Annotated in this window: 117 protein-coding genes and 1 tRNA gene (2 of these 118 running past the window's edge); 61 read left to right on the top strand and 57 right to left on the bottom strand. The window is 65.9% G+C overall.

What is annotated here, in order from left to right:
* On the bottom strand, positions 1–16 hold the start of the coding sequence (purC, locus tag WKH79_RS06610) for a phosphoribosylaminoimidazolesuccinocarboxamide synthase (protein ID WP_050599882.1). The gene continues 788 nt to the left of window position 1, outside the view; 16 of the gene's 804 nt are visible here — the first part of the coding sequence; it begins with the start codon at positions 14–16; its stop codon lies off the left edge, out of view.
* Positions 17–165: 149 nt separating this feature from the next.
* Between purC and WKH79_RS06605 the strand changes: the two genes are divergently transcribed.
* From WKH79_RS06605 to WKH79_RS06595, 3 genes are read left to right on the top strand one after another with little or no spacing between them, the layout of a single operon-like run.
* The gene (locus tag WKH79_RS06605) at positions 166–1,311 is read left to right on the top strand and encodes an 8-amino-7-oxononanoate synthase (RefSeq protein WP_341859989.1); all 1,146 of its coding nucleotides are present in this window, start codon (positions 166–168) and stop codon (positions 1,309–1,311) included.
* The gene (gene bioD / locus WKH79_RS06600; RefSeq protein ID WP_341859988.1) at positions 1,308–1,928 is read left to right on the top strand and encodes a dethiobiotin synthase; all 621 of its coding nucleotides are present in this window, start codon (positions 1,308–1,310) and stop codon (positions 1,926–1,928) included. Before WKH79_RS06605 ends, bioD begins: the two co-directional genes overlap by 4 nt.
* Positions 1,925–3,181, top strand: a complete 1,257-nt coding sequence (locus WKH79_RS06595; protein ID WP_341859987.1) for an adenosylmethionine--8-amino-7-oxononanoate transaminase — start codon at positions 1,925–1,927, stop codon at positions 3,179–3,181. Before bioD ends, WKH79_RS06595 begins: the two co-directional genes overlap by 4 nt.
* Here WKH79_RS06595 and WKH79_RS06590 read toward each other — a convergent pair.
* From WKH79_RS06590 to infA, 6 genes are all read right to left on the bottom strand, one after another.
* On the bottom strand, positions 3,178–4,494 hold the full coding sequence (locus tag WKH79_RS06590; RefSeq protein WP_341859986.1) for a sodium:proton antiporter: 1,317 nt from the start codon (positions 4,492–4,494) through the stop codon (positions 3,178–3,180). The genes WKH79_RS06595 and WKH79_RS06590 overlap by 4 nt on opposite strands.
* Before the next feature lie 50 nt (positions 4,495–4,544).
* A tRNA-Phe gene (locus WKH79_RS06585) sits at positions 4,545–4,619 on the bottom strand.
* 90 nt (positions 4,620–4,709) lie between these two features.
* Complete coding sequence (gene yacG / locus WKH79_RS06580; RefSeq protein ID WP_341859985.1) at positions 4,710–4,898, bottom strand: DNA gyrase inhibitor YacG; 189 nt, start codon at positions 4,896–4,898, stop codon at positions 4,710–4,712.
* Positions 4,888–5,859 (bottom strand): ribonuclease E/G, encoded by a 972-nt coding sequence (locus tag WKH79_RS06575; RefSeq protein ID WP_341859984.1) that lies wholly within the window; start codon positions 5,857–5,859, stop codon positions 4,888–4,890. Before WKH79_RS06575 ends, yacG begins: the two co-directional genes overlap by 11 nt.
* On the bottom strand, positions 5,852–6,427 hold the full coding sequence (locus tag WKH79_RS06570; RefSeq protein ID WP_050599788.1) for a Maf family nucleotide pyrophosphatase: 576 nt from the start codon (positions 6,425–6,427) through the stop codon (positions 5,852–5,854). Before WKH79_RS06570 ends, WKH79_RS06575 begins: the two co-directional genes overlap by 8 nt.
* Positions 6,428–6,433: 6 nt before the next feature.
* Positions 6,434–6,679 carry a translation initiation factor IF-1 gene (gene infA / locus WKH79_RS06565; RefSeq protein WP_047806247.1) on the bottom strand — a complete coding sequence of 82 codons (246 nt, stop codon included), beginning with the start codon at positions 6,677–6,679 and terminating at the stop codon, positions 6,434–6,436.
* Between the two features lie 207 nt (positions 6,680–6,886).
* On the opposite strand from infA, the gene WKH79_RS06560 reads away from it, so the two are divergent.
* Both WKH79_RS06560 and WKH79_RS06555 read left to right on the top strand, forming a co-directional pair.
* Positions 6,887–9,271: a TonB-dependent receptor gene (locus WKH79_RS06560; RefSeq protein WP_341859983.1), complete on the top strand. Its 2,385-nt coding sequence runs from the start codon at positions 6,887–6,889 to the stop codon at positions 9,269–9,271.
* Positions 9,162–9,830 (top strand): hypothetical protein, encoded by a 669-nt coding sequence (locus tag WKH79_RS06555; RefSeq protein ID WP_341859982.1) that lies wholly within the window; start codon positions 9,162–9,164, stop codon positions 9,828–9,830. The genes WKH79_RS06560 and WKH79_RS06555 overlap by 110 nt, the downstream gene beginning before the upstream one ends.
* Before the next feature lie 29 nt (positions 9,831–9,859).
* On the opposite strand, the gene WKH79_RS06550 is transcribed toward WKH79_RS06555, so the two are convergent.
* Both WKH79_RS06550 and WKH79_RS06545 read right to left on the bottom strand, forming a co-directional pair.
* Entirely contained in the window at positions 9,860–11,032 is a 1,173-nt protein-coding gene (locus WKH79_RS06550; protein WP_341859981.1) for an NAD(P)/FAD-dependent oxidoreductase, read from the bottom strand.
* A complete protein-coding gene (locus WKH79_RS06545) occupies positions 11,033–12,316 on the bottom strand; it encodes an APC family permease (protein ID WP_341859980.1) in 1,284 nt (427 codons plus the stop codon).
* 64 nt (positions 12,317–12,380) lie between these two features.
* Between WKH79_RS06545 and uvrC the strand changes: the two genes are divergently transcribed.
* Positions 12,381–14,345, top strand: a complete 1,965-nt coding sequence (uvrC, locus tag WKH79_RS06540; RefSeq protein ID WP_341859979.1) for an excinuclease ABC subunit UvrC — start codon at positions 12,381–12,383, stop codon at positions 14,343–14,345.
* Between the two features lie 37 nt (positions 14,346–14,382).
* On the opposite strand, the gene WKH79_RS06535 is transcribed toward uvrC, so the two are convergent.
* A complete protein-coding gene (locus WKH79_RS06535) occupies positions 14,383–14,661 on the bottom strand; it encodes a hypothetical protein (protein WP_341859978.1) in 279 nt (92 codons plus the stop codon).
* Between the two features lie 137 nt (positions 14,662–14,798).
* Between WKH79_RS06535 and WKH79_RS06530 the strand changes: the two genes are divergently transcribed.
* From WKH79_RS06530 to WKH79_RS06520, 3 genes are all read left to right on the top strand, one after another.
* Complete coding sequence (locus WKH79_RS06530) at positions 14,799–15,083, top strand: GIY-YIG nuclease family protein (RefSeq protein ID WP_341859977.1); 285 nt, start codon at positions 14,799–14,801, stop codon at positions 15,081–15,083.
* A gap of 121 nt (positions 15,084–15,204) precedes the next feature.
* Entirely contained in the window at positions 15,205–15,696 is a 492-nt protein-coding gene (locus WKH79_RS06525) for a hypothetical protein (protein WP_341859976.1), read from the top strand.
* A gap of 157 nt (positions 15,697–15,853) precedes the next feature.
* Positions 15,854–16,672 carry a universal stress protein gene (locus tag WKH79_RS06520; RefSeq protein ID WP_341859975.1) on the top strand — a complete coding sequence of 273 codons (819 nt, stop codon included), beginning with the start codon at positions 15,854–15,856 and terminating at the stop codon, positions 16,670–16,672.
* A 19-nt stretch (positions 16,673–16,691) separates the two neighbouring features.
* Here WKH79_RS06520 and WKH79_RS06515 read toward each other — a convergent pair whose 3' ends face one another.
* Positions 16,692–18,551: a DEAD/DEAH box helicase gene (locus WKH79_RS06515; protein WP_341859974.1), complete on the bottom strand. Its 1,860-nt coding sequence runs from the start codon at positions 18,549–18,551 to the stop codon at positions 16,692–16,694.
* Between the two features lie 271 nt (positions 18,552–18,822).
* On the opposite strand from WKH79_RS06515, the gene WKH79_RS06510 reads away from it, so the two are divergent.
* On the top strand, positions 18,823–21,654 hold the full coding sequence (locus WKH79_RS06510) for a TonB-dependent receptor (RefSeq protein ID WP_341859973.1): 2,832 nt from the start codon (positions 18,823–18,825) through the stop codon (positions 21,652–21,654).
* Positions 21,654–22,673 (top strand): phytase, encoded by a 1,020-nt coding sequence (locus WKH79_RS06505; protein WP_341859972.1) that lies wholly within the window; start codon positions 21,654–21,656, stop codon positions 22,671–22,673. Before WKH79_RS06510 ends, WKH79_RS06505 begins: the two co-directional genes overlap by 1 nt.
* A 24-nt stretch (positions 22,674–22,697) precedes the next feature.
* Here the strand turns inward: WKH79_RS06505 and WKH79_RS06500 are convergent, their stop codons facing one another.
* The 13 genes from WKH79_RS06500 to hisG all read right to left on the bottom strand — a co-directional run bounded on the left by WKH79_RS06500 (position 22,698) and on the right by hisG (position 37,762).
* Positions 22,698–24,011 carry a PepSY-associated TM helix domain-containing protein gene (locus tag WKH79_RS06500; RefSeq protein ID WP_341859971.1) on the bottom strand — a complete coding sequence of 438 codons (1,314 nt, stop codon included), beginning with the start codon at positions 24,009–24,011 and terminating at the stop codon, positions 22,698–22,700.
* Entirely contained in the window at positions 24,011–24,589 is a 579-nt protein-coding gene (locus WKH79_RS06495) for a hypothetical protein (protein ID WP_050599365.1), read from the bottom strand. Before WKH79_RS06495 ends, WKH79_RS06500 begins: the two co-directional genes overlap by 1 nt.
* Positions 24,589–26,703, bottom strand: coding sequence for a TonB-dependent siderophore receptor (locus tag WKH79_RS06490; protein ID WP_341859970.1), 2,115 nt, complete (start codon positions 26,701–26,703; stop codon positions 24,589–24,591). The genes WKH79_RS06495 and WKH79_RS06490 overlap by 1 nt, the downstream gene beginning before the upstream one ends.
* Positions 26,704–26,975: 272 nt before the next feature.
* Positions 26,976–27,905, bottom strand: a complete 930-nt coding sequence (locus WKH79_RS06485) for an acyl-CoA thioesterase domain-containing protein (RefSeq protein WP_160767203.1) — start codon at positions 27,903–27,905, stop codon at positions 26,976–26,978.
* A gap of 32 nt (positions 27,906–27,937) precedes the next feature.
* The gene (locus WKH79_RS06480; protein WP_341859969.1) at positions 27,938–28,963 is read right to left on the bottom strand and encodes a hypothetical protein; all 1,026 of its coding nucleotides are present in this window, start codon (positions 28,961–28,963) and stop codon (positions 27,938–27,940) included.
* Positions 28,960–29,988, bottom strand: coding sequence for a GNAT family N-acetyltransferase (locus tag WKH79_RS06475; protein ID WP_341859968.1), 1,029 nt, complete (start codon positions 29,986–29,988; stop codon positions 28,960–28,962). Before WKH79_RS06475 ends, WKH79_RS06480 begins: the two co-directional genes overlap by 4 nt.
* Positions 29,989–30,005: 17 nt before the next feature.
* The gene (locus WKH79_RS06470) at positions 30,006–30,884 is read right to left on the bottom strand and encodes a cupin-like domain-containing protein (protein ID WP_341859967.1); all 879 of its coding nucleotides are present in this window, start codon (positions 30,882–30,884) and stop codon (positions 30,006–30,008) included.
* Positions 30,881–32,086, bottom strand: coding sequence for a GNAT family N-acetyltransferase (locus tag WKH79_RS06465; RefSeq protein ID WP_341859966.1), 1,206 nt, complete (start codon positions 32,084–32,086; stop codon positions 30,881–30,883). The genes WKH79_RS06470 and WKH79_RS06465 overlap by 4 nt, the downstream gene beginning before the upstream one ends.
* A 118-nt stretch (positions 32,087–32,204) precedes the next feature.
* Positions 32,205–34,361, bottom strand: a complete 2,157-nt coding sequence (locus WKH79_RS06460; RefSeq protein ID WP_341859965.1) for a sodium-translocating pyrophosphatase — start codon at positions 34,359–34,361, stop codon at positions 32,205–32,207.
* 149 nt (positions 34,362–34,510) lie between these two features.
* The gene (gene thiL, locus WKH79_RS06455) at positions 34,511–35,335 is read right to left on the bottom strand and encodes a thiamine-phosphate kinase (protein WP_341860096.1); all 825 of its coding nucleotides are present in this window, start codon (positions 35,333–35,335) and stop codon (positions 34,511–34,513) included.
* A gap of 32 nt (positions 35,336–35,367) precedes the next feature.
* Entirely contained in the window at positions 35,368–35,820 is a 453-nt protein-coding gene (nusB, locus tag WKH79_RS06450) for a transcription antitermination factor NusB (protein ID WP_050599356.1), read from the bottom strand.
* Positions 35,817–37,106, bottom strand: coding sequence for a histidinol dehydrogenase (hisD, locus tag WKH79_RS06445; RefSeq protein ID WP_341859964.1), 1,290 nt, complete (start codon positions 37,104–37,106; stop codon positions 35,817–35,819). Before hisD ends, nusB begins: the two co-directional genes overlap by 4 nt.
* A complete protein-coding gene (gene hisG, locus WKH79_RS06440; protein WP_063506448.1) occupies positions 37,106–37,762 on the bottom strand; it encodes an ATP phosphoribosyltransferase in 657 nt (218 codons plus the stop codon). The genes hisD and hisG overlap by 1 nt, the downstream gene beginning before the upstream one ends.
* A 36-nt stretch (positions 37,763–37,798) precedes the next feature.
* Between hisG and WKH79_RS06435 the strand changes: the two genes are divergently transcribed.
* Positions 37,799–38,890 carry a DUF2332 domain-containing protein gene (locus tag WKH79_RS06435; RefSeq protein WP_341859963.1) on the top strand — a complete coding sequence of 364 codons (1,092 nt, stop codon included), beginning with the start codon at positions 37,799–37,801 and terminating at the stop codon, positions 38,888–38,890.
* Here the strand turns inward: WKH79_RS06435 and WKH79_RS06430 are convergent, their stop codons facing one another.
* From WKH79_RS06430 to WKH79_RS06415, 4 genes are read right to left on the bottom strand one after another with little or no spacing between them, the layout of a single operon-like run.
* Entirely contained in the window at positions 38,891–39,793 is a 903-nt protein-coding gene (locus WKH79_RS06430; protein ID WP_341860095.1) for an alpha/beta hydrolase, read from the bottom strand.
* A gap of 2 nt (positions 39,794–39,795) precedes the next feature.
* Positions 39,796–40,611 (bottom strand): SDR family NAD(P)-dependent oxidoreductase, encoded by an 816-nt coding sequence (locus tag WKH79_RS06425; RefSeq protein ID WP_341859962.1) that lies wholly within the window; start codon positions 40,609–40,611, stop codon positions 39,796–39,798.
* 12 nt (positions 40,612–40,623) lie between these two features.
* On the bottom strand, positions 40,624–41,514 hold the full coding sequence (locus tag WKH79_RS06420) for a pirin family protein (protein WP_341859961.1): 891 nt from the start codon (positions 41,512–41,514) through the stop codon (positions 40,624–40,626).
* Positions 41,515–41,527: 13 nt separating this feature from the next.
* Positions 41,528–41,800: a BolA family protein gene (locus WKH79_RS06415; protein ID WP_228135184.1), complete on the bottom strand. Its 273-nt coding sequence runs from the start codon at positions 41,798–41,800 to the stop codon at positions 41,528–41,530.
* A gap of 59 nt (positions 41,801–41,859) precedes the next feature.
* On the opposite strand from WKH79_RS06415, the gene WKH79_RS06410 reads away from it, so the two are divergent.
* Entirely contained in the window at positions 41,860–42,465 is a 606-nt protein-coding gene (locus tag WKH79_RS06410; RefSeq protein WP_050599350.1) for a J domain-containing protein, read from the top strand.
* Between the two features lie 31 nt (positions 42,466–42,496).
* Here the strand turns inward: WKH79_RS06410 and WKH79_RS06405 are convergent, their stop codons facing one another.
* The gene (locus tag WKH79_RS06405) at positions 42,497–43,342 is read right to left on the bottom strand and encodes an oxygenase MpaB family protein (RefSeq protein ID WP_341859960.1); all 846 of its coding nucleotides are present in this window, start codon (positions 43,340–43,342) and stop codon (positions 42,497–42,499) included.
* Between the two features lie 107 nt (positions 43,343–43,449).
* On the opposite strand from WKH79_RS06405, the gene WKH79_RS06400 reads away from it, so the two are divergent.
* Together WKH79_RS06400 and WKH79_RS06395 are read left to right on the top strand one after the other, a co-directional pair.
* Positions 43,450–44,445: an AAA family ATPase gene (locus tag WKH79_RS06400; RefSeq protein ID WP_341859959.1), complete on the top strand. Its 996-nt coding sequence runs from the start codon at positions 43,450–43,452 to the stop codon at positions 44,443–44,445.
* A 60-nt stretch (positions 44,446–44,505) separates the two neighbouring features.
* Positions 44,506–46,704, top strand: a complete 2,199-nt coding sequence (locus WKH79_RS06395; RefSeq protein ID WP_341859958.1) for a transglycosylase domain-containing protein — start codon at positions 44,506–44,508, stop codon at positions 46,702–46,704.
* Here the strand turns inward: WKH79_RS06395 and WKH79_RS06390 are convergent.
* The gene (locus WKH79_RS06390; RefSeq protein ID WP_341859957.1) at positions 46,701–47,114 is read right to left on the bottom strand and encodes a PaaI family thioesterase; all 414 of its coding nucleotides are present in this window, start codon (positions 47,112–47,114) and stop codon (positions 46,701–46,703) included. The genes WKH79_RS06395 and WKH79_RS06390 overlap by 4 nt on opposite strands.
* Before the next feature lies 1 nt (position 47,115).
* Positions 47,116–47,562 carry a PaaI family thioesterase gene (locus tag WKH79_RS06385; protein ID WP_341859956.1) on the bottom strand — a complete coding sequence of 149 codons (447 nt, stop codon included), beginning with the start codon at positions 47,560–47,562 and terminating at the stop codon, positions 47,116–47,118.
* A gap of 132 nt (positions 47,563–47,694) precedes the next feature.
* On the opposite strand from WKH79_RS06385, the gene WKH79_RS06380 reads away from it, so the two are divergent.
* The 3 genes from WKH79_RS06380 to WKH79_RS06370 are packed head-to-tail and all read left to right on the top strand — an operon-like array spanning position 47,695 to position 49,715.
* Positions 47,695–47,847, top strand: coding sequence for a hypothetical protein (locus WKH79_RS06380; protein ID WP_156488935.1), 153 nt, complete (start codon positions 47,695–47,697; stop codon positions 47,845–47,847).
* Between the two features lie 12 nt (positions 47,848–47,859).
* The gene (locus tag WKH79_RS06375) at positions 47,860–48,831 is read left to right on the top strand and encodes a hypothetical protein (RefSeq protein WP_341859955.1); all 972 of its coding nucleotides are present in this window, start codon (positions 47,860–47,862) and stop codon (positions 48,829–48,831) included.
* Positions 48,819–49,715 (top strand): transposase, encoded by an 897-nt coding sequence (locus WKH79_RS06370; protein ID WP_341859954.1) that lies wholly within the window; start codon positions 48,819–48,821, stop codon positions 49,713–49,715. The genes WKH79_RS06375 and WKH79_RS06370 overlap by 13 nt, the downstream gene beginning before the upstream one ends.
* A gap of 52 nt (positions 49,716–49,767) precedes the next feature.
* Here the strand turns inward: WKH79_RS06370 and ruvX are convergent, their stop codons facing one another.
* Genes ruvX through pyrE form a run of 7 tightly spaced genes read right to left on the bottom strand, consistent with a single transcriptional unit; the run spans position 49,768 to position 55,189 of the window.
* A complete protein-coding gene (ruvX, locus tag WKH79_RS06365) occupies positions 49,768–50,256 on the bottom strand; it encodes a Holliday junction resolvase RuvX (protein WP_160767192.1) in 489 nt (162 codons plus the stop codon).
* Positions 50,232–51,470 (bottom strand): DUF3089 domain-containing protein, encoded by a 1,239-nt coding sequence (locus tag WKH79_RS06360; protein WP_341859953.1) that lies wholly within the window; start codon positions 51,468–51,470, stop codon positions 50,232–50,234. Before WKH79_RS06360 ends, ruvX begins: the two co-directional genes overlap by 25 nt.
* Positions 51,460–52,572 (bottom strand): AI-2E family transporter, encoded by a 1,113-nt coding sequence (locus WKH79_RS06355; protein ID WP_341859952.1) that lies wholly within the window; start codon positions 52,570–52,572, stop codon positions 51,460–51,462. Before WKH79_RS06355 ends, WKH79_RS06360 begins: the two co-directional genes overlap by 11 nt.
* A 25-nt stretch (positions 52,573–52,597) precedes the next feature.
* On the bottom strand, positions 52,598–53,452 hold the full coding sequence (gene lepB / locus WKH79_RS06350; protein ID WP_341859951.1) for a signal peptidase I: 855 nt from the start codon (positions 53,450–53,452) through the stop codon (positions 52,598–52,600).
* A gap of 17 nt (positions 53,453–53,469) precedes the next feature.
* Complete coding sequence (gene acpS / locus WKH79_RS06345) at positions 53,470–53,871, bottom strand: holo-ACP synthase (RefSeq protein WP_050599338.1); 402 nt, start codon at positions 53,869–53,871, stop codon at positions 53,470–53,472.
* On the bottom strand, positions 53,868–54,611 hold the full coding sequence (locus tag WKH79_RS06340) for a pyridoxine 5'-phosphate synthase (protein ID WP_160767190.1): 744 nt from the start codon (positions 54,609–54,611) through the stop codon (positions 53,868–53,870). The genes acpS and WKH79_RS06340 overlap by 4 nt, the downstream gene beginning before the upstream one ends.
* On the bottom strand, positions 54,608–55,189 hold the full coding sequence (gene pyrE / locus WKH79_RS06335) for an orotate phosphoribosyltransferase (protein ID WP_341859950.1): 582 nt from the start codon (positions 55,187–55,189) through the stop codon (positions 54,608–54,610). The genes WKH79_RS06340 and pyrE overlap by 4 nt, the downstream gene beginning before the upstream one ends.
* A gap of 210 nt (positions 55,190–55,399) precedes the next feature.
* Here pyrE and coxB point away from each other — a divergent pair, with 210 nt between their 5' ends.
* The 15 genes from coxB to WKH79_RS06260 all read left to right on the top strand — a co-directional run bounded on the left by coxB (position 55,400) and on the right by WKH79_RS06260 (position 66,696).
* Positions 55,400–56,440 (top strand): cytochrome c oxidase subunit II, encoded by a 1,041-nt coding sequence (gene coxB / locus WKH79_RS06330; RefSeq protein WP_050599335.1) that lies wholly within the window; start codon positions 55,400–55,402, stop codon positions 56,438–56,440.
* Between the two features lie 30 nt (positions 56,441–56,470).
* Positions 56,471–58,180, top strand: coding sequence for a cytochrome c oxidase subunit I (ctaD, locus tag WKH79_RS06325; RefSeq protein ID WP_050599334.1), 1,710 nt, complete (start codon positions 56,471–56,473; stop codon positions 58,178–58,180).
* Positions 58,181–58,265: 85 nt separating this feature from the next.
* Positions 58,266–59,225, top strand: coding sequence for an alpha/beta hydrolase (locus WKH79_RS06320; protein WP_341859949.1), 960 nt, complete (start codon positions 58,266–58,268; stop codon positions 59,223–59,225).
* 8 nt (positions 59,226–59,233) lie between these two features.
* The gene (locus WKH79_RS06315) at positions 59,234–60,166 is read left to right on the top strand and encodes a heme o synthase (protein WP_230833517.1); all 933 of its coding nucleotides are present in this window, start codon (positions 59,234–59,236) and stop codon (positions 60,164–60,166) included.
* Positions 60,167–60,290: 124 nt separating this feature from the next.
* Positions 60,291–60,863 (top strand): cytochrome c oxidase assembly protein, encoded by a 573-nt coding sequence (locus WKH79_RS06310; RefSeq protein ID WP_050599375.1) that lies wholly within the window; start codon positions 60,291–60,293, stop codon positions 60,861–60,863.
* A 66-nt stretch (positions 60,864–60,929) separates the two neighbouring features.
* Positions 60,930–61,751 (top strand): cytochrome c oxidase subunit 3, encoded by an 822-nt coding sequence (locus tag WKH79_RS06305; RefSeq protein WP_050599332.1) that lies wholly within the window; start codon positions 60,930–60,932, stop codon positions 61,749–61,751.
* On the top strand, positions 61,751–61,909 hold the full coding sequence (locus tag WKH79_RS06300) for a hypothetical protein (RefSeq protein ID WP_341859948.1): 159 nt from the start codon (positions 61,751–61,753) through the stop codon (positions 61,907–61,909). The genes WKH79_RS06305 and WKH79_RS06300 overlap by 1 nt, the downstream gene beginning before the upstream one ends.
* A 50-nt stretch (positions 61,910–61,959) precedes the next feature.
* Entirely contained in the window at positions 61,960–62,427 is a 468-nt protein-coding gene (locus WKH79_RS06295; RefSeq protein ID WP_341859947.1) for an SURF1 family cytochrome oxidase biogenesis protein, read from the top strand.
* Between the two features lie 103 nt (positions 62,428–62,530).
* Positions 62,531–63,922 carry a threonine synthase gene (gene thrC / locus WKH79_RS06290; protein ID WP_341859946.1) on the top strand — a complete coding sequence of 464 codons (1,392 nt, stop codon included), beginning with the start codon at positions 62,531–62,533 and terminating at the stop codon, positions 63,920–63,922.
* Positions 63,922–64,812: a class I SAM-dependent methyltransferase gene (locus tag WKH79_RS06285; RefSeq protein WP_341859945.1), complete on the top strand. Its 891-nt coding sequence runs from the start codon at positions 63,922–63,924 to the stop codon at positions 64,810–64,812. Before thrC ends, WKH79_RS06285 begins: the two co-directional genes overlap by 1 nt.
* A 10-nt stretch (positions 64,813–64,822) precedes the next feature.
* On the top strand, positions 64,823–65,197 hold the full coding sequence (locus WKH79_RS06280) for a dihydroneopterin aldolase (protein WP_341859944.1): 375 nt from the start codon (positions 64,823–64,825) through the stop codon (positions 65,195–65,197).
* Positions 65,194–65,493, top strand: coding sequence for a Rossmann fold domain-containing protein (locus tag WKH79_RS06275; RefSeq protein WP_341859943.1), 300 nt, complete (start codon positions 65,194–65,196; stop codon positions 65,491–65,493). The genes WKH79_RS06280 and WKH79_RS06275 overlap by 4 nt, the downstream gene beginning before the upstream one ends.
* Positions 65,494–65,496: 3 nt before the next feature.
* Complete coding sequence (locus WKH79_RS06270; protein ID WP_050599326.1) at positions 65,497–65,739, top strand: MoaD/ThiS family protein; 243 nt, start codon at positions 65,497–65,499, stop codon at positions 65,737–65,739.
* Complete coding sequence (locus tag WKH79_RS06265) at positions 65,732–66,199, top strand: molybdenum cofactor biosynthesis protein MoaE (RefSeq protein ID WP_341859942.1); 468 nt, start codon at positions 65,732–65,734, stop codon at positions 66,197–66,199. Before WKH79_RS06270 ends, WKH79_RS06265 begins: the two co-directional genes overlap by 8 nt.
* A gap of 74 nt (positions 66,200–66,273) precedes the next feature.
* Positions 66,274–66,696 carry a hypothetical protein gene (locus WKH79_RS06260; RefSeq protein WP_341859941.1) on the top strand — a complete coding sequence of 141 codons (423 nt, stop codon included), beginning with the start codon at positions 66,274–66,276 and terminating at the stop codon, positions 66,694–66,696.
* Positions 66,697–66,758: 62 nt separating this feature from the next.
* On the opposite strand, the gene WKH79_RS06255 is transcribed toward WKH79_RS06260, so the two are convergent.
* Positions 66,759–67,277, bottom strand: a complete 519-nt coding sequence (locus tag WKH79_RS06255) for a hypothetical protein (RefSeq protein ID WP_341859940.1) — start codon at positions 67,275–67,277, stop codon at positions 66,759–66,761.
* Between the two features lie 187 nt (positions 67,278–67,464).
* Here WKH79_RS06255 and rplU point away from each other — a divergent pair, with 187 nt between their 5' ends.
* From rplU to WKH79_RS06240, 3 genes are all read left to right on the top strand, one after another.
* Positions 67,465–67,890, top strand: coding sequence for a 50S ribosomal protein L21 (rplU, locus tag WKH79_RS06250; protein ID WP_050599322.1), 426 nt, complete (start codon positions 67,465–67,467; stop codon positions 67,888–67,890).
* Between the two features lie 12 nt (positions 67,891–67,902).
* Positions 67,903–68,172, top strand: coding sequence for a 50S ribosomal protein L27 (gene rpmA, locus WKH79_RS06245; RefSeq protein ID WP_050599321.1), 270 nt, complete (start codon positions 67,903–67,905; stop codon positions 68,170–68,172).
* A 208-nt stretch (positions 68,173–68,380) separates the two neighbouring features.
* Positions 68,381–68,923, top strand: coding sequence for a GNAT family N-acetyltransferase (locus tag WKH79_RS06240; RefSeq protein WP_050599320.1), 543 nt, complete (start codon positions 68,381–68,383; stop codon positions 68,921–68,923).
* A gap of 68 nt (positions 68,924–68,991) precedes the next feature.
* Here WKH79_RS06240 and WKH79_RS06235 read toward each other — a convergent pair whose 3' ends face one another.
* On the bottom strand, positions 68,992–69,870 hold the full coding sequence (locus tag WKH79_RS06235) for a metal-dependent hydrolase (protein ID WP_341859939.1): 879 nt from the start codon (positions 69,868–69,870) through the stop codon (positions 68,992–68,994).
* 115 nt (positions 69,871–69,985) lie between these two features.
* Here WKH79_RS06235 and WKH79_RS06230 point away from each other — a divergent pair, with 115 nt between their 5' ends.
* Positions 69,986–70,585: a TetR family transcriptional regulator gene (locus tag WKH79_RS06230; protein ID WP_050599318.1), complete on the top strand. Its 600-nt coding sequence runs from the start codon at positions 69,986–69,988 to the stop codon at positions 70,583–70,585.
* On the opposite strand, the gene WKH79_RS06225 is transcribed toward WKH79_RS06230, so the two are convergent.
* Positions 70,566–71,309 (bottom strand): folate-binding protein, encoded by a 744-nt coding sequence (locus tag WKH79_RS06225; protein ID WP_341859938.1) that lies wholly within the window; start codon positions 71,307–71,309, stop codon positions 70,566–70,568. The two genes, WKH79_RS06230 and WKH79_RS06225, sit on opposite strands and share 20 nt — an antisense overlap.
* A gap of 38 nt (positions 71,310–71,347) precedes the next feature.
* Here WKH79_RS06225 and pyrC point away from each other — a divergent pair, with 38 nt between their 5' ends.
* Positions 71,348–72,385, top strand: a complete 1,038-nt coding sequence (gene pyrC / locus WKH79_RS06220) for a dihydroorotase (protein WP_341859937.1) — start codon at positions 71,348–71,350, stop codon at positions 72,383–72,385.
* Here pyrC and rarD read toward each other — a convergent pair.
* A complete protein-coding gene (gene rarD, locus WKH79_RS06215) occupies positions 72,363–73,265 on the bottom strand; it encodes an EamA family transporter RarD (protein WP_341859936.1) in 903 nt (300 codons plus the stop codon). The genes pyrC and rarD overlap by 23 nt on opposite strands.
* Before the next feature lie 183 nt (positions 73,266–73,448).
* On the opposite strand from rarD, the gene WKH79_RS06210 reads away from it, so the two are divergent.
* Complete coding sequence (locus WKH79_RS06210) at positions 73,449–73,946, top strand: glycine zipper 2TM domain-containing protein (protein WP_063512572.1); 498 nt, start codon at positions 73,449–73,451, stop codon at positions 73,944–73,946.
* Positions 73,947–74,164: 218 nt separating this feature from the next.
* On the top strand, positions 74,165–74,875 hold the full coding sequence (locus WKH79_RS06205; RefSeq protein ID WP_341859935.1) for a hypothetical protein: 711 nt from the start codon (positions 74,165–74,167) through the stop codon (positions 74,873–74,875).
* Positions 74,876–74,886: 11 nt separating this feature from the next.
* Here the strand turns inward: WKH79_RS06205 and astD are convergent, their stop codons facing one another.
* Entirely contained in the window at positions 74,887–76,299 is a 1,413-nt protein-coding gene (astD, locus tag WKH79_RS06200; protein WP_050599313.1) for a succinylglutamate-semialdehyde dehydrogenase, read from the bottom strand.
* A gap of 69 nt (positions 76,300–76,368) precedes the next feature.
* Positions 76,369–77,784 carry a YdiU family protein gene (locus WKH79_RS06195; protein ID WP_341859934.1) on the bottom strand — a complete coding sequence of 472 codons (1,416 nt, stop codon included), beginning with the start codon at positions 77,782–77,784 and terminating at the stop codon, positions 76,369–76,371.
* A gap of 75 nt (positions 77,785–77,859) precedes the next feature.
* On the opposite strand from WKH79_RS06195, the gene WKH79_RS06190 reads away from it, so the two are divergent.
* The 5 genes from WKH79_RS06190 (at position 77,860) to WKH79_RS06170 (ending at position 83,580) form a co-directional block, all read left to right on the top strand.
* Complete coding sequence (locus WKH79_RS06190; protein WP_050599311.1) at positions 77,860–78,726, top strand: alpha/beta hydrolase; 867 nt, start codon at positions 77,860–77,862, stop codon at positions 78,724–78,726.
* The gene (locus tag WKH79_RS06185; protein ID WP_341859933.1) at positions 78,723–79,868 is read left to right on the top strand and encodes a glycosyltransferase family 4 protein; all 1,146 of its coding nucleotides are present in this window, start codon (positions 78,723–78,725) and stop codon (positions 79,866–79,868) included. The genes WKH79_RS06190 and WKH79_RS06185 overlap by 4 nt, the downstream gene beginning before the upstream one ends.
* Before the next feature lie 117 nt (positions 79,869–79,985).
* Positions 79,986–80,786, top strand: a complete 801-nt coding sequence (locus WKH79_RS06180; protein ID WP_341859932.1) for a tetratricopeptide repeat protein — start codon at positions 79,986–79,988, stop codon at positions 80,784–80,786.
* Positions 80,787–80,828: 42 nt separating this feature from the next.
* On the top strand, positions 80,829–82,169 hold the full coding sequence (locus WKH79_RS06175; protein ID WP_050599308.1) for a PQQ-binding-like beta-propeller repeat protein: 1,341 nt from the start codon (positions 80,829–80,831) through the stop codon (positions 82,167–82,169).
* Positions 82,170–82,224: 55 nt separating this feature from the next.
* A complete protein-coding gene (locus WKH79_RS06170) occupies positions 82,225–83,580 on the top strand; it encodes an isoprenylcysteine carboxylmethyltransferase family protein (RefSeq protein WP_341859931.1) in 1,356 nt (451 codons plus the stop codon).
* On the opposite strand, the gene WKH79_RS06165 is transcribed toward WKH79_RS06170, so the two are convergent.
* From WKH79_RS06165 to WKH79_RS06155, 3 genes are read right to left on the bottom strand one after another with little or no spacing between them, the layout of a single operon-like run.
* Positions 83,581–83,883: a putative quinol monooxygenase gene (locus tag WKH79_RS06165; protein ID WP_050599306.1), complete on the bottom strand. Its 303-nt coding sequence runs from the start codon at positions 83,881–83,883 to the stop codon at positions 83,581–83,583. It lies immediately after the preceding gene.
* A gap of 19 nt (positions 83,884–83,902) precedes the next feature.
* On the bottom strand, positions 83,903–85,273 hold the full coding sequence (locus WKH79_RS06160) for a glutamate--cysteine ligase (protein ID WP_341859930.1): 1,371 nt from the start codon (positions 85,271–85,273) through the stop codon (positions 83,903–83,905).
* 42 nt (positions 85,274–85,315) lie between these two features.
* The gene (locus WKH79_RS06155) at positions 85,316–86,071 is read right to left on the bottom strand and encodes a 16S rRNA (uracil(1498)-N(3))-methyltransferase (protein WP_341859929.1); all 756 of its coding nucleotides are present in this window, start codon (positions 86,069–86,071) and stop codon (positions 85,316–85,318) included.
* A gap of 117 nt (positions 86,072–86,188) precedes the next feature.
* Between WKH79_RS06155 and ubiA the strand changes: the two genes are divergently transcribed.
* The 5 genes from ubiA to WKH79_RS06130 all read left to right on the top strand — a co-directional run bounded on the left by ubiA (position 86,189) and on the right by WKH79_RS06130 (position 89,670).
* On the top strand, positions 86,189–87,091 hold the full coding sequence (gene ubiA / locus WKH79_RS06150) for a 4-hydroxybenzoate octaprenyltransferase (protein WP_341859928.1): 903 nt from the start codon (positions 86,189–86,191) through the stop codon (positions 87,089–87,091).
* Positions 87,091–87,222 (top strand): hypothetical protein, encoded by a 132-nt coding sequence (locus WKH79_RS06145; protein ID WP_341859927.1) that lies wholly within the window; start codon positions 87,091–87,093, stop codon positions 87,220–87,222. Before ubiA ends, WKH79_RS06145 begins: the two co-directional genes overlap by 1 nt.
* Before the next feature lie 67 nt (positions 87,223–87,289).
* The gene (ybeY, locus tag WKH79_RS06140) at positions 87,290–87,778 is read left to right on the top strand and encodes an rRNA maturation RNase YbeY (protein WP_341859926.1); all 489 of its coding nucleotides are present in this window, start codon (positions 87,290–87,292) and stop codon (positions 87,776–87,778) included.
* Positions 87,779–87,799: 21 nt separating this feature from the next.
* Entirely contained in the window at positions 87,800–88,717 is a 918-nt protein-coding gene (locus WKH79_RS06135; RefSeq protein WP_341859925.1) for a hemolysin family protein, read from the top strand.
* Between the two features lie 68 nt (positions 88,718–88,785).
* Complete coding sequence (locus WKH79_RS06130; RefSeq protein ID WP_082847573.1) at positions 88,786–89,670, top strand: LysR substrate-binding domain-containing protein; 885 nt, start codon at positions 88,786–88,788, stop codon at positions 89,668–89,670.
* A gap of 15 nt (positions 89,671–89,685) precedes the next feature.
* Here the strand turns inward: WKH79_RS06130 and WKH79_RS06125 are convergent, their stop codons facing one another.
* The 7 genes from WKH79_RS06125 to WKH79_RS06095 all read right to left on the bottom strand — a co-directional run bounded on the left by WKH79_RS06125 (position 89,686) and on the right by WKH79_RS06095 (position 93,925).
* Positions 89,686–90,516: a lysophospholipid acyltransferase family protein gene (locus tag WKH79_RS06125; protein ID WP_341859924.1), complete on the bottom strand. Its 831-nt coding sequence runs from the start codon at positions 90,514–90,516 to the stop codon at positions 89,686–89,688.
* A 58-nt stretch (positions 90,517–90,574) separates the two neighbouring features.
* On the bottom strand, positions 90,575–90,997 hold the full coding sequence (locus tag WKH79_RS06120) for a Fur family transcriptional regulator (protein ID WP_050600369.1): 423 nt from the start codon (positions 90,995–90,997) through the stop codon (positions 90,575–90,577).
* A 71-nt stretch (positions 90,998–91,068) separates the two neighbouring features.
* Positions 91,069–91,509, bottom strand: a complete 441-nt coding sequence (locus WKH79_RS06115) for a MucR family transcriptional regulator (protein ID WP_341859923.1) — start codon at positions 91,507–91,509, stop codon at positions 91,069–91,071.
* A gap of 117 nt (positions 91,510–91,626) precedes the next feature.
* Positions 91,627–92,079 carry a GNAT family N-acetyltransferase gene (locus tag WKH79_RS06110; RefSeq protein ID WP_050600316.1) on the bottom strand — a complete coding sequence of 151 codons (453 nt, stop codon included), beginning with the start codon at positions 92,077–92,079 and terminating at the stop codon, positions 91,627–91,629.
* Entirely contained in the window at positions 92,079–92,687 is a 609-nt protein-coding gene (gene tsaB / locus WKH79_RS06105) for a tRNA (adenosine(37)-N6)-threonylcarbamoyltransferase complex dimerization subunit type 1 TsaB (RefSeq protein ID WP_341859922.1), read from the bottom strand. Before tsaB ends, WKH79_RS06110 begins: the two co-directional genes overlap by 1 nt.
* A 36-nt stretch (positions 92,688–92,723) precedes the next feature.
* Positions 92,724–93,317, bottom strand: coding sequence for a malonic semialdehyde reductase (locus WKH79_RS06100; RefSeq protein ID WP_341859921.1), 594 nt, complete (start codon positions 93,315–93,317; stop codon positions 92,724–92,726).
* 26 nt (positions 93,318–93,343) lie between these two features.
* On the bottom strand, positions 93,344–93,925 hold the full coding sequence (locus tag WKH79_RS06095; RefSeq protein ID WP_341859920.1) for a NifU family protein: 582 nt from the start codon (positions 93,923–93,925) through the stop codon (positions 93,344–93,346).
* Between the two features lie 99 nt (positions 93,926–94,024).
* Here WKH79_RS06095 and WKH79_RS06090 point away from each other — a divergent pair, with 99 nt between their 5' ends.
* The 10 genes from WKH79_RS06090 (at position 94,025) to trxB (ending at position 107,449) form a co-directional block, all read left to right on the top strand.
* The gene (locus tag WKH79_RS06090; protein ID WP_341859919.1) at positions 94,025–96,964 is read left to right on the top strand and encodes an insulinase family protein; all 2,940 of its coding nucleotides are present in this window, start codon (positions 94,025–94,027) and stop codon (positions 96,962–96,964) included.
* 123 nt (positions 96,965–97,087) lie between these two features.
* Positions 97,088–98,461, top strand: coding sequence for a 3-deoxy-7-phosphoheptulonate synthase class II (locus tag WKH79_RS06085; RefSeq protein WP_063506232.1), 1,374 nt, complete (start codon positions 97,088–97,090; stop codon positions 98,459–98,461).
* A gap of 181 nt (positions 98,462–98,642) precedes the next feature.
* Entirely contained in the window at positions 98,643–99,896 is a 1,254-nt protein-coding gene (gene egtB / locus WKH79_RS06080) for an ergothioneine biosynthesis protein EgtB (protein ID WP_341859918.1), read from the top strand.
* Positions 99,896–100,894: an L-histidine N(alpha)-methyltransferase gene (gene egtD / locus WKH79_RS06075; RefSeq protein ID WP_341859917.1), complete on the top strand. Its 999-nt coding sequence runs from the start codon at positions 99,896–99,898 to the stop codon at positions 100,892–100,894. Before egtB ends, egtD begins: the two co-directional genes overlap by 1 nt.
* A gap of 12 nt (positions 100,895–100,906) precedes the next feature.
* Positions 100,907–101,602 carry a TIGR02281 family clan AA aspartic protease gene (locus tag WKH79_RS06070; protein ID WP_233996488.1) on the top strand — a complete coding sequence of 232 codons (696 nt, stop codon included), beginning with the start codon at positions 100,907–100,909 and terminating at the stop codon, positions 101,600–101,602.
* Positions 101,599–102,393, top strand: a complete 795-nt coding sequence (gene otsB, locus WKH79_RS06065) for a trehalose-phosphatase (RefSeq protein WP_341859916.1) — start codon at positions 101,599–101,601, stop codon at positions 102,391–102,393. The genes WKH79_RS06070 and otsB overlap by 4 nt, the downstream gene beginning before the upstream one ends.
* Positions 102,390–104,177, top strand: coding sequence for a glycoside hydrolase family 15 protein (locus WKH79_RS06060; protein ID WP_341859915.1), 1,788 nt, complete (start codon positions 102,390–102,392; stop codon positions 104,175–104,177). Before otsB ends, WKH79_RS06060 begins: the two co-directional genes overlap by 4 nt.
* On the top strand, positions 104,159–105,565 hold the full coding sequence (locus WKH79_RS06055) for a trehalose-6-phosphate synthase (RefSeq protein ID WP_341859914.1): 1,407 nt from the start codon (positions 104,159–104,161) through the stop codon (positions 105,563–105,565). Before WKH79_RS06060 ends, WKH79_RS06055 begins: the two co-directional genes overlap by 19 nt.
* A gap of 57 nt (positions 105,566–105,622) precedes the next feature.
* A complete protein-coding gene (locus WKH79_RS06050; protein WP_341859913.1) occupies positions 105,623–106,402 on the top strand; it encodes a tyrosine-protein phosphatase in 780 nt (259 codons plus the stop codon).
* A gap of 63 nt (positions 106,403–106,465) precedes the next feature.
* Positions 106,466–107,449, top strand: coding sequence for a thioredoxin-disulfide reductase (gene trxB, locus WKH79_RS06045; RefSeq protein ID WP_341859912.1), 984 nt, complete (start codon positions 106,466–106,468; stop codon positions 107,447–107,449).
* 43 nt (positions 107,450–107,492) lie between these two features.
* On the opposite strand, the gene WKH79_RS06040 is transcribed toward trxB, so the two are convergent.
* The 3 genes from WKH79_RS06040 to WKH79_RS06030 form a co-directional block, all read right to left on the bottom strand.
* The gene (locus WKH79_RS06040; protein ID WP_063505083.1) at positions 107,493–107,921 is read right to left on the bottom strand and encodes an MAPEG family protein; all 429 of its coding nucleotides are present in this window, start codon (positions 107,919–107,921) and stop codon (positions 107,493–107,495) included.
* A gap of 11 nt (positions 107,922–107,932) precedes the next feature.
* A complete protein-coding gene (locus WKH79_RS06035; RefSeq protein WP_341859911.1) occupies positions 107,933–108,382 on the bottom strand; it encodes an MAPEG family protein in 450 nt (149 codons plus the stop codon).
* Between the two features lie 84 nt (positions 108,383–108,466).
* Positions 108,467–109,423 (bottom strand): pyridoxal-phosphate dependent enzyme, encoded by a 957-nt coding sequence (locus WKH79_RS06030; protein ID WP_341859910.1) that lies wholly within the window; start codon positions 109,421–109,423, stop codon positions 108,467–108,469.
* A 67-nt stretch (positions 109,424–109,490) separates the two neighbouring features.
* On the opposite strand from WKH79_RS06030, the gene WKH79_RS06025 reads away from it, so the two are divergent.
* Positions 109,491–109,959: the 5' portion of a saccharopine dehydrogenase family protein gene (locus tag WKH79_RS06025; protein ID WP_063505084.1), read on the top strand. The gene runs 743 nt beyond the window's last position; the window shows 469 of its 1,212 coding nt (coding positions 1–469); its start codon is at positions 109,491–109,493; its stop codon lies beyond the right edge, outside the window.

Genomic DNA, 109,959 nt, shown 5'->3' with positions numbered 1-109,959 from the left:
GGCGCCGACGAGCCATGAATATGCGTTCCTTCACGCTGGAAAAGTCAGCGCCCCGGCGACGGAATCGACTGGCGATTGCGACTGCCGGGGCGTGTCGCGAGCCATACAGAAGCCGATTGACGAAAGCAATTGCAGGCGCGCGGCGGGGTGGTTAGCGCGCGCGGCATGGCTATGGGTCGCACCACCAACACCCCCCTTGCCGCGCAGGTCGACGATCTGACGGGTCTGGCGCGCGCGGCGCGGCTGCGCAGCCTGTCGCTTCCCGGCGGCGCCGATTTCTCGTCGAACGATTACCTCGCGCTGGCGGGCAGCGGGAGGCTCAAGAACGCCGTGATGGACGCGCTCGAGCGCGGCGTTCCCGTCGGTTCGGGCGGTTCGCGCCTGCTGCGCGGCAATCATCCCGAACACGAGGCGCTGGAGGCGGAGGCCGCCAGCTTCTTCGGCTGCGAAAGCGCGTTGTTCCTTGCCAATGGCTACGGCGCCAACAGCGTGCTGCTGTCGGCACTGCCCCAGCGCGGCGATGCGATCTTCCACGACGCGCTGGTCCATGCCAGCGCGCACGAAGGGATGCGCCTGTCGCGCGCCGAATGCATCGCGGTACCGCACAATGATGTCGGCGCCTTCGCCGAAGCGCTTGCGCACTGGCGGGCGGGCAATGCCGCGGGCCAGGCGTGGATCGCGGTCGAAACGCTCTACAGCATGGACGGCGATCGCGCACCGATTGCCGAACTTGCCGATCTGGCGGATCGCCATGGCGCGGTGCTGCTGGCGGACGATGCGCATGCCACCGGCGTGTTCGGCACTGGCGGCCGGGGGCTGGCAGCGCATATCGACGGGCGCGACAATGCGATCGTGCTGCGCACCTGCGGGAAGGCCCTGGGCAGCGAAGGCGCGCTGCTGTGCGGGCCGCGCGTAATGCGCGACCATGTGATCAATCGCGGGCGGGGCTTCATCTTCTCCACCGCACCATCGCCGCTGATGGCCGCCTGCGTGCGCGAGGCGCTGAGGATCGTGGAGGAGGAGCCGGATCGGCGTAAAGCGCTGCACGATCTGATCGGCTATGCGGCCCGCAAACTCGCGCCCTTAGGCGTCAGCGCAAGCGGATCGCAGATCATGCCGCTGGTGCTGGGTGACGAAGCACGGACTATGCAGATTGCCGGGGCGCTGCGCAGCGCGGGCTTCGATATCCGCGGCATTCGCCCGCCCACCGTTCCTGCGGGCAGCAGCCGCCTGCGCATCTCGCTCACTCTCAATATCGGCCGGCCGCAGATCGATGCGTTGGCCGACACGCTTTCGGAGATTCTCGCATGAGTGCATTCACCGTCACCGGAACCGATACCGACGTCGGCAAGACCGTCTTCGCTGCCGCGCTCACCGGCGCGCTGGACGCGCACTACTGGAAGCCGGTGCAGGCGGGGCTGGAAGAAGGCGGCGACCGGGCGCAGGTCGCAAAGCTTGCGGGAATGCCCGAAACCCGCTTGCTGCCCGAGGCCTATCGCCTGGCGACGCCCTGTTCGCCGCACCGCGCAGCCGAGATCGACGGGGTCGCCATCGATCCCGAGCGGCTGGCACTCCCCGCGCAGCGCCCGCTGGTAGTCGAGGGGGCCGGCGGCGCGCTGGTGCCGCTTGGCGGGGACTTGCTCTACGCTGACATGTTCGCGCGCTGGAGCCTGCCGGTGATCGTGGTCGCGCGGACCGCGCTCGGCACGATCAACCATTCGCTGCTGACGATCGAAGCGCTGCGCGCGCGCGGGGTGGCAATCCACGGCGTGGCCTTTGTCGGCGACGCGGTGGAAGACAGCGAGGCGACGATCTGTCGGCTCGGTGCGGTGAAGCGGCTCGGCCGCCTGCCGCTGCTCGGCACGCTCGACGCGGCGACGCTCGCCCAAGCCTTTACCGACAATTTTGACCTGGCGGATTTCGCATGACCCACTCGCCCGTATGGCATCCTTTCACGCAGCACGGGCTGGGCGATCCGGTTCCGCTGGTCACGCATGCCGAAGGCGCTGTGCTGCACACCGAAGACGGCCGCCGCGTGGTGGACGCGATTTCGAGCTGGTGGGTGACCACCCATGGCCATTGCCACCCGCGGATCATGGCGGCAATCGCCGACCAGGCGCAGCGGCTCGACCAGATGATCTTCGCCGGCTGGACGCACCAACCGGCAGAGGACCTCGCGCGTGAACTGTGCCGGATCCTGCCCGGCGAACTGACCCGCGTGTTCTTTTCCGACAGCGGTTCGACCGCGGTCGAGGTCGCGCTGAAGATGGCGCTCGGCTTCTGGACTCACCGCGGCGAGGACCGCAGCCGGATCGTGGTGATGGAGCACTCCTATCACGGCGATACGATCGGCGCGATGTCGGTGGGCGCGCGCGGGGTGTTCAACGCCGCCTATGCGCCGATGCTGTTCGATGTCGGGCGCGTGCCTTTTCCCGGGACCGATCCGCAACCCACCTACGATGCGCTCGAAACCGAATGCGCGGGCGGGGCGGCGGCGTTCATTGTCGAACCGCTGGTGCTGGGGGCGGGCGGCATGCTGATGTATCCGCCTGCGGTACTGGCCGAGATGCGCGCGATCTGCGCCCGCCACGGCACGCTGTTCATCGCCGACGAGGTGATGACCGCCTGGGGCCGCACCGGCACGCTGACCGCCTGCGAACAGGCCGATGTCGTGCCCGATATCATGTGCCTGTCCAAGGGGCTGACCGGCGGGGCGATGCCGCTGGCGGTGACCATGGCGAGCGAGCCGATCTGGGACGCGCATTATTCGACCGACCGCACGCGCACGTTCTACCATTCATCGAGCTATACCGCGAACCCGGTGGCCTGCGCGGCGGCCAATGCCAATCTCGCGATCTGGCGCGAGGAACCGGTGCCTGAGCGGATCGCGGCGCTGGCAGCGAAGCAGCAGGCGCATCTCGATGCGCTGGCAGATCACGCCATGGTGCGCAACGCGCGGCGCTGCGGCACGATTGCCGCGCTGGAACTGGGCGATCCGGGCGGCAGCTATCTGTCCGACCTCGGGCCGAAGCTGCTGCGCCGGTTCCGCGAAGCAGACCTGCTGCTGCGGCCGCTCGGCAACACCGTTTACGTCATGCCGCCCTATTGCATCGAAGACGATGACTTGGCGCGCATCTGGGCCGAGATCGGCACCGCAGCGGACGCCATCGCCGCCGACTAACGAACAGTCGGTTCGCGTGCGGGGGCAGCGTCTTCGACCGCGGGGGCGTGGTCGCGTTTCAGCTTCTCGATCAGCCGGCCCAGCGTGGCGCGCTGGACGAGGACGCTGAACAGCACCGCGGCGAAGGTCGCGGCAAGGATCAGGTCGCGCGTCTCGCCGGCGGGCAGCGACAGCGCCAGCGCGATCGAAATGCCGCCGCGCAGCCCGCCCCACCACAGCACGCGGCCTGCGCCCTTGTCCTGCAGCCGTGCAGCGGGGATCGCCTTGGTCGAGACAAAGATACCGACCCCGCGCGCGGCCAGTGTCAGCGGGATTGCGGCCAGCGCCAGCACCAGCTCGTCGAAACCCGCGACAAGCACAATCATTTCCAGCCCGATCAGCAGGAACAGCACCGAATTGAGCAATTCGTCGACCAGCTCCCAGAACTTGACGAGGTAATCGCGCGTCACGTCGCTCATCGCATAGGTAACGCCGTGGTTGCCGATCAGCAGGCCGGCTACCGCCATCGCCAGCGGGCCCGAGAGCGTCAAGTAGTTGCACAGCGCATAGCCGCCCATCACCACCGCCAGCGTGACCAGTACCTCGAGCGTGTATTCGTCCATCCCCGCCAGCGCGCGGTAGCCGACATAGCCCGCGACCAGCCCGACCACGATGCCGCCGCCCGCCTCGATCGCGAACAGCCGTGCGCCCTCGGCGAAGGAGAAGTCGTTCCCGCTCACCGCCGCGCCGAGCAGGATGATGAACACGACGATGCCGACGCCGTCATTGAACAGGCTTTCGCCCGCCACCGCGCTCTGCAGCGATTGCGGGACCTTCTCCTCGCGCAGCACGCCGAGCACCGAAACCGGGTCGGTCGGGGCGATCAGCGCGCCGAAGACGAAGTACCAGATCGGCGCAATCCCCAGCGCCAGCAGCATGCCGACACCCCACATGGCGAGCCCGACGAGCACGGTCGAAATCATCACGCCCACGGTGGAGAGCAGCAGCACCGGCAGCCACGCGACCTTGAGGCGGTCGAGATCGACATGCAGCGCGCCGGCAAACAGCAGGAAGCTGAGCATGCCCTGCAGCAGCGTCTCGGTGAAATTCATCTGCTGCAGCGTGTCGGCGACCCAGTCGTCGAGCGTCACGCCGGGAATGAAGGCATCGGCCACCGTCAGCCCGATTGCCCCCAGCGCGCCCATCACGGTCAGCCCGATGACATGCGGCAGCTTGAGGAAATGGTGGTTGAACCAGCCGAGCAGCGCGGAGGCGACCACGAGGATCGCGGCGATGTCGAAGGCGGAAAGCGCGGTGCTGGTGGTGTCATGCATCCCGGCTGACTAGCGCGGGCGGGGAAGCAGGGGAAGCTATCGGGGCGAAGTGGTGCCCAGGGGCGGAGTCGAACCACCGACACGACGATTTTCAGTCGTCTGCTCTACCACTGAGCTACCCGGGCACACTGCTTCGGCGGAGGGGCCTGAACAGCCCAGCGAGCAATGAGAGCGCGCCTATGGCGAAGCTGGCACGCCTTGGCAAGGGGGGAATTTCAGTCTTCCGAACCTTGCGTCACTGCAACCGCGATTTCTTCGGGCAGTGCGGGGCGGCCGGGCACGGAATATCCGTCGCCGAACCACTGCGACAGGTCGCGATCGCGGCAGCGCGCGGAACAGAACGGCGTGTGCTCCTCGCTGCGCGGTTTCTTGCAGATGGGGCAGGGGCGGGGTTTAGCCGTCATGCGCCACGATCTGGGCGGTGGCCGCCTCGATCGCAAGGCCCGGATCGATCTCTATCCGCACCCGGCGCGCGGTCCGCCGTTCTAGCTCCGCCAGCCACTCGGCCTTAAGCTTCGCTCTTACCGCGGGATGGACGGTGAGCAGCGTCGCGCCCGGCCCTTCGACCAGTTCGGCGCGTCGCAACGCCATGCGCGCCGCCGCCCCGATTCGCGCGGTGGCAAAGCGGTGCAGCAGCGAGGGCCCGTCGAGCCGCGCCACGATATGGACGAAACCGAAGCCGTTCATCGCGGTCCGTTCGTGCGGCCATCCGCCCAGCGCGGCATCGAGCGCGGCATCCACGGCCTTGCGATCGGCCTTTGTTGCCAGCGTGGGAAAGTCGATCCCGATCGAACCGCCGAGGTCGAACAGGCGCAGCCAGCGCCCGATTTCGGGCACCGCCGCCAGGGCCAGTTCGCGCGGCGGGCGGTCGCCGTCGATATCGATCAGCGTCATAGCGGGCGTCACGCTGAACAGCAGCGCGCCGCCGGCGAACGCGACCTCGCCCGCAGACGCAGTGTGCCATACCTCTTCCCACGCGCCAGCAGGCAGCCGGCGGACCGTATCGCCCATCGCGAAAACATCGTCCGCCTGTTGCGACGGGCTGTTGTCCGTGTCCTCGACCACCCGCGCCTGCGCACGCTTGAACCGTCCGCGTTCGGCGATCGCCGCGCGCGTGACGACCAGCGGCACCGCCGCGCCTTCGTTGCAATGGGCGGGAATGCGGTCGACCATGAGCTCGGTACCATTGGCCATCCGCGCGAGGCCGCGGCTGCGGCCGGCGGGCTTGGATACCAGCACTGCCTGTGCCCGGCTGCCGACCGGCAAATCGCCCGGCCAGCGCAGCCTGGCGGCGAGGATGTCGTCGCCTTCGACCAGCAGGGCACGGCTTTCGCCGATGCCATGCTCGACCAGCCAGTCAGGCAAGGTCGAACCCGGCGGATTTGAGCAGCGTGCGCGTTTCGTAGAGCGGCAGGCCGACCACGCCCGAATGGCTGCCCTGGATCCGGCGGATCAGCCCTTCGGCGATCCCCTGGATGGCATAGCCGCCCGCCTTGCCTTCCCACTCGCCGCTGGCGAGATAGGCGTCGATCTCGTCGGTCGAGAGGCGCTTGAAGATCACCACCGTCTCGCTCAGCCGTTCGCGCAGCCTGCCGTCGGGGGCGCGCAGCGCGATCGCGGACAGCACGCGGTGGCGGCGGCCCGACAGCAGTTCGAGACAGCGCCGCGCGGTCGCTTCGTCCTCGGCCTTGGGCAGGATCCGCCGACCGGCGCAGACCACCGTATCCCCGGCCAGGACATGGCCATCGTCCGAGGCCGCAGCTGCGGCCTTTTCGCGGGCCATGCGGGTGGCATAGTCGCGCGGCAGTTCGCCAGCGAGCGGGGTTTCATCGATATCGGCAGGATTGATCGCAGCCGGCTCCACGCCGAGGCGCGCGATGAGTTCGCGCCTGCGGGGACTGGCCGATGCGAGGATGAGTGTGGGCTGGCCCACGTGCCGTTACTGTGGGCCGGGGCCGCCGCGACCGGGCATGAAGCGGTAGGTGATGCGCGCCTTGGTCAGGTCGTAGGGCGTGAGTTCGCAGAGCACTTCGTCGCCCACCAGCACGCGGATACGGTTCTTGCGCATCTTGCCGGCCGTATGGCCGAGCACTTCATGGCCGTTCTCGAGCTCGACGCGGAACATCGCATTGGGCAGCAGTTCAACCACCTTGCCGCGCATTTCGAGAAGTTCTTCTTTCGCCATGTATTTCCTTGGATCGTGTCGTTGGACGATTTGTATCGCGCGCCCATAGCCTCAGTGGGTGAGAAAGGGAAGTGGCAGACGTTAATCGCGGTGCAAGTCTGCTGCGACACTTTGTTACGCAAGGATTGTTGCTCGCCCGCCTGAGCTGCTTCAGGACCGGGTGAGGGGGCGGACACGAGACCACGATTGAGGACCGCGAAACCTGCCATGCAATTTCTCACCTGCATATCCGCACTTGCGCTGACCATCGCCCTTGCCGCGCCGGGCCATGCCCAGGACGCGGCGCCCGACACCGGCCAGGGCGGCACCGGGGGCGAGGCGCTGCCCGAGAACGCGATCATCGTGACCGGCGAACGCATCCGCGGCGAAGTCGAAACCGAGGTTCCGCCGGTGGTCGAACTCGATGAAGACGATATCGCCGCTTATGGCGCGGATTCGCTGGCCGATCTGGTCGAACAGCTGGCGCCGCAGACCGGTTCGGCCAGCGGCCGTGGTAGCGGGCGTCCCGTGTTCCTCGTCAACGGTCGCCGTGTCTCGGGCTTTCGCGAATTCCGCCGCTATCCTCCCGAGGCGATCGTGAAGGTGCAGGTCTTCCCCGAGGAGGTCGCGCTGCAATATGGCTATCCCGCCGACCAGCGTGTGATCAACTTCATCCTGAAGGACAATTTTTCCAGCCGCGAGGTCGAACTCGAATACGGCCAGCCCACGCGCGGAGGCCGGTCGAACGGCGAGGTCGAATATTCGCAGCTGACCATCAATGGCGGAGACCGCCTGTTGTTCGGTGCCGAATTCAACAGCTCGTCGCTGCTGTCCGAGGCCGAGCGCGATATCATCCAGACCGCCAGCAACACGCCCACCGTCGCAGGCGATCCCGATCCGGCCGAGTTCCGCAGCCTCGCCTCCGACAGCGAGGGCATCGAACTCGAAACCACCTGGAACACCACCTTCGGCGAGGGCGCACGCGTGCCAAGCCTGTCGGTCAACGCCAATCTCGACCGCAGTTTCTCGCGCTCGCTCTCGGGTCTCGATACGGTCCTGCTGACCGATCCGGACGGGAATTCGCAGCTGCGCGCGATCGACGACGACCCGATCACGCGGCGGACCAGGTCGACCACCGCCTCGCTCGGCAGTTCGTTCAACGCCCCGATCGACGATTGGGATCTCGCGCTTACGGTGGATGCGACCCGCGGGTGGAACACCACGTGGACCGATCAGCGACGCGATACCGCCGCGCTCGTTGCGGCTGCCGCCGCGGGTGAAATCGACATTGCGGGCGATCTCGGTCCGCTGGCGGCCGGCGGTATCGAGCAGGCCGACAGCAGGACCTACACGCTCGACAGCCTCCTGACATTGACCGGGCGACCGATCCTCCTGTCCAGCGGCGAGGTGAACGTCACTGCGAAAGCAGGTTTCAACCTCGACGGGATCGACAGCGAGGACACGCGCAATCCCGGCGTCGAAACCTCGCTCGATCGCCGCGAATTGCTGGCGGGGCTCAACCTGGCCATCCCGCTCGCCAGCGCGCGTGAGGGCTTTCTCGCGCCGCTGGGCGAGCTGACGCTCGATCTCGGCGGCGGGGTCGAGGACCTGTCGGACTTCGGGCTGCTGACCAATTGGAACGCGGGGCTCAACTGGCGCCCATCCGACAGTCTCTCGCTGCAGGCCAGCTACAGCGTGCGCGAACAGGCTCCGGGGATCGCGCAGCTAGGCAATCCGCAGATCGTCGACCTGAACGTCCCGGTCTACGATTTTACGACCGGTGACACCGTGCTCGCCAATGTGGTCACGGGGGGCAATCCCGATCTGCTGGCGGAGACCCAGCGCGACATCAAGCTGGCGGCCTCTTACGATTTCGACCTGTTCGACCGGTCGAACTTCCGCGTCGAATATGTCCGCAACCGGTCGGACGACGTGACCGAAAGCTTCCCGCTGCTCACCCCCGCAATCGAGGCGGCATTCCCCGATCGGGTGACGCGCGAGAACGGCCAGCTGGTCGAGCTTGACCGGCGCGCAGTGACCTTTGCCGAGCGCGGCTCGTCGCGCATCCGGTATGGCTTCAATTTCTTCGGCCGCGTCGGCTCAGGAATCGGAGGGCGGCTCGCGCAGTGGGCGCGGCGGGATGATGGCGCGGATCGCGTCCGCAGCCGCAGGTTCGGGCGCACAAAGTCAGGGGCAGGGACAAGGGCCGGGAGGCGGGACCAGCGATCGCGCGCGCTTCCAGCAGCTGCGCGAACAGTTCTGCTCATCCGAGGGTCAGCCCGATATCTCGCAACTGCCCGAACGGATGCAGCAGCGCCTTCGCGGCGAGAATGGCGAGGTCGACCCGGAGCGTGTCGCACAGGCGCGCGAGCGGATTTGCAGCGCCGACGGGATGCAGGCCCGCGAAGAGATGGAGGCCGCGCGCATACGGCTGTGCACCGGCTGGAATCCGGCCGATCCCGCCGCCTCGACTCCGGTCGACCTCGCGGCTCTGCCGGAACGCGTGCGCGAGCGGCTGGCGGGCCCCGACGGCCAGGTCGATCCCGAGCGGCTCAACCAGCTTCGTGCGCGCGTCTGTGCAGCCCCCGGCGGCGAACGCGGTCCCGGCGGTGAGGGCAGCGACGCGGGCGAATCGCCGGCTGCGGGCGGTGAAACGCGCGGCGGCGGCGGGCGCGGTCGTGGCGGTGGTTCTGGTGGCCCCGGTGGCGGACAGGGACGCTGGAACCTTTCGGTCTATCACACGATCGAGCTGGAGAATTACGCGGTCATCGCCAACGGCATCCCGCAGCTCGACCTGCTGGGCGGCGATGCGCTCAGCGGCAGCGGTGTGAACCGGCACAATGTCACGATGGAAGGCGGGCTGTTCCACAACGGCCTCGGCGCGCGCCTGTCGGCCAACTACGCCAGCGGATCGCAGGTCGACAACCTCAGCTTCCACGACCTTGCGACCTTCGACTTGCGGTTGTTCATGAACCTCGAACAGCAGCAGTGGCTGGCGGGCGACAATCCCGGCTTCCTCAAGGGCGCACGGCTCTCGCTGCGAGTGGACAATCTGTTCGACGCGCAGCAGCGCGTGACCGACGAAACCGGCACGGTCCCCCTGAGCTACCAGCCGTGGCTGGTCGACCCGCTCGGCCGGACGTTCGAGATCGAGTTCCGGAAGGTCTTCTGATTGCCCGCGACGGGGGGCGGGCAATCCGGCTAGAGCGCTTCGCCCGCCGCCACGCCGCTGGCCCAGGCCCACTGGAAATTGTAGCCGCCCAGCCAGCCGGTGACATCGACGGCCTCCCCGATCGCGTAAAGGCCGGGCACGCGCTTGGCTTCCATCGTCTTGGAGGAGAGCTCGGCGGTGGCGATCCCGCCGACGGTGACCTCGGCCTTGGCGAAGCCCTCGGTCCCGTTGGGCTGGAACGTCCAGCGCTTCAGCCGTTCGCCCGCCCCGCGCAAGGCCTTGTCGGGCGCGTTGCCGAACTCGACCTCCAGCCCCAGCCGCTCGGCGAGGATATCGGCCAGCCGCGCGGGCAGGCGTTCGCGCAGCCATGCGCGCAGCGTCGATCTGGGCGCGGCGCGCTTGGCGTCGAGCAAGAAATCGCCGCTTTCGTCGGGCAGGAAATCGACGAACATCGGCTCGCCCGGACGCCAGTAGGAACTCGCCTGCAGGATCGCGGGTCCCGACAGTCCGCGGTGCGTGAACAGCGCCGCCTCGGCAAAGCGCGCCTTGCCCGCGCTGGTCACCACCGCTGCGGACACGCCCGAAATGTCGCGGAACAGCACTTCCTCGCCGCCCAGCGTCAGCGGCACCAGCGCCGGGCGCGGCTCGACCACCTTGAGGCCGAATTGCCGCGCGAGGTCATAGGCATAGCCGGTCGCGCCCATCTTGGGGATCGAGGGTCCGCCGGTGGCTATCACCAGCGAAGGCGCGCGAAACGTGCCCGATTGCGTGGTGACGGTGAACCCGCCGGCCTGTTCGACCGAGGCGATTTCCTCGCCGCAGCGCAGGTCTACCTCGCCCTTCGCGCATTCCTCCAGCAGCATGGCAACGATCTGCTTGGCCGACCCGTCGCAGAACAGCTGGCCGAGCGTCTTTTCGTGCCAGGCGATGCCATGGCTTTCGACCAGGGCGAGGAAATCGCGCGCGGTGTAGCGCGCCAGCGCCGATTTGGCGAAATGCGGATTGGCCGACAGGTAATTGGCCGGACCCGCACCGATATTGGTGAAATTGCAGCGTCCGCCGCCCGAGATCAGGATTTTCTTGCCCGGCGTCGCCGCGCGTTCGAGCAGCAGCACGCGCCGCCCGCGCTGCCCCGCACGCGCCGCACACATCAGCCCCGCCGCGCCGGCGCCCAGGACGATCGCATCGAAATCCTCGGCCATCTATGCCTCGTCGAGCGGATACTCGGGCTTCTGGCGCGCCGCGATGAAATAGAGCAGCGTGCCCACCACCAGCAGCCCGCCGAACACCAGCCACGACTGCGTCTGCGCCTGCGCGGCGATGAACAGCGAGCTGGCCACCGCGAAGACCACGCAGAACAGGTGCAGCGGGTCGATCCGCCCCTCGCGGTGTTCGAGCACGGGCAGCGCGCAGCTGGTCACGACATAGGTCACCAGCCGCACCAGCGTGCCCGCGATCGCCAGCACTTCGAAGCCTTCCCACAGGCCGAACAGCATTGCCGCCACGCCGTAGAACAGGATCGCGTTGAACGGGGTAAGGAAGCGCGGGTGGACATATTCGAACCACCGCGGAAGCATGCCGCGCTCGGCCATTCCGTACATCAGCCGCGGCTGCGCCACGCCGCTGGCGAAATTGTTCGCGCCGATGCTGAAGCTGGCCGCGACGACGATCGCGAGCGACCCGATCTGCCCCATCGAGGCGCCTGCCACGCCCGCCAGCGCATTGTCCTCGCCCGCGAATTGGGGGCCGATCGCGATGAAGGCCCAGATGATCGCCATGTAGAGCAGCGTCACCCCGCTCACCATGGTCACGATCGACAGCGGCACGTCGCGCTTGGGATGCTTGAACTCGCCCGCCGCCTCGACCACGCCCTCGAAGCCGATGAAGGCATAGAAGGTCAGCAGGATGACCGTCTCGACCTCGCTGAACTGCGGCAGCGTCACCGCGCCCATCTCGCCGCCCGCGAAGAAGGCCGAGAGGATCAGCGCGCCCAGCGGCAGCAGCTTGATCGCGGTCATCACCCCCAGCGCGCCGACCGAGGCGCGCATGCCGTAGAGATTGATCGCGGTGATCAGCGCCAGCCCCACCGCCACCGCGACGGGCGAGGCGACGGGTCCCGCCAGCCCGGGGAACAGCGCGGCGAGATAGGCGACCATCACATGCATGTTGGCCGCCGCGGTCACGATCGCGCTGGCATAGCGCGCCCAGCCGGCCTGGAAGCCGACGAAGCGCCCGAAGGCGGCCTCGCCATAAAGCACCGATCCGCCGCTATGCTCGAACCGGGTGGCCATCCAAGCATAGCACAGCGCCAGCGGCAGGAAGAGGATGCCGCCGACCAGCATCATCCACGGGGCGAAATTGCCCACTGCCGCCACCAGCACGGCGGGCAGCGCGAAAATTCCTGCGCCAACCATCCCGTTGAGCGGGAACAGCGAGGTCCCCCAGAAGCCGACCGTGCGCGGCGGTGCAATTTTGGTTGGGTCCATCGCCCGGGGGATGGCGGCAAAACCGGCTTTGCACAAGCCGATGCGGCGCACTATCTCCGATCGCATGTCGCGCACAAAAGCCGGTTCCCCGCATGATCCGAGAGGCAAGGAGCGGTTCCACGAGGACCGCGCCACCAAGACCGTGGCCGGTGCGCAGCCCGATCTCGAAGCGGGCATCACCGCGATCCGCGAGACGGTAAAGACGCTCAAGCCGCGCCCGGGCGTCTACCGGATGCTCGATGCGCGCGGCGACGTGCTCTATGTCGGCAAGGCGCGCAGCCTCAAGGCGCGGGTCGCCAATTACACGCAGATCAAGGGCCTCACCAACCGCATCCAGCGGATGATCAGCCAGTGCCGCGCGATGGAAATCGTGGTCACCAATTCGGAGGCCGAGGCGCTGCTGCTCGAAGCGCAGCTGATCAAGCGCTATCGCCCGCCGTTCAACGTGCTGCTGCGCGACGACAAGAGCTTTCCCTTCATCCTGCTGCGCGCCGACCACGCCTTCCCGCGCATCACCAAGCATCGCGGCGCGCGCAAGGCCAAGGGCAATTACTACGGCCCCTTCGCCAGCGCGGGCAGCGTCAACAAGACGCTCAACGCGCTGCAGAAACTGTTCCTGCTGCGCAGCTGCACCGACAGTTTCTTCAACAATCGCGACCGGCCCTGCCTGCTCTACCAGATCAAGCGCTGCAGCGCGCCCTGCGTCGGCCGGATCGACGAGCCGGGGTACGAGAAACTGGTGCGCGAGGCGAAGGACTTCCTCGGCGGCAAGTCGAGCGCGGTACAGCAGGATCTGGAAAAACAGATGGCGAAGGCGGCGGAGGAGCTCGATTTCGAGACCGCCGCGATCCTGCGCGACCGGCTGCGCGCTGCGACCTTCATCCAGGGCAGCCAGGCGATCAACGCGCAGGGCGTGGGCGATGCCGATGTCTTCGCGCTCGCCGCCAAGGGCGGGCAGGTGGGCGTGCAGGCTTTCTTCATCCGCGGCGGGCAGAACTGGGGCCACCGCACCTTCTACCCGCGCAATACGGGCGAGCTCGAGAAGGAAGAGGTGCTGTCCGACGTATTGCTGCAATTCTACGAGGAAGTGCCGCCGCCGCGCACCATCCTCGTCGACCGCGCCTTGCCCGAACAGGACCTCGTGGCCGAGGCGCTGTGCGAGAAGGCCGGGCACGGCGTGGCGATCTCGATCCCGCAGCGCGGTACGCGGCGCAAGCTGATGCAGCAGGCGAGCCGCAATGCGGTCGAGGCGCTCGAGCGGCGGCTGGCCGAAACCGGGACCAAGGCGAAGGTCCTGCGCGAGCTCACCGAATTCCTCGAACTGGAAGAGGTCCCGCAGCGGATCGAGGTCTACGACAACAGCCATATCCAGGGCGACAAGGCGCTGGGCGCAATGGTCGTCGCCAGCCCGGAAGGTTTCGAGAAGGGCCAGTACCGCAAGTTCAACATCAGGACCGCGCAGACGAATGACGATTTCGCCATGATGCGTGAAGTGATGGAACGCCGCTTCCGCAAGCTGGCCGAAGCGGGCCGCGATCTCGACGCGCGCACCGAGGGCAAGGGGCACGAGGCGATCTGGCCCGATCTGGTGCTGATCGATGGCGGGAAGGGGCAGATGTCGAGCGTGCGCGACACGCTGGAGGAAATGGGGATCGAGGACGTCCCGCTGATCGCCATCGCCAAGGGCCCGCATCACGGGCGCGAGGGGCGCGAGGTGTTCCATTTTCCCGACGGGCGCGAAAAGACGCTGCCGGTCAATTCGCCGCTGCTGTTCTATCTCCAGACGCTGCGTGACGAAGTCCACCGCTACGCCATCGGCGCCCACCGCGCCAAACGCAGCCGCGCGATCACCGCCTCACCACTCGACGAGATCCCGGGTATCGGCCCCTCGCGCAAACGCGCGCTGCTGCTGCATTTCGGCACCGCGGGGAAGGTGAGGGCCGCGGCGCTGGACGATTTGAAACGCGCGCCGGGGATCAGCGCAGGCGTCGCGCAGCAGGTGTATGATTTCTACCACGCGGGCGGGTAAGATGGATGGCCGTTAGCGACCTGATACCGCCACCGGCTCACGTAATTTGTGAATGCAGCGTGCATTCTTTAACGGCGGCATAGAACGATACTGGCTCATCTTCTTCCGTGTGCCACATTAGATCATCGTCTGTGAAGTTGCCGAGCTGCAGAACCAAATCGTCAATCGTCTCGACCCAACGGTCGCCATTAGCGACATGCTGCCCCTGAGCGTTTCGCAAATCGAGCTTCCAGCCGCCGGGTATTTCCCTGTAAAAAGTGATGATGGTCTGGGACCCATTGTCACCTACTTGCGCTGTAAATGTCCGTGTCCCCATCACCCATCACCTATCTGTTTCGCCAGCGATGGGATGACTCAAAGCGTCGCCCACTGCAACGTCCGCTTCCCATCCCAACTCAGTCATCCCAGCGAAAGCTGGGATCGCTCGCCGCACGCTGCTAGCTTTCGGGGCGCATGAGTGGATGGGTCTACATCATGAGCAACCGCAAGGACGGCGTCGTCTATATCGGCGTGACCGCCGACCTCTCTCGGCGGATCGTTCAGCATCGGGAGGGGAAGGGCTCCGCCTTCTGTCGCCGGTACGGGCTGACGCGGCTTGTCTATGCCGAAGAGCATGACAGCATCGAGGACGCGATCGCGCGCGAGAAGGCGATGAAGGCGTGGAAGCGTGCGTGGAAGATCGAGCTGATCGAGGGTGTGAACCCTGCGTGGGACGATCTGTTCGACGTGGTGCTTTGATTGCGGCCGATCCCAGCTTTCGCTGGGATGACGAAGTGGGCTGGGATGACGAAGTGGGCTGGGCTGACGCCGTGGTGGCAGGGCTTTCCTACACACCCTGTCCCGTGCCTTATCCTCTCGAATGAAGCACTACCCACCGCGCTCCGCGCGTCCGCGCAGGCCCTCCATTACTATCCCGCCGTTCCACGCCGTCCCGCTGCGTCATCGCGCCGATGGATGGACGCCCGTGCGGCAGGCGGAGTTCATCGGTCACCTTGCCGCGACGCGTTCGGTCGCGGCGGCGGCGCGCGGCGTTTCGATGGCGCGCGAGACGGCCTATCGCCTACGTGCGCGGCCCGGGGCGCAAGGCTTTGCGGCGGCGTGGGACGTGGCGCTGGGGTCGGTGCGTTCGGAGGCGGGGCGGGCGCGGCTCGAGGCGGCGCTGGAGGCCGCGCGCGCGGCGAGGCAGGCCGATCGGAAGGTCACGATCCCCGAGCTCGAATGGCGGGTGGCGAGCGGTATCTGGCAGGTCATGCTGCGCGGCGGGCGCTATGTCGGCGTGGTCCGCAAGCCCGATGAAACCGCGCTTCTCGCGTTGCTCTCGCGCACGCGGGCGGCCGCGGGGCGGGCATGAGCGGCAGCGAAGGTCACGCTTTTCGGGCGCGCGTTTCGCGGTCCATGAATGCGCGCGAATTGATCTCGATCAAGGAGCGTTGCCGGACCGTTGCTATACTGGTGGCATCAAGCGGGGACTCGGCCCCCCGGCCGGACCGCAAGCTGGGAGACGATCAATGAAAACGATCCTGTTCAACGCCGCCGATGACGAGGCTTTTACCGGCCGGCTCGATGCCGCGCTCGATCTGGCGCGACAGTTCGATGCGCATCTCACGCTGCTGCACGCCATGCCCTATGAAGCCGCGGCGACCATCGACTTCCACGGCGCCGCCTTCGCCGCCATGGTCCCCGTCTGGCGCGAGGAAGCCGCGAAGCTACGCGAGCGGACGCTGACCGACCTCGCGAACGAGGGCGTGTCGTGGAACTGGGTCGAATCCGCCGGCCCGGTCGCGCTCGCGATGCTGCGCGAATCCTCGCTCAGCGATCTCATCGTGATCAGCGCGCGCGATGCGCATACCGCCAAGGGCACGCCGTCCTTCACCGCGGGCGAGCTGGCGCTGACCGCCGATTGCCCCGTGCTGGTCCTGCCCGAAACCTACACCCGCTTCGAAACCGGTGCCCCCGCACTGGTTGCGTGGGACGGATCGGCCGAGGCGTCGCATGCGCTCAAGGCGGCGCTGCCGCTGCTGCGCGAAGCGGGGGCGGTCTATCTCGCCACGGTCGGCGAAACGGGCAAGTCGGCCGATGCGCTCGACCTGCCGCCGGTGAAGGGGGCGGACTACCTCTCGCGGCACGGGATCGCCTGCGAGATGGTCGAGCTCGAATGCGGCGACAAGGATGTCGCGGCGACGCTGCTGGGCGCGGCGGAAGCGCGCAAGGCGGGGCTGATCGTGATGGGCGCCTATGGCCGCACGCGGCTGACCGAACGGATCTTCGGCGGGGCGACACGCCGGATGCTGTCCGACGTGCGCATTCCCCTGCTGATGACCAATTGAACCCCGGCGGGTCCGCGGGTCAGTCGCCGCGCGGACCTGCGGGTTTGCCCTTGCCTTTCGGCTTGCCCTTGAACTTGGGCTTTCCGGCAAAGGGCTTGCCGCCCGCGCCCGCGCCCTTGCCTGCGCCGGGTTTGCCGGTGCCGGGCTTGCCCTTCTTGAAGGGCGGCTTGCCCCCGGGCTTGCGGTGGGGGCCGCGGCCGGCGGGGCGGGGATCGACCCGGCCGCCGCCATCGGCGTGCTTGCGGCGGTTCTCGCGGGCCTCGATGCGGGGGCCGTCGGGGGCCTCCTCGATCATGATCTCGTCCTGCTCGTCCTCGGGCGAGGCGGTGCGGGTGACGGTCTCGGCAACCTTGGCGGCGATCGGGCGCGGGACCTGGAACCAGCTCTCGTGCTGGCCGATGCGGATCGCGCCGATCTCGTTGCGGGTGATGTGCCCACGGCGGCAGATCAGCGGCAGCAGCCAGCGCGGTTCGGCGTTCTGGCGGCGGCCGATGCTCATGCGGAACCACACCACGTCCTCGAAGCCGGGACGGTGGCGTTCGGCCTTCGCCCGGTCGCGCGCCTCGGGGGTGTTGGCGATCAGCTCCTCGGGTGCGGGCATCTCGGCGCGCAGCGTCTGGACCAGCGCGGTGGCGATGTCCTCGGGCGACATCTTCGCCATCAGCTGGGCGCCAAGCTCGCGTTCGTATTCGTCGAACTCGCGCGGTTCGGTCAGCCGCTCGATCAGCCGCGTGCGGTCCTTCGCGCGGATCGCCTCGGGGGTCGGTGCATCGAGCCATTCGGCCTCGATCTGCGCCCCGCGCAGCATGCCTTCGACGCGGCGGCGGCGGTTGTACGGCACCACCAGCGCGGCGGTGCCCTTCTTGCCCGCCCGGCCGGTGCGGCCCGAACGGTGCTGCAACGTCTCGGCATCGCGCGGGATCTCGACATGAATCACCAAGCTGAGCGTGGGCAGGTCGATCCCGCGCGCGGCGACATCGGTGGCCACGCAGACCCGCGCGCGCCGGTCGCGCAGCGCCTGCAGCGCCTGGTTGCGCTCGCTCTGCGAATGCTCGCCCGACAGCGCGACGACGCCGAAGCCGCGGTTCTGCAGCGTGGCATGCAGGCGGCGCACGCTTTCGCGCGTGGCGCAGAAACAGATCGCGGTTTCCGCCTCGTGGAAGCGCAGCAGGTTGACCACCGCGTTCTCGATCTCCGACGGGCCGACGGTGACTGCCTGATAGGCGATGTCGCCATGCCCGCGCGTTTCGCCGGCAAGCGACAGGCGCAGTGCGTTGCGCTGGTAGCGTTCGGCCAGCCGTTCGATCGGGCGCGGCATGGTGGCGGAGAACAGCAGCGTGCGGCGCGTATCGGGAGTCGCATCGAGGATTTCCTCGAGATCTTCGCGGAACCCCATGTCGAGCATCTCGTCGGCTTCGTCGAGCACCACGCCGACCAGGCCCGACAGGTCGAGCGCGCCGCGCTCGAGATGGTCGCGCAGGCGGCCGGGCGTCCCGACGACGATCGCCGGACCGGCGCGCAGTGCACGGCGTTCCTTGCTGGCATCCATCCCGCCGACGCAGGTAGCGATGCGTAGTCCGGCGCCCGCATAGAGCCAGCCGAGTTCGCGGCTGACCTGTAGCGCGAGCTCGCGCGTCGGCGCGATCACCAGTGCCAGCGGCTTCTCCGACAGGGGCGTGCCGCCAACCGCGTCGAGCAGTTCGGGAGCAAGCGCCAGGCCGAAGGCCACGGTCTTGCCGCTCCCGGTTTGCGCGGAAACAATCATGTCGCGGCCGTGCGCTTCGGGTTCGGTCACGGCCTGCTGGACGGGGGTAAGCGCGTCGTAGCCACGGGCGCTCAAAGCCTCGCCGATAACCGGCGGGAGGTTGGAAAGGGGCATGGTATTCTTTCGGTTGCGCGTATGCACGGGCGGGGGGTGCCCGGCTGGTCGCGGCGCGGGCACTGCCCGCAGTCGGAGGCGCCCCTACACACAATTGGAGCGTTTGGCCCGCACTTTCTTGCGCAGGCCAAAATAGCGCGCGGCACGCCCCTCGCGCTTTGTGACGCAACCGCGTCAGCGCACGCGCAATTGTCCGCAAACCGACGCGATGCGGAAATATCGCAGTCAAACTGCGCGCCTAGGCGGCTCTCAACGATAGCGGAGGGCAATAATGAGAATCAGGAATACGCTTCTTGCCGGGGCTGCCATTGCGGCGCTGGCACTTCCCGGCATGGCGCAGGCCGGCGATCTTGCCGGCACCGTATCCGATGCCACCGACACCATCGCGCTGCGCAGCGCGCAGGTGCGCATTGTCGAGATCGACCGCGTGACCGCGACCGAGCGCGATGGCTCGTTCCTCTTCGCAGACGTTCCGGCGGGCGATTACACGCTCGAAATCAGCTATGTCGGGGCGGAAACGGTCAGGCGCGTGATTACCGTCCCGGCCACCGGCACGGTGCGCGCAGAGATCGCGATGACCGGCTTTGGCGACGACGAGATCCTGGTCGTCGGCCAGGTCGCGAACCTTTCGAGCGCCCTGTCGCGCAAGAAGGAAGCTGATGGCGTGTCCGACGTGCTGACACGCGACGCGATCGGCCAGTTTCCCGATCAGAACGTCGCCGAAAGCCTGCGCCGCCTGCCCGGCATCAATGTCCTCAACGACCAGGGCGAGGGCCGTTTCGTATCGGTCCGCGGCCTGTCGCCCGATCTCGTCTCGTCATCGCTCAACGGCGTACGCCTGCCGTCTCCGGAGGCCGATATTCGCGCGGTCGCGCTCGACGTCGTATCTTCGGACATCATCGAATCGATCGAAGTGAAGAAATCGCTCACGCCCGATATGGATGCCGACACGATCGGCGCGTCGGTCGAGATCGAGACCACCAGCGCGTTCGACCGTAAGACGCGTCTGCTGACCGCCAAGGTCGAAGGCAGCTATAACGATTACGCCGATGAGATAAGCCCCAAGGGCACCCTGGATTTCGCCACCCGGATCGGTGAAAATTTCGGCATTTCGGGCGGCGTCAGCTATTACCGCCGCACCTTCGAAACCGACAATATCGAAGCCGACGGGTGGGAGGAGGACGACGGCGTCATCTATGCCGAGGATCTCGAATACCGCGACTACGATGTCGAACGCGAACGTATCAGTGCGACGCTCGGCCTCGACCTTCGCGCGGGCGAGAGCACCGAACTGTATGCCCGCGGCGTCTACAGCCAGTTCGACGACCAGGAGAGCCGCCGGCGCCTGATCTTCGATCTCGGCGATGCGATCGTTACGGGCGCAGGCAGCACGGTCGGTTACAGCGACACCGATCCCGACCCCGACGAGGACGCGGCGATTACCGTCGAGCGCGACGTCAAGGACCGCTTCGAATCGCAGAAGATCCGTTCGCTCGTTTTCGGCGGCGAAAGCGATTGGGGTGATTGGTTCGCCAATTATTCGGCGAGCTGGGCAAAATCGAGCGAGCGGGAGAACGGCAGCCTCGATCCCATCGCATTCGAACGCGAATATGAGGAAGAAGGGTTCGGCGTCGCTCTCGACTTCGCCAATCCGCGCATCCCGCTCTACAGCGTCACCGATCCGACGGGCGATTTCACCGACCCCGGTGCCTATGCGCTGAACGATATCGAATTCGTCGCGCTGTCGGATGCGCAGGACGAGGAATGGGCCGCCAAGTTCGACCTGGGACGCCGCTTCGCGGCTGACAATGGCGAGTTCACCGTACAGGTGGGTTTCAAGGGCCGCTGGCGCGACAAGACTTATGACGCGAACGTCGAGTTCTACGAAAACGACGCCATGACGCTGAACGACGCGCTGGGCGAAGGACAGACCTATCGCCTGACCGGGATCGGGCCGGTTGCAGGTTTCACCGAAGGGTCCAACTTCTTCCGCGCCAATTTCGGCGATTTCGAATTGCAGGAAATCGACAGCGCATTCGACAGCGCGGTCGAGGATTTTGCAGTCGCTGAAGACATCATGGCCGGCTATTTGCTCGGCCGCTGGGAAAGCACGGACCTGCGCGTGGTCTATGGCCTGCGCTACGAGCACACGGACAACACGCTGGTGGGCAACAGCGTCCTGCTGGTCGAAGAAGACGGGACACTGCCCGACGGGTCGATCGCGGCTGATGACACGGTCCTCGTGTCATCAGCCGCGATCGACAAGAATTACGATCACTGGCTGCCCAGCCTCAACCTGCGGTACGAACCGCAAACCGATCTGGTGCTGCGCGCCGGCTTCTACCGTTCGATCGTGCGGCCATCGCCGTTCCAGCAGGCACCCCATTTCGCCGTCGAGGAAGCCGACGACGGCGAACGCAGCGGTGAATTCGGCAACCCCGCGCTGCTGCCTACCGAAGCCTGGAATTTCGACGCTGCGGCAGAGTATTACATGAGCGCGACCGGCGCGCTGCATGCGTCGGTCTTCTACAAAAGCCTCGACAATTTCATCGTCGATGTGAACACAGATGTCGCGGGCAGCTTCCGCGGTATCGCCTTCGACGAAGCGACGATCGCCCGGAATGGGGACGAAGCGGACATCTTCGGTATCGAGCTGGGCTTTTCGCAGGCTTTTACCGGCACGCTCGACGGCTTCGTGGTGCAGGCGAACTACACCTTCACCGATGCCGATGGCACGGTGACCACGCTGGCCAGCGAGGGACCGCGATCGATCCCGCTGCCTGCGACGGCGAAACACACCGCCAATTTCTCAGTCGGATACGACAAGGGCCCGATCGATATCCGGCTGTCGGGCACATACCGCGACAAGTATCTCGACGAGCTGTCCGACACGAGCGATCTCGATCGCTATGTCGACGACCATTTCCAGCTCGACCTGTCGGCCAAGTACCGCGTGACCGATTCCGTTCAGCTGTTCTACGAATGGGTGAACATCAACAATGCCAAGTACTTCGCCTACAATAGGTTCGGCGGCGGGCGTAACCTGTATCAATATGAAGAGTACAATTGGACCATGAAGGGCGGCGTGAGGGTGACTTTCTGATGCGCAGGGATTTTCGTATATTCGCACTTGCCGGGATCGGCCTGACCGCAGCTTGCGCCACCGTACCCGCGCCGGGCGACCCCGCCGTGCCGGTTTACGCGGTGGCGGAAACCCAGCCGGTGGTGACAGCCAATGAAGATGCGGCGGACGACCCGGCGATCTGGCGCAACGCCGCTGCGCCCGCCGACAGTCTGATCGTTGCGACCGACAAGAAAGCGGGGCTCTATGTCTATGATCTCGGCGGCCAGCCGAAGAGCTTCACTGCCCATGCGGCGCTGAACAATGTCGATCTGGTCGACATGGGGGACCAGGGCATCGTCGTCTTCGCCAGCGACCGCAGCGATCTGGCACAGGCGCGGATCGCACTGTTCCGGCTGGACACGGCCAGCGGATCGCTTGTCGAACTGGGCAGCGTCACGTCCGGACCTGGCGAGGCCTACGGCATCTGCGGGACCCGGCGCGGCGACCGGCTGATCGTCTATACCGCGCCCAAGGGCGGCCGGATCGGCGAATGGGAAATCACGCTGAGCGATACCCCGACCGCGCGCGAACTGCGCACGATGCAGGTTCCTTCGCAGCCCGAAGGCTGCGCCGTCGATCACCGCGATGGCACGCTTTATATCGGCGAGGAAGCGGCCGGGATCTGGCGCTTCCGCAGCGGTGCGACGGCGGGCGAACTCGTCGCCGCGGTCGATGGGCGCAAGATCGTGGCCGATCTCGAAGGTCTTGCCCTGGTTCCGGAGGGCGATGAGGGCGGCTGGCTTTATGCCTCGAGCCAGGGCGACAACACCTACATGCGTTACGCGCTGCCGGATGTGACCCCCGCGGGCCGCTTCCGTATCGCCGCAGGGCAATATGGCAGTACCGAGGAAACCGACGGGATCGAGGCGCAGCGCGGTGACTTCGGCCCGAACTTCCCCGGCGGGCTGTTCATCGCGCAGGACGGCGTGAACGACGGCCGGGCGCAGAACTTCAAACTGGTGCCGCTTGGCGCGATCGAGAAAGCGCTGGGCGACTGATACCGGCGACGCGGTCCGGGCCGGTTACTCAGCGGGAGCGAGCGCCGGTCCGGACGCGGCCTCGCGGTCGCGCCGCAAACGCAACAGCGCGACCGCCACGGTCAGTGCCAGCGTGCCCCAGAACAGTGCGACAAAAGGTGCGCCATTACCGATCAGCAGGCGGGCAAGCAGCGTGGTCACCAGCGCTATCGGCACACCGCTGACGAAGCCCGACCAGACCGCTCTCGTGCGCGGGGCGGGGCGGCCCTGGCGGGCCCGCTTGTTAAGCCAGATGAAGGTCCCGGTGGCCACCACCGCGGTCAGCGCGAGTCCGAAGGCGATATAGGCGATCTTGACCGGCAACCCGCCGTAATTGCCGAAGTGCAGATTGTAGGTCGAGGCGGCCAGTTGCTGCCCGATCGACCCATCGGCGAGGCCGGTGGTTCCGTGGAATTCGCCGTCCGGACCGTAAGCGTAATACTCGCCAAAAATCAGCCGGCGCGGATGCTCGCCCACGATCTGGATGTGCTGGCCGGCTGTGCGCGGATCATGCAGGATGACGTAATAGGGCTCCACCTCGGGATAGGCTCGCGCCATATGCGCCAGCGCCGGGCGCGCGTCGGCGACCGGAGCGCTGGCGGGGTCCTGCGGGGCTTCCTCGCCGAAAATGGGGGCCAGCGCTGCCTCGCTGTCGCCGTCATAGGCGGTTTCGGCCACAATGCCGCCGGAGACGTAGAACAGGCCGATCATGGCGCCGGTGAGCGATATGGCAAGGGCAAAGGGGAGGGTCCACACGGCCAGCCGATTGTGCCAGTCGACTGTGGCGACCGCGTCGCGGCGCCGCGCGCGCAGGCGGAAGGCATCGCGGAAGATGCGCGGGTGGGCGACGATACCCGAGATCGACAGCGCGACGATCATCGCGCCGAATGCACCCACCAGCGTCATTCCGTAAATCGCGGGGAGGTTGAGCCGGTAGTGCAGCGCCAGCAGGAATTCAGACCAGGCGTTCTCCTCTGGCATCACGATGGTGCCGTCGGCATCGACATGGAATGCCTGCGTATCGGTGGTGATCGTCGTCCGCGGCAGCGCGTCGGTCGGCATGTGCACGAAGAGGTGGGTGGTGGTTGCGCGATCGTTTTCGACCGACAGCACGTTCTCGATCCCGCGCTGGACCGCCGCAGGTTCGATCGCGGTCATTTCGGGTGCATCGCGCTGCTCGAACCGCTGCCATTCCTCGTACAGCACAATCGCCGTGCCGGTCGCGCAGATCAGGTACAGCAGCGCGCAGCACACGAGGCCGAGCGCGGTGTGGGCGGCAAGGCCCTTGCGGACGGTTTCCTTGGCAAATCCCAGGCTCATCAAAATCCCCCCACAAGAACGGCCAGCGCCAGCGCCGCTATCGCAACCGCGCTGGTGAGTAGCAATTGCTTCCCGCGGGTTTGGGTGATCAGCAGGACAAAAGCCAGTATCGGCCATACCAGCGGCACCAGCCCGAGAACGGCGACATTGCCATTCGCTTCACCCGCGCCTGCCGCGATCAGCGCCAGACGCGCCGCAAGTGCGAACAGGACCGACACGACGAGCGCCAATGGCCCGGCGATCGCAAAGGTCGCCAGTGCCTGCCCGATCCGCGTGCCGCCGACGCCGTTCAACGCTTCGGTTTCACGCAGCGGCCGCGCGGGTCGCTGGCGGCGCGGGTGTTCGAACACCGCTTTCGCGAGGATCGCTATCGCAGTCCCGACCGCGAACAGCGACGTGACCGCGATCCCCCAGGCGCCCGCCACGGCCCCGCCGATGACGACGCCGATGGCCAGCGCAGCCCAGCCCAGGGCGTTGAGCCCTGCAGCCCGGCCGGGCCGGCCCCAAGACATTCGCAGCAAGGCGATACCCATCACCGCCAGCGCACCCGCCAGCCAGATAAGCTCCGGGCTGACCATCAGAAGTTGAACGCCAGCGAGCCGTTGATCGACCGGCGTTCGCCGGGGAAGCAGTCGCCGCGCACGAGGCAGACCGAGAAATAGTCCTCGTCGGTGACATTGCGGGCGGTCACGCGCAGTTCGAAGGGCCCGAAATCATAGCCCGCCGAAAGATCACCGACCGTACGGCCGTCGACGCGGTAGGTCAGCAGATTCCCGTCGAGGGCCGAAATGCCGCTGCTTTCGTTGCCGCCGACATAGCGCACGCCGCCGCCGAAGCTGAAGCCGTCGAGCGCGCCAGCGAAATCATACAGGGCGAAGAGCGAGGCCTGCCAGTCCGAAATCGACGAGAGCGGCAGGCCGTTGGGGTCTTCGGCATCGAGGTAGCTGGCATTCGCGTCGAGCCGCAGTCCGCCCAGCAGCGCGTTGGCCTCGAACTCGACACCGCGGACCTTCGATACGCCTTCCTGCTGGCTGTTGGCGCCAAACAGCGAATTGGGGTTCGGCAGGTTGGAAATTTCGATGTCGAATGCCGCCACCGTAACCAGCGCATTGACGCCGCGCGGCTGCCATTTGATCCCCACCTCATACTGGCGACCTTCCTGCGGCTTGAGCTGCTGGTTGGTTATCGTGTCGATGCCCACAACCGGCTGGAAGCTCTCGGCATAGCTGGCATAGGGCGAAATGCCTGCCGGGCCGCGATACAATACGCCAAAGCTGACACTGGTCGCATCATCTTCCTGCGTTGTACCGTTCTCGACCGCATTGGTCACTTCGTCGAAACGGATGCCCGCCGTGGCTACGAGATTGCCCAGCGTCATCGTGTCGGAGATGTAATAGCCCGTCGTATCGATGAAGTTGCGCGGGCCATTGCCCTGTGCCTGCCGCACTTCGTCCACGCTAAGCATGTTCTGGTACTGCGGATCGAAGGCATTGAGGACACCCCCGTTGAAGATGTAGGCGGTGTCGCTGTCGGTGAAGACATCCTGATACTGGACGCCGGCGAGAAGTTCGTGCTCGATCGGCCCGGTGTCGAATTCGCCGCGCAGGCGCACGTCGAAGGCCATCTGTTCGCTGCGGTTGTCGGCGAGGTAATAGGTCCACAGCCCGTTTCCATCGGCGTCCAGCCGCGGCACTCCGTTGCCCGCGAAGGCGATCCACGCCTGCCGGTATTCGGCATCCGAACGCATGTAGCGGCCGATGCCTTCGAGCGAGAATGCCTGGTTCAGCTCCTGTTCGACGATCAGCGACAGCGCGAAGCTCTGCGTGTCGTACGCGTTGAAGCCCGGGGCCCCGTGGTAGACATAGGGATCGATTTCCTGCCCGCCGGGTGCGGGCAGAAGTGTGCCGGTGACCGGCAGGAACTGGTGCGCGGTGTCCGATTCCTGATCCGAGTAATTGGCCAGGATGGTGATTTCGGTGCCGGAAGCAGGACGCGCGGTGAAGGACGGCGCGAGGACGAGTTTGTTGTCCGAGACTTCCTCGATCTGCGAATCGGCATCGCGGTATAGCCCGACGAAACGGAACTGGGCTTCGTCCTCCGCGCCGGGGATCGCGACATTGATATCGGTCGCGATCTGCTTGCGATCGAAGCTGCCGTAATCGACGCGCAGCTGACCTTCGCTTTCGCCATGCGGGCGCTTGGTCACCACATTGAGAATGCCGCCAGGCGCGCCCGCGCCATAGAGCACCGAGGCCGGGCCCTTAAGCACCTCGACCTGTTCGAGCGTGTAAAGGTCCTGCCGCGTGTTGTTGTAGAAACCGAACAGATACTGGAGGTTGTCGCGATACTCCGGTGCATCGAGGCCGCGAACCTGGACGAAATCGCCGCGGGTGGAAAAGCCGAACGGTTCCGCCGTGACGCCAGCCGTATAGGTCAGCGCATCGTCGAGCGATTGCGCGCCCTTGATGACGAAGTCCTGCTGCGTTTCGATCGAGATCGAGCGCGCGACTTCCACGATGGGAGTATCCGACTTGATCGCGCCGAATTCGCTCAGCGTCCCGGTCACCACGATGGCGCTGGCATCCGCCTGGGCGGTCTCATTGTCCGTGTCGGCCTGCGCGTCCTGGGCAAAAGCGGGGGCGGCCAGCGTAAGTGCGAGCGTGGCAGTGGTGGTGGCCAGAATAGCCTTCATCGACGAATCCCTTGTTCTGAATGTTTGTTCGGCGCGCTGGTAATGAGAGTCACTCGCATTAGCAAGGCCAGTCTGGATATGCGCGGTCATCTGCCCGCCAGAGGGCCCGCGATGGCCGGTTCGTGTGCGCGTGCGCACACGTGCGACCGAAACCCCGATCGCTTGGTCGGATTTGGGGCAGGGTAGCGCCATGCGCCGCCGGAATTGCCCGTTCAGCGGTTCGTCGCAAATGGGGAAAATGCAGGGCCGCGTTCAGGCCCTGCTGGGCCGGCTCAGCTGTCGCGCGGGACGCGTTTGCGCATCATGCCTTCCTGCGCAACGCTGGCGACCAGTTCGCCCTGCCGGTTGAAAATGCGCCCGCGGTTGAAGCCGCGGCCCCCGCCGCTCCATGGCGCATCGGTGGCATAGAGCAGCCATTCGTCGGCGCGCGCGGGCCGATGGAACCAGATCGCGTGGTCGAGGCTGGCCCCCACCAGTTCGCCGCGCATCCACGACAGGCCATGCGGTAGCGCGCTGGTGCCCAGCAACGTGTAATCGCTGGCATAGGCGATTACCGCGCGGTGCAGCGCGGGATTGTCTTCGATCGCGGGCAGCGGCGCGACGGTGCGGAACCAGCTGTGCGCGCGTGGCTCGCGCGGTTCGCTGTTCATCCAGTGCAGCCGGTCGACCGTGCGCATTTCGATCGGCCGGGGGCGCAGCACCAAATTGCGCTGCTGCTCGCTCATGCGTTCGCCCATGCGTTCGACCATCTGGCGCCGCATTTCCATGTCGCCGCGCAGGTCCTCGGGCGGTTCCACTTCGGGCATGGTTACATCGTCGTGCGACAGGCCGTCTTCGGGGCGCTGGAAGCTGGCGGTCAGGTTCAGGATCGGGCGTTTGTCCTCGCCTTTCTCCTGCTGGCTGGCGACCACCCGCCGGTTGGCGAAACTGCGGCCATCGAAATCGCGCGCGATGTCGTAGGAGATATCGAGCCCTTCCTTGCCACCGCGCAGGAAATAGGCATGCAGCGAATGCGCTTCGAGGCCCTCGGGCGCCGTCGCCTGCGCCGCTTGCAATGCCTGCGCGATGACCTGCCCGCCAAAGACGCGGCCCACCCCATTGGGCTGCTTCAGGCCGCTGAAAGCGTCATCCCCTTCGCGTGTGACGGACAGCAGGCTGACGAAGCCTGCGACGAGTTCTTCCGGTGTCTTTTCAATGCTCACGGGTGCCGGTTTGCGGGTGCTTTACGTTTGCGTCAAGCACTGCACGTACGTGATTGCCGAAAAGCGTACATCGCGAGGCCGATGCTCATAAACAGTTCGCGGTATTCGGAGCTGTCGAAGACCATCAGCTTGGTGGGACCGAGTGCGAGCATGGTAAGCTGGCCCACGCCGACCCAGATCGCGAGCGCGCTCCACAAGAGCGTCTCCCGCGGGGTGGCGCTGCTGCGCGCGAAGGCCACGCAGACGGCCAGCCCGGTCCAGAAGGCGGCTTGCACGGGCAGCAGCGTCCAATGGCTGTAGGTGAAGACCAGCATAGGCGCAGACACGGCGGCAACGGTGCGGTCGGGCAGGAACGGCGCCACAACGCGCACGATGGGCCAACGCGCCACATCGCTTTCGCGAAGCAGCGGCAGCAATAGGAGAAAAACACCGGTGCCCGAATACAGCGCCAGTTCGGTAATATCGGTATGGAAATTGTGCAGGTTGAATTCACCCTGCCAATTGCGCGCGGCGATCGCTTCGGGCGTGGCGAAGCCGATCTGTCGCTGGAACCAGCTGACTTCTTCGAGAGCCATCAGCGCGAAGAGTGCGGCAAAGCCGAGGCCGACCACCATCGGAACCCAGCGCTGGCCATGCGCGGGTTGCCGCCGGGTACGATCCCGCAGCCGCCATCCCATCAGGCCCGCCGCGCCGAACAGCAGCACGGCGGAAAGCCATTCGATCGTGCTGTCCTCGGCCCCGATCTGCGCAAAGGCACCGGGGCTTGCGGCAAGCAGGGCGATCGCTGCGAGCGAAAGCAGCGCGACCGCGAAGACGAGCGCTCCCGCGCGCACGCTCACCTGCTCGCGGCGAACCTGCGATTGCGCCAGGGCTGCAACCAGCAGGAAACTCAGCACGGCTATTCCCGCGGTGCGCATCCAGTGCCAGCCATCGTGGATTGGCGCTTCCTCGCGGGCGAAATGCCAGCCGAGCACGATTTGTTCGTACGCCGCGACCGCGATCATGAAACCGCACCAGAGCAGCGCGCTGAGGATGACGGGGGATCGGAGCGTGATCAAGCCGCGCGCTCCCACCACGGTGACAGCAAGCGTGCCAGAAGGGCATTGCGGACGAACAGCAGGTCGACCAGATGCGCGCCGGGCTGGGCGCCCATCTCGCTCTTGTACCCGGCATCGCCGGCACCCCAGCTGATGCGCCGCACGCCGCGCTCGCCCGCCCGCGCAAAATCCTCATACAGCAGGACGCGGCCGGCACCGAACTGGTTGAAGCGCTGGTCGTAATTGTTGGCGATGTAATAGCGCACCGGTCCGGCCTCGATCCCGAAGGTGAACGCGGCGGGTGTGTCCCCGATCCACATCAGGCTTCCGAATAGCATGGCTGCCAGCACCGGGTCGGTGCAGATATCCTCCCAATAGCGCCGCATCTCGGGGTCGCGAAACTTGGTGTCCCCGCCATCGGCAAGCGTCCCGAGCCAGCTCTCCGCTTCGATCTGAGCCAATGCGTCGCGCTGCCGCGCAGTCCAGTCGCTTCCGCTAAAGAATTCGACCGAGACCGCGCCGCCTTCTTCCTCCAGCCTCCGCTTGCGCCAGCGGTTCTTGCGCTGCGTCTTGGTCGACGGCCAGGCGCCGTCCTGCCGCAAGGCTGCGAGATCGATCTCGAACACCTGGCCTAGCGGACGCGCAAGCGCGTGCCACCCGGCCTGGCGCAGCGCCAGGCGTAGCCGCTTGAGTTCGGGATCGCCGGCTTCCACCGGGCCGAGCCGCCAGATCGAGCCAAGCCGATTGCGCTGCCGGCCGAGCGCGTCGGCGAGAACCGCCTCGTCGATGCCCGAGGCTAGCGGAACTCCGCGGAAGGGCCAGTAGCTCCCGGCAATCTCGCGCAGCCGGAAAGGGCCGCGGCGGCGCATGGCCAGTCCTAATGCAGCAAGCGCCATGCCCTCTTCGCCGCGTAGCACGATGCGGTCGGGCGGGGCGGGAGAGGCATCGAACCACCGGCTGCGCAGGAACGCCCGCTGCTGCGGACCATCCTGCGCCAGCGCGTCAAACTGCGCTGCGTCATCGCCGTGCTGCTGGTCGCTTGTCATGCTCTCGAGGGGACGTATCAGTTCGGATTACCGAAAACCCTGCGCCAGGCGCGAAAGGCCAGCGACTTTGCACGATTGCGCGCCGGCCAGCGTCCGGGCGCGGCGGGCCGATAGCCGGTTTTGCGGACAAGGCCGTTGAAGCAGCGCGCGCCGGCCTCGTCATAGCTCCATTGGCTGCGCCAGGTGATCGAGAGGGAGAGCGAGGGTTCGGATCCGTTGCGGACGAAATGCGGTGCCATGACCGGCACGTACACCGCCTCGCCCGGCTCGAGCGCGAAGGGCGTGCCGTCTGCAAGCAAGGCATCGTCCCACGGCAGCTCGCGCGGCCCGCCGAGGTGATAGCTTTCGTGGACACGATCGGGTGCAAAGCGGGCATCGCCGGCGGGGAACTGCGTCATGACCTTGGTCCCGCGAAGCTGCAGCAGGATATTGTGTTCGGGATCGAAGTGATACGGCGTCACGGCGTTGGGGCTCGAGACGAAGATGAACCCCTGGGGAGTCAGCAATTCGCCCGTGGTTGATTCTATTGCGGGGCGCAATTCGTCGAGCAGCCCCATGAGCAGCGCCTGGTATTCGGGCTGCTGCTCGATGTTCTTGAGTACCGCCCAGCTGCGGCAGGTGGCAATGTTGCGGATGGTATCTCCGATTGTGAGGCCGGTGGCGCCGGGTTTGCCGTCGACCCCGATCGGCAGGTCCCCACGATTGTATTCGACCGAGCTGCCCGGCAATGCTTCGCCCAATTGTGCCAGCGAATCGAGCGACAGCCGGAAATCGGCTTCGAGCTCGTGACGCAGGACATGCGGCGTTTCCGGATAGGCGCGGGCGAAGGCCGCCAAAGATTGCGCGGGAAAGACCCGGTGGTGCGAAAGAGATGGCGTGCCGTCATGCCTAGTCATTTGCGGTTCCTGCCCCGGTGCAATTCAAGCGCGGTCAGCGCGCGTCCGATGCCGCGGCGCAGACTGCCGCCAATGGGGATCGACAGTTTGACGATTTCGCGCCGGTCGGGCCAGATCTGGCCGATCATCGGGTGGTCGGGTGCTGCGCAGCTGTCCGACAGTGTTACGCCCCTGCGTTCGAGAATCGCGAGATTTTCGACCTGTAGCAGCATGCCGGGGGAAAGTTTTGCCAGGCTTTCATCGAATGTGGTCTTGAACCCGAAGGCGTGGGGCTCGCAGATGAAACTGCTGAGCATGGCGACCGGCCGTCCGTCTAGGTGGAAGGCCAGCCGCTGCAGTTTTCCCAGACGGGCTGCCGCCGTCATGCTTTCGCGGAACACGGCCTCGGTATTCGGCGCGCTGGAGATCGCCGAGCCCTGGGCGCCTTTCCAGCCCGCCTGTTCGAGTTCGAGAAACTGGTCGATCCAGCTGCCAAGTCCGTTGTCATCGTCGTGGCGCGTCAGCACCAACTCGCCGAGTTCTTCCAGCCGCCGCCGCTTGCGGTTCAATTCCTTGCGGCGCTTCTTGTCGAGCGCCAAGCGCAAATGGTCTTGCGGGGATCGTCCGCTGTGCAGCACGGCGCGCTCGATCGTTTCGACGATGCGCAGGCCGCGATCCGGTTTTCCGGCGATATCACGCAGCGCCGCAAAGGCAGCGCCATCCGCCGGGATTCCGGAAAGGTGGAAGAACAGGCTGCCGTGCGCGTGACGATCGCACCAGTCGAGCATGTGCTGCCAGAATGACGCGCAATGATCGGCCATGACCAGGGGTTCGCCGCTGAAGGCGTTGGAATGCAGCCAGTTGGCGAGATGCGGAAGAGGCCTGCCGTGATAGTCGCGGTCGCGCAGCATGGGCATCAGCCCGACCAGTTCCCCGTTTACGACATGGGTGGCGAGCATGACCTCGCCCTTTGGGTCGAACTGGCGCAGCGATGGCAGCAGAAACCATGCTTCGTTAAAGGGATTGGGGGTCGCGCTGGCAAGCGCAAGGCGATGCCATTTTTCGATGAAACCGGCGTTATCCGCATCGCGCCATGACGCGACCGAGAACCCTTCGCTCAGGCCGGCCATGCCGCTGCGCGTGCTGGTGCCCTGTAAGCGGGCCTCGTGCTCGCCGCCGGGACCGAGCCGGTTGCTGGTCGTGAGTTCATCGATATGCGCCACTGCATTCCCCATCGGGCGACAAGCATAGGAAAAAAGCGCTTAAACTGGGTTAATGCGTCGAAAAGGACGGTGGCGGCACGTCTGTCCATGCCACCACCGCCTTCACCCGGACGCGTCGTCAGCCGCCCGCAAGCGCGGCAAGCAGCAAGAGCGCCACGATATTGGTGATCTTGATCATCGGGTTGACCGCCGGACCGGCGGTGTCCTTGTAGGGATCGCCGACCGTATCGCCGGTAACTGCGGCCTTGTGGGCTTCGCTGCCCTTACCGCCGTGATGGCCGTCCTCGATATACTTCTTCGCATTGTCCCATGCGCCGCCACCGGCGGTCATCGAGAGCGCGACGAAGATCCCGCCGATAATCACGCCGAGGAGCAAAGCCCCGAGCGCAGCAAAGGCGTTTTCCTGACCGGCGAGGAAGTAGATCGCGTAATAGATCACGATGGGAGCCAGGACCGGCAGCATCGAGGGTACGATCATTTCCTTGATCGCGGCCTTGGTGACGAGATCGACGGTGCGTGCATAGTCGGGCTTGCTGGTGCCCGCCATGATCCCCGGATCGCCCGCGAACTGTTCGCGCACGTCCTTGACCACATCGCCCGCAGCGCGGCCGACCGCGGTCATGCCCATCGCACCGAACAGGTACGGGAGCAGTGCGCCCAGCAGCAGACCGACGATCACGTATGGGTTCTCGAGGCTGAAATCGACGTCCGCATCGGGGAAGAACTCCGCGAGGTCGGTCGTATAGGCCGCGAACAGCACCAGTGCGCCCAGACCTGCCGAACCGATGGCATAGCCCTTGGTCACCGCCTTGGTGGTATTGCCCACTGCATCGAGCAGATCGGTCTTCTCGCGCACGCTGTCGTCGAGACCGGCCATTTCGGCGATCCCGCCGGCATTGTCGGTCACCGGACCATAGGCATCGAGCGCGACGACCATTCCCGCCAGCGCCAGCATGGCCGTTGCGGCATAGGCGATGCCCATGAGCCCGGCGAGCTGGAAGGTAGCGATGATCCCCGCGACGATAACGATCGTCGGCAGCGCGGTCGATTCAAGGCTGATAGCCAGTCCCTGGATCACATTGGTGCCGTGTCCGGTCTCGGAAGCCTTTGCGATCGACCTTACCGGGCGAAACCCGGTCCCGGTGTAATACTCGGTGATCCAGATGATGAGGCCGGTGATAACCAGCCCGATGACCGAACACCAGAACAGGTCCCAGCCGCTGAACGAGCGGACCTGTTCGGCAGTGCCTTCTTCGGCCAGCGGCGCCCCGGGGTCGATCCCGGCGATACTGCCGCCGATTTCGGTACCCATGCCGCCGAGAACCTGGCTCATGACCAGCCAGATCAGCGGGATTGCGAGAACGGCGGTGACGATGAAACCCTTGTACATCGCGCCCATCACATTGGTGCTGTTCTTGCCCAGCTTCACGAAATAGGTGCCGATGATGCTGGTCACGATGCAAGCCCCGCCGATGAGCAGCGGCAGCGCCATCATCGGCAGCAGCAGATCGCCCAGCGTTTCACCGAACAGCAGCGCGGTCAGCACCATGGTGGCCCCGACCGTGACGACATAGGTTTCGAACAGATCGGCAGCCATGCCCGCGCAGTCGCCGACATTGTCACCGACATTGTCGGCGATGACCGCAGGGTTGCGCGGATCGTCCTCGGGGATCCCGGCTTCGACCTTGCCGACCAGATCGGCGCCGACATCGGCGGCCTTGGTGAAGATCCCGCCGCCAAGACGCGCGAAAATCGATATCAGCGAGGCGCCGAAGGCCAGGCCGACCAGCCCGTCGATCACTTCGCGGCTGTTGGGCGCGTATCCGCCGGGGCCGACGAGGTACCAGAAGAACACCGCAATCGCGAGCAGGGCGAGGCCTGCCACCAGCATGCCGGTGATCGCACCCGCACGGAAGGCCAGCGTCAGGCCTTGCTGGAGCCCGCTTTGCGCGGCAGCGGCGGTACGCACGTTGGCGCGCACCGAAATGTTCATGCCGATGAAGCCGGCGACACCCGACAGGATCGCCCCGATCACGAAGCCGACCGCCGGCACGATGCCGAGGAAGGCGAAGACCAGCACCGCTACCGCGATGCCGACCACGCTGATCGTCGTATATTGGCGTTTCAGATAGGCCTGTGCGCCTTCCTGGATTGCGCCGGCGATTTCCTGCATTCGTTCGTTGCCGGCGCCTGCGCCAAGCACCTGGCGGCTGGTCACGAAGCCGTACACGACGGCCAGCAGTCCCAGCAGTATTGCTATGAGAACTAGGTCCACGAAATTTCCCCCTCCCGCTATGTTTATATCTTTCTGCGCTCCGGCGCGGGAAACGCCGAGGCTTAGCGAAGGTATAAGCGGCATCCGTTACGTGACAAGGTGGAATTACGTAGCAATATTTCGCCGCGCACGGCCCTGCGCGCAAGCAATCAGTGGCGGTAGCCAAGCCCTTCGGCATCGGGGAAGATCTTTCCGTCCAGCGATAGTCCGGTGGGGCCACCGGTCACCGTCCCGACACGTGCAGCGGCAACGGGAAGGGCAGCATCGGCGGGCGCGGTAAACAGCAATTGGTAGTCGTCGCCCCATCGCATGCATTCCCCCGCCTTCTGCGGATCGGCCACCGGGACCTGCGCGCTGTCGAGCGCCAGTTCGACGCCGCTGGCATGCGCGAGGCGCCAGGCGTCGAGCAGCAAGCCGTCGGAGACATCCATCATCGCCGTTACATGCGGGGCCAGCGCGATTCCTTCGGCCACCAGCGGGCGCGGGCGGCGATAGGCGAGGTCTGCGCGGCTGCCGCTGGCGCGGTCGCCGAGGCCGAGCATGGCATAGCCGAGCGTGCCGGTAACGAACACCGCATCGCCTGCCCGCGCGCCGCGGCGGCCGGGCGCGGGCGTATGTATTGCCTTGCCGACCGCGGTGCATCCCCAGACCCTGCGGCCTTCGGCGCGCACGGTATCGCCGCCCAGCAGCGCCACGTCGTATTCGCCGAGGATTTCACGCAAGCCCTCGATAAAGCGCGCGTCGGAATCGCCCAGCATATGCGACACCAGCACACCGAGGGGCCGTGCACCCTTGGCTGCCAGATCGGACAGGTTCACTGCGACGAGCTTCCATGCAACGTCGGCAAGGTCCTCGTCCGCGCGGACGTGGACGCCCTCGACCAGCGTGTCGTGGGTGAGGACCAGCTGCTGGCCGCCGACATTCAGAACTGCGGCATCATCCTCGAGACCGCGTGCGGCGGGGGTGTCCGCCAGCGCCTTGAGCGCGGCGACGAACGCGCTTTCGTTCAGCGTCCGGCCTCGGTCGCCACGGCGTCGAGGATGCCGTTGACGAATTTTGCCTCGCGATCGTCGAAAAATGCCTTGGCGACATCGACATATTCACTGATCGAGCTGGCCTTGGGGACATCTTGCCGGGCGATCAGTTCGTAAGTGCCCGCACGCAGGATCTGCAGCATGGTCTTGTCAAGCCGCGCCAGCGTCCAGCCCTGCGCCAGCCGCGCGGTCAGCTTGTCGTCGATCTCCGCGCGGCGCGCATCCACGCCCGTGACGAGGTCGTCGAAGAAATCGACGTCGGCTTCGGCATATTCCTCGTCTTCGATCACGCGGCCGAGCCGGTGCTGGTGGAACTCGTTCAGCAGCCTGGTCACGGCGGTGCCTTCCATATGCTGCTGGTAGAGCGCCTGCACGGCGCCGAGGCGGGCCGCGCTGCGGGCCTGGGACTTCGAATTCTGGTTCATTTCAATCTCGTGGAAATCGACAGCGCGTGCGCGGGAAGCCCCTCGGCCTCCGCCAGCCTGACCGCGGCCGGACCGATCGCGGCCAGCGCGGCTTCGGAGGCGTCGATGAAGCTGGTGCGCTTCATGAAGTCGAGCACCGACAGGCCGCTGGCAAAGCGCGCGCGGCGCCCGGTGGGAAGGACGTGGTTCGGGCCGGCGATATAGTCGCCCACCGCTTCGGGCGTGTGCCGACCGAGGAAGACGCTGCCGGCATGGCGCATCCGGTCGAACAGGCCCTGCGGTTCGTCGACCATCAGCTCGACATGCTCCGCTGCCAGACGGTCCGATAGGGCAGGTGCCTCATCGAGACTGCCAACCACCACGATCAAGCCATGTGTGTCCCAGCTGGCCTTGGCCGTCTTGCCGGTGGGCAGCTTCATCAACGCGAGGTCGACTGCGTCCTCGACCTGCCGAGCCAGCGCGTCGCTGTCGGTAATCAGGATCGACTGGCTGGTCGGGTCGTGCTCGGCCTGGCTCAGCAGGTCGGCGGCGATCCATTCGGGATTGTTGTTGCCATCGGCGATGACGAGAATCTCGCTGGGCCCGGCGACCATGTCGATGCCGACCACGCCGTAGAGCTGGCGTTTCGCTTCGGCGACCCAGGCATTGCCCGGCCCGGCGATGACATCGACCTTGCCGATCCGGTCGGTGCCATAGGCCAGCGCGGCCACTGCCTGCGCCCCGCCGACCCGCCAGATTTCATCCACGCCCGCGATATGGGCAGCGGCGAGAACCAGCGCGTTGGTCTCGCCGCCCGGCGTAGGCGTGGTGACGACCAGTCGCTCCGCGCCTGCGACTTTCGCGGGGATCGCGTTCATCAGCAGCGACGAGGGATAGGATGCGCGTCCGCCGGGGACATACAGCCCGGCGGCTTCGACCGCGTTCCAACGCGCACCGAGCCGCATGCCGATATCGTCGGTATAGTCGCGGTTTTCGGGAAGCTGGCCCTCATGATATGCGCGGATGCGGCTGGCCGCGGTTTCCAGCGCATCGCGCAAGTCGGGGTCGAGCGCATCATAGGCTTCGCGGCAGGCGGCCAGCGGTATGCACCAGTCATCGTCTTGCGCCAGCCGGTGGCTGTCGAAGCGCGCAGTGTATTCGGCCAGCGCGGCATCGCCGCGTTCGCGCACTTCGTTGATCATCGAGGCGACATCGCGCCCGACTTGCGTATCGCTTTCCCGGCGATCGCGGACGATCCGGGCAAAAGCGCTTTCGAACCCGGCGTCGGCGGTTTTCAGGAATTGCATCAGGCGGCCTCGCGCTGTGCCGCGTCGGCGCGGAAGGCTTCGACCAGCGCGGCCACGCGCGGATCGGTCTTCAGCGCGGCACGGTTGACGATGAGGCGCGCCGAAATGTCGAGGATACGGCTGGTTTCGACCAGGCCGTTTTCGCGCAGCGTCGTGCCGGTGGAGACCAGATCGACGATCCGCCCGGCAAGGCCGAGTGCGGGCGCGATTTCCATCGCCCCATTCAGCTTTACGCATTCGGCCTGGATGCCCTGCCGTTCGAAATGGCGGCGGGTGAGGTTGGGGTATTTGGTCGCGACGCGCAGGTGGCTGGCACCGTCGATGCTTTCCGCGCCTTCTACCGGCTCGGCCACCGCAAGATGGCAGTGCCCGAAGTCGAGATCGACGGGCGCGTAAAGGTCCGCATAGTCGAATTCCTCGATCACGTCCGAACCGACAATACCCATCTGCGCTGCGCCATGGGCCACGAAAGTCGCGACGTCGAAGGCGCGCACGCGGATCAGGCGCATGTCATTGCGCGTGGTCGCGAAGGTCAGCGAGCGGTTCGCCTTGTCGTGGAAAGCGTCTTCGGGCACGACCCCGGCACGCGCCATTACTGGCAGCGCTTCGTCAAGGATACGGCCCTTTGGAACGGCGAAGGTGAGGCATTCGTTCATTGGATGCGCAAATAGGCAGCGAGGGTGCAAAGGGCAATGGCGATCGACAAGGCAAAATATGTCGTGACCACGCCGGGGGCCACCGGCCCGGCGGCGGTGGCACGCGCTTTCGAAAACCAGGTGGCCTATTGCCGCGACAACCGCGCGGGGGTCACCGCGCTGGTCTGCCAGGCGGTTGGCGACCTGCTCGATACGGACCGCGGCGGCGCCTTCATGCGCCGGGTGCGCCGCTGGGCCGGTCCGCCGCTGCCCGATGCACTGCCTCTACGGGTAGCGGGGGGACTGCACGCCCTGCATCAGAGCGGGGAAGAGCCGGGCCTGTCGCCGATCTACGAAGGACTGGGCCCGAACAATGCCGCCGAACTCGTCGCTGCGGCGATCGAACGGCACGAAGCCTTCCTGATGCCGTGGCTCGACGGCCCGCCCCAGACCAACGAAGCCGGCCGGTCGGCCAGTTTCGCGGCAGCATTCCTGTGGCTGGTGGAACAGGGGCTTCCCGGCCATTTCGACCTGCTCGAGATCGGCTCCAGCGCGGGCGTCAATTTGATGATGCGGCGATATCGTTATGACCTCGGCGGCGTCTGCGTTGGGCCCAAGAATGCGCGCATGCGGATTGCGCCCGAATGGCGCGGCGCGTCCCCGCCGGACCAGGGGTTCGACATCGTCGGTGCGCAGGGCTGCGACGTGTCGCCGATCGACCTGACCGACGAAGTGCAGGTCGCGCGCCTGAAGGCCTATATCTGGCCCGAATTTACCGACCGCTTCGCCCGATTGGAGACGGCGATCGCGGCGGCGCACACCTTCCCGCCGGAGATCGAGCGCCGGCGGGCGGTCGATTTCCTCCGCGATCGGCTGGAACGTCCGCAGGAACGAGGGACTACGCGGGTGCTGATGCATTCGGTGGTCTGGCAATACATTCCGCGCGACGAACGCGACCAGATCGTCGAATTGATGGAAGCCGCGGGGCAGCGCGCGGACTCCGAGACGCCGCTCGCCTGGGTCAGCCTGGAGGCCAACCGCGATACGCACCGGCATGAGCTGACCGCCAGCTACTGGCCCGCCGGCGATCTGAGGCGCAATCTTGCCACCGCCCATCCGCATGGCGCATGGATCGAATGGAAGGGCTGATCAGCTGGTTCGGCCAAGGAACGCGTCGGCCGCCGCATTGAACGCTTCGGGTGCTTCCCATTGAACGAAGTGTCCGCAATCGGGGACCTGCACCACTTCAGGGTCGGCAACCATCTGGTCGAGACCGTCCAGATTGGCGGAAGGCAGCGCTTCGTCGTCCATCGCCCAGATCACCAGCGTGGGTATCGCCAAGGTCGGCAGCGGGTGGGGCTGGTAATCTTCGGGCAGTGCGTAGGGTGCATCGGGCGGCGGAACCGTCATCGGGCTGGCGCGGTAATAGTTCAGCATTCCGAATGCTGCATCGGGATCGGACCAGTCCTTCAGCATGGCCGCGGCTTCGTCCTCTTCGACGCGCGCCATCACCTGTCCTTCGAACGCCTTCATCAGCAGTGGCGCGAGCCCATGCTCGCGCACTAGGGCATCATTCGCCGGATCGCGGAAGGTCGTGAAGTACTGGCTCGCCTCGCGCTGCTGGCGATTGGTGTAGAGGAGCTTGGGAAACAGCACCGGATGCGGCGCATTGGCAATGATCGCGCGCGTGACGCGGCCGTTCGCCATGCCGCCATAGGCCACGCCCCAGGCGATCGCGCCGCCCCAGTCGTGACCGACGATGGTGAAAGTCTCGACCCCCAGCGCATCGGCGAGCAGGAACACATCGCCCACCAGCTTGTCGGGCGTAAAGGCTTCCACCTCCTGCGGCTTGGACGACCCGCGATAGCCGCGCTGGTCGGGCGCGATGCAGCGAAACCGGTCGGAGAAATGCGGGATCTGGTTGCGCCAGGTGCGGTGGCTTTCGGGAAAGCCGTGCAGGAAGATCAGCACGGGCGCATCGCGCGGACCTTCGTCCACCACATTGAGTTCGATGCCGTTCGCCAGCACCACGCGCTTCTGCTGCAGCGGCATGCTCAACTGTCCGCCTTCATCTTGTCCATATATCCGGCCGCGACCATGCCCGCGACCTGGTCGAGCAATTGATCGGGTGTCCGGCGCAGTTCGCCCATCGCCTCTTCCACGCCTTCGGCGACGATGATCTCGCGCTGGTTGGCCTCTACCGCGTCGACGATCCGTTTGGCGGCTTCGTCCGGGGCAATGCCGTTATCGATCACCTTGTCGCTGCGCCCGCGCTTGCTGCCATCGGCAGTAAGCGCATTGCGGCTGACATCGGTGGCGACCGATCCCGGGCACACGACATGCACCGAAACCCCCTGCTGCGACAGCTCGGCCCGAAGCGCGTCGGCATAACCGATGAGCCCGAACTTGGCCGCGCAATAGGCGGTGCGCATCGGCACGCCGACTTTGCCGGCGATCGAGCTGATGAACAAGAGCGTGCCGCTCCGCCGCGCGACCAAATGGGGCAGCAGCGCCTGCGTCGCGGCAATCTGCGCGGTGAGGTCGATGTCGATGATCTCGCGGTATACCGCCATGTCGGTATCGACCGCCGCACTGCGCTGCGAAATACCTGCATTGGCGATAAAGATGTCCACGCCGCCGTGCCAGTCGATCGCCTGCTGCGTTGCGGCTTTCATCGCGGCCTCGTCGCGCACGTCGAAGGGCAGGATCAGCGTTTCGCCGTCTATCCCGTCGGCAACCTGCGTCAGCCGCGCCTCGTCGCGGCCCGACAGGATGATCCGCGCGCCGCGTGCCGCCCATTCATGCGCGAGTGCGGCGCCAATGCCGCTGCTCGCGCCCGTGATCCAGGCGGTCTTGCCTTCGAAACTCATCATTCTCCCCCCTCAAGGATAGGTTACGGTCTTCGGCGCGCCTTCGGGGAGCGGGATCCGTTCCTCCTCGTCACCCGGGACCTTGTCGAAGCGCTGTTCGCGCCAGTCTTCCTTGGCCTGTTCGATCCGGTCGCGGCTCGAACTGACGAAATTCCACCAGGCATGGCGCTCGGTTGCAAATGCCTCGCCGCCGAGCAGCATGACCCGGGCGCCGCCCTTGCTTGCCAGCGTCATATCGCGTCCAGGCTGAAGCACGGCGAGCTCGAATTCCTTCAGCGCGTGGCCATCGACGCTCGCGTCGCCGCCGACCAGCATGACCGCGCGTTCGTCGGCGTCGTCTTCGAGCGGGATCGCGCCGCCTGCGCCCAGCACGATTTCGGCATAGATCGTCGCTGCGTGAGTGGTCGTCGGCGCGCGCTCGCCCCACAATTCGCCCATGATGACGATGGCCGTTGCGCGCCCGTCCTCGATCACCGGCAGGTCGGTAATCGCTTCAAAGGCGGGCTCGATTTCCTCGCGCCCGTCGGGCAGCGCCAGCCAGGTCTGCATGCCGTACAGTTTCGGTCCGCCCCTGCGTTCCGCATCGGGTGAGCGTTCCGAATGCACGATGCCGCGCCCGGCGGTCATCAGATTGACCTGTCCAGGGCGGATGGTCGAAAACGTGCCGAGGCTGTCGCGGTGGTCGATCGCGCCTTCGAACAGCCAGGTCACCGTGGCAAGGTTGATGTGCGGGTGCGGGCGGACATCCATGCCCGCGCCAAGATCGAGCTGCGCGGGGCCGAACTGGTCGACAAAGATGAATGGCCCGACCATGCTGCGCTGGCGCGCGGGCAGCACGCGGCGGACCGTAAACTGGCCGAGATCGTGCGTAGTCGGGACAAGGACCTGGTCGATCTGGCTCATAGTCGCGAACCTCCTAGCTGGTTGGGGCCGAGGCCTGGATGGCCAGCGCGTGGACGCGTTCGCCAGGGATGTCGCCAAGCGCCCGGTTCACCATCCGCTGGCGTTCGAGTCGGCTCTGGTCGGCAAAGGCGGCGGCTTCGATCACTACGGTGAAATGCGATTCGCCGCTGCCATCGTCGCCCGAATGGCCCGCATGCTTCGCGCTGTCGTTGATTACCTCGAGCCGGGTCGGCGCGAAGGCCGCGGTCAATAGGCGCTCCATTTCCTGCTGCACGGATCCTGTCACGGGTAGGTTTCTCCTCTCGGGGGTTTTCTTAGCGCAATTCGCTCCCCATCCTAGAACGAATGCGCCAGACAAAGTTTCACGGACAATACGCAGGCACCGGCCGGGTCTGCGCCCACCCCACATGCGAGGAGCCCGGCGAGTTCCGCGCACCCAGCGGGCAGAGCCATGGTTTCGATGGCCCGGCCGAATGGCGCTGGCTGTGTCTCGATCACGTGCGCGAATTCAATGCGGGCTATGACTGGTTCGAGGGCATGAGCGCCGAGGAAATCTTCGCCGCGCAGGCTCCCGGCGCGGGCTGGCGCACCGAAAGCCCCAGTTTCCGTCCGACCGGCGGGGTCGACGGCATGCCGCGCTGGTCCGACTTCACCGATCCACTCGACGCGATCTCCGCGCGCGCCAGCGGTATAAAGAGCCGGGCGCGCCGCGAAGCCGAGATGGCGATGGACGGCCGCTTCAGCACGGCCGAGGCCAAGGCGCTTGAAACCATGGGGCTGGGCCTCGAAGTCGATCTGCGCGGTCTGCGCCGCCGTTATTCCGAACTCGTGCGTCGCTACCACCCCGACCGCAACGGCGGCGATCGCCAGCACGAAGCCCGCCTCAACCGCGTGGTCGAAGCCTACCAGCTGCTGCGCAAATCGGGCGCGTTCGTCTCGGGTGCGAAGTAGGCTTGCCGGCCAGTCGGATGGCGGGCAGCGATCAGGTCTGGCGAAACGCCCAGCGCAGCGTCTTTCCCATGCCCCAGGTCGCCGCGCGCGCGGGGATCGCCGCCAGCCCGGGCCGTTCGAGACCGAGCATCGAGCGCGCGAACGGCGGCAGCAGCGCCACCGCTTCGGCGCCGAGCAGCGTCTGGACCGCGGGCGGGGCGCCCTTGGGGCGCTGGCTGAGCACCAGATCGGCGACCTCGCGCGCCTCGGGCGATGCGGCCAGGTCGCTGCGCAATTCGCGGAAGATCGCCTCGGCTTCGGCGCGGCTCGTCGGCACCGGGTCGGCGCCCAGAGCCACCGCAATCACGGCGAACTGGCGATAGTATTCGTCCTGTTCGGCGCCCGGCATATTGGGCCGCACATGGCGCAGATAGGCGGCGAGGAAGCTGGTCGCTTCGGCCACATGCACCCATGCCAGCACGCGCGGATCGCTGGCGGAATAGGGCGATCCGTCGGGCAATGTCCCGCCGACTGCGGCGTGGATGCGGTTGACGCGGTCGATCGCCGCCTGCGCATCGTCCCGGTGGCCGAAGGTCGTCACCGCGATGAACCGTGCAGTCCGGCGCAGCCGCCCGTGCATGTCGCTGCGAAAGTTCGAATGGTCGAGCACGCCCTGCAGTGCATGCGGATGCAGCATCTGCAGCAGCAGGCCGCGGATCCCGCCGACCATCATCGCCACGATATCGGCATGGACCATCCGGATCGGCGTGTCCCTGGCGAACAGCGCCTCGTCCGAAGGCGGGACCGGCTGCTGCCCGCTCTCCACGTCGTTGAACACGCCGCGCACCTGCTCGACGAGCTTGAGGCGCAGGCGTTCGGACAAGGGGATCGACGGCATCGGCGCGACTATGCGGCCGCTTGCAAGGGGAGTCGAGTGGTGCTTGGGCCGGGGTGCAATTTCGTTGCTTGCAGCTACCTATCCATCCCGCTACCCCGCCACACGCGATGAACGATATGACCGACAAGAGCTTCGACGCTTCCGCCAAGACCGTGCTTCCCGCGCCCGACACCACCGTCGACGTGCGCGAAACCTTCGGGATCGATATCGACTGGCAGGTGCCCGCCTTCTCCAAGCCGGACGAGCGCACGCCCGACCTCGACGAATCCTACGTGTTCGACCCGGACACGACGCTGGCGATTCTCGCAGGCTTTGCGCACGACCGCCGCGTGATGGTGCAGGGCTATCACGGCACGGGCAAGTCGACGCATATCGAACAGGTTGCCGCGCGGCTCAACTGGCCGTGCATCCGTATCAACCTCGATGCGCATATCAGCCGGATCGACCTTGTCGGGCGCGACGCGATCGTGCTGCGCGACGGATTGCAGGTCACCGAATTTCGCGAAGGCTTGCTGCCGTGGGCGCTGCAGCACCCGGTGGCGTTGGTGTTCGACGAATATGACGCGGGCCGGCCCGATGTGATGTTCGTGATCCAGCGCGTGCTCGAACAGCAGGGCAAGCTGACGCTGCTCGACCAGAACCGCGTGATCCGGCCCGATGCCAATTTCCGCCTGTTCGCCACCGCCAACACGGTCGGGCTGGGCGATACCTCGGGCCTTTATCACGGCACGCAGCAGATCAACCAGGGCCAGATGGACCGTTGGAACATCGTTGTCGGCCTCAACTACCTGCCCGCCGAAACCGAGCAGAGAATCGTCGAGGCGAAGAACCCCGATATCGATCCCAAGATCCTCGCCGACATGATCAAGGTCGCCGATCTGTCGCGGCAGGGCTTCATCAATGGCGATATCTCCACGGTGATGAGCCCGCGTACGGTCATCACCTGGGCGCAGAACTACGCCATCTTCAAGGATGTCGGCTTCTCCTTCCGCCTGTCTTTCCTCAACAAATGCGATGAGGAAGAGCGCATGCTGGTGGCCGAATACTACCAGCGCGTGTTCGGCGACGACCTGCCCGAGAGCGTGGTTGGAAAATCTGCGTAAAGCGGGGTTAATCCGCGCTCCCCTATCCATCGCTGTATTGTTAAGTTAATACAGCAGGCGATGGGCATATTCGATTCCTTCCGGCGCAAGCCCGGGCCGCTGCCCGATCCACCGGGGCATCGTGGATATTACGCGACGCATGATGCGCTCGATTACGACGATTGGGACAGCCGGCTCGATCGGCTCGACAGCGCGCTGGATGCCGAAGAAAAGAAGCGCACGCACTGGTGGCAGCGCGAGCACTGGACTGGCCGGCGCAAGCGCTGGTGGGCGCTGCGCATCCTCGCTGCCATCCTTGCCCTGTTCATCGTGCTCGCCGGGTGGCTCGCAATCACCGCGCCGCTGTCCAAGTCGCTCGAGCCGATCGCGGCCCCGCAGATCACGCTGCTCGCGGCGGACGGGACGCCGATCGCGCGCAACGGGGCGATCACCGACGAACCGGTCACCGTATCGGCACTTCCGCCGCATGTGATCGAGGCGTTCCTGGCGACCGAGGACCGGCGGTTCTATTCGCACTGGGGTGTCGATCCGCGCGGTATCGCACGCGCGGCGCTGACGGGCACCGGCGGTGGCAGCACGATCACCCAGCAATTGGCGAAATTCACTTTCCTGACCCCTGAACGCACGTTGACGCGGAAGGCGCGCGAGGCGTTGATTGCCTTCTGGCTCGAAGGCTGGCTGACCAAGGATGAGATCCTCGGCCGCTACCTGTCCAACGCCTATTTCGGCGACAATGTGTACGGGCTGCGTGCGGCCAGCCTGCACTATTTCTACCGCAAGCCGGAAAACCTCAAACCCAACCAGGCTGCGATGCTCGCGGGTCTGCTTCAGGCGCCCAGCGCCTATGCCCCGACAAGGCATTACGATCGCGCCGAACGGCGCATGCGGATCGTCGTGCAATCGATGGTCGACGCCGGCTATCTGACCGCGGCGGAAGCGCGCGCGATGAAGCCGCCCGCGCTCGACGTGCGGACGCGCAACGACTTGCCCACCGGGACCTATTTCGCCGACTGGGCGCTCCCCGAGGCGCGCGCGCTGACCGAGCAGGGCTATGCGCGCCAGACGTTGACCACGACGCTCGACAGCCGCCTGCAGAACATCGCCCGGCAGGTGACCGCTGCTGCCCCGCTGGGCGAAGCGCAGGTCGCGCTGGTGGCGATGCGCCGCAATGGCGAGGTGGTGGCGATGATCGGCGGCAAGGATTACGCGAAATCCCCGTTCAACCGGGTGACGCAGGCCAAGCGACAGCCGGGCTCGACCTTCAAGCTGTTCGTCTATCTGGCAGCGCTGCGCGCCGGGTGGGATCCCGACGACAGGATCGCCAACACCGAGATTGCCGAAGGCAGTTACCGCCCGCAGAATGCGCGTGGAAGCTATTCGGAGAGCCTCACGCTGGAGCAGGCCTTTGCGCAGTCGAGCAATGTCGCTGCGGTGCGGTTGCTGGGCGAAGTCGGCAGCGAGAAGGTCATCGCCACCGCACGCGATCTGGGCGTCACCTCGCCGCTGGCGAAGGGCGACCCAAGCCTGGCGTTGGGCACTTCGACGATGACGTTGCTCGAACTCACCTCCGCCTATGCCGGGGTGGCCGCCAATGCACTGCCTGTCGAACCGCATGCCTTTGCACGCGAGGAACGCGGCTTCTTCGAAAACCTGTGGGACGGCCCCTCGAGCCTGTCATCCTCGACGCAGTCGGACATGGAACAGATGCTGCGTTCGGCGATCAATTCGGGCACCGGCCGGGCGGCGATGCTGCGCGGCCCCAATTTCGGCAAGACCGGAACCACGCAGAACAACCGCGATGCGGTGTTCGTCGGCTATGCGGGCGATCTGGTGGTCGGCGTATGGATCGGCAATGACGACAATTCGCCGCTTGCAGGCGCGATCAGCGGTGGCGGCCTGCCCGCGCGCATCTGGCGCGACTTCATGAACCGGGCGCTGAACGCCGCTCCCGCGCAAAGCCAGCCGGCCCCGCGAGAACAGACCGATCCGGGCGGACCGATCGAACCGCTCGACGTGCCGGACCTGGGCGACATTCCGCTCGGCGACGGCAATTCGCGGCTGCGCATCCGTGATGGCGAAGCCATTCTCTCGACCGAGATTGACGGCATACCCGTCGACATCAGCATCGGCGACCAAGGTGTCGCAGTGGATGAAGCGGCGATCGAGGAAGCGCGGCGACGGGCGGACGAACGTCGCTACGAAGCCATTCGCGAACGGCGCGACGAGCGGCTTCGCGAGCTGGAGGATGCGCGCAACTAGCTGGCAGGCTCGGCCATCAGGACGTTCATCACAGCGGTTGCTATCGGACGGCTGCGATCGTCCTGCCACGCCTCGACGGTGAGGTTCGCGCTGCGCCTACCCAGCTTGGTGATGCGCCCCGCAGCATAGCTCGTCCGGCTTTTCCCGGCAGCGAGATACTGCACGGTGATATTGATGGGTTTTAGAATCGCCGCGCGCTGTTGCCGTGCGAGCTCTGCGCGTAGCACGGCATAGCCCGCGGTTTCGAGCAGGCCGCCGGTCGCGCCGCCGTGGTAGTGATCGGGCCGGCCCTCGACCAATTCGTCGAACGGCACCGACAGGATCGGGATGCCGTCTTCCAAGCTTTCCAGCGCGATACCGAGCGAACGGGCATAGGGCGTCAGCGCATCGATGTCGGAAATGTCGGCCATGTCAGAGCCTCGCCGTCGATGCGATCTTCATGAAGACCGCCTGGATATGCGCCACCGGGTCGCCGGCATCGCCATCATGCGCGAGGCCCCGTACGAAAGCCGCGCTGCGCGTGAGGCGATAGCATTGCGACCGCCCGAATACGCTCGCCCCCTCGCGCGCGGGGCGCACGTAATCGACGCGCAGGTCGAGCGTTGCGATCGCCGAAAATTCGTCCATCGCGCGCCAGATCGCCATGCCGCTGGCCATGTCCATCAGGCTGAGGATCGGGCCCGATGCGAGCACGCGCCGGCCTTCTTCGCCCAGCAGGTCTTCGCGCCAGGGCAGTTCGAGTTCGACCCAATCGTCGCCATGGTCGGAATATTGCAGCCCCAGCCATCCGGGATGGCCGCGTCCCGTGAAGAAGGACGTCGCCTTGGACGGATCGAATTTTCGCGGCTGTTCGCTCATCTTGCGCTGCGATAGCCGGGCCGCTGGCGGTCTTACAATCTTTTAATTTCAACCGCTCACCGCAATGCGCCAGCTTCCGGTCCTGCAGATCGGGTGATCCTCACACGGTCCGCTGCATGGATGGAGACACGCATGGAATTTCCCAAGATCGACCTCGAAAGCCTGCCCGAACTCGACACCGCAATGGGGGTTTTCGGAAGCATTCCCGCATCGGGCGGAGGCGATACGGTCGTCAGCGTGATGATCTATCTCTTCGATCACATGATGGTCGATATGCTGCTCTAAGGGGGTGGGGGGATGCTGGTCGATCCGCGGATTGCCGGGCTGCGTGCCGACGATGGGATGCAGCAGGTCATGCGCCAGGCAGCTACGCGTGCGGTCCGGCGGTGCCGCAGCGACGAAGCCGTTCGCAGCGTCTTGGCGGCGCTCGACCGTTATGCGGCTGGCGATGGCTTGGCGGATTGCCCTGCGCTTGCGGACGCGCTCGCCAGCGAGCGGGCAGCCCGCGCATTCCTGCGCCCGTATATCGCGCAATTGTCCGCGCTGCAGCGCCGTTTCCCGCTGGTCGAACTGGGCATGCGGCACCAGTCGGCGCGGGGCTACCATTCGCTCGAACTGGCGAGGCGGGGGCAGGTGACGCTTGGCTTGGCGGTGCACGAATGCGCGCCGGAGGCGGGACGCTGCGATGTTGCGGCTTTCCCCGATGCCGAGCGGCACGAGCTGGTGATCGGCGGGAAAGCCGAAGTCGAACTGCTGGAAATCCGCTCGGAGAACGGATCGCACGCTAGGATCGGGCGCACCGCAAAACGCGCCGCATCCGGTGCACGGATGATACTCGCGGGCCATCGGCAGGCGCGGATCCTGCGCCATGTGCACCGCCCGCTGGTCATGCTGCGGCTGGTAAGGACTGCGGCGAGGCCGCTTCCGACGCGCCAGTTCGCCATTTCCACCGGCAAGCTGCTGCACAGTGCGCATGGTGATCGCAGCGAGAGCCGACAGGAGCTGATGTTCGCGCTGCTGGGCCGGATGCGCCGCGCAGATGCCGCACTGGCGCTTGCGCAGGCGACGCTGGCGGGAAGCCCCCATCTGCGCTGGCAGGCGCTGCGCGAATGCCTCGCGCTCGACAGCGCCCTTGGCCTGGTCGCGCTCGAGCGGATGGCAGCGGAACGCGCGGACCCGCTGTTCGGTCCCGCGTCGAGCTTGCGAGCGCAGCTGGCTGCGGCCTATCCTCAGCTGGACAGGAAGGGGCACGCCGTATGCCCCGCGTGATTGCGGATACGCAGGACAGCGCGGCCACGCTCGAAGAAACGGTCGAGGCAGTGGCGCAGGGGTTCGATCCGCAGGATGAATCCAGCCTGCTCGATGCTGCCGCCAGGCTGGAACGGCTGGGCAACAACCGCAATTTTCTCGGCGATCTGCTGATTGCGCAATTGCGGGAGGTGTATCGCGATACGCTAGCAGAGGCCGCCTATGGCCCGCAGGTGATCGTCCTGTCGGCGCCGAGCGGGGGAAGCTTCCTTCGCGCCAATATCTGGCCGGGGGAAGGCGAAAGCTGCTTCCGCGCGAGCGGGGCCGGCAGCTTCGATTATGGCACCGCGCACGACCACAATTTCGATTTCCTCACCATGGGCTATTTCGGCCCGGGCTATCGCAGCGAATATTTCGAGATCGACTATCGCGAGATCGCCGGCTGGAGGGGCGAACGCGCTGCGCTGCGGTTCGTCGAATCCAGCACGCTGCATGAAGGGCGGCTGCTCCATTACCGCGCCCACCGCGATGTGCATGCGCAATATCCGCCCGAGACGACTTCGGTGTCGCTCAATCTGATGCATATGCATGCGGGGCAGGGCTGGTATGACCAATATGGTTTCGATCTGCAGCGGCACCGCGTGACGGGGGTTCTCAATCCCGGTGCCAGCGAGACATTCCTGCGCTGCGCCGTCGCGCTGGGCGAGGACGAAGCGCTCGACCTGGCGCAGCAGTTCGGCCGCCATCATCCCAGCGGCCGCATGCGGCTCGCCTGTTTCGAGGCGCGAGCGGCGCGCATGGCGGACGACAACCACCGCGATGCGCTTTGGCGCGAGGCAGAGGCGGCAGGCAATCTGATGGTCGCGCAGGAAGCCCGCCAGCAGCGCGCCGCGCTCGAACCGTGAACCGGCGGCCGTGCCTGTGCCGAACGGGGTCCTGCGCGTTTTCAGCCAATCGCTAGAAACCGCCGCCCGACAGCGTATCGATCGCGCCTTGCAGGATCACGGCCGCGGCATGGCTGTCGATCCGCGCTGCGCGCTTGGCGCGACTCATGTCCTGCCCGATCATCGCCGCTTCGGCGCTGGCGGAGGACCAACGCTCATCCCACAGCAAGACCGGCAGGTCGAGCGCTTCTGCCAGATTGCGGGCATAGGCACGGCTGGCCTGCGCGCGGGGCCCTTCGCTGCCATCCATGTTGCGCGGCAGACCGATCACCACGCCGGCAATCGAGCGTTCGGCAACCAGTTTCCGCAAGGCACCGCAATCCTTGCTGAACTTGCTGCGGGGGAGCGTCTTTCCGGCAGTCGCGTATCGCCATCCGGCATCGCATGTCGCGACCCCGATGGTCTTCGTGCCCAGATCCAGCCCGAGCAAGGCGCCGCCATCGGGCAGCGCATCGCCGTAATCGAGCGCGTTGTCGCTTACGAGGCCCGTGCCGTCGCCCATGCTCTCACCCGTGCGATGACGTCCTCCTGCACATTCTTCCAGAACAGCGGAATATCGTAGACGTGGTAATTGCCGCCCGGCAGCACGCCCTGACCCAGCTCGGGCGGGTCGCCGATATACAGCAGGCCGTTATCGCCGCAGCGCGCGGGCACCGCACCGGTCACCAGTTCGCCCTTCGACAGCGTGTCGTCGGGGACCAGCGTCCCCAGATTGGCGCTGGCGGGCGCAGTGCCATTGGTGCCTCCGGTGATCGGATTGACACACAGGATCGGCCCGTCGCCCCGCGGCTCGCCGTCATAGCCGACGGTCGCTTCGTAACGCCGCATGATCATGTCCGCATCGCCGTCGTCGGAAAAGGCCGACCACGCCAGCAGGCATTGCGGCTGCCCGGGTGCGGCGCAGGCGGGGAACGGCAGGACGGGCAGATCGTGTTCAACCGAAATCGGCCAGCCGGGCGCATAGACCGCGGCAACCCGTTCTGCGACCGGCGTGCCCGCCACCTTTTCCTGCAGCAGCCGCAGGATATGCGAGGCGCCCTGGCTATGCCCGGCAAGCACGATCGGCTTGTCGGCAGCGATGCTGTCGAGGAAATAGTCGAATGCCTGCGCAACATCTGCATAGGCAGCATCGATTGCCTGCTGCGCTTCGGGTCGGTCGGTCAGGAAGGCCCCCGCCGCGGCCTGCCGGTACTTGGGAGCCCAGATCTCGTCGGCGCGGTTGAAGGGGCTGGCAAGCCCGCGCAGGAACAGGCGGGCACGGTTGTCGGTCGTCGCGTCGCCCAGCGCCGCGTTCCAGTCGCCGCCCGCCTGGATATAGCTGGTCGGCGGGACGAAGAAGACGGCGAATTCGGGCAATGCCTGCGGATCGGCCGGTTCGCCGGTGACCGAACCCGTGGTGGCGAGCGGATCATTCCGGTCGAGGCTCTGTTCGGCGGCGGGCGCATCGGGCGAGGGGGTGCGGGCCGCCGGATCGGGGGCGGTCTCGGCGATCGCCGGCTGGTAGCGCGCCGGGTCGCCCGTGCCCAGTCCGGGCCGCGAATACCACATCTGCGGGTCCTGGTAGGCGTTGACGGCGAGCGGGTCCTGCTCGACGAATTCGCCGCGCGGAACGAAGGCGATCTCGGTCGCCTCGCGCGACCAGATGGTCAGCGCAATCGATCCGACGATCACGAGAACGATGCATACGGCTATAAAATACAGGAACTTACGTGCCATTTACGGCTTCCTTTCCACGTTTTTCGCCGTTGGTCCTCTCGGCCCTGCGTTCGAGCGCGACCTTGATCATCGCGAGCAGGGGGTCGGCCAGGAACAGGCCGAGGATGCCGAAGAGGATTCCCATGATCAGCTGGAATGCCAGCACCAGCGCGGGCGCCAGATCGACCGTTTTCTTGGCGATCATCGGGATGACGACATAGCCGTCGAAGTTCTGGACGAAGAAATAGACCGCGATGGTGTAGATCCCCATCTCCACCCCGCCCGAGAACCCGACCAGCATCATCAACGCGCCCGAGATGATCGCTCCAAGATTGGGGACGAAGGCAAGCAGGCCGGTAAGGATCGCCAGCAGCGCGGCCATCGGCACTGCGCCGATTCCGATCAGCGGCGCGACCCAGGCCAGCATGATGTAGGTGAACACCGCTTCCACGACCATGCCGAGCAGGCGCCCGGCCATCAGCCGCCGCATGGTGCTGCCCATCTTCGACGCGGTGACATAGAACCGGTCGCGATGTTCGCGCGGCATCATCCAGGCGACACCGCGTTCGTAAAGCTGCGGATCGACCGCGACATAGATCCCGATGACCAGAATCAGCAGGATCGTCGCTGCCCCGCCGAGTATCCCGCCCAGGGCCCGGGTGACGGTGCTGATGCCGCTGCCGATATTGCCGAGATAGTTCTGCAGCCGCGCCTCTTCGATCGCGAACCCCTGCGTACGGGCCCAGGCGAACAGCTCGTTGATCTGGCGTTCGATGATGGCGGGAAATTGCGCAGCTTCCTGCGAAATGGTCGAGCCGGCGAAATAACCGAGCCACACCAGGAAGGCGAGCGTTCCCGCCAGCACGATGGCGACGCGCCAAACGCGGGCGATCGGCAGGACGCGGGCAAGCAGGCGCGCGCCGCCCTCGATCATCGAGGCGAACACCATCGCGCCGAAAATCACCAGCAGCGGCCGCGCGATCCACACCGCGAGCACCGCGGCGCCGACGATGCCGACCCAGACCATCGCGCGCGAGACTTCGTGGCGAATGCGTGGATCGTCGATCCGCGAAGGGCTGGTACCGAGATCGTTGTCGCGGAAATCCTGCGTGTCGTCGGCCATACGCTTCCCCTGTGTGGTCAGGACCCTAGCGCTCGGCAGCGGGTTTTCGTTCCGCGATCGCCGGGCGCAGGGTGGACCACGCGCGGCCTTCGCGCAGGCTCGTCCACCAGGTCACCGGATTGAGCGAGGTCGTGCCGTCGAGCGAGAAGGTGATGAATTCCGCGCGCCCGCCGATATTCTCCAGCGGAACGGGGCCCAGCAGGCCTTGCGGATGCGCAAGTTCGCGGCTGTCGGAAGAGTGATCACGGTTGTCGCCCATCACGAAGACATGGCCTTCGGGAATCGTGATCTCGGCAAAATTGTCGAGTTGCTGGTTCTGGTGGTCGATCACGAGATAGGTGGCGCCATTGGGCAGCGTTTCGCGCAGGACCGGTACGCGGCAGACGTCGTCCCCCGCAGCGTTCTGCGCGCGGAAATCGTCGAACCCGAAGCCGTCGCAGCGCGAATTGGCGTCGAGCGGCAGTGCGATCGCGGGCTCGACCTTCTGTTCCACCGGTGCGCCGTTGAGGGTGATGCGCCCGTTCTGGACCGCAATCCGGTCGCCCGGCAACGCTACCACGCGCTTGATGTAATCCTCGTCGCGTTCGGGATGCACGGGAATGACGATATCGCCATATTCGGGTGTCGATCCCATCACCCGCCAGTCGCCCCGCGGGGCGAGGTGGAAGCTGACCGAGCTCCAGTTCCAGCCATAGGGATATTTGCTCACCACCAGCCGGTCGCCCACCAGCAGGTTCGGCATCATCGATTCCGACGGGATGTAGAACGGTTTGGCGATGAAGCTGTGAAAGGCGAACACCGCGAGCAGCATCACGGCCAGCCCGCGGATTTCGGCGATCCAGTCGACCTTGTCGTCGGATGTGTCGGTTTTGGTTTTCACTGCTGCCGTGCCGCTGGTCACTGGGGGAGGGCCTCGATGATGACGTAGGCCTGCGCCCATGGATGGTCGTCAGTGAGGGTAAGATGAATGCGCGTCTCATGGCCGGGCGGCACCATTTCCGCAAGCACGATCGCCGCGCCCCCGGTCAGCGACAGCGTCGGAGCGCCCGAGCGCGCGTTGACCACGCCGATGTCCTTCATGAAGACCCCGCGGCGAAACCCGGTGCCGACCGCCTTGGAGAACGCCTCCTTAGCGGCGAAGCGCTTGGCATAGGTGCCCGCAATGGTGAACGGGCGCCGCCGCGCCTTGGCGCGTTCGATCTCGGTGAAGACGCGGTTTTCGAACCGTTCGCCGAAGCGGTCGAGCGAGTTCTGGATGCGCTCTATATTGCAGAGGTCGGAACCGAGGCCGATGATCATGCGCGTGCTTCGTCCATCAGGTCGCGCATCCGCCGGACCGCGGCTTCCAGCCCGACGAAGACCGCTTCGCCCACCAGATAGTGGCCGATGTTGAGTTCGGCGAGTTCGGGGATGGCGGCGATGGGCTTTACATTCTCGTAGGTGAGACCGTGGCCGGCATGGGGTTCGATACCCATTTCGCGGGCGAGTTTCGACATGCGGGCGATCCGTTCGAGTTCGCGCGCGGCGCGCTCGCTGTCGCCGTCGAGGCCGGCATGGGCATATTCGCCGGTGTGGAATTCGACCACTGCCGAACGCAGCCGCTGCGCTGCTTCGAGCTGGCGTTCGTCTGCCTCGATGAACAGCGACACCCGAATGCCGTGGTCGGCCAGCTTCCACACGATCGGCGCGAGCTGGTTGTGCAGGCCGGCCGCATCGAGCCCGCCCTCGGTGGTGCGTTCCTCGCGTTTCTCGGGCACGATACAGGCGGCATGCGGCTTGTGCGCAAGCGCGATCGCCAGCATTTCTTCCGTGCCTGCCATTTCGAGGTTCAGCGGCAGGTCGGTGGCTTTCTGTATCCGTTCGAGATCGTCGTCGCGGATATGCCTCCGGTCTTCGCGCAAGTGGGCGGTGATCCCGTCGCCGCCGACCGCGGCTACGATCTCGGCCGCGCGCACCGGGTCCGGATGATCGCCGCCGCGTGCGTTGCGGATCGTGGCGACGTGGTCGATATTGACCCCGAGGCGCAGCCGTTCGCTCACGCCTTGCGGCTCCCAGGTTTGGTCACGGGGATGGCCGCCAGTTCCTCGGGCAGCTCGTCATCGGCATAGGTCGGGAAATTGATGTCGATCAGGGGATAGAACGGCACGCCGAGTTCGGCCGTGCCATTGCTGCGATCGATCAGGGCGACTTCGGCGACCACCTCGCCGCCTTCGCGCGCAACCGCGGCAATCGCCTCGCGGCTCGACAGGCCGGTGGTGACCACATCCTCGACCATCAGCACCTTGGCCCCGGGCTCGAGCCGGAACCCGCGCCGCAAGTGGAATTCGCCATCGGGCCGCTCGAGGAACATCGCGTCCTTACCCAGAGCGCGGCCCATTTCCTGGCCGATGATGATGCCGCCCATCGCCGGGCTGATCACGGCATCGATCTGGCTCCGTGTTTCGCGCGGGATCTTCTGCGCCAGCGCAAACGCCAGCCGCCCGGCGCGATCGGGGTTCATCAGCACGCGTGCGCATTGCAGATAGTGGCCGCTGTGCCTCCCGCTCGACAGTTTGAAATGGCCTTCGAGCAGGGCTTCGCTGGCGCGGAATTCGTGGAGGATTTCTTCTTCGGTCATGATGCATCGGTCCAAAGCGCCTCGCGCCCGATTGCGCAAGAGGCAAAGCTGGTTGCACATTTTTATCGGCCACCCGCTTGAGGCATCTGCATTCCCTGCCTATAGGCGGGCGCAATCGGGCCCAAAACGAGGGCGTTTCCGCCATGCAGGCGGGATTTGACTGCGCCGGCGAGCCCGTATCGAGACACGACACGAAAGAGTGCCAAGACGATGAAAATTCTCGGCTCCCTCAACGGGTTCCAACGGATCGCAGCCAGCCTGGCCATGGCCGCTACGCTGGCCTTCGGCGCACCGGGCGCAATCGCGCAGGATGCGGCTACCGCACAGCTCGAAGCTGTCGATCCGGCCGTGGCTGCCGATGCCTCGAACGAAGACGTGGCCGCCGGTTCGAGCGCCTACGTCCCGATGAAGCCGACCGAAGGCAAGGGTATGCCGGTGGCTGCGGGCATCGATGTGCAGGACCAGTTCTCGCCCATCGGCCAGCAGGCCAATGCGCTGCATATCGGCCTCGTCTGGGTCATGGCGCTGATCAGCCTCTTCGTGCTGGCGCTGTTCGTCTACGTCATCCTGCGCTTCAACAAGCGCGCCAATCCGGTGCCGTCGAAGACCAGCCACAACACCACGATCGAAGTTATCTGGACCGTGGTTCCCGCCCTGATCCTGCTGGGTATCGCCGTGCCGTCGATCGGCCTGCTGAGTGCACAATACCAGTCGCCGCCGAAGGATGCGATCACCGTCAAGGCGATCGGTTACCAGTGGTACTGGGGCTACGCTTATCCCGACAATGGCGATTTCGAAGTCGTCTCGAACATGCTGACCGAGGAAGAGGCCGCTGCGCGGGGCGAACCGCACCAGCTCGCGGTCGACAATCGCATGGTCGTGCCGGCGGGTGTCCCGATCCGTTTCCAGACGACCGCTGCCGACGTGATCCACTCGTTCGCCGTGCCCAGCCTGTGGTTCAAGCTCGACGCCATTCCCGGTCGCTTGAACGAGAAGATCCTCCAGATCGACGAACCCGGCGTCTATTACGGCCAGTGTTCGGAGCTTTGCGGCGCGCGTCACGGTTACATGCCGATCGCGGTCGAGGCGCTGCCGATGGACCAGTACAACGCATGGGTGCTTGCCCAGGGCGGGACGATCGCAGGCGCTGCCGATACCGGCATCGCAGCCGATCCGGCCGCCGCGCCCCTGCAGGAACCCGAAAGCGCGGTTCCCGGTGCCGCTGGTGCCGGCGCAGCCCCGACCGTCTAAGATTTACGTTTAGCTCGAGAGTATAGCACGATGGCTACCACCGCCGACAGCTTCCAGGCCCACACCGAAGACCATGCGCATGACGACCATCATGTGCCCGGGTTCTTCGCGCGGTGGTTCATGTCCACCAACCACAAGGACATCGGGACGCTCTACCTGATCTTCGCGATTATCGCGGGGATCGTGGGTGGAGCGATTTCGGGCATCATGCGTCTGGAACTGGCCGAGCCCGGCATCCAGTATCTGCAGTGGTGGGCCGAATTCATGGGCGGCACGTCGGACTTCGACACCTCGCTGCACATGTGGAACGTGTTCATCACCGCCCACGGCCTGATCATGGTCTTCTTCATGGTCATGCCCGCCATGATCGGCGGCTTCGGCAACTGGTTTGTGCCGCTGATGATTGGCGCGCCCGACATGGCCTTCCCGCGCATGAACAACGTCAGCTTCTGGCTGACCGTCGCCGGCTTCGTTTCGCTGCTGTTCTCGCTCTTCGTGCCGGGCGGTACGGGGCCGGGCGCAGGCACGGGCTGGACCGTCTATGCGCCGCTCTCGACCACCGGCTCGCAGGGCCCTGCAGTCGATTTCGCGATCTTCTCGCTGCACCTTGCCGGTGCCGGTTCGATCCTTGGCGCGACCAACTTCATCACCACCATCTTCAACATGCGTGCGCCGGGCATGACCTTGCACAAGATGCCGCTGTTCGTATGGTCGGTGCTGGTCACCGCCTTCCTGCTGCTGCTGGCGCTGCCGGTGCTTGCAGCCGCAATCACCATGCTGATCACCGACCGCAACTTCGGAACGACCTTCTTCGATCCGGCCGGTGGCGGCGACCCGGTGCTGTACCAGCACCTGTTCTGGTTCTTCGGTCACCCCGAAGTCTACATCATGATCCTGCCGGGCTTCGGCATGATCTCGCAGATTGTCTCGACCTTCAGCCGCAAGCCGGTCTTCGGTTACCTCGGCATGGCCTATGCCATGGTTGCCATCGGCGTGGTCGGCTTCGTCGTGTGGGCGCACCACATGTACACCGTCGGTCTCGACGTGAACACGAAGATGTACTTCACCGCCGCCACCATGGTCATCGCAGTGCCGACCGGGGTGAAGATCTTCAGCTGGATCGCCACGATGTGGGGCGGGTCGATCGAATTCAAATCGCCCATGGTGTGGGCGATCGGGATGATCTTCCTGTTCACCGTCGGCGGTGTGACGGGCGTGTACCTGGCCAATGGCGGTGTCGACGATGTCGTCCACGACACCTACTTCGTGGTCGCGCACTTCCACTACGTGCTGTCGATGGGTGCCGTGTTCTCGCTCTTCGCCGGGTTCTATTACTGGTTCCCCAAGATGAGCGGCCGGATGCACTCCGAACTGCTGTCGCACCTGCACTTCTGGGTATTCTTCATCGGCGTGAACGTGATCTTCTTCCCGCAGCACTTCCTGGGTCTGCAGGGCATGCCGCGCCGCTATCCCGACTATGCCGAGGCCTATGCCTACTGGAACGAGATCAGCTCGATCGGCTATATGATCATGGCGGCTTCGATGGTCTTCTTCTTCGTCAACATCGTCTATGCCTTCGTGGCGGGCAAGAAGGTCGGCAACAATCCGTGGGGCGAAGGCGCCACCACGCTCGAATGGACGCTGAGCAGCCCGCCGCCGTTCCACCAGTTCGAGACGCTGCCGGTCATCGAGGACCATCACACCGCTCACGATCACATGAGCAAGCCGCAGCCCGCTTAAGCAGCTGCGAAAGACTGGACACGAAAGAGCGGCCGGTCCCATGGTGGACCGGCCGTTTTTCTTTGCTTGCCCGGAGTCTGAGCGAATGCCCCAGATGCGTACCATCGATACCGGTTCAGCCAGCCTGCGCTGCGCCGTCGAAGGCGAAGGCCCGTTGGTCATCATGGTCCACGGCTTTCCCGAGAGTTGGTACAGCTGGCGGCACCAAATCGGCCCCGTCGCGGACGCGGGTTTCACCGCCTGCGCGATCGACGTGCGCGGTTACGGCGGATCGGACAAGCCAGAGCCGGTTGGCGCCTATGCCATGGAACATATCGTCGGCGATCTGGTGGGCCTGCGCGAAGCCCTTTCGCCCGGCGCCCCGGCGGTGCTTGTCGGCCACGACTGGGGGGCGCCGATCGTGTGGAATTCCGCGCTGACGCATCCCGGTCATTTTCGCGCGGTGGCAGGGCTGTCGGTCCCGTTCGCCGGCGTGCCGAACCGGCCATTCACCGAAGTCTTTCGCGAACATTTCACCAGCCAGGGCAAGTTCTTCTACCAGGAATATTTCCAGGAGCCGGGGGTGGGCGAGGCCGAAGCGGAACGCGACCCCCGCGATTTCGTGCAGCGGATGATGTATTCGATCAGCGGCGATGTGCCGCCGGGCGACTATTGGGACAAGCCGCTGGGTGCGACCTTCCTCGAGGGGCTGCCCGATCCCGCGCCGGTAGCCTGGCTGACCGAGGACGATCTCGATTTCTACGAGGCCGAATTTCGCGCGTCGGGCTTTCGCGGACCGCTCAACCGCTATCGCAACCATGAAACCGATTTCGAATGGCTGCAGCAGTGGAACGGCAAGCGCATCGAGCAGCCCGCCCTGTTCATCGGCGGAACCCGCGATCCCGCCACCTTCCTGTTCGGCGCGATCGAGGATCCGGTGGCGCTCATCCGCATGTTCGCACCGCGCATCGAAGGTCACGTGCTCGACGGCGTCGGTCACTGGACGCAGCAGGAACGGCCCGAAGCGGTAAATACGATCCTGATTGACTGGCTAAAGCGCCTGTAACGCCTTATATGGCGACCGATCCCATGACCCAGACCGTCCCCACCCAGCTCCCCGCCGAATGGCGCGATTTCTTTGCGCTGACCAAGCCGCGCGTGATGAGCCTTGTTATCTTCACCGGCCTGTGCGGGCTGCTCGCCGCGCCGGGCACTATCAATCCCATCCTGGGCTTTACCGCGGTGCTATGCATCGCGCTGGGTGCGGGCGGGGCAGCAGCGCTGAACCAGTGGTGGGAAGCCGACATCGACGCGGGGATGAAGCGCACTGCGGCCCGCCCGCTGCCCGCGGGGCGGATGAACCGCACCGATGCGCGCGACTTCGGCGTCCTGATCGCTGCCGCTTCGGTGATGATCATGGGCCTGGCGCTCAACTGGCTGGCGGCCGCGATCCTGGCGTTTTCCGTGTTCTATTACGCGGTCATCTACACGGTCTGGTTGAAGCCGCGCACGCCGCAGAACATCGTGATCGGTGGCGGGGCGGGGGCCTTTCCGCCGCTGATCGGGTGGGTCGCGGTGACCGGCGATATCACGCTGATGCCGGTGCTGCTGTTCCTCATCATCTTCATGTGGACGCCGCCGCATTTCTGGGCGCTCGCGCTGTTCGTGAAGACCGATTATGCCAATGTCGGCATTCCGATGATGCCGGTCGTCCGGGGTGAAACCTCGACGCGCCGTCAAATCTTCGCCTATGCCGTATTGCTCGTGCCGGTCGCGGCCGCCCCGTGGTTCATCGGCGGGACGGCTTACGTTTACGGTGTTGCTTCGCTTGCGCTGTCGCTTGCCTTCCTTGCGCTTTCGGTTCCGGTCGCTTTTCGGCAGACTGGTACCAATGACACGATGAAGCCCGAAAAGCGCCTGTTCGCTTTCAGCATCATCTATCTGTTCGCCCTGTTCGCCGCGCTGGTGGCCGACCGGGTAATGGCCAATCAGGGATGGATCGCATGACGCCCGAAGAAGAAACCGAATTCAAGCGCCGGCAGAAGAGCCGCAACCTCGTGGTTGGCGGTATCCTGCTGTTCCTCGCCGTTCTTTTCTATGTGATAACCATCGCTAGGATGTGAGCTTCGCCATGACCGCTGCTACTCTCGATACCCGCAAGAACCGCACCGCTCTGCTCGCTTTCGGTGGTGCACTGGCCATGCTCGGTCTGGGCTACGCAGCAGTGCCGCTCTACCAGTTGTTCTGCCAGGTTACCGGCTTCGGCGGTACGACGCAGCGCGCGACCGAGAGCGATGCGGCCATCGCCGAACGTCTTGGCGCCAGTGCCGGCGGGCGGACGATCTCGATCCGTTTCGACGGGACGACTGCGGGCGATGTGCCCTGGAGCTTCCGCCCCGAACAGGTCACCGACACCGTGACGATCGGTCAGCGCGACATGGCTATCTACCTCGCGAAGAACGAATCCGACGAGGCCATCACCGGGACCGCGACCTTCAATGTCGAACCCGAGCAGGCCGGGGCCTATTTCAACAAGATCCAGTGCTTCTGTTTCACCGAGCAGGTGCTGCAGCCGGGGCAGGAAGTGCGCATGCCGGTGCTCTATTTCGTCGATCCGAAGGCGCTCGACGATCCCAACATGGACGGGGTGGAGCAGATTACCCTGTCATATACTTTCCACCGGGCGCTGGAATCTGCCGAGTAGCCCCTAGACCCCAGCGCATTGGCGCATTAAGGGCACCCGCAAAGCGAAACCCAGGACGCGAGTACTATGGCTGGCAACGTCAATCACGAATATCACATCCTCGAACCCGATATCTGGCCCTTCGTCGGCTCGTTCTCGGCGCTGACCTTCACCAGCGGCATGGTGCTCTACATGCACGAAATGGCCAGCGCGCATCTCGTGCTCGGCCTCGGCATCGCCGGCCTGATCGCGACCTTCTTCGCCTGGTTCAGCAACATCGTGAAGGAAGCCGAACGCGGCGACCACACGCCGATCGTCCAGCTGCACATGCGCTACGGCATGATCCTGTTCATCGCCTCGGAAGTGATGTTCTTCGTCGGCTGGTTCTGGAGCTGGTTCGATTTCGCGCTGTTCCCGAGCGAGTTGTCCGATGTCGTGGGCGGGACTTTCCCGCCTGCTGCCATCGAATACGTGATCGATCCTTTCAGCCTGCCGCTGCTCAACACGCTGATCCTGCTGTGTTCGGGCACCACCGTCACCTGGGCGCACCATTCGCTGATCCACGGCGACCGCGATGGACTGAAGAAGGGCCTGTGGCTCACGATCATCCTGGGCGCCGTGTTCACCGCGATCCAGGCCTACGAATACGCCGCAGCGCCGTTCGAATTCGGCGGCAACACCTACAGCTCGGCCTTCTACATGGCGACGGGCTTCCACGGTTTCCACGTCCTCGTCGGAACGATCTTCCTGATCGTCTGCCTCGTGCGGACCTACAAGGGCCACTTTACCCCGCGTCAGCACTTCGGCTTTGAAGCTGCGGCATGGTACTGGCACTTCGTCGACGTGGTGTGGCTGTTCCTGTTCATCACCGTCTACGTCTGGGGTGGCTGGGGCGCCGCCGTCCACTGATGGCTGCCGACAGGCTCGAACAACAGGAAGGGCAGCCCGGCACCGCCGTGGCTGCCCTTCTTGGTTCTTGCCCCACGGTGGATAAACCAATGCCGACCCTGAAATCCTTCGCGGGCGGAAATAGTCGTATCGCGATCCCGGAGAGCAGCGCGCTGTGAGACGCATTCCGATATTCGCCACGGTCATCGTAGCCGCCGCCATTGCGGTCATGATCGCGCTCGGTTTCTGGCAGCTCGGCCGGATGGAGGAAAAGGACGCGCTGATCCAGCGCGCCGAACGGTCACTGGAGATGGCGGAGCCGGTCGGCTATCCGCGCGATCCGGCCCTGGCGGAGGAGTTGCTGTATCGCCGGACCGAGGTGACCTGCGCCGAGGTGGTCGGGATCAACACCGTCGCCGGGACCAGCCTGCGCGGCGAAAAGGGCGTCGCCCACCGCGCGACATGCGCGCTGCCCAGCGGCGAACAGGTCCGCATCGACCTGGGATTTTCGCGCAATCCCGCGCCGGTCGAATGGGTAGGGGGGCGGTTGGCGGCACCATTGCGCCGGGCGGCCGGATCGTCGCCGCGCAAGGCGTGGCCGGTCTTGCCCCGCTGGCGCCGCCCGATCCACGCGATTTGCCCAACAACCACCTTGCCTATGCGGGCCAGTGGTTCTTTTTCGCGCTCACCGCGCTGATCATCTACATCCTCGCGCTGCGGCGCCGTGCCACGCGGGCTAGGGACGTTTAAAGAGCCGCTTGCTTGCCCGCCCCGGCATGCCCCGCTAACCGCCTATCCCGATGAAATATGTCTCCACCCGCGGCAGCGCTCCGTCGCTCGATTTCGCCGGCGTCACGCTCGCCGGTCTGGCCAGCGATGGCGGGCTCTATGTCCCGGCACAGTGGCCGCGCATCACGCATGACGAAATCGCCGCGATGCGCGGTCTGCCCTACAGCGAACTGGCCGCGCGGGTGATGCAGCCCTTCGTCGGCGATTGCCTGACGCCCGAGCGGCTGCGCGAACTGACCGCCAAGGCTTATGGCCGCTTCGCCCATGCGGCCGTGACCCCGCTGACCCAGCTCGACGAGCGGCAATGGCTGCTCGAACTGTTCCATGGCCCCACGCTCGCCTTCAAGGACGTCGCGCTGCAATTGCTCGGCCTGTTGTTCGAGGAGTTCCTCGCGCGCGAGGATGGCAGCCTGACCATCGTCGGGGCTACCAGCGGCGATACGGGAAGCGCCGCGATCGATGCGGTGGCGGGGCTCGACCGGGTCGAGATATTCATGCTGCATCCCAAGGGCCGCGTCAGCGATGTCCAGCGCCGCCAGATGACCACCGTGCGCGCCCCCAATGTCCACAACATCGCGATCGATGGCAGCTTCGACGACGCGCAGGCGATGGTGAAGCGCATCTTCGCCGATCGCGACGTGACCGACACCCACCGGATCGGCGCGGTCAATTCGATCAACTGGGCGCGGTTGATGGCGCAGGTGGTCTATTATTTCGCCGCTGCGCTGCAACTGGGCGGGCCCGACCGCAAGGTGGCGTTCAGCGTCCCGACGGGCAATTTCGGCGATGTCTTCGCCGGCCATGTCGCGGCGCAGATGGGCCTGCCGATAGAGCGGCTGATCGTGGCGACCAACGTCAACGACATCCTGCACCGCGCGCTCAGCGCCGGCGACTATTCGGCCGGGGAGGTGACACCCACCGCTGCGCCCAGCATGGACATTCAGGTCAGTTCCAATTTCGAGCGGCTATTGTTCGATGTCGGCGGGCGCGACGGGATCGCTCTGGCCGAGCAGATGCGCGGGTTCGAAAGCGCACGCGCAATGCAGCTAACCAATGCGCAGCGCGAAGGCGCGTCTGCGCTGTTCACCAGCATGCGCGCCGACGAGGACGACATGGCGCGGGCCATGCGCTGGGCATGCGAGGATTGCGCGGAAATCGTCGATCCGCACACTGCGATCGGCTTGCACGCGGCGCGCGTGGCCGAACTGCCGCATGACGTCCCTGTGGTCACGCTGGCCACCGCGCATCCGGCGAAGTTCCCCGATGCGGTCGAGCGGGCGACGGGCACGCGGCCGGGGCTGCCGGCCCGGGTCGGCGATCTGTTCGCGCGCGAAGAAGCCTATCGCGAGCTTCCCGGCACCTATGAAGCCGTGCGCGACCATATCGTGGGGCATTCGGCCTGATGGCCCAAATGCGGCGCGATCCGGTGCTGATGGTCGGCGAAGGCTGGGACGCCTATCGCCTGCTCGACAGCGGGCACGGGCGCAAGTTCGAACAATATGGTGACTACCGCTTCATCCGCCCCGAACCGCAGGCGATGTGGTCGCCGCGCATGCCCGAATGGGACGCGCATGGCGAATTCGTCCCCGGCAGCGACGAGGACGGCGGTGGCCGCTGGCAGTTTGCGCGCGACGTGCCGCAGGATGGCTGGACGCTGCGCTGGGGCGACGAAGCGCGCTTCACGGCGCAATGCACGCCGTTCCGGCACCTCGGCTTCTTCCCCGACATGGCCCCGGTGTGGGAATGGATGGGCCGGCAACTCGGCGATGCGCGCGATGCCGAAACGATGAACCTGTTCGGCTATACCGGCGTGGGCACGCAGGCGCTCAGCCGCTTCGGCCGTGTGACGCATGTCGATGCGAGCAAGAAATCGGTCGCCCAGGCGCGCGAGAACGCCGCCATGGCGGGGCTCGATGAGCGTCCCATCCGCTGGCTGGTCGAGGATGCGATGAAGTACGCGGCACGCGAAGTGCGACGCGGGCGCCGCTATGACGGCATCATTCTCGATCCGCCGAAGTTCGGGCGAGGGCCGGATGGCGAGGTGTGGCGGCTCGAGGAAGGATTGCCGGAGCTCGTGTCCGATTGCCGCCAGTTGCTCGATGCCGACAGCCGGTTCCTTTTCCTGACCGTCTATGCCGTTCGCATGAGCAGCCTCAGCCTGGCCGGCCTGCTTCAGGAACTGTTCGCCGAACTGCCGGGCACGATCGAACATGGCGATCTGGCGGTGGAGGAGGATGGCAGCGGACGGCTGTTGCCCACCGCGATCTTCGCGCGCTGGTCGAATCCGCGCTAGGACGCTGCCCATGGACGATTCGCTGATCCTCGAAGTGGCCGATTTCGAGCACGACGTGCTCACCGGCATCTATTCCGAAGAAACCGGCCGGCCGCAGCCGCTGCGCTTTACCATCCAGGCGCAGATGAAGCCGCTGCGCCGCTATGATCCCGACACTTCGCTCGATCATTCGAAGAACTACATGGATCTCAAGTTCGCCGCCTCGGAAGCCTTGCCCGAAGGCGTCCATTTCAAGCTGATCGAGGCGGTCGCCGACCATGTTTGCGAAACGCTGTTCCTGCAGGACCGGCGCATTACCGCAGTGACGGTCAAGATCGTCAAGCTGGCGATTGCGGAGGCGGACGAGATGATCGGCATCACGCTCCACCGCGAGCGGCGTGAATGAAACGGATCGCGGTGGACGGCCTGCCTGGCGATCCGCTTGCGGCTGCGGCGCTGTTCCACGGACAATGGCTGCCGCAGGCGGAGGATGCCCTGGCCGGGGGCGATGACGCCGTCCTCGTCCTCCCATCGGCCGATCACACCCACCGCGAATGGCGGCGGGCGATCGTTGTCGCCCTGGCGCGCAAGCATGCGCCGCGCCGGATCAACATGATCGCGGGGGAAGGCGCGGCGCTCGCCGCGATCGAAAGCTACCTTGCAACGGCGCCCGGCGTGACCGGCCAATATCTGGAAGCCTGAACCATGGGCGTGCGTATCCTTTTCCTCGGTCCGTTGCGCGATCTCGCCGGGCAGGACGAATGCGAAGTCGCAGCGCCGCTCGGTTGGGACGGTCTGCTGGCCGCGGTGAACCCCGCGGTTGCCGAACAGCTGCGCGAGGCGCGGGTCAATCTGGCTTGCGCAGGCAAGGTGCTGGCGGACAAGACCCAGCTGTCGGCGCGGGATGGCGACGAGGTTGCATTGTTGCCGCCGGTGAGCGGTGGCTAGGCTCGTTCTCCAAACGCCGCTCGATGTCCGCGTGCTCGAGAAGGGGCTGTCCGTGGGAGAGGCACTGGCCGCCTTCAACGCGGCACAGGGCGCGGCCGGGGCGGTGGTCTCCTTTTGCGGCAAGGTCCGGCCGGACGGCGACGTAAAGGCGCTCGAACTGACGCAGTACGAACCGCTTACGCTCAGCGGCATGCTGGACCTCGCGCAGGCGGCAAAGATGCGCTTCGGGCTCGAAGGCGCGCTTGCCTGGCACCGCGTGGGGGTGATGACACCGGGTGAGGCGATCGTGCTGGTGGCTACCGCAGCACGGCATCGGCGCGATGCATTCGCCGGTGCCGATTACCTGATGGACCATCTCAAATCGGCGGCGTGGTTCTGGAAACGCGAGAAACGCGGCGATGCATGGCACTGGATCGAGCCGCGGGAACAAGATCATGCCGATCTGGAGCGCTGGAAATAAATTCCGTTCGTTGATCGAGATCAAGGAATCGTCGGCCGCTCGGGCGCATCAAGGCTTCAACAAAGGAGCCCGCCATGTCCAAGCATTTCACTCGCGAACTCGTTGCCGAACAAGCCGCCATCGTTGCGGCGCCCAAGACCATGCCCGAGACCGACCGCAGTTTCGAACTGCCCAAGGGTCTCTATATCGCGACGGTGGGCCTGTATCTGGGCTTTCTTGCAGTGATGGCTACGGGTCTTTCGACGCCGGGGCTGATCATCCCGATGGTCATCTTCACGCTGTTTATCGTCGCCGGCTTCGGCCTGCCCGCGCTGTGGACACGGATCGGTCCCGAGCATCGCGGGCGCAACATGAGCTGGGCGAAGCTCGTAAGCCAGGGAATCGTCACGCATACGGGCCGCGTGAAGGCGGGGGACGCCGCAGTCCAAATGCTGATCCTGCCGGCGCTGATCTTTTGCTGGGGCATTGCCACGGTGACGATCGCCGCCTTCGTATAGGCACCTTTCCGGGGGGGGGACGCGGGGCCGGGCAACCGGCTCCGCGTTTTTCGTATGCGCGATCAGCGGATTTGTGCGCGCAGCCTGGCCAGCACGTCGTCTTCCTCGCGCACCAGCGCGATGACGGTCTCCCGCGCTGCTGCGATCGCGGCGCTGTCCTGCGCCTGGACGGTCGCAGCGGTATAGAGGATATCGAGATCGCCCAGCGCCGTCGCGGCAATGCTGCGCGCCGAATCGAGATCGGCGAGGGCCACTTGCGCCGTCGCCCAGCTATCGCTGCCGATCGCGCTGCCGGCGGCGGCGCCGACCCTGCGCTCGGCTGCCGGGACGGCACCGGTGAACTCGGCATGCGCCCCGCGCGCCTGCTCGACGAGTGCAGCAAGCCGCTCATCAAGGCTGCCCGACATCGTTACCGGAACTTGCGGAACCTCCAGCTGTCGCCCCGGGACGGGCTCGAACGTGCCTTCGGCGCGCTCCACATCGCGTGTCGCCAGCGAAGGGTAGCGTTCGGACGCGGTGCCCGCGCAGCCGGCCAGCAGGAATATGGCGAGGGGGAGGGCGAAAAGCTTGCGATCGATCATCCTGTCTTCCATATCACGCAGGCCGCAGCGCACCAGCGGGGATGCAAAATTCCTCGCGGCGAGCGTTGACTTGCGGCAACCTATCGCTTAACGGCACGCTTCTTTCCGGGGCTGCTTCATGTAGCCTGACGGGCGCGCCGTGCATCGCAAGATCACGGCACAGCAATTTGAACGAGAGATAACCACCATGTTCGCAGTAGTGCGCACGGGCGGCAAGCAGTACCGGGTTGCCGCCGGAGACAAGATCGCGGTTGAGAAGCTGGCTGGCGAAGCCGGCGATACCATCACGCTGGGCGACGTCCTGCTCGCAGGCGAAGGCGATTCGCTTTCGGATGCCGGCAAGGTTACCGTTTCGGCGGAGATCATCGCACAGGCCAAGAGCGAAAAGGTGATCGTTTTCAAGAAGCGTCGCCGTCACAACTATCGCCGCAAGAACGGTCACCGCCAGCAGATGACGCTGCTGCGGATCACCGACGTCGGTGCCGGTTCGGCCAAAAAGGCCGCGCCGAAGAAGGAAGCCGCTCCCAAGGCCGATGCCGCGGAAGACAAGGCTCCTGCCAAGAAGGCTGCGCCCAAGAAGGCCGCTGCCAAGACGACTGAAGCCAAGAAGTAAGGAGCGCGGACGATGGCACATAAAAAAGCAGGCGGTTCGTCGCGTAACGGTCGTGATTCGGCCGGTCGTCGCCTTGGTGTGAAGAAGTTCGGCAGCGAGAACGTCATCGCCGGCAACATTATCGTGCGTCAGCGCGGCACCAAGTACTATCCGGGCAGCAATGTCGGCATGGGCAAGGATCACACCCTGTTCGCGCTTACCGACGGCAAAGTCCGCTTCCACAAGGGCAAGCTCGACCGCCAGTTCGTCTCGGTCGACATGATGGCCGAAGCCGCCGAGTAAACCGGACGCTCCGATAACGGGATCGTCCAAACGGGACGGTCCCAGCCGGGTCCACGATCCGGCAACCGAAGAGGGAGATGGGGCCGACCCGTCTCCCTCTTGTCGTTTCTCCTTCTTCGATTTCGCGGCGAAATTTTCTTTCGCCATCACGCAATTGTCACGCGTCCGGCCTAGGAGCCCGGAGCGTGGACCGAAGGGGAGATTACCTATGTTCCATGTGACCAAACGGCTGCTGTTGCGGCCGGCATGGCCCGAAGATGCCGAAGCGCTGCTGGGCGGAATCGCCGATGAGGCGATCGTCCGCAATCTTGCCAGCGCGCCGTGGCCCTATCTCCCCAAACACGCCCGCGAATTCGTCATGCGCCAGCACGACCCGCGCTATCCGGTCTTCCTCGTTACCCTGCCCACGGGCAGCGGCTCCGAAGTGATCGGCTGCATCGGCATCGATCCCTGCGACAGCGCAGATGCCGAGATCGGGTATTGGATCGCACGGCCCCATTGGGGCCAGGGCTACGCCAGCGAAGCGGGCCGCGGCGCGCTCGAAGTGGCGCGCCTTCTCGGCCACCAGCGGATCGAGGCGGGGCATTTCGTCGACAATCCGGCATCGGGCCGCGTGCTGCGCAAGATCGGCTTCCTGCCCACCGGCCGGGTCGCGCCCCGTGCGAGCCGTGCACGGGGCGGCGAAGCACCCTGCAAGCTCTTCAGCCTCGACCTGCGCGCCGATGCCCGCGCGCGGCCGCAGGCCGCCTGAAGCCAGGCAAGAGAAAGGCCCCGCAGGCGCTGTACCTGCGGGGCCTTTCTTCGTTCAGCTACGAAGCCTTACTCGGCGGGCATCAGCGCGTCGCTGAAATCGCCTTCGTACAGCTTGATCAACTCGCGGTCGTCATGATCCCACGGGTGGAAGCCCGGCTTGAAATAGGCCAGCCACGCGGGGAAGATCCGGCGCACGATGCCCGGGCTGACGGTGAGATATTTGAACAGGCCCCACTTCGCCTTCCAGCCGGTGATACCGTCCTGTTCGAGCAAAGCGAGCGCATCGGCCCAGCGGTTCTTGAAAAAGCGCGCAGTAACCGTGAGCATGACGAGGCTGCGCACGCGCCAGCGCTTGCCTGCGGTCCAGTCCTTGGTGGCGTGGTTCCAGGTGTCGAAAGCGACGCCCTTGTGCTCGATCTCCTCGGCCGCATGCCAGCGCCACATATCGCGCACTTCCTTGTCGGCGGCGGCGAAATGCTTCGGATTGGCGAGGAATTCGGCTGCCATCATCGCGGTGTAATGCTCGAGCGCCATGGTCACCGCCAAGTTCGCGATAGCCGGGCGCCCCTTGGTCAGCGCGAGCAATTCCGCCACCCGCGCGTCGATTGTCTTGATGTCGTAGCCCGCGTCCTCGGCCAGCCGATTGAAGGCGATATGTTCGCGGGTGTGGTTGATTTCCTGCTTCACAAAGGCGCGGATCTCGCTCTCGAGCTTGGGATTGGCGCCTTCGCGATGCGCCTTGACCGCCTCGATGAAGAAGGCTTCGCCGCGAGGGAAGGTGGCCGACAGGGCATTGTGCCAGGCAGTGCCGAAGGGTTCGCCCGCCCACCAGCGCCGCGGGCTGGTGCCGCGATTGAAGCGCTCGTCGCGCACGGTGATGGTCAGATCGGCCGGGGTCGGCGCGGTGTCACGCAAGTCGGTATCGATCGTAACGGGGGCGTTCATCAAAAGCTCCTCGGGATTAACTGACATTGATGTAAGTAAGGCCTACTTACATTGCTGTCAATAAATTGGCGTCACGCCTTTCGCGGCCCTGCGCAATGGGTTACCGCACCGGTCAATGGCCACGCGCAAACGACTATCGCCCGAGGAATCGCGACTTGCAGCGCTCGAGGCGGCACGCGTGCTGTTGATCGAAGCGGGGCCGCAATCGGTGACGTTGAAGGCGGTAGGCGCGCGCATCGGCCGCACCCATGCCAATCTGCTACACCATTTCGGATCGGCGGCGGGCCTGCAGAAGGCGTTGGCCGGCCATCTTGCCAAGACGGTGTGCGACACGATCATCGAGGCGGTCCGGGCGAGCCGCGCGGGTCTCGGATCGCCGCGCGAGGTGGTCGACCTGGCGTTCGACGCATTCGACAAGGAAGGCGCTGGCGCACTCGCCAGCTGGATGATCCTGACCGGCAACGAGGACGCGCTGACCCCGATCGTCGAGACCATCCATCAGCTGGTCGATGAAATCGCGCCCGAGGAAGCCGCGCATGGCGCTGCCCCGACGCAGGTGCATGAAGAGACATTGGCGCTGGTGCTGATGGCCATGGGCGATGCGCTGATCGGCACCGCGCTGTCACGCTCGCTCGGGCTTCCCGAAACAGCCGCGCGCGACCGGGCCGAGCGCATGCTCACCCGGTCGATGGATATCACTCTGCCGCAGGGCTGAGCGCGTCGCGCATCCATTCCGGTGCGCTGTCCGCGTCGATTGCATCCACCCGCAGATGGTCCACCGCCAGGCTGAGATCGGGGTAATCCGCCTTGCGCCGCTTGTCGTCGGAACGCTCGAGCGGGACTACCACCAGCCGCCGGTTGACCTTGCTGCGCCAATTCATCCGGGCGGTGTTCTCCTGCCCGATATAGCAGCCCTTGCCGAAGCTGACGCCGTGCAGTTCGGCGGCGTTGGTTTCCAGCCACAGGATGTCGCCCAGTTCGGCCCGGCCTTCGGGCACGCCCAGCGCGAGGCGGTGCGCCCGCCAGTCGGCGTCCGCTGCTTCATCGCTGTCGGCAACTGGCGCCAGCCAGCGCTGCCCGAGCGCGGCCAGTCGCGGGTCGGCAGCACCGCCATCGCCCATCTCAGCCTGCCAGTGCACGGCCACGCCTGCATCGACCGCGATCGCGATCTTGCGGCGCAGGCGGTAGAGCGACAGCCGCTTGGCCAGATCCTCGGCCGCCTCGGCTTCGCAATCGATTAGCACTTCCCCGGCGGCGCCGGGCCATACGAGGAAATCGAACAGCGTCTTGCCCTGCGGCGTCAGCAGGCCGGCATAGGCGGGCAGGGTCCCCGTGACATCATTCGTCACCAGTCCCTGCAGGAAGGCAATGACATCTTCGTCGGGGTCTTCGCTGGTAAGGCGGACGATGGCTCGGTCGAACAGGCGGGTGGCAGTCATGGGTGACAGATAGGCCGCCCGACGCCATAGGCAACCACATGGTCGAATCGTTGACAATCCGCCGCCCCGACGACTGGCATCTGCATTTCCGCGATGGTGACACGATGCGCGCCGTGGTCCCGCAGACCGCGCGCCAGTTCGCCCGCGCCATCGTGATGCCCAATCTTGCGCCGCCGGTGACCACCACCGCGCTTGCCGCAGCCTATCGCGACCGGATCCTAGCCGCAGTGCCCGCGGGCCTGGATTTCACTCCGCTGATGACCGCTTACCTGACCGACGAGAGCGACGCGGACGATCTCGCCGCAGGCCATGCCGACGGCGTGCTGACCGCGGCCAAGCTCTATCCCGCCGGCGCCACCACCAATTCCGCGCACGGCGTTACCGACGTCGCCAACATCATGGGCGTGCTCGAACGCATGGCCGATATCGGCATGCCGCTGTGCGTCCATGGCGAAGTGACCACGCCCGATATCGACATCTTCGACCGCGAGGCGGTGTTCATCGACCGCGTGCTGCAGCCGCTGGTCGATCGGCTGCCTATGCTGCGCGTGATCTTCGAGCATATCACCACCATGCAGGCGGTCGGCTTCGTGGAAAGCGCGGGTCCCAATGTCGCGGCGACGATCACCCCGCAGCACCTGCAGATCAACCGCAACGATATCCTCGTCGGCGGCATTCGCCCGCATCTCTATTGCCTCCCGGTGGCCAAGCGCGAACAGCACCGGCTGGCGCTGCGCGGCGCGGCGACCAGCGGATCGGCCAAGTATTTCCTCGGCACCGACAGTGCGCCGCACCACCGGCATACCAAGGAAACCGCCTGCGGCTGCGCTGGCATCTTCAACGCGCCCTTTGCGCTGGAAAGCTATGTCCAGGTGTTCGAGGACGAGGGCGCGCTCGACCATTTCGAAGCCTTCGCCAGCCTCAACGGCCCCGCTTTCTACGGCCTCGCACCGAACGAAGAGCGGATCACGCTGGAAAAGGCGCGGGTGGAAGTGCCGGCGGAAGTCGATGGCGGCGAGGCGCGGATCGTGCCCTTCCACGCGGGCGAGACGCTCAGCTGGCGGCTGGCTTCCTAGTCCGCGCGACGAGGTCCCACACGAAAATCGCTGCGGCCGCCCAGATGCAGGCAAAGCAGGCGGCCTGGACGGGCTTCAGCTCTTCGCCGAACACGGTCAGTCCCAGAACGAAAACGATGCTGGGAGCGAGGAACTGGATGAAGCCGAGCATCGAATAGGGTAGCTTGCGCGCGGCAATCGCGAACAGCAGCAGGGGGAAGGCGGTCACCACGCCGCCGGCCATGATCGCCAGGCTGAGTTCGGTCGAAACGGCGAAGGACGATCCCTGCGTCTGCGCGTAATACCATGCGACCGCGAGCGATGGCAGCAACAGCAGCGCCGATTCGATCGTCAGCCCGGGGACCGAACCGACGTCGAGTTGTTTGCGGATGAGCCCGTAGGACCCGAAGCTCAACGCCAGCGTCAGGCTGATCCACAGCGTGGTGAGCGCGCCCGCGGCCAGCAGGGAAACACCGATCCCGGCAAGCCCCGCCGCGGCCCATTGCGGGCGCGAGAGCTTCTCGCCGAGCAATACGGTGCCCAGCAGCACGTTGACCAGCGGGTTGATGTAATAGCCGAGGCTGGCGGCATAGACCTGCCCGTTCTGAATCGCCCAGACATAGACCACCCAGTTCACCGCGATCAGCGTCGCGCTCAGCGCCAGCAGGCCGAGCGTCCGGCGATTGGCCAGCGCGGCGCGCAGGTCGGGGCCCTGACGGCGGGCGAGCACGATCAGCAGGCACAGCGGCATGGTCCAGATGATTCGCCAGCCGACGAATTCGAACGCCGGGACGCTGCGGACAAGGATCAGGTAGAGTGGCAGGAAGCCCCAGATGACATAGGCGCTGAACGCCGCGGCAAGGCCCGTGCGGTCGGTCTGGGGTGGGGCGCTGGCGTTCATTTTCGCGCGCTAGGCCCCCGCGAACACGCCCGCAAGCGGCAATTCGTCGACGCGGAAGCGTCGGCCTGCCGGATTTTTCGAAAGCTGACGGCGTGGTTGCATACGGTTCAGGTTTGGCGGCCTAAAGCTTAACGGCATCGCAGGGCCTCCCCTCCTGCCTCTGCGCTCAGAAAGGAATAAACTATGCTCAAGTCTTTCCGGAATGCTTCGATGGCCATCGCCGCGGCAGGCCTCGCCTTCGCCATGCCGGCCAGTGCGGCGCCGGCGATGCACACCAACAGCGGCGCGCACGCAGCGGTTACCGGAGACTTGACCTTCGATCACAAGCGGCAGCGCGGGCATCGGCACGACCGGGATCGCGATTACCGCGATTACCGTGATTACCGGGGCGGGGGTGACTATCGCGGCGGCCAGTCGCGTCCCTATTACATGGGTTACGATCGCGGCTACGGCCAGCCGGTCCGCGCCAACACCCGCGTCTGGCGCGGAAACGACGGGCGTTATTACTGCAAGCGCGACAATGGCACCACCGGCCTGCTGGTCGGCGCGGGCGTCGGCGCACTGCTGGGCCATGAAGTCGCAGGCCAAGGTGGCGATCGCACGCTTGGCGCCATCCTCGGCGGGGCGGCGGGCGCACTGCTCGGCCGGTCGATCGACCGTTCGCAGACCCGCTGCGGCTGATGTGAATTTGCGTTTCGGCCGTGCCCACCCACGGCCGGACAGCGCGGCTCGCCACCGGGTCGTGCGGGCGTCGTCTGTCCTTCCCTTGCGGGGAGGCGGGCGGCGCCCTTTAGCTTTTCAAGCCGGCATGTCCCGCTATGGTGCAGCGCCTCCGGTCGGCTGGCAAAGTGCGGCACTTGCTGCGTAGGACAGTCGCGTTCCCAAGTTGAGGTCTATCGATGAACCGTCGCCTGCTCGTCTCTCTCGTTCCTGTTGCCCTTTTGGCTAGTTGTGGTGACAGGAACGAGGATGAGGCGGCAGGCGACGCCATGGACCCGGCGAGCGAACAGGCGCTGAACGACGAGCTATCGTCCGATCCCGATCTGGCCGGACGGAACGAAGCCAATGCCGCGCTGTCGGGCACCGGCAATGCCGCGATCCCCAATATCGACAAGTCGCCCCGCGCGATCGAGGCTGCGCGCAGCCGCGCCGCCGAACTGGTAGGCGGGCGCAGCGAACTGGTTTCGCCGCCGACCGCCAAGACGCTGGGCGACGACAATGCACCGAGCGCGGCAATGGTCGCCGCTGCCCGCGCCGCGGTTTCGCCGGGCGGCGAGAATTGCGGCGAGAAGGTCGACTACACCTCTGCCTGGGCGGCCAAGCTGCCCGCCGCCTTTCCCGTCTATCCGCGCGGCAACACGCAGGAAGCGGCCGGAACCGACGAAGGCCAGTGCGCGCTGCGCGTGGTGTCCTTCCTGACGCCGGTCGCGCTCGAGGAAGTGCTTGCCTTCTACTACACGCGCGCACGCGCCGCCGGCTACAATGCCGAACACACCAAGAGCGCGGGAGACAACATACTCAGCGGGACCAAGGGGCGTTCGGCCTATGTGGTCTATGCGCGACGGCTGCCGCAGGGCGTGACCGAGATCGACCTCGTCACCACCGACTGACCGCAGCGCGGTCAGCTTTCCCGGATACCGACCCCGATGCTCGCACGGGGTTGCTCCATCTCGTTGCTGGCGACCGGATAGGCGCAATAGTCCGCCGCATAGAACGCCGCGGGCCGGTGGTTGCCTGACAGGCCGACGCCGCCGAACGGTGCGGATGAGGATGCCCCGTTGGTGGGGCGGTTCCAATTGACGATGCCGGCGCGGATCTCGGTCCAGAAATGCTCGAAATCGGCAGGCTTGCCGCCGATCAGCGAGGCCGAAAGGCCGTAGCGCGTATTGTTCGCTTCATAGATCGCCGCGTCGAAATCGGGCACGCGGATCACCTGCAGCAACGGGCCGAACAATTCGATGTCGGGCCGGTCGTGGATCTCGGTCGCGTCGAGGATCGCGGGTGACAGGAAGGGCAGCGATTCGTCGCGCCGCTTCATGTGCATGATCGGCGTGCCGCCCCGGCTCATCAGCGCAACGAAGCTTTCGGACAGCAGGTCGGCGGTGGAATTGTCGATCACGCAGCCCATGAAGGGCTGGGGTTCGGCAAAAGGCTCGTCGACGATCAGCTTCTCGGTCAGCGCCTTTACCGCGGGCACGATCTTGTCGAACATCGAATCGACCACGATCAGCCGGCGCGCTGCGGTGCAGCGCTGGCCGGCGGTGGTGAAGGCGGACTGGACGATCGTTGCCGCCGCATCCTCGATCTTGGGCGTATCGAGCATGACGATGGGGTTGTTGCCGCCCATCTCCAGCGCGACGATCTTGCCCGGATCGGCGGCCAGCTTGCGGTTGATAGCGATGCCCGCGCGTGCCGAACCGGTGAACAGCACGCCATCGACCATCCAGTGCTCGACCAGGGCCTGCCCGACCTCGGCCCCGCCGTGGATGCATTGCACCACGCCTTCGGGCACCTTGGCCTCATGAAAGCAGCGGGTGAGGAATTCGCCCACTGCCGGGGTTTTCTCGCTCGGCTTGAAGATCACCACATTGCCTGCGATCAGCGCGGGCACGATGTGGCCGTTGGGCAGGTGGGCGGGGAAATTGTACGGCCCCAGCACGGCCATCACTCCATGCGGCTTGTGGCGCAGCGCGGCAGTGCCCTGCAGCGCGCTGTTGAGCTTTTTCTGCCCGGTGCGCTCGGCATAGGCGGTGATCGAGATCTCGACCTTGCCGATGACCGCTTCGACCTCGGTGCGCGCTTCCCACAGCGGCTTGCCGGTCTCGCGCGCGATCAGCTCGGCGAAGGCATCGCCGTGCTTGCGGACTTCATTGGCGAAACGGCGCACGAATTCGATCCTGCGGCCCAACGGTTCGCGCGACCATTGCCGCAGCGCCTTGCGCGCGCGCTCGATCGTCTCGTCGACATTGCCCGCCTGGCCGCGCCAGATTTCCTTGCCGGTCGCGGGTTCGGTTGAGACCAGTTCGGTCGTCATGGCGTATGCTTATCCTGTTCTGCGCCTCGGAATGTGCCCTAGGTGGGAGGTTGCGGGCGCTGCGTCAATTCAAGTTGCACTCTCGGCCGGGCGATGCCCTGCGGGTTGCGGGGGCGGACCATGCGCGGCGCCCATTTCGCGCAGCGCGGCCACCTTGTCGGCCAGCGGTTGCCAGTCGTCGTTTTCGGCGATGGCTGCCCAGATGGTCTCGACTTCCTCGATCAGCATCGATTGCGGACCGCCGCCATTCCAGTAGGGGTGCGCGCCAGCGACCGGCTCATAGCCTGCGAACGCTTCGGCCAGCGATCCCTCGGCCCCGCGGCCGCCGCGGTGCGCGAAAAAGAACGCATCGGGCGCGGTACCGCTGTCGCTCAGCGCCTTTTCGCAGGCCGCGACGAGGCGGCCGTCGGCCTCGGGTCCGCGGCTGGCGACGCCCAGCCTCCAGCACCAGCGCCGCCCGATCGCTTCCATGTAGAGCGGGCCGAAGCGTTCCATCGCGGCAATCAGCGGCGGCGCATCGGCAAGCAGCCGCAAGGCCACCGCCAGCTGGCCGCAGTTCCAGTGCAGCGCCTCGGGCTGGCGGCCGAAGGCGTAAAGGCCCTGGTGGTCGAAATAGGCCGCAGTGAAGCCCGGATCCCATCGCGGCAGGAAACGCCACGGGCCGTAGTCGAAGCTCTCGCCAGAGATGTTCATGTTGTCGGTGTTGAGCACGCCGTGGACAAAGCCCGCGACCATCCAGCTGGCGGCGAGATCTGCCAGCCGTTCGACCACCAGATGCATCAGCCGCACTGCCTGGTCCTCGCGTCCCGGGGCGTCTTCAGGCGGTGGCGGGCCGGGGAATTGCGCCAGGCAGTAGTCGACCAGCTGCGCCATGTGGGCGCGCTCTTCGAGGGCGAGCAACCGCTGGAAAGTGCCGATCCGGATGTGGCCATGGCTCAGCCGCGTCATCACTGCCGAGCGGGTGGGGCTGGGTTCGTCGCCGCGGGTCAGTGCCTCGCCGGTCTCGACCACGCTGAAGGTTTTCGAAGTGTAGACCCCCAGCGCTTCGAGCATCTCGGTGGCAAGGATTTCGCGGACCGCGCCCTTCAGCGTCAACCGGCCATCGCCCCGGCGGCTCCACGGCGTCTGCCCCGAACCCTTGGTGCCCAGGTCGAGCAACCGGCCATCGGCATCACGCAGCTGCGCGTATAGGAAGCCGCGGCCGTCGCCGATCTCGGGGTTGTACACGCGGAACTGGTGGCCGTGATAACGCAGCGCCAGCGGCTGCGGCAAGTTGCCGGCCAGCGGTTTGAACCGGCCGAAATGGCGGAGCCACTCGGCGTCGGACAAGTCGTCCAGTCCCACGGTCGCGGCATACCGCTCGTTGCGGAAACGCAGTTCGGTCTTCGGGAAATCCGCCGGTTCGACTGCATCGCCGATCCAGTCGGCCAGCGTTTCGATCGGCGTGTCGGGGCGATAGCTCGCGGCTTGCGGTTCGGCGCGCATCCAGCGATAGTGGGCGGCATGTCGGCCCGATACAAGGGCACCAACGCCAAGCGACCAAGGTTTTCTCCGCCCCATATGGATAACAGCTACACCGACCGTCACTGGCAGAGCCCCGACGGCCTCACCCTCCGCTTCCGTGACTACGGCAGCGCTACCGGGCGTCCGCCGGTAATCTGCCTCCACGGGCTGACCCGCAATGCGCGCGATTTCGAGGACCTGGCCCCGCATATCGCGGCGCAGGGCTGGCGCGTGCTGGTGCCGACGATGCGCGGACGCGGCGACAGCGATTACGCCGAGGAACCGGCCAGCTACCAGATCCCGACATACACCGCCGACCTGCTGGCGCTGCTCGAGGCCGAGGCGATCGATCGTTTCGTGTCGGTCGGCACCTCGATGGGCGGGCTCATCACGCTGGCGCTGGCAGCCCAGCAACCCGATCGGATCGCGGGCACGCTGCTGAACGATGTCGGGCCCGTTATCGAGACCGCGGGGCTCGATGCGATCAAGTCCTATATCGGGCAGGGCCGCAGCTTCCCCACCTGGATGCATGCCGCGCGCGCGCTCGAGGAAGTGCACGGGCCCGCCTTTCCGGGCTATGGCACGCAGGAATGGATCGCGATGGCCAAGCGCACGCTGACGCTGTGCAACAACGGCCGGATCGCATTCGATTACGACATGAAGATCGCCGAACCGATCCTCGCGGCGGACGATGCGGCGGTCCCGCCCGATCTCTGGCCGGCCTACGACCGGCTGGCGCAAAAGCCGCTCGCGCTGCTGCGCGGCGAATTGTCGCAATTGCTGTCGGCGCAGGCCTTCGCCGCCATGCAGCAGCGGGCCCCGCAGGCAATCGCGGCCACGGTGCCAGGGGTCGGCCACGCACCCACGCTCGATGAGCCCGAGGCGCGCGCCGTGGTGGATGCATTGCTGGCCCGCCTCGCATGAACCGGGCGCGCCGCGGCGTGGTGCCGCACATCCTCCATCTGCACTCGACCTTCGCCCCGGGCGGGAAGGAATTGCGCACCGTCCAGCTGATCAATGCCTTTGCTGCCAAGGCACGGCACACGATCGTTTCCGCCGAACCTGCGCAGCTGGGCGCGGCCGCACGGATCGCGAAGGGATGCGATGTGCGCATCCAGCCGGAATTCCCCAGCCTGAAAGGCTGGCCCCTGCCGGGCCGCCTGCAGAAGATCGCCCGGGCGATGAAGGGCTATGATCTGGTCTGCACCTACAATTGGGGCGCGATGGATGCGGTGATGGCGCACACATTGTTCAAGGATGTGCATAGCCTGCCGCCGCTGATCCATCACGAGGACGGCTTCGACGAAAGCGAGCTGAAGAAACTGAAAACCAGCCGCACCTGGTTCCGCCGGATCGCGCTGGGACGTGCATCGGGGCTCGTCGTTCCTTCCGAACGGCTCGAGGAAATCGCGCTGGTCGACTGGCAGCAACCGCTGGGCCGGGTGAAACGCATTCCCAATGGCATCGATACCAAGGGGTTCGCCATGCGTCCGAAGAAGGATGCACTGCGGCTGATCAAGCATCCGGGCGAACACTGGGTGGGCACGCTGGCGGGGCTGCGAACGGTCAAGAACCTGCCGCGGCTGGTACGGGTGTTCAACGATCTGCCCGAAAACTGGCAATTGGTGATTCTGGGCGAGGGCGAGTCGCGCGATGCGATCCTGGCCGAAGCCGATCGGTTGAGGATCAACCACAGGGTCCATGTGCCCGGGCCGGTAAGCGATCCGGCGCGGGTCATCGGCCTGTTCGACATCTTCGCGCTGTCGAGCGATTCCGAGCAGTTCCCGCTGTCGGTGGTCGAGGCGATGGCCGCGGGCCTGCCGGTGGTCGCGCCTGCAGTGGGCGACATTGCCGACATGGTGTCCGAGGCTAATGCGGAATTCATCGCGCCGCCGGGCAATGAAGAGGAATTGCGCATGGCGCTGGTCCAGCTGGCGGTGTCGAAGGACCTGCGCCGCGAGGTCGGTGAAGCCAACCGCGCCAAGGCAGTGGCGCAGTTCGACGAAGCCAAGATGGTCGCGACCTATCGCCGCCTCTATTCGAGCGCGATGGGCCTTGAGCTCTAGGCGCTTTAAGCCGCCGTTCACGCGGGCGGGGACAGGCAGTCCCGACCATTGCCCTTGTCCGCGCCTGTCCGTAAAGAGCCGCGCAAACCGACCCCTTTCCAGATGGAGCCCGCCGCTGTGGCCCTGACACCCAAGAACGAACTGTCCCGCGAAGAAAAACGCGCCAAGCAGGAAAGCGCACAGCAGGAAGCGCTGCTGCGCGAAGTCGACGACGCCGTGCGCCAGAGCGACGCCCAGGCGTTCCTCGACCGGTGGGGCAAGCCCCTGCTGGGCCTGATCATCCTCGCGCTGGTGGCGTTCGCCGGATATCTCTACTGGGACAGCCGTCAGGAAGCCGCGATGGAACGCGATTCCGAAACGCTGGTCGGCGCGCTCGACCAGATCCAGGCGGGCAATCTCGACAGCGGTTATGACCGCCTCGAGGAACTCGCCGCGGGCGAAGGCAGCGGCGCGGCGGTTGCAGCCAAGCTGATGCGTGCAGGCATTGCCGAACAGCGCGGCGATAACGACGAGGCCTCGGCGCTATTCAAGCAGATCGCCGCCGACGACGGTGCGGCGCCCGCCATGCGCGACCTTGCGCGGTTGCGCGACGTGGCGCTCAATTACGACGCGATGGACAGCGCCGACATCGTCGCTGCGCTCAAGCCGCTGGCGACCCCCGGCAAGCCGTATTTCGCCAGCGCTGGCGAGCTGGTCGCACATGCCTATCTCGATCAGGACAAGCGCGCCGAAGCCGGTGCCCTGTTCGCGCAGATCGCCAAGGATCAGACCGCGCCCGAAAGCGTGCGGTCGCGCGCCCGCCAGATGGCTGGCGTGCTCGGTGTCGATGCGATCGAGGACGTCGAAGCGCTGCTCGCAGAGCAAGGGGTCGAACGCGAAAGTGCCGCAGGTGAAGACGCCGCGGTCGCAACCGAATAGGGCAGGCTGCGGCCCGCCACCAGATACGGAACGAGGACACAGATGAACCGCACAATCCTATCGCGTACGGCATGCGCCGCTGCCCTGGCACTCGCGCTGGGTGCCTGCAGCGGCGGCCTGTTCGGCGGCGGCGACAAGAAGGTCACCCCCACGCTGGGCGATCGCCAGCCGATCCTGTCGCGGATCGAGACCGGCGCCAAGGTCGACCCGGCGCTGGCCACCGTGTCGATCGTCCTGCCCCCGGCGCAGGTCAATGACAGCTGGGCGCAGGCGGGCGGCAATGCGGGCAAGTCCTATGGCCATCTGGCCTTGGCGAGCGACCCGTCGCGTGCCTTTACCGTCGATATCGAAGGCGCCAGCCAGCGCCGCCGTTTCGGCGCGGCACCGGTCGTCGGCGGCGGCATGCTGTTCGCGGTCGGCAGCGACGGCGTGGTGTCGGCCTTCGACGCGGCGACCGGCGCGGCGCGCTGGAGCTACAACCCCGGCGTCGAGAGCGCGCTGAGGGATTCTGCTTTCGGCGGCGGCGTCAGCTATGCCGACGGCAAGGTCTACATGACCGACGGCGTGGGCGATGTGGCCGCGCTCGACGCGGCAAGCGGATCGGTGGTGTGGAAGGTGCGCCCCTCGGGCCCGCTGCGCGGATCGCCCACGGTGGCGTTCGGCTCGGTCTTCGTGATGACACAGGACGACCAGATTTTCGCGCTTGATGCCGCCGATGGATCGGTACTGTGGCAGGACACCGGTTCCTCGACGCAGGCCGGCGTGTTCGGCGTGGCCGCGCCTGCCGCCGCGCAGGGCACGGTGATCGCGGGCTACAGTTCGGGCGAACTGATCGCGCACCGGTACGAAAATGGCCGGACGCTGTGGGCCGATGCGCTCGCGCTGACCTCGATCTCGACGCAGGTCGGTTCGCTGACCGATATCGATGCCGACCCGATCATCGACAATGGCCGCGTTTACGCGCTGGGGCAGGGCGGCCGCATGGCGGCTTACGAACTGGTGACCGGGCAGCGGATCTGGGAACTCAACCTCGCAGGCATTTCCACTCCGGCAATCGCGGGCGAGTGGATCTTCACGCTGACCGACGATGCGCGCCTGCTCGCCATCGCCCGTTCGACCGGCAAGGTACGCTGGCTGACCCAACTGCCGCGCTGGCGCGACGAGAAGGACAAGAAGGGCCCGATCTTCTGGTCGGGACCGGTGCTTGCCGGGAACAATCTGTGGGCGGTCAGCTCGGAAGGCGAAGTCTACCGCATCAGCAGTGCGGAAGGTTCGGCCAGCCTGTTCACCGACCTCGACGAGCCGGTTTCGCTGGCCCCGATCGTAGCGAATAACACGCTTTACATTCTCGACGACAGCGGCCGGATCACTGCGTTCCGCTGATCGTCGTGCTAGCATGACCCGCCTGTTAACCATTCCGGGCTAACGAGGGGAGGTCATGAGCGCGCCTGCAACAGCACCCGCCGCGCGGCCGAAGAGCGATGTCTCCGCGGCCGTGGGGCTTGTTGGCCTCGCCGGGCTGCTGGCCTGGGTCGCTTTCGCGCGCGCCTTTCCGGCGATCGCCGAAACCTTCGACTGGGCGGTCCCGCGCGATACGCTGGGCGGGCGCAGCTCGGCGCTGGTCGGCCTGCTGGCCGCAGCGCTGCCCATGGCGGCGTGGTCGATCTTCGTCGAAAAGGTGCATTTGCGACCCTCGACGGGTCTCGACTGGTCGCTGCCCGCACGCCGCGAGCCCGACCGCGCGGTGACCTGGGTAAAGCTGGCCGGCCTGTGGGCGACCTGGGCAATCATCGCTGGCCTCTATTGTCTGTGCCGCTGGTACTGGGACGGGCAATATCTCTTCTCGATGCAGGTCCTGGCCTACGCGGCCTTTCCGCTGGTCGTACTCTCGCTGCTCTATGTCCCGTGGCTCGACAGGGCGCTGGTCGAGCCGCGCGATCATGCCTGGCACTTCGGCGCCATGCTGTTGCTGCGTCCCGGCTGGGACGCGCGAGAAGTCCTCAGTCACTGGCGCGTATGGATCATCAAGGCCTTCTTCACGGCCTTCATGGTCTCGATCGTGCCCTTTGCCTTCCATACCATCGTGACGGCCGATTTCGGCGAAGTTGCCGCGCGTCCCGAACGCATCGCGCTGACCATTATCGAGGCGATGTTCATGATCGATGTCATGATCGGGACGGTGGGCTATATCGTCACCATGCGCCCGCTCGACGCGCATATCCGCTCGGGCAACCCGCTGCTGGCGGGCTGGGTGGCGGCGCTGATCTGCTATCCGCCGATCGTCTGGGGCATCCTCGGCAATGGCCGGGCGATCAATTACGAACAGAACACCGCGGGTTGGGTACACTGGATGGCCGGGAACGACACGCTGCTGGCGCTATGGGGCGCCCTGCTGGTCGCGCTCACCGGGGTCTACGCATGGGCGACCTTCGCCTTCGGCCTGCGGTTTTCCAACCTCACCTATCGCGGGGTGCTGACCAATGGCCCGTATCGGTTCACCCGCCACCCGGCCTATGTGTCGAAGAACCTGTTCTGGTGGGCCGCGGTCCTGCCCTTCCTCGTGACCAGCGGCTCGCCGGTCGATGCAATCCGCAACAGCTTCTTCCTTGTGGTGGTCAACGCGATCTATTTCTGGCGCGCCAAGACCGAGGAAGCCCACCTGCTGGCCGAGGATCCCAAATACCGCGAATACCACGCATGGATGGCGCAGAACGGGCTGCTCACCGCGCCGCTGACGCGGATATGGAACCGGGTCAGGCCGCAGCCCGCAATCGCGCCGCAACCGGCGGAGTAATCAGCGCAGCGGCTGTCCCTCGTCGGTGTCGTATATGCGCAGATCGCTGGCCTCGGGCGGGTTCGCCCCCATGAACTCCTGAAACGCTGCCATGTGGTCGGACTTGCCATGCGCATCGAGCGCCGCCTGGTCGCGCCAGCGTTCGAACAGGATCAGCGTGTCGGGATCGGCGAGGTCGCTGGCAAAGGCATAGTCGATGCAGCCGTCCTCGGCGCGGCTGGCGCGGACCATTTCGACGATCGCCTTGCGCGTGGCAGCATCGATCGAGCGTCCCAGCCTGATTGTACCGTTGATCTGGATCATCGCTGTTCTCCCACGCTTCTCAGAAGCTGTACTTGTAGATGCGGTCGATATCGCCGCCCCATTCGCCGTTATAGCGGTCGAGCATGACCTGCGCCGGAACCTTGCCCGTGGCCACGATTTCGTCGAGCGTTTCGAGGAAGCCGGTCTCGTTGTCGCCCGATGAATTGAGACGGCCCCGCGCGGCGAGTCCCGCACGGGCGATTGCCATTACTTCCCTCGCCAGATCGTGCAGCTTGCCGCCACCGGGGATGGGCGCATCGAGCGCGAGCCGCGGCACCGCGTTGCGCAGTTCCTCGCGCTCTTCCATCGTCCAGTGCTTGATCAGGTCCCACGAGGCATCGAGCGCGGACTGGTCGTAAAGCAGGCCGACCCAGAAGGCGGGCAGCGCGCAGATCCGGCTCCACGGACCGCCATCGGCGCCGCGCATCTCGAGAAAACTCTTCAGCCGCACTTCGGGGAAGGCGGTGGACAGATGGTCCCACCAATCGCTTTCGGTGGGCTTTTCGCCGGGCAGGATTTCCAGTTTCCCGTCGAGAAAATCGCGGAAGCCGAGGCCGGCGGCATCGAGATACTTGCCGTCGCGGAAGACGAAATACATCGGCACGTCGAGCATGTAGTCGACCCAGCGTTCATAGCCGAAGCCGTCTTCGAAGACGAAGGGCAGCATGCCGGTCCGGTGCGGATCGGTATCGCTCCAGATATGGCTGCGATAGGACAGGTAACCGTTGGGTTTCCCTTCGGTGAAGGGGGAGTTGGCAAACAGCGCGGTGGCCAGCGGTTGCAAGGCCAGCCCAGTGCGGAACTTCTGCGCCATGTCGGCCTCGCTCGAATAGTCGAGATTGACCTGGATGGTACAGGTGCGCAGCATCATGTCGAGGCCCAGGTTGCCCACTTTGGGCATGTGCCGCATCATGATGTCGTAGCGGCCCTTGGGCATGACCGGCAGTTCCTCGCGGGTCTTGTCGGGCCACATGCCGAGGCCAAGGAAGCCAACCCCGCACCGTTCGCCGATTTCCTTCACCTGCGCGAGGTGGCGGCCGGTCTCGGCGCAGGTATCGTGCAGGTTTTCCAGCGGCGCGCCCGACAGCTCGAGCTGGCCCGCGGGCTCGAGGCTGACGGTTCCGTCAGAACCGCGCATGGCAATGACCTTGCCGCCTTCCTCGATCGGCTCCCAGCCGAACTCGCGCAGCGACAGCAGGATGTCGCGGATGCCGCCTTCTTCTTCATAGGACAGCGCGCGGTGGTCCTTGCTGCCATAGACCAGTTTTTCGTGCTCGGTACCGATCCGCCAGTCGGCCTTCGGCTTTTCGCCGCGCTGCATCGGGGCAACCAGCTGGTCGCGGCTTTCGATAATGGGGTCCTGTGCCCCCGATGTCTCGCGCGTGCTCATGGCGCGTGGCGATAGGCAAGGCGGCCGTGCGTGAAAAGGAAATTAATCTGCGTCCAGCCAGTCGCCCGCTTCGGCCATCCACACCGCCATGCCGGCAATAGCCGCAGTTTCGCCGCGCAGGATGCGGGGGCCGAGGCTGATCGCGACCGATGCGGGATGCGCGCGGATGGCTGCGCGCTCGGCGTCGTCGAACCCGCCCTCGGGGCCGACCAGCAGCGCGGCGGGCCCCTCGGCATAGCAGAAGGCATCGGCGGCCGGCTCGCCGCCTTCCTCGTCAGCGAAGAACAGGTGGCGATCCTGCGGCCAGTCACGCAGCAAGGCATCGAGCCGGGTCGGTACCGCGACTTCGGGCAGCGCGGTGCGTGCGCATTGTTCGGCCGCCTCGGTCACGATCGTGGCCGCCCGCTCGGCATTGAGCTTGTCGGCCACGCAGCGCCGCGTAAGCACCGGCGCAATCCGCGCCGCGCCCAATTCGGTCGCTTTCTCGAGCACGAGGTCGAAGCGGTCCTTCTTGAGCAAGGCCGGGCACAGCCAGAAATCGGGCACCGCTTCGCGCGGCCGCTGGTGGTCGCGCGGCTGCAGCACGATGCGGCGTTTGCCTGCTTCGATCACTTCGGCGGCCCATTCACCCGTCATGTCGTCGCACAGGATTACCGCATCGCCGGGGGCGACGCGCATGACCTTCGACAGGTAATGCGCCTGATTTCCCTCGATTCTGACCGGCGTATCGGCCGACAGTTCCTGCTCGACGAACAGACGCGGAGCGCTCTTGGGCGGCCAGGCGGGAGTAGCGGGCATGGCTCCTCTAATCACATCCGCCATTCGGGCGAAAGCCGGGATCGGGGTGCTTTCCTAAAGAAGGTCCACGGCGATCCCGGCTTTCGCTGCGATGGCGAGATTGATAGGGCCGGCGCGATGAATGAAACCGTCGTCCCCGACAGCGAACACCGCGGGCTGGTGGCGCGCCTCCCGCAACTGCCGCGCGACATGGCGCAACTCGCGCGGTTCGACCGGCCGATCGGCTGGTGGCTGTTGTTCTGGCCCTGCGTCTGGGGCGTGTGGCTGACCGGCGCGGGCTGGCAGCTGGGGCTGCTCGCGTGGCTGCTGCTGGGGGCTATCGCGATGCGCGGTGCGGGCTGCGTCTACAACGATATCGTCGATGCCGAGCTCGACCGGAAAGTCGCCCGCACCGCTTCGCGCCCGGTCGCCAGCGGGCGTATCTCGAAGAAGCTCGCATGGGCATGGCTGCTGGCGTTGTGCGCAGCCGGGCTGCTGGTGCTGTTGCAACTGCGCCCGCTGGCGCAGGGGGTGGCACTGGGCAGCCTCGCGCTGGTCGCGGCTTATCCCTTCATGAAGCGGGTCACCTGGTGGCCCCAAGCCTGGCTCGGACTGGTTTTCACATGGGGGCTCTTGGTCGGATGGACGCAGCTGCGCGCCGACAATTGGGACGCGCTCGCCGCGATGTATGCAGGCGCAGCGCTGTGGGTGATCGGCTATGACACGATCTATGCGTTGCAGGACCGCGAGGACGACGCGCTGGTCGGCATTCGGTCGAGCGCGCTGCGTCTCGGCGGGCATGTGCAGGGCGGGGTGGCGCTGTTCTATGCCGGTGCGGTCACGCTGTGGGCGCTGGCCTTCTGGCTCTATCGCGCGGATTGGGTAGCGCTCTTGGCGCTGTTGCCTGCTGCCGCACATCTGACCTGGCAGGTCGCCACGCTCGATGCCGAGGATGCCGGCAATCCGCTTGCCCGGTTCCGCGCCAACCGCTGGGCGGGGGCGCTGGTCGCGGCGGCCTGCTTCGTCGTGGGCAACGCCTGATGTGCAATCTGTACCGCATGACCAAGAACAAGGACGAGGTCGCCAAGTGGTTCGATGCGATCGACGACCTGGCAGGCGCGAATTTCGGTGCCGAAGTTTCGGCGCATTTATTGGCGCGGCGGTGGACCTGATCGAGCCATGAGGGACCCAAAACAGGCGGGATCCCCGCCTGCGCGGGGATGACGAAGGATTAGAACGGTGGATTTCGACATCGACATCGACGGCTGGCCCGCGGACGTGGAGTGGGATGCGCTGACCGTGCGCGCGCATGCGGCGCTGGGCACTGTCGAGCCCGCGCTGCACAATCCGCGGCTGACCGCTTCGGTGCTGTTTACTTCGGATGAGGAAGTGCACGCGCTCAACCGCGAATGGCGCGGCAAGGACAAGCCGACCAATGTGCTGTCGTTCCCCATGCTCGAGCGCGAGGACCTGCTCGACCTTGCACCCGAGGGGCCGCCCGAAATGCTCGGCGACATTGCGCTGGCCGCCGGCACCTGCGCGCGCGAGGCAGCGGAGAAGGGGGTGCCGCTGGAAACGCATGCGACGCACCTGCTCATACACGGTTTGTTACACCTTGCCGGGCACGATCACGTCGATTCGGACGTACAGGCCGAGGCAATGGAGGCGTTGGAAATCGCAACGCTTGCAAAACTGGGTATCGGCGACCCATATGGGGACCGCAATTGACTGGAGTACACTGGTAGGGCCATGCCCGATTCTTCATCACCCGCGGGAGACGCGGAGAGTAGCAGCGGGCTGATCCTCGCTATCCGGAAATTCTTCGACCCCGATCACGGCGAACGCTCGCTGCGTGCGCAGCTCGAAGACGCGATCGACGAGCACGAGGACGAGAACGGCGAGGATACGCCCGAACACAGCGGCACGGGCGACCTGTCGCTGGTTGAACGCCAGATGCTGCGCAACCTCCTGCATTTTTCCGAGCACGACGCCGACGATGTCGCGGTACCGCGCGGCCAGATCATCGCGATCGAGGCCACGGCGAGCTGGGACCAGCTCGTCGAGACCTTCGCCGAACACGGCCATTCGCGCATGCCGGTTTATCGCGAGCAGCTCGACGATGTGATCGGCATGATCCACATCAAGGATGTCTTCACCATCCTCGCGCGCGGCGAGACCCCGCCGGGCGACTGGACGGTGCTGCTGCGGCAGCCGCTCTACGTCCCGCAGACCCGCAACGCGCTCGACGTGCTGGCCGACATGCGCGCGCAGCGCATGCATCTGGCCATCGTGGTCGATGAATTCTCGGGCACCGACGGCCTCATCACGATCGAGGATCTGGTCGAGGAAATCGTCGGCGAAATCGAGGACGAGCATGACGATGCGCCCGAGCAGTGGATCGTCGATATCGGCGGCGGCATGTGGGATTGCGACGCGCGTGCCGAGCTCGAGGATGTCGCACGGCAGGTCTCGCCCGCGATCGTCGAAGTGGAAGAATCGGTCGATACGCTGGGCGGCGTGGCCTTCGTCCTGGCCGAGCAGGTGCCCGAAGTGGGCCGCGTGCTCGAACACCCCAGCGGCTGGCGGATCGAGGTAATCGACGGCGATGAAACGCATGTCACGCGGCTACGGCTACATGCGCCCGACCTGGCTGCCACGCCGGGGTGAGGTGAGTTGCAGATTTCTGCACATTCATGCTCGACAGGTGCGTTTGACGCTCATAGCATGCAACGGTCATGGCTACCCGGCGACTTCCCCCTCTTCGCGCCCTCGAGGCTTTCGTGCGCACTGTCCGACTGGGCTCCGCGCGTGCCGCGGCAGACGAACTGGGACTGAGCCCTTCGGCGCTGTCGCGCCGGATCGGCAATCTCGAGGACTTCGTCGGCAAGAAGCTGTTCACGAGGGCGCGGCAGTCGATGCAGCTGACCGATGACGGGCATGCCTTCTTCGAAGCGGTGAACCCGCAGCTCGAAGCGCTGGCGCGCGCAGTCGAAAGCCAGTCGGAAAACCTGTCGGTCCTGCGCCTGCATCTGGGCGTCCTGCCGCTGTTCGGCACGCAGCGCCTGTTTCCGCGGCTGGCCGAACTGCGCGAACGGCATCCGCTGCTGCATATCGACATCGATACCGGCGCGCATCTGGAGGACCGGGTGGGCGATGTGCTCGACGCGGCGATCATCCTGTCGCGGGGGCCCTCGCGCGGACTGCACGCGGTCCGGCTCGACTACAACAAGGTCCACGCGATTTGCAGCCAGGACCTGGCCGCCAAGATCGGGGATGAGCCCGATGCCGAAGTGCTCGGTCGCCAGACGTTCCTGATCCACAACGAGCTGCCCGAAAGCTTCACTGCGTGGCGGGCCGAGATCGGCCTGAACGATTTCGAGCCGGCGGCGATCGATCATTTCGATTCGGGCCAGATCATGCTCGAGGCGGCAGCGCAGGGATTGGGCATCGCGATCATGCACGACGACCACATGCGCCGCGCTGCGGACAACCGTCTGGCGACGCTGTTCGGTGCGGATGTCGAAAGCCCGTACAGCTATTGGTTCGTGTGCAAGCCGACCGCGCTGGAAGAGCGCCCGGTGCGGCTGTTCCACGACTGGCTGGTCAAGGCCGGGCTCTAGCGCAGGTCCGCGCCTTCAGGTCTCGTCCAGCGCCGGCGCGGTGTAGCGGATCGCTGCGACCGTATGGCGGAAATCGCGCAAGGGTTCGTCCAGCGTCGCGCCCAGTTCCTGCTCGATTTCCAGGCGTGCCTGCGCCGCGATTGCCTTGCGCCCGCGATAGTCTTCGGGGCTGAACGGTTCGAGATAGGTGATGCGAAGCGGGAAGCTGCCCTTGCGGCCCATTACGCGCATGGCGTTGTTGACCCCGCCTTCCTCGCCGATCCAGCCAATGAATTCGGCCACGTCGCCGTAATCGAGCACCACGGGCTGGACGAGCACGCCGGCGGGCGGCGGTTCGAGCACCGACAGCATCGAGCTCTTGAAGGGCAGCAGCGACCGGCCGTCGGTGGTGGTGCCTTCCGGGAAGACGGTGACCGACCAATTGTCGGCCAGCGCCTCCTTCAGCGCGTTGATCTGCTGGGCCACGCCCATCCGGTTCTCGCGCTTGACGAACACCGTGCGGTTGAGCCGGCACAGCCAGCCGATAACGGGGACCTGCGACAGTTCGAACTTGGCCACGAAGGCGGTTCCGGTGGCGCCGGCCAGCGCGAGTATGTCGATCCACGAGACATGGTTGGCGATGAAGAACACATCGCGCCGTAGCGGTGTCCCGTGGATTTTCACGCGCGCGCCAATGATCCAGGCGGTGTAGCGGAGGAACAGCATGGGGAAGGGCGACCCATAGGCGAACACGCGGTAGAGGTAGTGCAGCGGCACGCAAACCAGCAGCCCCAGCAGGATGCCCAGCGTCCGCAGGACGAAGCGCACCCATTCGCGCGGGGTCAATGGAGTGGTCTCGCCGCGCATCGCGGCAAGCCTGCGAGCGGATAGGGCGGCGAGGCGACGCTCGGCGTCGGCGCGATCGCTATCCTTCGCGGTCGAGACGGACGCCATAGAGTTCCAGCCGGTGGTCGACGAGGCGGTAGCCCAGCTTGGCTGCGATCTGCTTCTGCAGCGCCTCGATCTCGGGGTCGACGAATTCGACGACCTTGCCGGTTTCGACATCGATCAGGTGGTCGTGATGCGCTTCGGGTGCGGCTTCGTACCGTGCGCGGCCATCGCCGAAATCGTGGCGGTCGAGAATGCCCGCCTCTTCGAACAGCCGCACGGTCCGGTAGACCGTGGCGATCGAAATGCCCGAATCGATCTTGTTGGCGCGTTCGTGCAGCAGTTCGACATCGGGGTGGTCGTCGCTCTCGGACAGCACGCGCGCAATCACGCGGCGCTGTTCGGTGATCCGCAGGCCCTTGTCGGCGCACAATTGTTCGAGATCGATCTTCTGATGCACAGTCATTTCCAAATAAAACGCCCCCTACCCTTATCGGGCGGGGGCGTCTTGCTCAAGGCGAACCGGAAGCCTCAGGCTTCCTTCTTCTTGCGGCCGCGCTTCTGGCCGGGCTTGCGGCCCAGTCCGATCTTGACCGCAAGATCGCGGCGCGTGGCGGCATAGTCGGGAGCGACCATTGGATAGTCGGCGGAAAGGTTCCAGCGAGCACGATACTCTTCGGGCGAAAGACTGTGCTCGGTCGACAGGTGCCGTTTGAGCATTTTCATCTTCTTGCCGCACTCGAGACAGGCGAGATGGTCTTTCTTCACCGACGAACGGATAGAAACGGCGGGTTCGGGAGTTTCTTCCACCGCAGCATCGCCGATGTCGAGACCGGACAGGGCCGAATATACATTCGAAATAAGCGTGGGCACGTCCTCGACGGAAACACTGTTGTTGCTCACGTGCGCGGCAACGATGTCCGACGTCAGCGTGATGAGGGTTTCAGCCATGTCGGTATGGAATTCTTCCATCAGGATACCTTCTATATTGTGGTAAACACTTAGGTTTGCGACCCCGCGTGGGCGCCATTGTATAAAATGGACAAGAAATTGCAACAATTGTTGGCAATTCTGACTTTTGGCGCGTTTTTACAACTTTCGCGCGAAGGTAATGGCGTCCAGTTTCGCGCCATCCAGCGTCCGGTAATAGGCCGGTCGGCGGCCGATCGGCTCGAAACCGCAGGCCCGATACAGGCTTTCCGCCGGGTTGTTCGCGCGCATTTCGAGGAAGACGCGGTCTGCGCCGCCGTCACGCGCGCGCCTGGCGAAGGTCTCGATCAGGAACCGGCCGAGCCCTCTCCCGCGCATTTCCGGGCGGACGCCGATCAGCAGCAGTTCCTCTTCGCCCGGCGCCCGCCGAGCGAGGATGAAACCCGCGGCCGGATCGCTGCCGTTCGCGAGCTTCACGCTGGCGTCGGCGAGAATGGCGTAAGTGTGCGGCATGGCCAGCGAGTTGGCGACCTGCTGGCGGGTCCAGGCTTCGCGCCAGTGCGGGTCGAACGCCGCTTCCATCACGGCCATCAACTGGTCGAGCTGCTCCATTACCCCGGCAGCTTCGCATCGGGCGGGCGGCCGTAGAGCGGCGCCAGATTATCGGTCAGCAACGCATCCGGCAGCGCGAGCGCGTGGCGGGCGTCGGGCAGCTCGACCACGCTGGGCTCGATCTGCGCCAGTTCGCCCAGCGCTGCTGCCTTCGACCCGGCGATCAGCGGATGCGCCGCCCGCGCCGCAGCGGCCTTGGGTGCGAGCGAGGCGACCGCGCTTGCGGGCATGGCGCCCGCATCGAAATCTTGGACGAACCATTCGCCGTGCCCGCCGGTCATGCACACAGTAACCGGATTGCCCGCTTCGCCCCGCGCGATGGCCGCGACCAGTGCCAGCGTGGGATAGCCCCGGACTTGCGCGTGCCAGGCGATGCCCAGCGCCCGCGCGACTGCGAGACCGATCCGGACCCCGGTGAAACTGCCCGGCCCCAGCGACACGCGGATTTCCTTGGCGCGACCCTTGCCCGGCAGTTCGGCGATCATCGGAACGAGCCGTTCGGCATGGCCGCGGCCCAGCACCTCGTGCCGGGCATCGAGCAGCGTGCCGTCATCGAACAGCGCGGCCGAACAGGCTTCGGTCGCGGTTTCTATCGCCAGAATGCGCATCAGCGCCCACTGCCCCAGCGCAAACCGGTCTGCAAGTCAGTCGATACGGTTGAACTTGTCGAAATCGGGCCGCGGGCTGCGATCGAAAATGCTTTTCGGATCGCCGTGCCCGATCGCGCAGATGAAATTGCTGCGATGGCGCGGCTGGTCGGCGAAGAACGCCTTGTCGACCGCCTCGCTGTCGAAGCCCGACATCGGTCCGCAGTCGAGCCCGAGCGCCCGTGCGGCGATCATCAGATAGGCGCCCTGCAGCGAGGAATTGCGGAACGCGCCTTCCTTGCGGCCGTCTTCATCGCCGTCGAACCAGCTCTTGGCGTCGGTATGCGGGAACAGCCAGGGCAGTTCCTCGTGGAAATCGATATCGTAGCCGATGATCGCGACCACCGGGGCCGAGGTGATCTTGTCCTTATTGCCGTCGGACGCGCAGTCGGCCAGCTTGGCCTTGGCCTCGGGCGACTTGGCCCAGACGACGCGCGCGGGCTGCATATTGGCCGAGGTCGGCGCCATCTTGAGCAATTCGTAGATCGCGTGGATCTCGTCATCGCTCACCGGCTGGTCGAGCCAGTCGTTGTAGCTGCGGGCTTCGCGGAAGATGAGGTCGAGCGCGTCGGCGGAAAGGGTATCGGCCAAGAGGTTTGTCCTTCGCTTCGTGGAATTCAGGCGGCGCGGACTTCAACGACCTCGGGGACGTAATGTTTCAGCAAACCTTCGATGCCGTGCTTGAGCGTGGCGGTCGAGGAGGGGCAGCCCGAACAGGCACCCTGCATCTGCAAGTGGACGACGCCGTCGCGGTAGCCGCGGTACTGGATATCGCCGCCATCGCCCGCCACTGCGGGCCGAACGCGCGTTTCGAGCAGTTCGTTGATCTGCGCGATGATGTCGCCGTCTTCCTCGCGTTCGTCGACAAGCATGCCTTCGTCTTCGGGCGGAACCGCAATGCCGCCGGCGGTGCCGGGCACGAACAGCGGTGCCTGCGCCACGAAATGGTCGAGCAGGATCGCGAGCACCTGTGGCTTGAGATCGCTCCAGCTGACGCCGGGCACGGCGGTCACGGTGACGAAATCGCCGCCGAAGAACACGTTCACGACTTCGCCCGTATCGAAGATCGCCTGCGCCAGCGGGCTGGCCTCGGCGGCTTCGGGGGTGGCGAATTCGCGCGTGCCCTGCTGCATGACCGGCTGGCCGGGCAGGAACTTGAGGCTCGCGGGGTTGGGGGTGGTTTCGGTCTCGATGAACATGCCAGCGATGTAGGGAGGCGGGCGGTCCGGGGCAAGGAAGGAACGCTTGTCCGCGACATTCACCTAGCCTTCACGCATCGCCTGCCTATATGCTGAACCATGACCGATTTTACGCGCGCCTTGCGGCGTCTCGCGCTCATCCTTCCCGCCGTGTTGCTCGCTCCGCAGCCCTTGTTGGCGCAGGAGCCGGCCCCGCCGACCCCGCAGCATCTGACCCCGGCCGGCGGGACGCCGTGGATCTACGAAGGCAGCGACGTCCCCCGCGACGAGGAATGGATTTTCGGCGAACTGCCCAACGGGTTGCGCTATGCAGTGCGCAGCAATGCCGTTCCGCCCGACCAGGTCTCGGTCCGCGTGCGGATCGATGCGGGTTCGCTGCACGAGGACGAAAGCGAGCTCGGCTATGCGCATCTGCTCGAACATTTGCTGTTCCGCGAAAGCAAATATCTCGGCCCCGCAGAGGCGATCCCTACCTGGCAGCGGCTGGGCGCCACCTTCGGCAGCGATACCAATGCCGAAACCAGCCCGACGCACACCGTCTTCAAGCTCGACCTGCCCAATGTCGACGCGGGGAAGCTGGCCGAAAGCATGAAGCTGTTGTCGGGAATGGTCCGCAGCCCGGTGCTGAGCGATGCCAATGTCCAGGCCGAAGTCCCGATCGTGCTGGCCGAGAAGCGCGAGCGCGGCGGGCCCGCCGAACGCGCGGGCAACGCCAGCCGCGAAGTGCTGTTCGCCGGCCAGCGGCTGGCCACCCGCAGCCCCATCGGCACCGAGGCCACGCTGGGCGCGGCCACCGGCGCAAGCGTGTCGGCCTTCTATCGCCGCTGGTACCGGCCCGAAAACACCGTGGTGGTGGCCGCAGGCGATATCGACCCGCAGCAGCTGGCTGCCGAGATCGAAGCGTGGTTCGGCGACTGGGAAGGCGAGGGTGCCCTGGTGCCCGCGCCCGATTTCGGCGATCCGGTCGCCCCCGCGGGCGCCGACCCGACCAATCCGGTGGGCGAAATCGGCGTGGTGGTCGAACCCGACCTGCCGCGCAGCTTCACTTATGCAGTGATGCGGCCCTGGCGCCCGGTACAGGACACCGTCGCCTACAACGAAGGCCTGCTGCGCGACGCGTTGGCGCAGGCGCTGATCAACCGGCGGCTCGAATCGCGCGCCCGGGCCGGTGGCAGCTATCTCTATGCCCAGGTGTCGCAGGACGATGTCAGCCGCTCCGCCGACATGACCTTCGTCAATTTCGCGCCGCTCACCGGCGACTGGAAATCCGCGCTCGACGATATACGCGGGGTCATTGCCGACGCGCTGGCGACCCCGCCGTCGCAGGAAGAGATCGATCGCGAGCTGGCCGAGTTCGAGATCGTCTTCACCAGCCAGGTCGAACAGCGCCGGGTGCTGCCGGGACCGCGGCTGGCCGACGACATCGTCAACGCGGTCGATATCCGCGAGGCGGTCGCCGCGCCAGAAACCGTGCTGATGGTGTTCAACTCGATGCGCGAGACGATCACCCCCGAACGCGTGCTCGAGCATACCCGCGCGCTGTTTGCGGGCGATGTGATCCGCGCCGCCTACGTCACGCCCGAAGCCGGCGAGGCGAGCGAAGCGGCGATCCGCGCCGCGCTGGGCGAAACCATTGCCGCCGATGCCGAGGCCCGCATCACCGCGCAGGCAATCGCGTTCGACGACCTGCCCGCAGTGGGCGAACCGGGCGAAGTGGTGGCGCAGGCGCCGATCGGCGTGCTCGACATCGAGCAGGTCGAATTCGCCAATGGCGTCAAGGCGATCCTGTGGGCGAACGATGCCGAACCCGGCCGCGTTGCAGTGAAGGTGCGGTTCGGCACAGGCTATCGCGCCTTCGCGCCCGACGAGGCGGTCTATGCCAACCTCGGCTATGCCGCGCTGATCGGCTCGGGCATCGGCGAGCTGGGGCAGGAAGAGCTCGACGTGCTCGCCACGGGGCGCAAGTTCGGCTTCGACTTCCAGACCGGCGACGGCGCCTTCAGTTTCTACGCGCAGACCCGCGAACAGGATCTGGAAGAACAGCTTTATCTTTTCGCTGCGAAGCTGGCGATGCCCGGCTGGGATCCCAACCCGGTGATCCGCGCGAAAGCGGCGGGCAAGCTCGCTTACGAAAGCTATGGCGCCAATCCGAACGGCGTGCTGCAGCGCGACCTCGAATATCTCCTGCGCGATCAGGACCCGCGTTTCCAGACCCCCACGCCCGCGATGTTCGATGCCGCGACACCCGCGGGCTTCCGCGAGGTGTGGGAACCGCTGCTTGAGCAGGGGCCGGTCGAAGTGCTGGTGTTCGGCGAATTCGACAAGGCCGCCACGATCGAAGCGCTGCGCAAGACGTTCGGCGCGCTCGACCAGCGCGAGACCGCGCCCGCAGAGGTTCTCGAACGCGCGATCGACTTCCCCGACGCGGGCGAGACGGTCATCCGCCGCCATCGCGGCGATGCCAATCAGGCCGCCGCGGTCATCGCCTGGCCCAGCGGGGCCGGGGTCGACGGGCTGCGCGAATCGCGCCGTCTCGAAGTGCTGGTGTCGCTGTTCAACAACCGGCTGATGGAAGCGATGCGCGAACATGCCGGCGCCAGCTATTCGCCCGTCGTACGGTCCGACTGGCCCAGCGATGTCGACAGCGGTGGGCGCATCGCCGCGCTCGCGCAGCTGCGACCCGAGGACGTGCCGGTGTTCTTCGCCGAGGCCGAACGCATCGCGCAGGAACTGGCCAGCACGCCGGTAGGCGAGGATGAATACAACCGCGTGGTCGAACCGCTGCGGCAGTATGTCAGCCGCGCATCGACCGGGAACCTGTTCTGGCTCTACCAGCTCGAAGGCGCGACCGTGGACCCGCGCAGCATTGCCGACCTGCGCTTCCTGCTGGCCGATTACACGCAGACCGATCCGGGGGTGTTGCAGGCGCTGGCGCAGAAATACTTCGGTTCGCGCGCGGGCTGGCGCCTCGCAGTGCTGCCCGAGGGACAGGAACTGGCCACCGCGAGCGGACCAGCCAGTGCCGGCGAAGGGCGCTGATTCCGCTTACTGCAATCGCCCTTTTACGCTGGCCAAGCAAATGCTGCTTGCGACATGATGGGCGCTCGTCTGCTACAGACGGGCAATCAGGCGCCATTCCCGGCGCCGCAACCGGAAGATACCATGGCGACCAATTGGGCACCCGATAGCTGGCAGGGATACGAGGCAAGGCATTTGCCCGACTATCTCGACAAGGCCGCGCTCGAGGCTGCGACCACCACCCTCGAAACGCATCCGCCGCTCGTGTTTGCGGGCGAAGCGCGCGCGCTCAAGGCCGATCTCGCCGAAGTCGCCGAGGGCCGCGCCTTCCTGCTGCAGGGCGGCGATTGCGCCGAAAGCTTCGCCGAATTTCACCCCAACAACATCCGCGACACCTTCCGGGTGCTGCTGCAGATGGCGGTGGTGATGACCTTTGCCAGCAAAAAGCCGGTGGTGAAGGTGGGGCGCATGGCGGGGCAGTTTGCCAAGCCGCGCAGCTCGAACACCGAAACGCAGGGCGAGGTCACGCTGCCGAGCTATTTCGGCGACAACATCAACGGCATCGAATTCGACGCCGCGACGCGCACCAACGACCCGCAGCGCATGGTCCGCGCCTATTCGCAGGCTGCTGCCACGCTCAACCTGCTGCGCGCCTTCGCCACCGGCGGCTATGCCAATCTGCGGCAGGTGCACCAGTGGACGCTCGAATTCATGGGCCGCAGCCCGTGGGCGGACAAGTTTTCCGACATTGCCGACCGGATCGGCGAGGCGCTTGATTTCATGGAGGCATGCGGGGTCGATCCGCAAGTGCTCCCGCAATTGCAGCGCACCAGCTTCTACACCAGCCACGAAGCGCTGCTCCTACCTTACGAGCAGGCGCTGACCCGCCGCGACAGCCTGACCGGCGACTGGTACGATTGCTCGGCGCATATGGTGTGGATCGGCGACCGCACCCGCTTCGAAAACAGCGCGCATATCGAATTCGCGCGCGGCATCGGCAATCCGCTGGGGATGAAGTGCGGGCCGAGCCTGGAAACTGATGCGCTGCTCAAGCTGCTCGACACGCTCAATCCGGCACGCGAACCCGGCCGTATCACGCTGATCAGCCGGTTCGGCCATGACAAGGTCGAGGACGGCCTGCCGCGGCTGGTGCGCGCGGTGAAGGCGGAAGGCCATCCCGTCGTGTGGAGCTGCGACCCGATGCACGGCAATGTCGTCAAGTCAGACAGCGGCTACAAGACGCGGCCCTTCGACCGGATCCTGTCCGAAGTGAAGGGTTTCTTCGCCGTGCACCGCGCCGAAGGGACGCATCCGGGCGGTATCCATATCGAGATGACCGGGCAGGACGTGACCGAATGCGTCGGCGGCGCGGTGGCTATCACCGACGAGGCGCTGAAGGACCGGTATCACACGCATTGCGATCCGCGCCTGAACGCCGCGCAGTCGCTCGAACTGGCCTTCCTGATCGCGGAAATGCTCAACGAGGAACACGGGATCCGGCAGGCTGACGCCGCCTGAAACCGCCGCTTCGCGCGGCCGGTGGGGAACCGCCCCGGCCGCGCGGCATTGTTCGGGAATGCGCGACAGGCGATTGTACGGACACGGTTTTATACCCACGGCCTTTAAACCGAAATGGATTTCGGCCATGATGGATCATGGTCGCCAGCGTCCGGTGACTGCTACCTAGGGGGGACCGGCGATGTCCCAGTTGCAGCCCAGTTCGCGCCCATCCACCGGGAAAAGCCTCGACGCACGCTACGATACCGTCCGCTCGCTCAGCGAAGCGCTCGCCGCGCCGCTGTCCGATGCCGATGCGACGATCCAGTCGATGGAAGACGCCAGCCCTGCCAAGTGGCACCTGGCGCATACCACATGGTTCTGGGAAACCTTCCTCCTGCGCGACCGGCTGGAAGGGTACACGCTGTTCGACGAACGCTGGCCGTTCGTGTTCAATTCCTATTACGAAGCCGAAGGTGAACGCATCCACCGCTTTTCGCGCGGGATGCTGTCGCGGCCCACGCTGGAGGAAATCCTTGCCTGGCGCGCGCATGTCGATGCCGCGATGGAGCCGCTGTTCGCGCGCGAGGACCTGGCGCCGCTGATCGAGCTGGGCCTCAGCCACGAACAGCAGCACCAGGAACTGCTGCTCACCGATATCAAGCACGGCCTGTTCCAGAACCCGCTGGGCGCCCCGATGTGGGACGCACCCGCAGCCGCTGCCCAAGCGCAGCCGCAGGAGTGGCACGAACATCCCGGCGGGATCGCGCGCATCGGCCACCAGGCGGACGGGTTTTCCTTCGACAACGAAGGCCCCGCGCACCGCGTTCTGCTCGAACCCTTCGCGCTGTCGTCGCGGCTGGTGACCAACGGCGAATGGGATGCCTTCATCGCCGATGGCGGCTACGACACCGCCAGCCTGTGGCTGTCCGACGGCTGGGCGTGGGTGCGCGAACACGCCGTCGGGGCGCCGCTCTACTGGCGCGAAGGCGAGCATTTCACCCATTCCGGCTGGCAGCCGCGCGACCCTGATGCACCGGTCACGCATATCTCCTATTTCGAGGCCGATGCCTTCGCCAGCTGGGCGGGGCAGCGGCTGCCCACCGAATTCGAATGGGAAGCGATCGCGCGCGGGCAGGAAGGGCAGGCGCAGGCGCACGATCCGTGCGGCGGGAACCAACTCGACGACGCCGCCCCGCCGCTGCCCCGCGGCAGCGAAGGCCTGTTCGGCGATTGCTGGCAGTTCACCCGCTCGGCCTATCTGCCCTATCCGCGCTTCAAGCCGGCTGCAGGCGCCGTGGGCGAATACAACGGTAAGTTCATGAGCGGGCAATTCGTGCTCAAGGGCGCCAGCTGCGCCACGGCGCGCGGCCATTCGCGTTCCAGCTACCGCAATTTTTTCTACCCGCATCAGCGCTGGCAGTTCACCGGACTGCGGCTGGCAAAGGACATCTGATGGCTACCGACAAGGGGATCGCGCTCGTCGACCGCGACGAGGACGGCGTCGACCGGGCGTTTCGCGAGGATGTGCTGGCCGGGCTCCACCATGATCCCAAGGCGATCCCCGCGCGCTGGTTCTACGACGCGGAAGGCTCGCGCCTGTTCGAGAAGATCACGCAGGTGGAGGAATATTATCCCACCCGCTCCGAAACCGAAATCCTCGGCGCGCGCGGGGCAGAGTTTGCCGAGCTGATCGGGCCCGGACGCGCGGTGGTCGAATTCGGTTCGGGCAGCTCGGTCAAGACGCCGTTGCTGCTCGAGGCGATCGATCCCGCCGCTTACGTCCCGCTCGACATTTCGGGCGATTTCCTGCGCGAAAGCGCGGCCGCGCTGGGGGCCAAGTTCCCCGGTCTGCCGGTCCACCCGGTCGAGGCCGACTTCATGCGCCGCGTGACCCTGCCCGGCGAAGTGGATACGCTGGGCAAGCTCGGCTTCTTCCCCGGGTCGACGATCGGCAACATGGTCCCGCGCACGGCAGTCGACCTGCTGCGGTCGATGCGCGCGACGTTGGGCGCGGACGAAGGCGCCAGCCCGCTGCTGCTGATCGGCATGGACCTGATCAAGGACCGCGCCGTCCTCGAAGCCGCCTACGACGACGCCGCCGGCGTCACCGCGGCGTTTAACCTGAACCTCGTCACCCGGATCAACCGCGAACTCGGCGGCACCATGCCCGCCGATGCCTTTGCCCACGAAGCGCGCTGGAACGACGATCTGGCGCGCATCGAGATGCATCTCGTTGCCACGCGGGACGTCGCTTTCGAGGTCTCGGGCCAGCGCTTCGCGATGGAGGAGGGGGACACCATCCACACCGAGAACAGCCATAAATTCACCCCGCGTACCGCCAGCCTGCTGTTGCTCGCCGGCGGCTGGACCCCGCTCGAACGCTGGACCGATGAGCAGGACCGCTTCTCGGTGATCCTCGCCCGGGCGACCGACCAGCGCGAGGCGCCCTGACGCGCCGAGTTCATGGACGCGACACCGGCGCGTTCCTATATGTGCCGTATGGAACTCGAACCCGTCTTCAGCGCCGCCGCTGACACGCTGCGCGCAATCCCGCGTTCGGAACTGCTTATCGCCGCCGTCGCGGCCATGGTGCTCGGCTGGATCGGTGCGATCATCGCCAAGCGCTCGGCGCTCGGCCGGGTGCTGCGGCTGGCCAGCTCGGTGGCGCTGGGCGCGATCCTGTTGACGGTGGTGCTGCAGCTGTCGCGGTTCGACCCGCGCTTCGATGTCGCGGTGCCGCAGATCGGCCTGCCCGAACAGGTGGTGGAGGGCGGCGAAACACAGATCCCGCTGTCCGCCGACGGGCATTTCTGGGTCCGCGCCGAGGTCAACGGCGTGCCGGGCAATTTCATGATCGATACCGGCGCCACGCTGACCGCGATTTCCGCGCCGCTTGCCGAGCGCGCCGGCCTCGAGCCGCGCCGCGGCGGCATTCCGATCATGCTGGGCACTGCCAATGGCACGGTGCAAGCGCATGTCGCGACGATCGACAGCCTGACCTTCGGCAATGTCAGCGCCAGCGGGACCGATGCGGCGATCGCGGAAAGCTTCGGCGATTTCAACGTCATCGGGATGAATGTGCTGGCGCGGCTCGGTTCGTGGCGGGTGGAGGACAACACGCTCATCCTCGTGCCCCGGGCCGAGGATACGATTTCGTGAATTCCCCCGTTTGGACCACGCGCGCCGAAACGCTAGGGCAGCGCGCGATGGACGGCTCGACAACGCTTCCGCCCCCGCCGCCGCTGGCGCAGCTGCTTGACCGCGGCCCCGCTGCACTGTTCCTCGATTTCGATGGCACGCTGGTGGAGATCGCGCCGCGCCCGGGCGACATCCACGTGCCCGAGGGGCTGCTGGACCGGCTGCACGCGCTGCGCGACCGCCTGAAAGGCCGGCTGGCGCTAGTCAGCGGGCGCGCGCTCGACGATCTGACCGGGCACCTGGGCGAACCGGCGATCTGCCGGGCCGGGTCGCATGGCGCCTCGCGCTTCCTCGCCGATGGCACGCGTCTCGGTGACGAGCCACGCGGCTTGTCCGAAGCCTCGGTGGACGAATTGCGCGCCTTCGCCGAAGCGCATGGCCTGTTCTACGAAACCAAGACGCACGGCGGCGCGCTGCATTTCCGCGGCGCACCCGAAAAGCGCGAGGCGACCCTGGCCTTCGCAGAGGAATTCGCCGCATCGCGCGAACTGTGCGTCACCAGCGGCAAGGGCGTGGCCGAACTGGTGCGCCCCGGTGCGACCAAGGCGGCGGCTGTGTCGGCCTTCATGGAAGTCGCGCCTTTCGCGGGCGCCGTCCCGGTATTCATCGGCGACGATGTGACCGACGAAGACGGGTTTGCCGGCGCGGGCGAACATGGCGGTTTCGGGATCGCCGTGGGCGAACGTCCGAGCCGGCAGGCACGATACGGACTCGACAGCGTTGCTGCAGTGCACCATTGGTTGGAGATATGATGCAGTCGGACCTTGAGCTCTCCCCGATCGGCAACTGCCAGGTCAGCACGCTGGTCGATAGCGAGGGGGCCTTCGTCTGGGGCTGTGTCCCGCGCGTCGATGGCGATCCGGTCTTCTGTTCGTTGCTCAACGACAATGCGCGCGATCGCGGCATCTGGCGGTTCGAACTGGAAGGGCAGGCGCGCAGCAGCCAGCGGTACGAACGCAACACCGCGATCCTGGTCACCCGGCTCGAGGCCGAGGACGGCAGCGCGGTCGAGATCCACGATTTCGCGCCGCGCTTCGAACGTTCGGGCCGGATGTACCGCCCGGTTGCCTATGCGCGCATCGTGCGCCCCGTGGCTGGCGCGCCGCGGCTGCGGATCGTCCTCGCGCCGATGAACGGCTACGGTGCTTCGCTTGCCGAAACGACCAACGGCACCAATCACATCCGCTACATGATCGGCCCGCAGGCGCTGCGCCTGTCGACCGATGCGCCGGTGGGTTACGTCCTCGAGGGGCGCAGCTATCGGGTCGAGAGCGACCAGCATTTCTTCCTTGGCCCCGACGAGCCCTTCGATGGCAATATCCGCAGCGAAGTGCGGCGGATGGAGGCGATGACCGCGCGCTACTGGCAGCACTGGGTGCGCGGGCTGCATATCCCGCTCGAATGGCAGGAAGAGGTGATCCGCGCCGCGATAGCGCTCAAGCTGTGCCAGCACGAGGAAACCGGCGCCATCGTCGCCGCGCTGACCACCTCGATCCCCGAAGCCGCCAACAGCCAGCGTAACTGGGACTATCGCTACTGCTGGATCCGCGACAGCTATTATACCGTCCAGGCGCTCAACCGGCTGGGCGCGCTCGACGTGCTCGAAAAATATCTCGCCTATCTGCGCAACATCGTCGACCAGGCGCGCGGTGGGCAGATCCAGCCGCTCTATTCGGTGATGGGCGCGGACGAGCTTCACGAATTCGAGGCCGAGCATCTTGCCGGCTATCGCGGCATGGGCCCGGTGCGCGTGGGCAATGCCGCCTACAAGCAGGTGCAGCACGATTGCTACGGCCAGATCGTCATGCCGACCGCGCAGGCGTTTTTCGACACGCGCCTGCTGCGCATGGCGGACGAACGCGATTTCGAACATCTGGAAGAAGTCGGCGAAGCGGCCTGGGCCAAGCACGACCAGCCCGATGCCGGGCTGTGGGAGTTCCGCACCCGGCAGGAAGTGCACACCTATTCGGCGGTGATGTGCTGGGCCGCCTGCGACCGGCTGGCCAATGTCGCCGCGACGCTGGGCAAGGGCGACCGCGTGGTCCACTGGAAACAGCGCGCCGACGCGATTCGCGCCAAGATCGACGAGAATGCGTGGAGCGAGGAGGGCGGGCATTACGGCGCCAGCTTCGAAAGCGACTATCTCGACGCCAGCCTGTTGCAACTGGTCGAATTGCGCTATCTTACGCCCGACGACGAACGCTTCCTCAAGACCTTCGCCGCGGTCGAGCGCGATCTGCGGCGCGGCGATCACATGCTGCGCTACGCTGCAGAGGACGACTTCGGTGCACCCGAAACCGCGTTCAACGTCTGCACCTTCTGGCTGATCGAGGCGCTTGCGCTGGTCGACCGCCGCGAGGAGGCGCGCGAGATGTTCGAGGCCATGCTCAGCCACACCACCGCATCAGGCATGCTAAGCGAGGATCTCGACTACGAGACCGATGAATTGTGGGGCAATTTCCCGCAAACCTATTCACTGGTCGGTATCATCAACTGTGCCGGCCTGCTGAGCAAACCGTGGAGCGAAGTACGCTGACCGATCAACCCCGACTCGTCGTCATCTCCAACCGCGTTGCAGTGCCCAAGGCGCGCGGCGCAGCGGGCGCGCAGGGCGGCCTTGCCGGCGCGCTGCATGCGGCGCTCAGCGATCGCAAGGGGCTGTGGTTCGGCTGGTCGGGGCAGGAAAGCGAAAGCGGGCGCACCGGGCATATCGACACGCAGACCACTGACGGCGTGACCACCGCGACGATCGATCTGTCGCAGCGCGATATCGACGAATACTACAACGGCTATGCCAACTCGACGCTGTGGCCGCTGTTCCATTACCGGCTCGACCTCGCGCAATATGAACGCGAAACGGGCAAGGGCTACGAACGCGTCAACGAACGCTTTGCCGACCAGGTCGCGCCGCTGATCGAGCCCGACGATGCGGTCTGGGTGCACGATTACCACCTCATCCCGCTGGGCGAGCGGCTGCGCTCGCGCGGGCTCAAGAACCGCATCGGTTTCTTCCTGCACATTCCCTGGCCACCGACGCGGCTGTTCGTGTCGCTGCCCTATCACGAGCGGCTCGTGCGCACGCTGCTCTATTACGACGTGGTCGGTTTCCAGACGCAGGAATGGCTCGAGAGCTTCCTGCATTACTGCGAGCACGAACTGGGCGCCGAAGTCGACGGCGCGAAGGGCACCGTCAGCTTCGAGGGGCGCACCACGATCGCGCGCGCCTATCCGATCGGGATCGACTGGGACCACTTCTCGCAGCTGGACAGTGCCGGCGAAGCGCGGCAGGCGCAGCAACGACTGCTCAGCTCGTCGCGCCGACGCACCGCCATGATCGGGGTCGACCGGCTCGACTATTCGAAGGGCATTCCCGAGCGCATCGACGGAATCGGGCGCTTCTTCGACAAGCATCCCGAGCGGGTGCAGGACCTGGTCTTCATCCAGATCGCGCCGCCCAGCCGCGAGGATGTCGACAGCTACCAGGCGATCCGCGCCGAGCTCGAACAGAAATGCGGCCGCATCAACGGCGCGCGCAGCGAGGTCGACATGGTGCCGATCCGCTACGTCAACCGCGGCTACAGCCATGAAGAGCTGTTCGGCTTCTTCCGCGCCGCCAAGATCGGGCTGGTCACTCCCTTGCGCGACGGGATGAACCTGGTCGCCAAGGAATATATCGCGGCGCAGGACCCCGAGGATCCCGGCGTGCTGATCCTCTCGCGCTTCGCCGGCGCGGCGGCGCAGATGCCCGATGCGGTGCTGGTCAATCCGCACAGCCCCGACGATATCGCGCATGCGATCCAGACCGCGCTCGACATGACGCTGGAAGAACGCAAGGCGCGCTACCAGAAGCTGATCGCCACCGTGCGCGACGACAATGTGCAGGAATGGACCGCCAATTTCCTGCGCGATCTGAGCGAGGCCTGAGCGCGGCGCCGATCGCTGCGATTGCGCATGTCCTGCCGCGCTGCCACCGTCGCGCGCATGATTCGCGAACCTTTTCTGAAAACCCGGGGCATCCACAATTTCCGCGATTACGGCGGCTGGCGCACGCGTGACGGCGGCCAGGTGCGCACCGGGCTGCTGTTCCGCTCGGGCCACCATGTCGAGGCGACCGACGACGATCTCGCCGCGATCGCCCCGCTGGGCATCCACACGGTCATCGACCTGCGCGGGACAAGCGAGCGCGCGGCCAATCCCTGCCGCCGGGTCGAGGGGTTCGACGGGCAGGTGTTGTTCTACGAAGGCGAGACCACTTCCAGCCCGCCGCACATGGATATCGGCCCCGACACCAGCGCCGCCGATTTCGCGCGCGAACGCATGCTCGCGGTGTACACGCGCATGCCCGACAACCCGGCGATGATCGACATGTTCGGCCGCTATCTCAACATCCTCGCGCAGCGCGAGGGTGCCAGCCTCGTCCATTGCTATGCCGGCAAGGACCGCACCGGCGTGGCGGCGACCACGCTGCTGCACATCCTCGGCGTGGCCGAGGAAGACCAGCGCCGCGAATTCCTGCGCACCAACGACAGCCCGACCTTCGATGTCCTCGCGCGCCAGTCGCTCCCCGGGATCGAGGCGCGGCTGGGCCGCAAGCTCGACGAGGGCGCGGCGAAGGACCTGCTCGGCGTGCGCGAGGAATATCTCGACCGCTATCTCGAGATCGCAACCGAGCGCCACGGCAGCTTCGACACCTATCTCGAAGCCGCGATAGGTGTGGATGACGCGCTGCGCGAGGCGCTGATCGCCCGCTTCGTGGCGTGACTCTGCGGCTGCGGCTTCCCATATAGCCGCGAACACCCCTTCAGACTGACGGAAATTGACGACATGGCTACCCATCGCACCAAGATGCTCATCATCGGCTCGGGCCCCGCGGGCTATTCGGCCGCCATCTATGCGGCGCGCGCGATGATGGAACCGATCGTGGTGCAGGGGCTGCAGCCCGGCGGCCAGCTGACCATCACCACAGATGTCGAGAACTATCCCGGCTTCGCCGATGTCGTCCAGGGCCCGTGGCTGATGGAGCAGATGCAGAAGCAGGCCGAACATGTCGGCACGCGGATGATGTGGGATACGATCGTCGATGTCGATGTATCGAACGGCTCGCCCTTTACCGCGACTGGCGACAGCGGCGACGAATATGTCGCCGACGTGCTGGTGATTGCCACCGGCGCGCAGGCCAAGTGGCTGGGCGTCCCGGGCGAACAGGAACTGGGCGGCAAGGGCGTCAGCGCCTGCGCCACCTGCGATGGCTTCTTTTACCGCGGCAAGAAGGTCGCGGTTATCGGCGGCGGCAACACCGCGGTCGAGGAAGCGCTCTACCTCACCAACCATTCGGACGATGTCACGCTGATCCACCGCCGCGACGAATTGCGCGCCGAGAAGATCCTGCAGGAACGCCTGCTCAACCATCCCAAGATCAGCGTGATCTGGAACAAGGCAGTCGAAAGCTTCGAAGCCGGGCCGACCGGCGCGCTGGGGCATCTCAAGTTGCGCGACACGGTTACCGGCGAAGACAGCACGCTCGAAGTCGATGGCGCCTTCGTCGCGATCGGCCATGCGCCCGCGACCGAACTGTTCAAGGGCAAGCTGCCGATGGACGAGGGCGGCTACCTGCTAACCGAGGCGGGATCGCCCAAGACCGAAGTGCCCGGCGTGTTCGCCGCGGGCGATGTCACCGACCACGTCTATCGCCAGGCGGTCACTGCCGCGGGGATGGGCTGCATGGCCGCGCTCGATGCCGAGCGTTTCCTTGCCGGTCTGGAAATGGACGCCGGCGGCCACGTGCACGAAGCCGAAGCGGCGGAATAACGGTTGGCGGCCCCGCCGCGGCGGGGCCGCCTGATGCCGTATCTCAGGCGGCGAACACCGCGCTCGCCGCGTTGAACACCAGCGCGATTAGCGCCACGCTAGACAGTGCGTAGAGCACGAATCGCACCATCACGACATTGGCGGTCGCCTGCACCAGCGAGTGGATGATCCGCAGGCCGACGTAGATCCATGCGATCAGCGCGTTCATCCCGTCGCCCAGGCCGATCATCGCCAGCACCAGCGCAACCGCGTAGAACACCGTCGGCGCTTCGTGCAGATGGTTGTAATTGTGCGCTTTCCACTGGACGTTTGCGGGCAGCGTTTCATCCAGCGCCTTGGTCCGCCGCGCGTCGTTGGGTTCGATCCCCGCCTCGGACATCGCCGGGATGCGGGTGGCGTACATCCACAGCCACATGATCATGGTCCACGCCAGCAGCACGACGACGGGCTGGAGGATTTGCGATTGAATCATGGAAGTCTCCGTCAGACCGCAACGAGTGCGGGATCGTGGAACAGCGTCAGCGCAAGCGCGCGATAGGCGAGATAGATCAGCGCCACGGTCGAGGCGATGAACAGCAGGAAGCGGATCTTCACCACATTGACAGTGGCCTGCCAGATCGAATGGACGATCCGAAGCGCGACGTAGATCCAAGCGAAGACCACATCCACCGCGCCAGCGCCCAACAGCGCGATGATGACGGTGGCGGCGTAGAACAGCGTCGGCTGTTCCATCAGATGCGCGTAGTTGTGCGCCTTCCAGTTGATCCGGTCGGGCAATACGCCTTCCAGATCCTGTCCGCGCCCGCCGGGCTTGGCTTCGCCCAGGCCCCCGGCCTTGCCCAGCGCGGGTAGCCGCGTGAAGGCCATCCAGAACAGGACCACGATCGACCATGCGACAAGCACCGCGGCGGGTGCAAGCATCTGGGCTAGCATCAGTTATTCTCCCCTCAGACCCGTTTGCGCGCGAGAGTGGTGGTCCGCATCCGGATTGTCAAATGCAACCTATCGCGCTGCGGCTCAGCCGCGCAGCGTTTCGGCAAAGCTCGCCGCATCGGTATTGCCGCCGGTCACCATGATGACCGTGTCAGCATCGACCGGCACCTTGCCCGCGAGCGCTGCAGCCAGCGCCGCTGCGCCGCCGGGTTCGACCACCAGGTTGAGCTGCGCGAAAGCGAAGCGCTGCGCTGCGCGCACTTCGTCATCGGTTACGGCAACTCCCGGCTCGGCGCGGCTCTGCAGCACCGACAGCACGATTGGCGCGCTCGCATCGGGTTGCAGCGCATCGCAGATGGTGGAGGGCGGGTTGGCACCGACGCGAACCACTTTGCCGGCTTCGAGCGCCTGTCCGACCATGTCCCAGCCATGCGGTTCGACCACGTGCACCGCGCTATCGGGACAGGCCAGCGCCAGTCCTGCGGACAGCCCGCCACCACCGCAGCAGGCGACCAGCCGTGACGGCGCGCGGTCAAGCTGCGCGGCGATCTCGACGCCCGCACTGCCTTGCCCTTCGATCACCCACGCGTCGGCGAAGGCATGCACCAGCGTCGCGCCGGTCTCGGCCACGATGCCCGCCGCCACTTCGTCGCGGTCTTCGCCCGGCCGCTCGTAGAGCACGATGTCCGCGCCCAGCGCGCGCGTCGCGTCGAGCTTCACCTTGGGAGCATTGCGCGGCATCACGATGGTGGCCGCGATCCCCAACCGCCGCGCCGCCCAGGCGACGCCCTGCGCGTGATTGCCGGAAGACACCGCGACCACGCCGCGCGCCTTCTCCGCATCGTCGAGGTTCGACAGCCGCCACCAGCCGCCGCGGATCTTGAATGCGCCGATCGGTTGCAGGCTTTCCGCCTTCACATGGCAGCGCACCCCGCCGATCTCGACCGGCAACAGCGGGGTCGGCGGAAGCAGTTCGGCAATGGATGCGGCCGCGGCGAGAACGCCTTCGCGGGTGGGCTTGCGCATATCGTCTCGGATCATTTGGCCCCCGTAGCGCATTTCGCTAGAGGGCGCGCAAGATTCGAAATTCCACGAAAGAGGTTTACCCATGTCCACAGTCCTGGTGATCGGTGCGGGCGGCGTCAGCTCGGTCTGCGTCCACAAGATGGCGATGAACGCCGATATCTTCGGCGACATCCACCTCGCCAGCCGCACGAAAAGCAAGTGCGACAGCATCGCCGCCAGCGTGAAGGAGCGTACCGGGCAGGATGTGGCGACGTATGAAATCGACGCCGAGGAAGTCCCGGCGATGGTCAATCTGATCCGGAAGGTCGGCCCGAGCCTCGTCGTCAATCTCGCGCTGCCGTATCAGGACCTGCCGATCATGGATGCGTGCCTCGAAGCAGGCGTCGATTACCTCGACACCGCCAATTACGAACCGAAGGACGAGGCCAAGTTCGAATACAAGTGGCAGTGGGCCTATCACGACCGCTTCAAGGATGCCGGGCTGATGGCGCTGCTGGGTTCGGGCTTCGATCCGGGCGTCACCAGCGTCTTCACGATGTGGCTCAAGAAAC

The sequence above is a fragment of the Qipengyuania sp. GPGPB31 genome, from assembly GCF_038396345.1.
GTDB lineage: Bacteria > Pseudomonadota > Alphaproteobacteria > Sphingomonadales > Sphingomonadaceae > Qipengyuania > Qipengyuania citrea.
The sequence above is the reverse complement of the archived record's forward strand: the minus strand, read 5'-3'. Positions and strand labels throughout refer to the sequence as shown.

What these genes read in the sequence shown, in the direction of transcription:
- WKH79_RS06500 (WP_341859971.1), bottom strand. Translation starts at nt 24,011, where the DNA reads ATGAGCCTGGGATTTGCCAAGGAAACCGTCCGCAAGGGCCTTGCCGCC.
- WKH79_RS06165 (WP_050599306.1), bottom strand. Translation starts at nt 83,883, where the DNA reads ATGATCCAGATCAACGGTACAATCAGGCTGGGACGCTCGATCGATGCT.
- WKH79_RS06190 (WP_050599311.1), top strand. Translation starts at nt 77,860, where the DNA reads ATGGATAACAGCTACACCGACCGTCACTGGCAGAGCCCCGACGGCCTC.
- WKH79_RS06085 (WP_063506232.1), top strand. Translation starts at nt 97,088, where the DNA reads ATGGCGACCAATTGGGCACCCGATAGCTGGCAGGGATACGAGGCAAGG.
- WKH79_RS06430 (WP_341860095.1), bottom strand. Translation starts at nt 39,793, where the DNA reads ATGCCGCTGCAGCAGAAGCGCGTGGTGCTGGCGAACGGCATCGAACTC.
- WKH79_RS06395 (WP_341859958.1), top strand. Translation starts at nt 44,506, where the DNA reads ATGGGCATATTCGATTCCTTCCGGCGCAAGCCCGGGCCGCTGCCCGAT.
- WKH79_RS06470 (WP_341859967.1), bottom strand. Translation starts at nt 30,884, where the DNA reads ATGACTAGGCATGACGGCACGCCATCTCTTTCGCACCACCGGGTCTTT.
- rpmA (WP_050599321.1), top strand. Translation starts at nt 67,903, where the DNA reads ATGGCACATAAAAAAGCAGGCGGTTCGTCGCGTAACGGTCGTGATTCG.
- WKH79_RS06355 (WP_341859952.1), bottom strand. Translation starts at nt 52,572, where the DNA reads ATGGCCGACGACACGCAGGATTTCCGCGACAACGATCTCGGTACCAGC.
- egtB (WP_341859918.1), top strand. Translation starts at nt 98,643, where the DNA reads ATGTCCCAGTTGCAGCCCAGTTCGCGCCCATCCACCGGGAAAAGCCTC.
- WKH79_RS06410 (WP_050599350.1), top strand. Translation starts at nt 41,860, where the DNA reads ATGCGCCAGACAAAGTTTCACGGACAATACGCAGGCACCGGCCGGGTC.
- WKH79_RS06425 (WP_341859962.1), bottom strand. Translation starts at nt 40,611, where the DNA reads ATGAGTTTCGAAGGCAAGACCGCCTGGATCACGGGCGCGAGCAGCGGC.
- WKH79_RS06320 (WP_341859949.1), top strand. Translation starts at nt 58,266, where the DNA reads ATGCCCCAGATGCGTACCATCGATACCGGTTCAGCCAGCCTGCGCTGC.
- WKH79_RS06420 (WP_341859961.1), bottom strand. Translation starts at nt 41,514, where the DNA reads ATGAGCCAGATCGACCAGGTCCTTGTCCCGACTACGCACGATCTCGGC.
- hisG (WP_063506448.1), bottom strand. Translation starts at nt 37,762, where the DNA reads ATGAACGAATGCCTCACCTTCGCCGTTCCAAAGGGCCGTATCCTTGAC.
- WKH79_RS06315 (WP_230833517.1), top strand. Translation starts at nt 59,234, where the DNA reads ATGGCGACCGATCCCATGACCCAGACCGTCCCCACCCAGCTCCCCGCC.
- WKH79_RS06475 (WP_341859968.1), bottom strand. Translation starts at nt 29,988, where the DNA reads ATGACAAGCGACCAGCAGCACGGCGATGACGCAGCGCAGTTTGACGCG.
- WKH79_RS06385 (WP_341859956.1), bottom strand. Translation starts at nt 47,562, where the DNA reads ATGAGCGAACAGCCGCGAAAATTCGATCCGTCCAAGGCGACGTCCTTC.
- WKH79_RS06530 (WP_341859977.1), top strand. Translation starts at nt 14,799, where the DNA reads ATGAGTGGATGGGTCTACATCATGAGCAACCGCAAGGACGGCGTCGTC.
- WKH79_RS06235 (WP_341859939.1), bottom strand. Translation starts at nt 69,870, where the DNA reads ATGAACGCCCCCGTTACGATCGATACCGACTTGCGTGACACCGCGCCG.
- WKH79_RS06130 (WP_082847573.1), top strand. Translation starts at nt 88,786, where the DNA reads ATGGCTACCCGGCGACTTCCCCCTCTTCGCGCCCTCGAGGCTTTCGTG.
- WKH79_RS06160 (WP_341859930.1), bottom strand. Translation starts at nt 85,273, where the DNA reads ATGAGCACGCGCGAGACATCGGGGGCACAGGACCCCATTATCGAAAGC.
- tsaB (WP_341859922.1), bottom strand. Translation starts at nt 92,687, where the DNA reads ATGCGCATTCTGGCGATAGAAACCGCGACCGAAGCCTGTTCGGCCGCG.
- WKH79_RS06110 (WP_050600316.1), bottom strand. Translation starts at nt 92,079, where the DNA reads ATGGAGCAGCTCGACCAGTTGATGGCCGTGATGGAAGCGGCGTTCGAC.
- hisD (WP_341859964.1), bottom strand. Translation starts at nt 37,106, where the DNA reads ATGCAATTCCTGAAAACCGCCGACGCCGGGTTCGAAAGCGCTTTTGCC.
- WKH79_RS06115 (WP_341859923.1), bottom strand. Translation starts at nt 91,509, where the DNA reads ATGGAAGAATTCCATACCGACATGGCTGAAACCCTCATCACGCTGACG.
- WKH79_RS06535 (WP_341859978.1), bottom strand. Translation starts at nt 14,661, where the DNA reads ATGGGGACACGGACATTTACAGCGCAAGTAGGTGACAATGGGTCCCAG.
- WKH79_RS06255 (WP_341859940.1), bottom strand. Translation starts at nt 67,277, where the DNA reads ATGATCGATCGCAAGCTTTTCGCCCTCCCCCTCGCCATATTCCTGCTG.
- WKH79_RS06030 (WP_341859910.1), bottom strand. Translation starts at nt 109,423, where the DNA reads ATGATCCGAGACGATATGCGCAAGCCCACCCGCGAAGGCGTTCTCGCC.
- WKH79_RS06050 (WP_341859913.1), top strand. Translation starts at nt 105,623, where the DNA reads ATGATTCGCGAACCTTTTCTGAAAACCCGGGGCATCCACAATTTCCGC.
- yacG (WP_341859985.1), bottom strand. Translation starts at nt 4,898, where the DNA reads ATGACGGCTAAACCCCGCCCCTGCCCCATCTGCAAGAAACCGCGCAGC.
- WKH79_RS06510 (WP_341859973.1), top strand. Translation starts at nt 18,823, where the DNA reads ATGAGAATCAGGAATACGCTTCTTGCCGGGGCTGCCATTGCGGCGCTG.
- WKH79_RS06090 (WP_341859919.1), top strand. Translation starts at nt 94,025, where the DNA reads ATGACCGATTTTACGCGCGCCTTGCGGCGTCTCGCGCTCATCCTTCCC.
- infA (WP_047806247.1), bottom strand. Translation starts at nt 6,679, where the DNA reads ATGGCGAAAGAAGAACTTCTCGAAATGCGCGGCAAGGTGGTTGAACTG.
- acpS (WP_050599338.1), bottom strand. Translation starts at nt 53,871, where the DNA reads ATGATCATCGGCCTCGGTTCCGACCTCTGCAATATAGAGCGCATCCAG.
- egtD (WP_341859917.1), top strand. Translation starts at nt 99,896, where the DNA reads ATGGCTACCGACAAGGGGATCGCGCTCGTCGACCGCGACGAGGACGGC.
- WKH79_RS06195 (WP_341859934.1), bottom strand. Translation starts at nt 77,784, where the DNA reads ATGCGCGCCGAACCGCAAGCCGCGAGCTATCGCCCCGACACGCCGATC.
- WKH79_RS06240 (WP_050599320.1), top strand. Translation starts at nt 68,381, where the DNA reads ATGTTCCATGTGACCAAACGGCTGCTGTTGCGGCCGGCATGGCCCGAA.
- WKH79_RS06205 (WP_341859935.1), top strand. Translation starts at nt 74,165, where the DNA reads ATGAACCGTCGCCTGCTCGTCTCTCTCGTTCCTGTTGCCCTTTTGGCT.
- WKH79_RS06520 (WP_341859975.1), top strand. Translation starts at nt 15,854, where the DNA reads ATGAAAACGATCCTGTTCAACGCCGCCGATGACGAGGCTTTTACCGGC.
- WKH79_RS06275 (WP_341859943.1), top strand. Translation starts at nt 65,194, where the DNA reads ATGAAACGGATCGCGGTGGACGGCCTGCCTGGCGATCCGCTTGCGGCT.
- WKH79_RS06605 (WP_341859989.1), top strand. Translation starts at nt 166, where the DNA reads ATGGCTATGGGTCGCACCACCAACACCCCCCTTGCCGCGCAGGTCGAC.
- WKH79_RS06310 (WP_050599375.1), top strand. Translation starts at nt 60,291, where the DNA reads ATGACCGCTGCTACTCTCGATACCCGCAAGAACCGCACCGCTCTGCTC.
- WKH79_RS06300 (WP_341859948.1), top strand. Translation starts at nt 61,751, where the DNA reads ATGGCTGCCGACAGGCTCGAACAACAGGAAGGGCAGCCCGGCACCGCC.
- WKH79_RS06135 (WP_341859925.1), top strand. Translation starts at nt 87,800, where the DNA reads ATGCCCGATTCTTCATCACCCGCGGGAGACGCGGAGAGTAGCAGCGGG.
- WKH79_RS06095 (WP_341859920.1), bottom strand. Translation starts at nt 93,925, where the DNA reads ATGTTCATCGAGACCGAAACCACCCCCAACCCCGCGAGCCTCAAGTTC.
- WKH79_RS06400 (WP_341859959.1), top strand. Translation starts at nt 43,450, where the DNA reads ATGAACGATATGACCGACAAGAGCTTCGACGCTTCCGCCAAGACCGTG.
- WKH79_RS06550 (WP_341859981.1), bottom strand. Translation starts at nt 11,032, where the DNA reads ATGGCCGAGGATTTCGATGCGATCGTCCTGGGCGCCGGCGCGGCGGGG.
- WKH79_RS06560 (WP_341859983.1), top strand. Translation starts at nt 6,887, where the DNA reads ATGCAATTTCTCACCTGCATATCCGCACTTGCGCTGACCATCGCCCTT.
- nusB (WP_050599356.1), bottom strand. Translation starts at nt 35,820, where the DNA reads ATGAACCAGAATTCGAAGTCCCAGGCCCGCAGCGCGGCCCGCCTCGGC.
- WKH79_RS06515 (WP_341859974.1), bottom strand. Translation starts at nt 18,551, where the DNA reads ATGCCCCTTTCCAACCTCCCGCCGGTTATCGGCGAGGCTTTGAGCGCC.
- WKH79_RS06375 (WP_341859955.1), top strand. Translation starts at nt 47,860, where the DNA reads ATGCTGGTCGATCCGCGGATTGCCGGGCTGCGTGCCGACGATGGGATG.
- rplU (WP_050599322.1), top strand. Translation starts at nt 67,465, where the DNA reads ATGTTCGCAGTAGTGCGCACGGGCGGCAAGCAGTACCGGGTTGCCGCC.
- WKH79_RS06305 (WP_050599332.1), top strand. Translation starts at nt 60,930, where the DNA reads ATGGCTGGCAACGTCAATCACGAATATCACATCCTCGAACCCGATATC.
- WKH79_RS06125 (WP_341859924.1), bottom strand. Translation starts at nt 90,516, where the DNA reads ATGCGCGGCGAGACCACTCCATTGACCCCGCGCGAATGGGTGCGCTTC.
- WKH79_RS06175 (WP_050599308.1), top strand. Translation starts at nt 80,829, where the DNA reads ATGAACCGCACAATCCTATCGCGTACGGCATGCGCCGCTGCCCTGGCA.
- WKH79_RS06285 (WP_341859945.1), top strand. Translation starts at nt 63,922, where the DNA reads ATGGCCCAAATGCGGCGCGATCCGGTGCTGATGGTCGGCGAAGGCTGG.
- WKH79_RS06545 (WP_341859980.1), bottom strand. Translation starts at nt 12,316, where the DNA reads ATGGACCCAACCAAAATTGCACCGCCGCGCACGGTCGGCTTCTGGGGG.
- WKH79_RS06260 (WP_341859941.1), top strand. Translation starts at nt 66,274, where the DNA reads ATGTCCAAGCATTTCACTCGCGAACTCGTTGCCGAACAAGCCGCCATC.
- WKH79_RS06360 (WP_341859953.1), bottom strand. Translation starts at nt 51,470, where the DNA reads ATGGCACGTAAGTTCCTGTATTTTATAGCCGTATGCATCGTTCTCGTG.
- WKH79_RS06380 (WP_156488935.1), top strand. Translation starts at nt 47,695, where the DNA reads ATGGAATTTCCCAAGATCGACCTCGAAAGCCTGCCCGAACTCGACACC.
- ubiA (WP_341859928.1), top strand. Translation starts at nt 86,189, where the DNA reads ATGAATGAAACCGTCGTCCCCGACAGCGAACACCGCGGGCTGGTGGCG.
- trxB (WP_341859912.1), top strand. Translation starts at nt 106,466, where the DNA reads ATGGCTACCCATCGCACCAAGATGCTCATCATCGGCTCGGGCCCCGCG.
- WKH79_RS06185 (WP_341859933.1), top strand. Translation starts at nt 78,723, where the DNA reads ATGAACCGGGCGCGCCGCGGCGTGGTGCCGCACATCCTCCATCTGCAC.
- WKH79_RS06070 (WP_233996488.1), top strand. Translation starts at nt 100,907, where the DNA reads ATGGACGCGACACCGGCGCGTTCCTATATGTGCCGTATGGAACTCGAA.
- WKH79_RS06435 (WP_341859963.1), top strand. Translation starts at nt 37,799, where the DNA reads ATGGCGATCGACAAGGCAAAATATGTCGTGACCACGCCGGGGGCCACC.
- thrC (WP_341859946.1), top strand. Translation starts at nt 62,531, where the DNA reads ATGAAATATGTCTCCACCCGCGGCAGCGCTCCGTCGCTCGATTTCGCC.
- WKH79_RS06495 (WP_050599365.1), bottom strand. Translation starts at nt 24,589, where the DNA reads ATGGTCAGCCCGGAGCTTATCTGGCTGGCGGGTGCGCTGGCGGTGATG.
- WKH79_RS06155 (WP_341859929.1), bottom strand. Translation starts at nt 86,071, where the DNA reads ATGCCCGCTACTCCCGCCTGGCCGCCCAAGAGCGCTCCGCGTCTGTTC.
- WKH79_RS06170 (WP_341859931.1), top strand. Translation starts at nt 82,225, where the DNA reads ATGAGCGCGCCTGCAACAGCACCCGCCGCGCGGCCGAAGAGCGATGTC.
- WKH79_RS06595 (WP_341859987.1), top strand. Translation starts at nt 1,925, where the DNA reads ATGACCCACTCGCCCGTATGGCATCCTTTCACGCAGCACGGGCTGGGC.
- coxB (WP_050599335.1), top strand. Translation starts at nt 55,400, where the DNA reads ATGAAAATTCTCGGCTCCCTCAACGGGTTCCAACGGATCGCAGCCAGC.
- WKH79_RS06405 (WP_341859960.1), bottom strand. Translation starts at nt 43,342, where the DNA reads ATGCCGTCGATCCCCTTGTCCGAACGCCTGCGCCTCAAGCTCGTCGAG.
- WKH79_RS06525 (WP_341859976.1), top strand. Translation starts at nt 15,205, where the DNA reads ATGAAGCACTACCCACCGCGCTCCGCGCGTCCGCGCAGGCCCTCCATT.
- WKH79_RS06270 (WP_050599326.1), top strand. Translation starts at nt 65,497, where the DNA reads ATGGGCGTGCGTATCCTTTTCCTCGGTCCGTTGCGCGATCTCGCCGGG.
- WKH79_RS06390 (WP_341859957.1), bottom strand. Translation starts at nt 47,114, where the DNA reads ATGGCCGACATTTCCGACATCGATGCGCTGACGCCCTATGCCCGTTCG.
- WKH79_RS06225 (WP_341859938.1), bottom strand. Translation starts at nt 71,309, where the DNA reads ATGACTGCCACCCGCCTGTTCGACCGAGCCATCGTCCGCCTTACCAGC.
- WKH79_RS06035 (WP_341859911.1), bottom strand. Translation starts at nt 108,382, where the DNA reads ATGCTAGCCCAGATGCTTGCACCCGCCGCGGTGCTTGTCGCATGGTCG.
- uvrC (WP_341859979.1), top strand. Translation starts at nt 12,381, where the DNA reads ATGTCGCGCACAAAAGCCGGTTCCCCGCATGATCCGAGAGGCAAGGAG.
- WKH79_RS06590 (WP_341859986.1), bottom strand. Translation starts at nt 4,494, where the DNA reads ATGCATGACACCACCAGCACCGCGCTTTCCGCCTTCGACATCGCCGCG.
- ctaD (WP_050599334.1), top strand. Translation starts at nt 56,471, where the DNA reads ATGGCTACCACCGCCGACAGCTTCCAGGCCCACACCGAAGACCATGCG.
- WKH79_RS06280 (WP_341859944.1), top strand. Translation starts at nt 64,823, where the DNA reads ATGGACGATTCGCTGATCCTCGAAGTGGCCGATTTCGAGCACGACGTG.
- WKH79_RS06230 (WP_050599318.1), top strand. Translation starts at nt 69,986, where the DNA reads ATGGCCACGCGCAAACGACTATCGCCCGAGGAATCGCGACTTGCAGCG.
- WKH79_RS06040 (WP_063505083.1), bottom strand. Translation starts at nt 107,921, where the DNA reads ATGATTCAATCGCAAATCCTCCAGCCCGTCGTCGTGCTGCTGGCGTGG.
- rarD (WP_341859936.1), bottom strand. Translation starts at nt 73,265, where the DNA reads ATGAACGCCAGCGCCCCACCCCAGACCGACCGCACGGGCCTTGCCGCG.
- WKH79_RS06295 (WP_341859947.1), top strand. Translation starts at nt 61,960, where the DNA reads ATGATCGCGCTCGGTTTCTGGCAGCTCGGCCGGATGGAGGAAAAGGAC.
- pyrC (WP_341859937.1), top strand. Translation starts at nt 71,348, where the DNA reads ATGGTCGAATCGTTGACAATCCGCCGCCCCGACGACTGGCATCTGCAT.
- WKH79_RS06145 (WP_341859927.1), top strand. Translation starts at nt 87,091, where the DNA reads ATGTGCAATCTGTACCGCATGACCAAGAACAAGGACGAGGTCGCCAAG.
- WKH79_RS06370 (WP_341859954.1), top strand. Translation starts at nt 48,819, where the DNA reads ATGCCCCGCGTGATTGCGGATACGCAGGACAGCGCGGCCACGCTCGAA.
- WKH79_RS06505 (WP_341859972.1), top strand. Translation starts at nt 21,654, where the DNA reads ATGCGCAGGGATTTTCGTATATTCGCACTTGCCGGGATCGGCCTGACC.
- bioD (WP_341859988.1), top strand. Translation starts at nt 1,308, where the DNA reads ATGAGTGCATTCACCGTCACCGGAACCGATACCGACGTCGGCAAGACC.
- WKH79_RS06490 (WP_341859970.1), bottom strand. Translation starts at nt 26,703, where the DNA reads ATGAAGGCTATTCTGGCCACCACCACTGCCACGCTCGCACTTACGCTG.
- WKH79_RS06060 (WP_341859915.1), top strand. Translation starts at nt 102,390, where the DNA reads ATGATGCAGTCGGACCTTGAGCTCTCCCCGATCGGCAACTGCCAGGTC.
- ruvX (WP_160767192.1), bottom strand. Translation starts at nt 50,256, where the DNA reads ATGGGCGACGGCACGGGCCTCGTAAGCGACAACGCGCTCGATTACGGC.
- astD (WP_050599313.1), bottom strand. Translation starts at nt 76,299, where the DNA reads ATGACGACCGAACTGGTCTCAACCGAACCCGCGACCGGCAAGGAAATC.
- pyrE (WP_341859950.1), bottom strand. Translation starts at nt 55,189, where the DNA reads ATGACCGAAGAAGAAATCCTCCACGAATTCCGCGCCAGCGAAGCCCTG.
- WKH79_RS06210 (WP_063512572.1), top strand. Translation starts at nt 73,449, where the DNA reads ATGCTCAAGTCTTTCCGGAATGCTTCGATGGCCATCGCCGCGGCAGGC.